The organism is Cloacibacterium sp. DMC96, from assembly GCF_056313765.1.
The window spans coordinates 1-115343 of sequence record NZ_JBQUZQ010000002.1; the positions used below are offsets into that span (position 1 = coordinate 1).

Here is a 115343-nt window from a genome sequence, read left to right on the forward strand (position 1 = left end):
TAAATATTTTTATGTTCTCGTTTCGTATCTTTTTCCTTAATTACCTCCTGCGCTTCCCGTTGTTTCGGATTGCAAAAATATGACGATAAATAAATACAATGCAAATATTTTACACAAAAACTTATACAGTTGTTTAAATTGGGGAAAACATTCTTCTGATAACAAATAACTTACACTAGTTTTCAAAGTTATCCACAATAAGAAAATACCCTTTCTTTAGTATTATTTACACTATAAATCCTAAACATCATTAAGGATTATATGAATTTAGAAGTAATAGTTTTTTATTTTTTGATAGGTAAAGTATCCCATCAACACTCCTAATAAATCTGCAACAAGGTCTAACAATTCCATACTTCTTCCTAAATGCATTTCTTTTTGTAGTATTTCTGTACCTAATCCATATATAAACATGACTAAGAAAAAGGTAAAAAATTGCATTCTAGGAAAACTTATTCTGAAAACAAATCCTAATAGGGCGAATATTGAAATATGTAATAATTTATCAATTCCTGAGAACATAAACCAATATTCTTTGTTTTCTACTCCTGGTTTGAGGAGCATATATGTGAGTATTGCCCAATAAATGGGCAATACGTAATATCTAAATATGTGAGTTATCTTATCCAATGAGTTCTTGGTACTGTTCTGCAGTTAGCAATTCTGATTGGTCTGCACCTTCTGAAAGTTCTACTTTTACAATCCATCCTTTTCCGTATGGGTCTGTGTTTACCAATTCTGGTTCACCTTCTAACTCTTCATTAAACTCTATTACTCTACCTGAAACTGGTAAATATAAATCTGAAACAGTTTTTACAGCTTCTACGCTACCGAATACTTCTCCCGCATTTAAATCATCGTCTACAGTATCTACATCTACAAAAACGATGTCTCCTAATTCGCTTTGAGCAAAATCAGTGATTCCAACTGTAGCTACGTTTCCTTCTAGTTTAACCCATTCGTGATCTTTGGTGTACTTTAATTCTGATGGTGTGTTCATTTCTAAATTTATTTTTCCCAAAATTAATGAAATTATATGGAGGTTGCAAAAAAGTTTTTTCTAAAAAAAATAGAACCAAATAAATTTGATTCTATTCTATATTATATACTATATATATTATATGTGCATTTAGAAACCTTGACCTCCTCCAAAATTAAAGGTAGCAGTAATACCAGCTCTCACCGTAGAAAGTGGAAATGCTGTAGAAATTTTATACTTGGTCATTAATTGATCATAGAAAAATCTTAGATTAAAGTTCTGAGAGATGTTATAATCTGCCGAAACTTTTACGCTCATTAATCTTTGACCTCCAGTAATCTGTGAATCATCTAATAATATATTGGTAATTCTGGTTTGGTTATCTCTTAGTGAAAAATCCGCTCTTACATTTAAATCACTTTTCAGATTTTTTTCTTTTCCTTGATATCTAACTTTGATTTTTAAATCTTTTAAAATATATCCAAAACCAAAAACATATTCAGAACCTAAATCTTCGGTTAAAGTATGATTTACCAAACCGAGTGTATACATTCTGTTCTTATTATATTGTAAACGGAACTGCATATTATTTCTCATGGTAACATCTGCTCCTAAAAGTGGAGAGAAATCTTCTACATAACCAATCGTGTTAAATGTATATGGATTGTACACATCATTATTAATATCATATTGAGGAGCTCCCGGATTTACATTCTTATTATAATAGTCTACGCTTTTCTGAATTCCAGTTGCGGTATAAGTAGAAGTATAGGCATGAAGAATATCAAACTTAGCAAACTGACTATTAATAAAAGGTATGTTTTTAATTCCCGAATAAGTAATTCTCCAGTTTGGCATTGGGAATTTAGATTTTTCTAAATTATTATTTTTCGTTGGAGACTTTCCTTCAATCGCTGCTTGGAAAGATGGAATTAAAACATAAGCATTGGCTTTGCTGTAATGTTCTGCGTAACCATCAGCTTGTGGTGTTCCATACATTTGAGAAATCGTCTTAGCGTTTTCTATAATTTTTTCGTAAATATTATCGCTTCCAAAACTTGTCTTCAAGAGAATATTAGAATTGGTAAACGTAATCATCTCAGTTGCGAAAGAAAAATCAAATTGAGGTGTACTGCTAATCGCATCTACATTAAAATTACCATGCATTAAATTCTTCATGTAATTTTTGGTAAAACTCACATCTATTCTAAAATCATTGATTGGCTGTATCTGAATATTCCCAGTAAGATTTCTGGTAGTCATCTGAGAATAAGCTTCCGTCATGTATTCCGAAGAAGAAATCCAACTGTTTTCTATAGCATATCTTCTGATGTCTGCTTGAGAACCCAACAAGAATCCAAAAGTTGGCCCGCCAATTCCTTTTCCGTATCCATAGAAATTAGGAGAAGATAATAATCCCGGTAAAACGGTCCCGTTATTTTCGGTATAATTAAAATCTAATTGTTTTATCGCTGTTAAAGCATATGCAAAAGCTTGAGTAGGCGTCAACTTATTTTTAAAGGTATAAGATTTGAATGCTTTTTTCCTTCCTTTTTTCAAGAAATTTTGAGTATAGACATTGTTCAGAGAATCTATTTCAGATTTTCTGGCATTCATTTTATCATTTACTTTTCTAAAATATTTAAACTTATTGAAGAAACTATTAAAATCTGCACCTCCAGTTACATTAATATTATTGGTATTCTGTGCCAAGTTCCCCAGTTTTACTCCGTTAGTATCTACCATTGCTGTAGAACGAGCGCTCCAATTGTACTGTACACCATAACCAATCTCCGTATTTACAAAATCTAAATAAGGTAAATTTTCAAATGGTAATCTATAACTCAACTGAATTCTATGGTTATAAAGAACTGGTCTTCCTTTTTGGAAAACATTTTGGAAAATAGAACTTCTGTCAAAGGTTTGAATATCCAATTGGTCATTAATCGTTCTGGTAGCTGATGAAATATCTAATTTTAGAGATTTGGTTAAATTAAATCCTACATTATATTGCCAACCGAAGAAGAAGTTTCGGTTTTTAATCACATCAAAATCCGCTGAAGAATTTCCATTGAGCAACGCATCAATATTTCTAAATTCTAATTCATTGTAATTTCTGTCTAATTCTGTTCTGAAAGAAACTCTGGTAGGAACTATGTTAAAATTAATTTCTTTTGCCCATTTCAGATAAGGATAAGACTTCGCTGTATCGCTTACAATTTTATTAAATGGTTTAAGATTCCAAGGTTTAAAATTAAAACTGTAATCTATATTTCCTCTTAAATATTGTCTGTAATTGTCTTTAGTGTATACATCTCTATACTTGTCATCATTATAAATTAAAGAGATAGACAAGTTTTCTACATCATAGAATTTTGGTTTTTTATTAGGATTCATTCTATCCTTTCTCATATTGAGTACACCAATACTTCTTTGTTGTGTATAGGTTCTTGCTACTTTTTTCAGTTCATCTTTCTTTGGATCTTTACTAAATTCCACATCATCATTTAGTGGATTGTACTTAGGATCTTCTATGGTTTGAGAATAAGAATAATTCACCGGAATCTTCAATCCTAACTTTTCTGGTAAGAATTTATCTACATTCACCATTGTATTGATACCAAAAGCCGAGTTGGTAGTCTGTGAACGTTCCGCAGGTTTTTGGTTGATAAACCCAAAACCAATCGTAGAATAAGCACCACTCGCGTTTACAGTAGCAAAATCTCCTAAATTAAAATTAAGATTTGCGTTTCCTGCATAACCACCTTTATTTTCTATTCCCGAAAGTCTAATTTCATTAACCCAAAGAATAAGATTTTTATCTACCTCGTCATTATTTCTCACCCCAATCATCATGGTGGTAATATTTCCTAAACTTGGTCTACCTTTTACGTAGAAGGCTTTATTTTCATCGCCAAAATCTGCCGAAGTATATCTTTCGTTAGTTACCGTAGAATTTTTATCTCTCAAGATTTTTAAATCTACAAAATCCTGAATCGCTAATCTCACGGTGTTTTCATTTGGCCAAATATCAAGCGGAGAAGTAGCATTCGGAGCGGTATATTTCAGCGAAGCTTCATATTCATAATAATTATCAGTAGCATCACTACCGAATCTGATGAAGAACTTCGCAGATTTATCAAGATTAGAACCTTTGCCAATTAAATCTTCTGCGTGAACAAATAGTTCTAAATTTTGGAATCTTCTCATATCTAAAGCGATATTTTTGAAAACACCTCTTGCTTCACCATTCGGAAGGTTGGTTTTCATATAAAGAGAAGCTTCGTTTTGTCTTTGAGCACCTGCATTTCCGCTGAGAACTTGTCTCTCAATTCCTGGAGGCAATACATAAGGTGGAGTTCCCAATGCATTTTCTTCTAAGTTTACACTTCCTACATCAAATTTAGAATTATCTATAGTTCCTGTTCCTTCAAATTGGTTCTGGTCATCTACTCTATTTGAAGCAATTCCTTTTCCATATTTTCTCCATTCGCTTCTTACCAAGTCTAATGTTCCGAATCTAATCGTAGCGGTTTCATCAAAACCAGTAAGCATCATTCTGGCAAATCTTACGTTGTTTAAGATTTGGTCTGCACCAGAAGTTTCGGTAGAAGAATTATAATTGGCAACTGGAATTCTGAATAAGAACCATTTATTTTTAGAAGTTTGTCCGTTTTGGAATTTCACTTCTACTTCTTTTACATCTACAATATTATTTCTTCCTAAAACCAATTCGCTCTGTGCTAAATTAATATCATACTGATTGTAATTTTCGCTTTGGTCTAGGTTATAATCTTTATTTACATCTTCTGCATCCGGAGTTTGAGAAGAAACTTCTAAAGAGTTCGACTGAGAGTTTCCATCTGGATTTCTGAAATATTTATAACGCTCAATCATAGATGAAGCTAATGCTCCCTGAAACTGATTAGAAAGATAAAATACAAAATCATCTGCAGCTGGGTCTGGCTCATTTTTTACTGGATTGATAAAATTGGTATTGAAAGCTGTAGCTTCTGCCACATTATCCAATCCATCAAAACCTACATCTTGAGCAGTTCTCTCTTCGTTTTCTGTACCGAAAGCATATAAAACTGGGAATTGGTCTGGCTGAGTTCCCCAATTGGTAGAAGAAGTTTTCGCTGGAGTATTTGGTGTAGGCAAACCATTTTCATATTGCAGTTTACCATCTTTTAGAATATCTTCTGAAACGTTTCCTAATTGCAACATTAATTTAGGAGCAGTTCCTAACATTTTACCGTCTGCGTAAGGATCCATCATCCAAAATTCCACATATTCTATATTCGAGCTTCTGAAGTTAGAAACCGTAATCGGTCTCATTAAACCAGCCCATCTTTGTGATGGAATTTCTGCATTTTGATTTAAATTATACGGACCTCTTTCTTTAGGATAATACGTAATATCAAAAGTATTGGTGAAGGTTTGTTCACCAGCTACAAAATCTCTATTGTTAAAGAGTTCTATCATTTGAACTCTTCTGGAAGCGTGATTAGAAAGCGCTTCAGCATTAATTCCATTCGGTGCTTTTCCTCCAACTCCATAGAACCTAGGGTCTATATTGTACCAAGACAGTAAACCTCTTCCATATCCGTTGGTCAAGTCATTATTATTAGAACTTCCGAAACCAATTTCTGGTTTAGATGCTAAACTCCACACCGCAGGTTCTTTTAAAGAAATTTTAGAAGTGGTTTGTTCAAAATCATCAATGTAAGATTCATCATTAATTCCTTTATTTTGACCTGGAATAAGATATGCTCCTTCTAATTTCAAATTAATATTAGACGGTGCTTCTGTATTGATAAACGGAATTTTATCTGTAAGTCTGGTTAAAAACTGTGATTGGTTATTATACATTAAATTAAAACCAGCCATCGTATTGTTTACAGCTTCGAAACCTGTCTGTACTTTTTGAGTCAATGGTGTTTCTGAATAATTTACCACAGTTGCACCAATGGTAAGATTTTCATTAAATTTTCTCTCGAGATTTAATCCTAAAAATCTTTTTCTCTGGGTGTTAAAGGTCATTTGGTTTTCCAAACTCACATTAATGGCTTGACCAGATTGTTTCACCATTTCATTGATAATGGTTACTTGACCTATCATATAATCTACCGTATAATCTACTCCTTCTGTAAGCACAACTCCATTTGCAGTTACTTTTACAGAACCACGCGGAACATTAATCGCGCCTAAAGAAATTCCTGTCCCTTGCGAACCTTTATATCTACCTTCGATGGTGTATCTAAGTGCTAAATTATTTTCAGAAGCAACTTGTTTTTGTTGGGTATACAGCTCATTGAAAACAAATTTCGGATCATTGCTTCCTAAAACAGATTCTAAGTAATTACCAAAAGGTTGAGCTTTGGTAAACATTACTCTTCCGTTTTGCGCATCTACCGTAATTCCTTGCACAAAGTCAAATAAACCATCTCCTTGTTGACCATTCGTATTGTTCTGAATATCGTTATTCACATTCAGTCTATCCCAATTGAATAATTTCAATAAATTTTGGTCTGCAACAGGTGTTCCCGGCAAATAATTTACTTTTCCACCGCTGTCATTATCACGATATAAAACGTTTAATAGGAAATTCTGCGAGTCAATTTGATTGGCATTTAATGAATACACGTTTTTCATCATTAAATTCCACATCGGTGAAGTGGTTTTTACGGAAACGTTCGGTTTCAATAATTTGGTAATCACCACTGGACTTTCTTCGGAAAATTCCCCTACTTTATAGACTTTGCTGTCACCAGAAACGGTGTAAGAAAAAGACGCCGCCAAAAGTTGATTATCATTTAATCTTTGATTCAAAGAAATATAACCCACTTGAGGATTAAAGGTATATTCAGCAGGATTTAATCTTTTTGCTTTTCGGTTAAAGATAAAATGTTCGCCGTCTTTATAACTGGGGTCACCTGTAGTATTCGGAAGTGATTGATTATTAATCGCGTTGTAGGTTTGGTTTACATCTCTTATTCCGCCAAGATTGGCTACGGCATTATAAACACCTAAATTAGAATTGTCTGGGAAACTTCCGCCTTCTCCTAAATCTCTAATCCCCAAAATACTTTTCTGCTCTTGCAAATTACCAGAACCTTGGTCTAAAACCCAAAGTTCTAATCGGGTAATCGAAATTCTAGAATTGATTAAAGGATAATTGGCTAAAGCGTTGTCATAATTATTTAAGAAATATTGGCCTAAAAAATAGTGCTGATTATCTTCGTAATCATAAGCGTTTATTTTGAAGGTTTGCATTACGCCACCTCCTTGAACTACAATATTTCTGGCTTCTCCTTGTTGCTGAGAAAACACCAAAGTTCCGTACGTTTTCCCTAATTGGAATTCTGTTTTTAGACCAAAAAGAGATTCAGAGCCTCTGATTAAATTGGTAGAAAGTGGCATGTTCACATTACCGAATTCTACTCTTTTTATAATTTTATCTTCGCCACCTTTTAGTGGATTTTTTGCTTCACTGATGGCTTGATTTTGTAAATCCCTCCAAGTTCCTTTCGCTTGCCAAACGAGATTCATTCTATTCTCAAATGCAAAACCAGATTGCGTGTCGTAATTGGCTTTGAGTTGAAGATTTTCTCCAACTTTCCCTAAAACTCCTAGCTGAATTCTCTGCTGAATATTAATCGCAAAATTGCTTCTGTTCTGCGGAAGAATTAATGGATTTTCAATTTTTTGGTGTAAACCTCCTAAATCAAAACTCGCAAAACCATTTGGAATCAATTCTATTTTATTGCTACCAAAAATGGTTTCAAAAATTTTATTTTTGATAGTCACACTTTGAATTAAGCCTTTCTTTTCGGCTTCTTTTTTGTCTTCTTTGTAGAGATTTCCACCAAAAGCTTTTTGCTGATAATAATCTTTGAGACTATTATTCAGGTTGTAAGTAGAATATTCTTTAGGAGTGAGAACTATGGGCGCTCCAGTTATGGTGTTTCCAATTTTTGGGTAGAGATAATACATACCCGTTTTTACATCATAGAACGCTTCGTATCTCGTAGGATTGGGCAAGGCATAATCTTTCCTTATAGAAATATTCGCTGTATCCGAAGGCTTTTGCTGCGCAAAAAATAACGCAGAAAAACATAAAAATACAATCGAAAAATAGATTTTATGCAGAGGAAAAGTTTTCTTCACTTGTGTTTATATCATTTTTAGAATTTGCTTCACCAATTCTTCAGTTTGCAAATCTGGATTTTGTTTTAAAATTCTATCGGCAATCTTCTCGCTCATCTTTTTAGGAATCCCTAAAACTTCTAAAGCAGATAACGATTCTTCTTTCACTTTATTGTCTGCAAAAGCAGAAATGTTCTCCGCAGAAACCCCGAATTTTTCTACCTTATCTCGTAAATCTACGATAATTCTTTCAGCGGTTTTAGCACCTACTCCTTTTACTTTTTGGAGCAAGGCAGAATTTTTATTGAGAATCGCTTGAGCAATGTCTTTAAGATCTAATGAAGAAAGCAAAATCAGCGCAGAAACTGCACCCACTCCATTTACAGAAATTAAGAGATTAAACATTTCTTTTTCTTCTTTGGTATAAAACCCAAAAAGCAAATGCGCATCTTCTCTGATAATTTGCTGCGTAAAAAGAAAAACTTCCTTTCCTAAAGAAAGTCGCTGAGACGTTTGCAAAGAAATGCCTACATAATAACCCACTCCATTTACCTCTATCACCACATAGGTAGGAGTAAGTTCTTGAACAATACCTTTTAATGAAAAAATCATAGTTTTTTAATAATCTTCAAAGATAACAAATCTCTAAAAATTAAAAAATCAATTTATAGGTATAAAACATGCAATAATTCGTAATTTTGGGAAGTTATAATATAAATAGTAAACAGATAATGAAAAACCTACTTCAGCTTTTAGAAGAAAACACCAAAAAATTCCCACAGAAAACCGCTCTTAGTTTTAGAAACGGTGACGAAATAGAGATTCTTACTTGGAAAAAATTCTGGGCAATGGTTTGCCAAACTGCAAACGGATTGCATACTCTAGACGTAAAAAAGGGAGATTGTGTAGGTGTTTTTTCTCAAAATTCTAAAGATTGGATTATTTTTGACGTTGCCGTGCAAATGTTGGGGGCGATTACCATCCCCATTTATGCCACCAATAATTATGACCAGACCGAATATATCATCAAGCAAACCGAAATGCAACATATTTTGGTGGGAGACACTCCTCAACTTGAAATTCTGAAAAGTGCCGAAAAACATTTGGGCAAAAAATTACATATTTTCACGTCTCATGTCATAAAAGACGAAGCCGAAAACATTACGTATTTCCCAGATTTCATCAAGCATTTTGCTACGGAAAGAAACCTCATCGAAATTACCGATGAAGATTTGGCAACCATTCTTTACACTTCTGGAACTACAGGAATCCCGAAAGGTGTAATGCTTACACATGGTGGTTTCAAAGCGGTAGTTGCGGCGCACAAAGAATTTTTCAGTTTCGACAATTTGTACGACATGAAATCTTTGGCATTTTTACCATTAAGTCATATTTTCGAAAGAAGCTGGACGCTTTTTGTGCTTTCTCAAGGTGGTGAAGTTGCCATTTTAGAAGACCCAAAAAATATCTTGAACACGCTGAAACACGTTCACCCAACTGCAATGTGTGCCGTACCAAGATTCTACGAAAAAGTATATCAAACTTTAATTAAAAAAATAGAAGCTTCTTCACCTACGAAACAAAAACTTTTCAAAAAAGCTTTGGAAGTAGGCGCTAAAGTGGCGGATAAAAAAAGAACTGGCGCTAAAGTTCCGTTTGGTTTACAATTACAGTTTAATTTTTTTGACAAATTGGTTTTCAGAAAAATTAAAAATGAATTGGGCGGAAATCTTTCGTTTTTACCTTGTGGTGGAGCGATGCTGAAAAAAGAAATTTCAGAATTTTTTGCAGCCATTGGTTTACCCGTGATTGTAGGGTATGGACTTACCGAAACCACCGCTACCGTTACTGCACTTCCTCCGAAAAATTATGTGTACGGAAGCGTAGGAAAAGCTCTACCAGGTGTAGAAATTAAAATAGGAGCAGATGATGAAATTTTGGTAAAATATCAAGGTGTAATGAAAGGTTACTACAAAAACGAAGAAGAAACGGCTAAAGTTTTCACGGAAGATGGTTATTTCAGAACGGGTGATGCTGGTAGAATAGACGAAGAAGGAAATCTCTACATTACCGATAGAATTAAGGATTTAATGAAAACTTCTAACGGAAAATATATTGCGCCACAAAGCATAGAAATCCCATTACAGAGCAATCCTTACATTGCTCAAGCGATGGTAATTGCCGAAGGAAAACCTTATGTTTCTGCGGTGATAGTTCCGAATTTTGAAACTTTGATGGAGAAATACGAAGAATTTAAAAATTACCTTTCTCTGAACATAGAAGAGAAGAAAAAATTACTAGAAACGCCTTTTATTAAAGAAACTTTTGAAAAAGTAGTGAATGATATTCAAAAGGAATTTGCAAGTTTTGAAAAAATTAAAAAGTTCAAACTTTTACCTGAAGAATTTACCATAGAACGTGGCGAAATTACTCCAACACTAAAAATAAAACGTAAAATTATTCTGGAAAAATTCAAAGCTTTGATTGAAGGAATGTATGCGTAGTCTTTATATATTTAAATTATAAAAACGGTTTTATTTTTGAAATAAACTTTAATGAAGAATATAATTATTTTGATTATTACATTCTCTTTATCTTCTTGTTTGCATCAACAAAAAAATACGCAAGGAATTTTTAAGGAAATTGTGGATGACCAAGAATATGAAAAAATGAATATTTATGCATGGAGTTTTACTCCAGAATTGACCGATTTATTAAAAAATGATGAAAACTTCAAATTCACAATGAAAGAAGTTAAAGAAGAAGATTTTAGTTTATATTATAAAGCTAAAAAATACGCTCCTCAGATAAATTGGAAAAATTACAAATCTAAAAGCAAAATAACTGAAATTAAAGACAATAACACATTACAAATTTCAACGCCGCTTTTTATAAGAGACAACCGGGAAGCTTTGATTCAACTTAAGACTTTTTATAAAAATGAGTTTAATGTCTATAAATATAAAAACGGTAAATGGATATTATCTTACAGTTTTGGAAATAGAATAAAAAATTAAAAATTCACCTATAAGCAAACCCCTCCAAAAATTTGGAGGGGTTTTGATTTGTAAAACTGTTATTTCTTTTTCTGTGAGAGAAGCCACTTGTAAAATTCTGGGTTAGAATAGGTAGAATCCCAAGAATTGTGATTATCATTTGGAAAGATAATGAGTTCTGCTTTTGGATTAATCGGGTGAACTTTCATCCAAAAATTAGTCGCGTTTTCTGGCAACACCACATCATCCATTCCACCATGATAAATTTTAAGGTTCATGTCCTTATAATTATGAATATTGGCAAGCATTACTCTGTCTGTAGGTGCACAAACAGAAGCTACTGCTGCAAACATTTCAGGGTGTTCTCCTGCCAGTTTCAGCGTTCCCCAACCTCCCATAGATAAACCTGTGAGGTAAATTCTAGACGCATCTATTTTATATTTCTGCACGATTTCTTGAATCAAAAAATACACGGCTTGTGTATCCCACCACATATTTTCGGGACATTGCGGCGCAAGAATTGCCACAGGTTCCTGCATTAAATTTTTATAGGTAAACGGACTGTGCGCTTTTACCATTTCTAAATTGGTTCCTCTTTCGCCAGAACCGTGTAAAAAAACAATCAACGGAACATTTCCTTTAGCGTTTTGAGGATAATCAAAAACATAGGAAATATTTTTTTCTACTTTCACTTCTTTCTTGAATTCTGCTTTTATTTCTTGAGCATTTGCTTGACTGATAAACCCAAAAACAAGTAATGCCGTGATTTTTAAAATGAATTTCATCTTCATATTTATTTAATGTTATACTTCTCTGATTTGAATTCTAATTTTTTAAGCCCTTGTTTGATTTCTGGTGCGTTCATAAACAACTTCCAAAGGAAACCTGTTCTGTAATTTTCAATCATGGGAGCGATCGTTCCTTGGTCAATAGCCAAATAACGTGGTGTAAACCAATTATCATAATGAATAGAAGTTGCATCAAAAGGACCTGCACTACCAATAAATTCTGGTTTCTGCGTGTACATAAATCTTAAAAAATTCATCGATTCTTTTGGAGAATACGGAAAACTACTCAAAGCAGCTGTTGGTGTAATCACGCCTCTATCTTCTGTAGGTTGATGCGCGGTATAGCCTACTCCACCGTCATTATTTCTAGTGTAACTTGCGGTAAGTCCCCAATAATTTTCGCCATAACCTTTCCAATTTTTAGGATTTTCTACACAATATTTATAATCAATGAGTACTTGATTTTTATTCAAATCAAAATAATTCTTGATGAGTTTATCACTTAAACCAGTTGGGTCTAAACCAATGTACGAATAATGTGCCCAAAATAAAGGACCTCCATATTCCTCAGAATAATTGTGTTTCACATAAAGCGGAAGTCCGTACTTAGATTTATCAGTAAGGTAAGTTCCGTTTCTAGTCCAACCTTGATAATAAGTTTCTGCGTCTATAGCATGTGTAGGCGATGAAGCTGCTAAAATATAAGTAATCAAACATTCATTATAACCTTGCAATGGGAAATTCATCTCCCACTGATATTCTGGTGACCAATGCCAATACAAGACTTTTTCGCCACCTTTGGTATACCAATTCCATTCAATTCCTTTCCAAAGTTCGTCACATTTTTGAGCCAATGCTTTTTCTTCTGCATTACCATCTTTAAAATATTCGCGAACCATTAAAATCCCTGAAGTGAGAAAAGCGGTTTCTACTAAATCTCCACCATTGTCTTTTCTGCCAAAAGGAACTACTTTCCCGGTTTCTCCATTAATCCAATGACTCCAAGCTCCGTGAAAACGATCTGCTTTCGCTAAGAAATCCATCATGGTATTGAGTCTTTTTACGGCTTCTTCTCTTGGAATAAAACCTCTTTCAACTCCTACCAAAACGGTTGCTAAACCAAAACCTGAACCACCTGTAGTCACTACATGTTTATCATTTTGAGGATAGATATTGTCTTCGTGATAGCGTTCTCTTCCGAGCAATGAATTAGGTTCTGCATAATCCCAAAAATATTTGAGTGCATCTTTTTGAACCTTATCCATTAATTGTTGGTCTGTTAATTTTGAAGTTTCTGTATTCTTGGTCTCAGTCACGGTTTTTTGAGACTGACAAGAACTCAGCATGAAACTTGCAAAAAGAAATATGATTATTTTTTTCATTTTTATTAATAATTAAACCTATTCGAATGAATTTTTAGAATCCATATTGAGTAGAATGGAAACCTAATTTCAGTAAACCTTGTTTTACATCTGGAGCATTCATAAACAATTGCCACAAAAATGCCGAACGATGATTTTCTACCATCGGCGCGATTGTACCCTGGTCTATTGCTAAATATCTTGGAGTAACCCAATTGTAATGTACAGAATATGCATCATAAGGTCCTGCTACACCGATGTATTTTTTATAATTTTCATTGTATAAAAATCTTAAAAAATTCATACTTTCTGCAGGCGTATAAGGCATATCCGAAATAGCTGCTGTAGGCGAAATTATTCCTAAATCGTTATTCGGTTGATGTGCTGCATAATCATCTCCTCCAGTTTGGGGATTTCTGGAATAACTTGCCGTTAAACCCCAACTTTTAGAATTATATCCTTGCCAGCTTTTAGGATTGGTAACACAGTACTGATACATGATTTTAGAATGATTTACTACTGCATCACCATAATTCACATAGTCATCTCTTAAACCTCTAGGATCTAATCCTAAGAAAGAATAATGAGACCAAAACATAGGACCAACTGTTCCGTTAGCTCCGTTATGATTAACTATTAAAGGAATGCCGTATTGTGAGGAAAATGTTTTTATAGCACCACTTCTTGCCCAACCTTCGGTGTAAACCGTTTTTTCAATAGCATAATTAGGTGAAGCTGCTGCTAAAACATAAGTGATTAAAGTTTCATCAAAACCTCGCAATTGGTGGTTCATCTCAAAATTATAATTGGGTGACCAATGCCAATACAAAACGTTTTGACCTTGAGTATACCAATTCCACTCGATTCCTTTCCATAAATCGTCTGCTTTTTTTGAAATGGCCAATTCTGTAGTATCTGAAGAATTTTTGAAATACTCTCTTACGCAGATTAAACCTTGAGCTAGAAAAGCTGTTTCTACTAAATCTCCTCCATTATCTTTTGTGCTGAAAGGAATAACATTCCCTGTATTCCCGTCCATCCAATGTGGCCAAGCTCCATGAAAACGATTGGCATTTTGTAAGAAATTAAGAGCGGTCGATAATCTAGAAACGGCATCGGTTCTCGTTACATAACCATTTTTAATCCCTACTAAAATCGTCATCAACCCGAAACCAGAACCTCCTGTGGAAACAACATGAGCATCTTGACCAGGATTATCTGTATGATATCTTTCTCTAGCTAATTTAGAATTAGATTGTGCATAATCCCAAAAATATTTAAGCGCATCTTTCTGAACCATTTCTACAATTTCTGGGTCTGTGTAAGCTTTGGGAGGATCTGTAGGATTTGTAGGTAAAGGTGTTCCTCCACCTTTTGGTGAATCATCTTCGTTGCAAGAGAATAAGAATAAAGATGAAATCAAAAAAATGGACAATATTTTTTTCATATTAATGGATCTAAAAAGAGCCATCATAAAGATGGCTCAAAATTATTATTATCTATTGTTCTTTTCGAGCTGATACAATGATGAAACTTCATTAGGTTTTAATGCCGCTTTATATATTCTAAACTCATCTAATTGACCAGCGAAGCTTGTTGCCCAATCTTCTTGACCACCTCCATTTTGAGAAGGCACGGTTTCAAATTGGTGATTTCCTATGACTATTTTTCCATTTGTACCTACCATTTGGAAAACTCCATAGCCAGGTGCATTGTTTACATTATCAATACTTCCAGGATTATCTGCAAACCAAGGAGCAGAGCCAATAAGTCCATTTGCAGGTGCATAAGCAAAGCCATTAAGATTACTAGCAGGTTCACCATTTAAATAACAACTTACTTTACTAGTAGTAGAGTCATATGTCATTGTAACATGGATCCATTTATTTTTTTGCCCATCTATATTCATAATAACACTTTGACCTCTCCAAACTACTGCACTTCTACCATTTTCAACTCCCAGTTTTAATCTTATTCTATCTGGGAAAGCTGTATCTGGGTTTTCAATAAATAAATTAATACCTCCCCAGAATTCAGTTGGTCTTACTATTGTAAAAATACCTTGCGCTCCTTTTCCTTGACCAGGCGTACTGGGAGAAACTGTATTTGCTGATTTCATCCAAAATGAAATAGTAAAATTATTGAGTGCTGTAATTGCTGAATTAGCATTAGCAACTGCATATCTTAATTGAGTTGCTGACCCATCATAAGCTTTACCTTTAGCGCCTACTGCATAAGCCACATTATTTGGTACTGCTCCTGTTATATTATTTCTTGAATCAGAAAGATTATCTTCAAAACTAAACTTAGCAACTAAATCACCTGAAGCTATTTCATCTGAATTTTCATAACCTCCAATTGCTGGATATGGAATAGGCAAGTTTTCTTTATCTATACTATCTTCGCAACTAAACAAAAAAGCACTAAGAATAAAAAGTGAACTTATTTTAAGTTTTTTCATAATAATTAAATTAAAGATTAATAACCTGGATTTTGTTGAGACAACCCTTTTGATTCATTGATAAAAGATTGAGGAATAGGATAAACCTCATGCTTGCCAACTACAAAAGTTTTTCCATTAGCAGCCATAGCAGCTTGAGCTTGACCTGTTCTAATAATATCATACCATCTGTCATGCTCAAAAGCCAATTCTAGTCTTCTTTCTTTGTAAATAGCTGTTCTTAAATCTGCTTGAGTTGTAGCGGTGGTATTCGCTAAGCCCGCTCTGTTTCTCACTTGGTTAAGGAATGGAGCAGCGGCACTTGTTTGGTTAAGTTCATTTAAAGCTTCTGCTTTCATAAGCAGAACTTCTGCATATCTTAAATATCTAATATTAGCGTCTGAATCATCATTACCAGAGAAATTAGAAGAATACGCTTTGTAGTTATAATAAGGATTCTCTACTGTAGCAGGAACTACTCTTCCATCATAAAGGGTAGAATTTCTAAAAATGATGGTTGCATCTCTTCTTTCAGTATCACCTTGTTCATTAAAAGCGTCTACTAATCCTTGAGAAGGAGTACTAAATCCCCAACCCCAGCCTCCAGCTCCACGAGCTCCTTGGGTCTGAGAATATTGTTGTATTCCTGGTTTACCTATACCGCCTTGTCCTTGAATTTCAAAAATAGATTCAGCATTGTTTTCTCCTGTAATTTTATAAATTTCTTGGAAATCTGGAGTTAATGAATACCCAGTAACCATATTACAGTTGTCTATAACTTGTTGCCATTTCTTTTGGTATAAAGAAACTTTTGCTAATAGAGCATAAGCTGCTCCTTTAGAAGCTCTACCTACGTTTGCTCCAGTATAAGCAGATTTTTCTGGTAATGCATTAATAGCGTCTCTTAAGTCTTTTTCTATAAATGCATAGACTTCTTCTTTTGATTTTCTTGTTAGTTGCATTACTCTATCATCTTCATTTCCTGGTACTGGGACATGATCTACAATAGGAACTCCTCCATAAGTTCTTACCAACGTAAAATAAGTAAATGCTCTAAGAAACTTAGCTTCTCCAATTAATCTATCTCTTAGTGCTGCATCTGCGTTATTTAACTGAGGTATAAAAAATAGTGCCTGATTACATCTATTTACGATTTGGTAATTAGCTTTGAAAACTTCTTCTATAGAACCTCCAGTTGGAGTAAAATTAAGTGCGTCTAATAAATTTTTATCGCCACCTGTATCTCCTGGAGAAGAGCCTTTATCTGCTTCATCACTTGCAATACTTGTGATACCAATCCATGAGAATGAACTTACATTCCAATCTAAAAATTTAGCATAAATTGTAGTTACGAATCCTTCAGCTCCAGCGTTATTATTATATAAGGATAAATCTTCTGCTGAAATTGACTGAGTAGGTTTTACATCAAGATAATCATTACTGCAACTTTGTGAAGACAAAGTAAAAAGCAGAATAGATGATAATAATATTATTTTTTTGTTCATGATTTCAAATTTTTAAAATTTAATATTAACTCCAAATACAAATGATCTCAAAGTAGGATAAGCATCTAGTTCTACTCCTGTTAAATCATATGGATTTCCGTTTGCATTAAGCTCTGGACTAAATCCAGAAAATTTTTGGATAATTATAGGGTTAATAGCACTTACATAAAGTCTAACATTTGAAAGATAATCTACAGTTTTACTTAATGTATAACCTAATGTAATGTTATTTACTCTAAAGAAATCTCCTGATTCTAAATAATAATCAGACGCAATTGGAACCGCATTAAAAGGTGCTGGGTTTACAGAATCTGTATTGGTAGCAGTCCAAAAATCATTAGCCACACTATATTCTATGTTTTCTCCAGAGAACCTTTGAGCTTTTTTACCATTATAAACTTTAGCGCCAAATGTTCCATATCCATTGGCTGAAAAATCTACATTTTTATATTTCAAGCCTATATTAACACCAAATGTAGACTTAGGAATATATGAGCCCATAAATTTTCTATCATCCAAGTCATTTGCTCCAGTTTTGCCGTCACCATCTACATCTACATAGGTAAAATTACCATTGGCATCTTTTCCTGAAACTTCCCATAACCAGAAACTTCCTAAAGGTTGATTAACTGCCAATTCTGAAAGCAATTTAGTATATTGTCCATTACCAAGACTACCTCCTCTGATTGGGTTAATTCCTGGCATTACCTTATTTAACTTGTTATCATTAAATGAATAATTACCACTAATACTATAAGTAAGATCCTGAGTTATTTTGTCATCCCAGCTTAATCCTAACTCAAAACCTTTATTTGTAACTTCACCTAAATGAGCATATCCATTATTTGAAATCCCTGAAGTCATGAGCGGAACAGAAGCTAGAATTATATTTTTAGTTACTCTATTATACAAATCTACAGAACCTTTTAATCTTCTATTTAATAATTCATAATCTAAACCAACTGTAGATTCTTCCGTAATTTCCCAAGAAAGATTTGGGTCATAAACTTGATCTATTGTATTACCACTTGAAGATGTTAAACCACCAAATGCATAATTATAAACATCTCCTGTGGCAAAAGGTAAAATATTTAATGGTACATTTTGGTTACCTAATCTACCCCATCCTCCTCTTAATTTTAAAAGGTTAATTACTGAATTATCTTTTAAGAAATTTTCTTCAGAGATGACCCAACCTAAACCAAATGCAGGGAAATTACCCCATTTATTACCTTCTGTAAATTGAGAAGATCCATCTCTTCTAATTGTTGCAGAAAATAAATATTTATTCATTAATTTATATTGAGCTCTAGCAAAGTAAGAATTTGTCCTATTATCATTGAAATTTTTACTATTTATAGTAACAATTTGACTTTGATAATTTTGTCCATCTAAATCCCAATAATTACTATTAGCAATCATGTTTTTTCTCTGCATATAGAAGTAATTATCTCCACTTCTTTCAGAAACTTCCATACCTACTGTTGCTTCAATATCATGTATTCCTATTCTTTTATTATAGGTTACAAAATTAGTTAACAACCAATTAAAATAATCAGTTTTAGAATTGCTTAAAAGATTAATAGGATCTGTTGCAAGATAATTAGAAGGTAATCTTGTAGGATCAGCTGCTAGCCAAATTGCTTTAGAATCTGCATAGTTGTAACTTTTAAAATTATAATATTCTCCATTAAATTGAGAAGTAAATTTTAAATTTTTAACGATATTCATATCTAATTTAATACCTCCTTGCATCAAAACTGATTTCTGTTTTTCATTAAAGAAATTTAACTGTGCAAGTGGATTGCCAACGTTATTAAATGATGAACCTGTAGGAGATGCAAATCCATTAGCACCTACAAAAGACACTCCATATTTTCCGTCTGGATAATATAAAGGAACTATAGGAGATTGTTTGTAAGCAGTAGTAAATGTCCCTAGAGGTTTAGGAGTAACATTATTAAATGCGATGCTGAAGTTTTGTGAAACAGTTATTCCTTTAGAGATTTTAAACTCATTATTAGTTCTTACCGTAGCTCTATTAAAGTCTGTTCCTTTCAATATTGCCTTTTCATCATAATTACTTAAACTTAAGAAATATTTTGCGTTTTCTGATGCACCTGATAAAGAAACATTGTGCTGATTGTAAGTACCTACTCTAGTTATTGCATCAAACCAATCTGTATTAATTGGCTGATCTTGTGAAAATTTTGTACTTGATAAAGCTGTGTTAGTATAATATGAAAATAAATTACTACCAGCCATTTTAACTTTTTTCAAAGGCATTCTAGCTCCTGTAAATCCGTCATACTCTACAGTAATTTTTTTCCCTTTTCCGCTTTTAGTTGTTACAATGATTACACCATTAGCAGCTCTGTTCCCATAAATAGCCAATGCTGATGCATCTTTTAGAATATCATAAGATAAAATATCATTTGAATTGATATTGTTAATATTATCTACAAACATTCCATCTACTACATATAGAGGATTTCTACCACTTAATGCTGTTCCTAAACCTCTAATAATTACCGTAGGTGTAGACCCTGGTAAATCTGAAGCAACAACTGTAACTCCAGAGGCTTTACCTTGAATAGCTTGAGTAGCATTAAGAACCTTTACCTTGGTTACATCTTCAGTGCTAAGTGAGCTTATGGAAGTAGTATTATCTACTTTTTTTCTACTACCATAACCAATCATCACTACCTCTTCTATTTGCTTTTCTTTAAGCGAATCTTTTGTTTGAGCGCTTAATTCTTGATATCCTGCAAATAAGTAAATTGCAGCTATCATACTAGTTAATTTCACAGTGTTTTTAACCATAACAATAATGAATTAAAATTTATTTTTTATTATCTTATTTTGAGACAAAACATAAAATCAAATGTACAATTTTATTTAATCCATAACATTTATTTTGTTAATTTTTTAAAAAAAATGTTAAAAATCATTAAAAAAGTAAATCTGAAGCCTTTATACAAGCTCTTTTTTATGAATTACTCAACTTTTGCAATTTCTGTTTTTTTTGAAATACCATTATTATTGAAGGCCTCTATCTGAAAATAATAGGTATCTGCAGCGTCCATCCCTGTAAAATAATAGTCATTCTTACCATAAACCATAATACTTCCGTACATCTTGTCTGGAGACTTTCCAAAGTAAATTACATAGCCATCTGCTAAGTTATTTTGCTTCCATTTTAGCCATGAACTTCTTCTCTCCCCTCCTTTTTCTTTTGGATTTCTCAGAACCACAAAATTTTCTACTTTTTGAGGTTTTTCACCACTTCCATTTCCGAAAACTCTTAATCCACTGATGGCAAATTTGCCAGTAGGCATTTTAATATTTTGAATTTTAAGATATCTTGCGGTAAATGGTTTTTCTATTTCTATATAATCGTGAGGTACATCTTTGGTGTTATTTGACTTATCTACCACTAATTTCCAGTTTTTTTCGTCATCCGAAGCGTAGATTTTATATTGATGAGATTTACCTAAAGTTTTACCTAAAAACTCAGCATCTTGGTCTGCAAAATTGATTTGAATAGCCTTCACTAAGGATTTTTCGCCTAAATCTGTTTGTATATATTCATTAGCGCCACCAGTTTTAGCACTCCAATACGTTTTAATATCTTCATCTACTGCAAAATTGGGTTGAAAACTTCCTAAAGTAGAAGAAACTTTAACAGGTTTATTGTAATTTAACAACATCCAACCTGTAAACAAACCTTTAATATGGTCTGCATTTTTATTTGGAAGATAAGTAGGATAATCTCCGTAAGCTGTATTACTGTACATCACATCATCTTGATCAAAACCAGCTGGCCAAATTCCAATCCTTCTTTCAAAATTATTTTTTTGGCTAATGACCATGGTAGAAACATGCCAATATTGTCCGAAATTATCTTGATAAGTAGCACCATGTCCAGCTCCTCTTGCAAAACCACCCGGTTTATATGAGAAAGGATTGTGTTTTTGATAAGAAAATCCTTCCAGCGGATTATTGCTCACATAAACTCCATCTGCGTAACCGCTAAACTCAGTTCCAGGAGCGCCATATTGCAGATAATACTTATTATTATGCTTAGTTACCCAAGCTCCTTCCATAAATGGTTTGAGGAAAGTATTATCATTATATTCTCCAAATCTTTCCCAACCGTGATCATCTGGATGCAAAGACATCAATGGTTTTACGTAACCTTCAGATTGCAATGTTTGTGTATTAATCTCAGTTCCTAGAAGTGGAAATTCATTGCTAGAGCCCCAATACAAGAAGAGTTTTTTCAAATCTTTATCATACAAAAAGGCGGGATCCCAAGCTCCTACTTTAAAATTATCTACCGCAATTTCCCATTCATCTTTTGTAGGATTTTTAGATTTCCAAATGGCAAAATTCGGTCCGTGTGTAGAACCTATTACATACAATTCATCGTTCATTTCGAAAACTGCAGGTGCACATAATTCATCATAAACTTGATGATTAACATCTAATTTATGGTCTACTTTACCAGCTTCTCTGTTTGGAAATTCGTTTTCGGGTTTTAAGAATTTTCTAGAAATAAAATTCCAGTTTAACATGTCTTCACTCCACCAATATCCCCATTGATTGGTACTAAAAAGGAAATATTTCCCTTTGAAATTAACAATTACTGGGTCTGCAGTTGCTCTATGTTTTCCTTGAGTTGCAAAATTAGGAATGGGAGTATATCCGTAATCTATATTAATAGGATTACAATAAGTTTTCTGCTGTGCCGAAAAGAACACAACAGAAAACAATGCGATGATAAAAGCTCTCATATTTTGAGATTTATTTATTCCAAGTGATTTTTTGAGAAACGGTCTTTTGAGAATCACCTCCTACAAAAATTTCAAATTCACCAGATTCCCAATCGTATTTTAGGTTATTATCATAGAATTTTAAATCTTCTGGAGTTACATTGAAGGTAACCGTTTTGGTTTCACCAACTTTTAAATACACTTTTTGGAAACCTTTTAATTCTTTTACTGGTCTTGTATTGCTACCTACCATGTCTCTGATGTATAATTGTACGATTTCTGCACCGTCGAATTTTCCAGAATTTTTCAATTCTACAGAAACTTTTAAAGTTTGATTTCCTTTTAAATTTTTAGAACTTACATTTAGATTATTGTAAGCAAACTGAGTGTAACTTAAACCATAACCGAAAGGATAAAGCGGAGTGTTACATTCGTCTAAATAATTAGAACGGAATTTATCAAATTGGCATTTTTCAGTAGATGATTGAGAAAGTGGTCTTCCTGTGTTTTTGTGATTGTAGAAAATAGGAACTTGACCTACACTTCTTGGGAACGTCATCGGTAATTTAGCTGAAGGATTTACTTTACCAAAAAGTACATCCGAAATTGCTAAACCAGCTTCTGATCCTGGGAACCAAACATTAAGAATAGCATCTGCTAATTCACTTTCTTCATTGATTTCCATAGCCCTACCAGCAAATAATACCAAAACAATTGGCTTACCTGTTTTTTTCAATTCTTTTAATAAATCTTTTTGAGCTTGTGGAACAGAAATATTGGTTCTAGAACTAGATTCACCGCTCATTTCAGCAGTTTCACCAATGGCAAGAAGAATTACATCTGCTTTATTAGCAACCTCAATTGCTTCTTTCAACATTTCTTCTTTGCTTCTGCTGTCTCTGTAAGTGTTTTTGCCAAACATAGCAGCATTTTGTTCGAAAGTTGCATCATAATCTATATTAGAACCTTTAGCATAAGTAAAATTCACAGAATTCCCAAAAGTCTTTTTAAGACCTGCTAAAAGTGAAATCGCTTCTTTATGTTTTGCGGCAACGCTCCAAGTTCCCGGCATGTTTTCAGCATTGTCTGCTAATGGCCCAATTACAGCGATATTTTTTTGAGATTTTAAAGGAAGAATTTCATTTGAGTTTTTCATTAAAACCATAGATTGTGCTGCAATATTTCTGGCAATATCTCTGTTTGCCTGACTGTAAACTTCATTTTTTGTTCTGTTTGCATCACAATATTTATATGGATCCTCAAAAAGTCCTAAATCATATTTTGCTTCAAGAATTCTTTTTACTGCTAAATCAATTTGTTTGATATTTACTTTTCCTTCTTGTACAGATTTTTTAAGGGTAGTAAGAAAACCTTCGCCTACCATATCCATATCTACACCAGCGTTCATTGCCAAAGCCGAAACTTGTTGTAAATCTCCCATTCCGTGGTCTATCATTTCATTAATACCAGTATAATCAGTCACCACGAAACCTTTGAATTTCCATTGATTTCTAAGAACTTCTGTCATCAACCATTTGTTTCCTGTTGCAGGAATTCCGTCTACTTCATTAAAAGAAGCCATCACAGAACCTACACCTGCATCTACAGCAGCTTTATATGGAGGAAAGTATTCATTATACATTCTTACGTGGCTCATGTCTACTGTATTATAATCTCTACCAGCTTCTGGAGCTCCATACAATGCAAAATGTTTTACACAAGCCATTATAGTATTATTCAGAGATAAATCTTTTCCTTGATATCCAAACACCATTGCTTTTGCCATTTCGGAACCTAAATAAGGATCTTCGCCAGCTCCTTCTGCTACTCTTCCCCATCTTGGATCTCTAGAAATATCTACCATTGGCGAGAAAGTCCAGTTAATACCACTTGCACTTGCTTCATTTGCTGCTACTCTTGCAGATTGCTGCACTAATTGAGTATCAAAAGAAGAAGCCAAACCTAGAGGAATAGGAAAATTGGTTTCATAACCATGAATTACATCCATCCCGAAAAGCAAAGGAATCTTTAAACGGCTTTTCTCTACGGCAATTTTTTGAACTTCTCTAATTTTTTCTACTCCTTTAATATTAAAGAGACCTCCTACTTTTCCTTCTTGAATTTTCTTTGCAATATCAGAACTTTGAGCTTGTCCCGTGGTTATATCACCAGCTCCGGGAAGATTAAGTTGACCTAGTTTTTCGTCTAATGTCATCTTTTTCAACAAAGAATTTACGAAAACAGACTTTTTAGATTGATACTCTTTTGTTTGGTAATTGTAGTACGGTTTATTTACAACTTCTTGAGAATGAGCGTAACCAGAAATTAATACTACTGCTAATAAGAATTTTGACTTTATGCTAAACATAATTTTAATTTTAAGGTTAAAGTTAGATAATTATTTTTGAGGAAAAAAAATTTTAACAATAAAAAAACCGAGAAAATTCTCGGTTTAAATATTATTGATTTTCGCGCATTTGAGCATCTAAAACGGCTATAGTTGCCAAGTTTACAATTTCATCTACACTTGCTCGCATTTGTAAAACGTGTACCGGTTGTTTCAGTCCTAATAAAATAGGTCCTACTACTTGTGCTACTTTCATTCCTCTTATAATTTTATAAGAAAGATTTGCACTTTCTAGATTTGGGAAGATAAAAGTATTGGCAGGAGTTTTTCCTAATTTTGAGAAAGGATAATCTTGAAGATGATCTGCACTCATCGCAAAATCTGGCTGAAACTCTCCATCTACAATCATATCTGGATATTTTTGATGTAGAATATTTACTGCTTTTGCTACTTTTTTAGACGTCTCAGAATTGGCCGAGAAATTTTCGTAAGAAAGCATAGCAATTCTTGGTTGAATAGCGAAAGATTTAATTGCATATTCAGCCATTTTTGCAATGTTAGCCATTTCTTCTGGTGTAGGATTTACATGGATAGAAGTATCAGCAAAGAAATAAGGTTTTTTATCTGATAAAATCATCATCATAGAAGCAATTTTATCTACTCCTTTTGCTTTTTCTATAATTTCTAAAACAGGTCTCAGAACAGTTCTGTAATTTTTAGAATATCCTACAATGAGCGCATCCGTGTCACCATGTTGCAACATGAGTGGCCCGAAATAATCTCTGTTTCTTACCAATCTTTTGGCAATATATTCATTAACCCCTTTTCTATTGCGAAGTCTCCAAAGCGTTTCTCTATATTTTTTACGATTTTCGTCTTGGTCATCATCCATAGGATCTACAATCGGAACGTCTAGATGAATTCCGAATTTTTCCATTTGTTCTTTGATGAATTTTTTCTCTCCTAATAAAATAGGATGAGCAATTCCTTCTTCATAAAGAATTTGTGCAGCTTTCAATACATTATATTCTTCAGCATTTCCTAGCGTAACACGTTTTGGGTTAGAACGCGCTCTGTTTTGCATCATTCTGATGAGTTTTTCATCTCTACCCATTCTATCTAGCAACTGATTTTCGTATTCTTCAAAATCGGCAATCGGTTTTCTAGAAATTCCACTTTCCATAGCCGCTTTTGCTACTGCAATGGAAACTTTGGTTAATAATCTATTATCAAATGGTTTCGGAATGAAGTATTCTCTACCAAATCCTATATTTTTAACATTATAAGCCAATTTCACCATTTCAGGAACCGGCTCTTTTGCTAATTCTGCGATTGCTTTTACAGCAGCCAATTTCATTTCTTCATTAATTCCAGTAGCTTGTACATCTAATGCACCTCTGAAAATATATGGGAAACCAAGAACGTTATTCACCTGATTAGGAAAATCACTTCTTCCCGTTGCCATAATAACATCTGGTCTGGTTGCGATAGCAAGATTATAGTCAATCTCTGGAGTAGGATTTGCCAAAGCAAAAACCACAGGATTTTCAGCCATTGAACTAAGCATTTTCGCAGTCATAACATCTCCTTTAGATAGACCAACAAAAACATCAGCCCCTTCTAAAGCTTGTTCCAATGTAGAAATATCTGTTTGTGCTATAAAATCTAATTTTTCTGGAGTAAGATTTTCTCTCTTATGATTAATTACTCCTTTAGAATCGCACATCAATACGTTTTCTTTTTTAAGACCTAGTGCAATGTATAATTTGGTACAAGCAATTGCAGCTGCCCCTGCTCCATTTACCACCATTTTCACCTCATCTATTTTTTTATCTGCCAATTCTAACGCATTAATTAATGCTGCTGCAGAAATAATGGCTGTTCCGTGTTGATCATCATGCATCAAAGGAATATTAAGCTCTTCTTTCAGTCTTTGTTCTATGTAGAAAGCTTCTGGCGCTTTGATATCTTCCAAATTGATTCCTCCAAAAGTGGGCGAAATTCCTTTAACAATTTCTATAAATTTGTCTGGATCTTTTTCGTTAATCTCAATATCAAAAACATTGATATCTGCAAAGATTTTAAACAATAATCCTTTCCCTTCCATTACTGGTTTAGAAGCTTCTGCACCGATATCTCCCAATCCTAAAACAGCAGTTCCATTTGAAATTACAGCTACTAAGTTTCCTTTGGTGGTATATTCATATATAGTAGAAGGATTTTTTTCGATTTCTAAACAAGGTTCTGCTACACCTGGTGAATAAGCTAAGGATAAATCTCTCTGTGAAGAGTGAGGTTTAGAAGGAATGACTTCTATTTTTCCTTTAGGTTCATTTCTGTGATAATCAAGCGCAGCGTTTCTAAATTGCTCTTGATCTCTATGCGTTTTATTTGACATAAATTTTTAAAAATTTAATTAAAAGTAAATTCTATATTAAAAAAAGAAGAGGAAATATTTTTTATTCCTCTTGATTGAAAATGTATTTTTTATGATACTCTACTAGGCTTTCTATAGGTCTTTGTACAATTTTCCCTACGGTAAGATTGAGTTCTGCGGCGGCAGATCTCAAAATATCTTCGTACACAAAAGCGATAGAACCAATAAAGTTAATCTCTGCTTCTCTGGCTTCTTCATAAGGAAGCACTTGATATTCAAAGAAATTTTTCATCTCATCAAATATCATATTTTGAAAATATGGATGTGATTTTTTGAGGACTACAAATTTATTAAATTCTGCGAGATAAGCATTAGCCCTAGGATTGTGATACATATTTCTAATGGCATCTTCTATCGTAAGATGATAAGTAGCCATAAAATCTTCGTGTAAATCTTTGGGCAATTTTTTCATGAAAAACCTGCGCAACAATTGTTTACCAAGCGCAGAACCACTTCCTTCGTCACCAATTAAGAATCCTAATGATGGCAAATCTCTCCTTACGGTTTCTCCATCAAAAAAACATGAATTAGAACCTGTTCCTAGAATACAAACAATTGCAGGTTTACCATTGTAAGCTGCATAAGCAGCAGCCGTCATATCTTCTTTTACAATCACTTTAGCATGTGGAAATGCTTTTTGTAAATTAACTTCTACCAAAGCCGCATTTTCTGGAGTTCCGCAACCAGAACCGTAAAAATAAATTTCTTTTAAATGTTCTTTCAGAAAATACAGATGCTGATTCTTCTCAATTTCTTGAGGAATCAAATCTGCATTAATAATATTTGGATTAAAACCGAGTGTTTCGGTCTTTTGAGAAATCTTACCAGAATGATCTAGAATTACCCAGTCACATTTTGTAGAACCACCGTCAACAATTGCAATCATACACAAACCGTTTAAATTGCTAAATTAGGAAAATCTTTTTTATTCTATGCTTTCCTCATCTTTTAGGTCTAGCCAATGATCTATTTCATCTTCTAAATAATGAGTCTGTAATTTAAGGGCAAACATAAAATCATCTGGCACAGAAGCTCTATCTCCAGTTTCTATGTCCCATATTTCGTCTGAGAGATTTTCGAATTCTGAGTAGATTCTTTTGAAGCGTGGATTATGCTCTTCTAAGTCCTTAATTTTTTCTTGCTTATACTGAAATTTTCTGTATGGTCTTGGGGTTTTCATACTTTTACTTTTTGATTTGGTGTGGTAAATATCAATGAACAATCTGGTGTCAAGACAAAAAAATCACTTTCATATATAATTGAAAATGAATTTTTTATCAGGTTTTGATGGCGTATTTTGTTATACTAAATTATATATTTTTTTGTTATAAAAAAATAATTAATGATAATTTATTAAACTTTAACATTTAAGTTTAAATTTGTAGTAAGAAAATTTTATGAAACAACTTTTATTAAAACAAAAGCAAGTTCTATTTTTTATTATTGCGGGAGGTTTAAGTGCGATCGTAGAAATTGGGAGTTTTAAATTATTCAGTGTTAATATCCCACGTTTTTATTCTAGTGAGACTAATTTTCACGGAATTCATTTTCCGTTGAGCAACATATTATCTACTACTTGTGGCATCGTTTTCAATTATTTTTTAAGCATTTGGTTTGTTTTCGAACGCGGGAAGCACTCTAAAAAAAGGGAATTTGCTTATTTTATGGTGATTTCTTTTTTCTCTACCATATTGAGTTTATTATTTTTCCAATTATTTTACAATACCATCTTTAGAGATAATCTAGACCTGATTATTTACACCTTCAGTCCACAGATTTTAAGTAAAATTGCCGCCATTGGATTGGTTTCTATCCTTAATTATTCGATCAAGAAAAACGTAATTTTTAATGGTTAAAAACATGAAAAGAGCACTTAATTATCTTTGGCGAGGCTGGATGGTTTTACTTGCCGGAATTCTACTTATTCTATTCTTTATTCCTGTCTATTTGCTCTCCATAAAAAAAGAACACTATAAATATGCTTACTTTTTCGTGAGACTTTGGTGTAAAGGTGTTTTTTACGGCATGGGATTCAGATATGAACTCATTAATAAGACCAACAAAAAAATTGACAGAAACCAACAATACGTTATTATTGCCAATCATACTTCGATTGTAGATATTTTTATTCCGGTTTTATTATTCCCTCATCATCCTATTTGTTTTGTTGGTAAAAAGGAATTGGTTAAAATTCCTATTTTCGGTACTATCTATAAAAGAATCTGTGTAATGGTAGACAGAAGTTCGCCCAAAAGCAGAGCAGAAGTCTATGAAAGATGCGCAGAACGTATGGAAGAAGGAGACAGCATTGTGATTTTTCCAGAAGGAGGCGTTCCAGATGACACGTCTGTCATTTTAGACAAATTTAAAGATGGAGCTTTTATTTTATCTAACAAACACCAGTCTCCACTTGCTGTTTTTACGATTGTAGGATTGAAAAAAATGTTTCCTTTTGACCATGGAAAAGGCTTTCCAGGAAAAATTAAAATTTATTTTAATGATATTTTAGAGCCAACAAAAAACATACAAGAATTGAAAGAAGTTTCACATAATCTTATTAAATTTACCCTTCAAAATAATTAAAATCACTATTGTATCATTTCGAGAAAATAGTAATATATTTGTTAGCATAATTTCTAAACAGGATTTATAAAAATAAATTAAAAACAAAAATATGGACACTAACCAAAACAAACAAAGCTATGCTTTACCGATTGCAATGATGTTTGCACTCTTTTTTATGATTGCCTTCGTTACAGGTTTACAAAATCCGATGGGAGTAATTGTAAAAAACCAATTTCAGGCAAGTAATTTACTTTCACAATTAGGTAATTTTGCCAATTTTCTCGCCTATGCTTTCATGGGGATTCCTGCAGGTCTAATGCTGCAAAAAATTGGTTATAAAAAAACTGCTCTTACTGCAATTTTGGTAGGTATTGCTGGTGTAGCAATTACTTTCTTCTCTGGTAAAATCGAAAGTTTTGCCGTTTATTTAATCGGAGCATTTGTAGGTGGTTTCTCTATGTGTATGCTAAATACTGTAGTAAACCCTATGCTGAATACTTTAGGTGGAGAAGGAAAAAGAGGTAACCAATTATTACAATTCGGTGGTACATTAAACTCTATGGGAGCTACTATCGTTCCAGTATTAGTAGGTTATTTAATGGGAGATGTAGCAAAAGCTACTATTTCAGATGCTAATCCAGCATTATTCTTAGCAATAGGAATTTTTGTTTTGGCATTTATCGTATTATATTCTATGAGCATTCCAGAGCCACACATTGTAGCAGAAAAAAGCACAGAAAAAAATACACACAGTCCATTATCATTCAGACACTTTGTATTAGGAGCGATTGCAATTTTCGTATATGTAGGTGTAGAAGTAGGAATCCCTAACATTGCTAATCTTTATATGACTGGCGATTTACAAATTAATGCTACCACTGCAGGAACTGTAGTAGGAACATATTGGTTCTTAATGTTAGTAGGAAGATTAACTGGAGGAGTTTTGGGTTCTAAATTTTCTAGTAAATCAATGTTAAGTTTCGCAGCAGTTCTAGGATTAGTATTTGTACTTTTAGCAATCTTCTTACCAAAAGACCAAATGGTAAGTATGCCTGTTTTCCAATCTGATATTTCTTTCGGATTAGCACAAGTTCCGGTAAGTATTATGCTATTGGTATTATGCGGATTATGTACTTCTGTAATGTGGGGAGGAATCTTTAACTTAGCTACAGAAGGATTAGGAAAATATACTGCAGCTGCATCTGGTATTTTCATGGTGATGGTTTGTGGTGGAGGAATTATCCCAGCAATCCAAGGTTATGCTGCTGATATCTTCGGATATGTACAGAGTTATTGGGTAGTAGTAATTGGTATTTCTTATATGCTATTCTATGCATTAGTAGGAAGCAAAAACGTAAACAAAGACATTAAAGTTGACTAAAATGAAAGAAAAATATGCAATTGGTATCGATGTAGGTGGTACCAATACCAAATTCGGTATCGTAAATAAAAAAGGTGAAATTCTAGTTCAAGACAGAATTAAAACCAATGAACATGATAACGTAGAAGCTTTTATAGATGATTTAGCAGAAAAACTTAATCCTATGATTGAGCAATATGGCGGTCCAGAAGCATTCGTAGGAATAGGAATGGGCGCTCCTAATGCTAATTATTATCAAGGAACAATAGAATATGCTGCCAACCTAAAATGGAAAGGTATTATTCCTATGGCTGAACTTCTAGAACAGAAATTTAAAATTCCAGCTAAATTAACTAATGATGCTAATGCTGCTGCTGTAGGAGAAATGCAATATGGTGCTGCTAAAGGAATGAAAAACTTCATCACCATTACTTTAGGAACTGGAGTAGGAAGCGGAATTATCATTGATGGAAAAATCGTTTTAGGACACAACGGTTTTGCGGGAGAATTAGGTCACGTAATTGTAAGAAATGGTGGTAGAGAGCATAAAGGAACTGGACTTAAAGGTTCTTTAGAAGCTTACGCATCTGCAACAGGTGTAAGAGATACCGCTATTGAATTATTACAAGAAACCCAGCACTCTCCTAGTTTATTAGAAAATTATCCTATCAATGAATTAACCAGTGAAACCGTATTTAAATGCGCAGAACAAGGAGATTCTTTAGCCAACGAAGTTTTCGAATTTACAGGTCAAATTTTAGGAGAAGCTTTAGCTACTTTCGTACATTTTTCTGCACCTGAAGCCATTGTACTTTTCGGTGGATTAACCAAAGCTGGAGACCTTATCATGAAGCCAACCAGACAAGCTATGGAAGACAACTTATTACAAGTTTTCAAAAATAAAGTTAAAATTTTGTACAGTGACTTACAAGAAGCAGATGCTGCAATTCTTGGGGCAAGCGCTTTAGTATGGTAAAAATTTTAAAAAATAAACAATCATTATTTTGGGCAGGCTTATTGTTTGCCCAATTTCTTTTATTCTATATCTTTTCAAAAAACGAAATAATCGTTCAGCAATTCACTGCTTTTTTTCATTTCAAAAAAGAATTTCAAAATGAGCTTTTCTCTCATTTCAAATATTCTTTTGGGGATGTTTTTTATATCATTTTTATCTTTTTCCTTTTATTTTTTCTTTTCAAAAGTATTAAGAGTAGAAACTTTAGAGTTCTATTGATTATACTAAATATTTCTTATTTTATTTATCAAATTTCGTGGGGAATGCTGTATTTCCAAAAACCTCTTTATGACAAAAATAAAGTAGAAATCTCCACCAAAGAATTAGAAAAACTTACTTTAAAATACATTGCATTAACCAATCAAGAAAGAAAAAAATTTGAAACAAAGCATGTATTCAAAATTAAAAACATTGAAGTATTAAAGTCAAGCATTCTTCATTCTCAAAAACGCTTACCAGAAGAATATTATCCATTTAAAACGTCAAATATTGACAACTTTAAATCGAGCTTATTTAATCCAATGATAAGCTATACAGGAATCCTAGGCTATTACAATCCATTTACCACAGAAGCACAGTATAACGCTGAATTACCTAACACTTACATTCCTTTTACTTTGTCTCATGAAAGTGCGCATCAATTAGGTTTTGCAAGGGAACAAGAAGCTAATTTTATAGGATTTCTCATTTGTGAAAATTCAGATAGTTCTGAACTTAAATATAGCGCCTATTTATATGTGACTAAAAGTTTAATTAATGCTCTACAAAACTCTAATCCAGAGTTTGCTTCTCAATCGAGTTTATTTATTTCTAAGGAAGTGAAAAGAGATTTAAAAAACGAACGATTATTCAAAGAAAAAAACGATTCTTTTATCGCCGAAATATTCTATTTCACCAATGATATTTTCTTAAAATCAAACCAACAAGAAGGTAGCGTTACTTACTCTTATTTCATTGATTTACTTGTGCTATACGAACGAAGAAAGGCATAAAAAAAGAATCACATCCTAGGATGTGATTCTAAAAACACAAATGATGAAAAAAAATTTATTGCTTTCGAGCGATAGCTCATTGAAAGCGGTGTAAAAATACATATTTCTTTCATACTAACAAAATTTTTTACATTTTTTTTCAACTAATTTTTGTCATTTCTTCATTATGAAGCATTAAGATATTATTATTCACTAAAAATTGTAATAAAAGAAACTATTTGAAAATTTATTTTTTGAAAATTAGAGAAATAATCATAATTTATATCCAAAAAAAAGCAATAAATATTTAAAATATTTATTGCTTAACTTGTAGCGAAGACGGGATTTGAACCCGTGACCTTTGGGTTATGAATCCAACGCTCTAACCACCTGAGCTACCTCGCCGTTTTTCGTGGTGCAAATATATAAATAATTTTAAAGTCTACAAATTATTTTAGCTGTAATAATTCTAAAATTTCAGAAAAATTTTCTGGGTTAGCTATAATCTTATTTTTAGCATCTACTATATAGAAAGTTGGTGTAGCATGCACATTATAGGTATCTACATAACTGCTGTACCAACCTTTGAGTTCTGTGTCATTAATCCAAGGTAACATTTTTACTTTATCGGAATAAGATTTAGCATCAGAATCTAAAGAAAGGCCTACTACTTCTATATTTTTTTCTTTCAATTTATTATACTGAAGCACCATTTCTCCAATTTCTTTTTCGCAGTGAGAACAAGTAGAAGACCACAATATGATAATCTTTTTATCTGCTTTCACATCGTGTAGAGATTTTACTTTAGTATTTACAGGATTTACGAAAGTATTATTTGGAATAATCTTTCCAATTTCTGTATTTGCATTAGATTTTATAGTATTGGCTAATCTATCATTGATGGTACATTTTAGATTTTTGGCTTCTGTAAGATATTTTTCTTTTAAATCTTTAATGCTGTAAACATTAAAAATTTCAATTAATTCCGACAGTATTGTTTGTCCACGAGGCGTTTCTACATTTACTGCAGTAAGTAATTTATCTACTTCATCGCCTAAATTTGATCTGCTTGTATTGCTTAAGAAAACCATGAGAATAGGCTTGAGCAATGAAGATGTTTCTAAATAGTTCTGTGTATTATTTAAAAAAGAAATGATCTCATCGTTTGTAGGATTCTTTTTACCAACAGATTCTTGTAAAAAATTTTGGTAGGTTTTGAAATAATAACTTAAGAAAGGATGCTTATCAGAATCAAAAACTATGTCTGCACTTAAGTTAGAAACTTCATTTTTTAGTGCAACACCAAAATCTGAGTTTTCTTTATAAAAATTCTGTATTTGATAGAGTGCAGGTAGAATTTGTTCTCTTTTTTTCTGTTGGTCTTGAATACTATAAAATATATTATTGACTTCGTCATAATAATCTATCTGCTGTACTTTATTATTTTTAACCGAAAACTTAAGGTCTACATTCTTATTTTCTGAAACCAGGTTTAAAGAAGTATTAGCCTGTGGAAAATAAACTTTTAATAATCCTAAATAGCTATTTTTAACCTGAAATAGCCAAGTATTATTTTTTTTCTCGGCTTTGTCAATTAAAATGTCTTTAGAGCCATTGACAGTATAAAGATAAGCTTCATTGAATGAAAAATCTTTTGGAGATTCTACCTTAATGGTAAACTGAGCTGAAGCAAAATAACTTAGTAATAAAAGTGTGGTTTGTAACAGTTTTCTTTTCATGCAATAAAGATAAAAAAAAACTCACTACTCGTGAGTTTTTTTTACATTTTATATATTATTCATTTTTAATTTTCTATGTGCATAAGCAATTACAAATATTGCCACTAAAAGTAATACAACAATGTAATTATCAATCGGAGTTGCAGGACCTCCAATATCTCCAGACTCCGGTTCTGGCGGAGGTGGTGGAACAACTTGGGCCAAAGTTAGCATGGTACCAAGAAAAAAGCTAAAGCTTATAAATAATTTTTTCATTGTGCTTCTCATGACTTGTGTTTTTATTTTATTACTTTCTTGGTTACTATTTCTCCATCATTAGACTTAATTTTTACGATATAAACTCCATTAGTAACATTATCTAAAGGTAGTTTATAATCATCATATGTAGAAACTTTTTTTGCAGAATGTAATAATTGACCTACAGAAGAATAAACTTCTATATCTGCCTGTTTCCAATTTTTATTAAATCTTACTACATATCCTTGATCTTTTTTAGCTACTATAGTTTGTCCTTTTAAAAGTTCAGAAGTACCAAGAACTCCAGCCGGTTGTTCATAGAATAAACCATAAGTAAAATTGGTATTTGTTAAGGAAAATGTATCACCGCTTTTAATTTTTGTTAATGTACCATTGTTACGGTAATAAAAAGATTTTCCGTTTGATAAATTTCCTTTATCTTCCACCAATTTACCTCCTTCAATTAGGAAGAATTTTAATTTAGCCGCATTCGCATTATTAACAACCAAAGGAATTTCTTTTCCTGAAAAATCTACTTCATTTGCTTCATTGATAAATAAATTATAATTAGCATTTACATCTGCACCTCCCGAAACTTGTTCTTCCTTAGTATAAATAGAAGTAGAACCTGTAGTAGCTTGCATTCTAGCATTTTCAGGAGAGAATCCAGAAACTGCTTCGTTATTTACAATATAAAACGTTCTTCCTATTTCAGTATCATTAGCATCATACAATACTACACCTAACTGCTTGGTAACTACTGGTGCATTACTTACTCTAGCGGTTACAGAATAAGGAGTAGCTTCAGGTCTTGCTGTTTGAGCAAATCTTCTTGTTTTTGAAAATTTTAAAGTTTGAGAAGTATTATCTGTTAGCTTAATCATGAATTCCTGCATTGGTTTAATTACCAAATCATTTGCAAGGCCTCCATTTACATTTCCTGCAGAGTCAAAAGTTCTAACAACAGCAGTGGTAGAAGTATAAATAGTACCAACTGGGAAAGAATTTTCAATACCTGAAGTGTAATAAGAAATACCATTTAAATTAGAAATTGCATTTTCATCATCCGTAGCTACAGTTCCTTTTTTAACTAGAGACAAATCGATATTAGTTAAATAAGGATTCCCATGTTGATAAAGGTTTTTACCATAATCTGCACTCCATTTTGTAGTTACAAAAGGATCATCTACATAGGTGTTATAACTTTCGTTATATGCATTTTTAGTAGCACCATTTGTTCCGAAACTTCCACTAAAAGCTCCCGCAAGTGTAACTTCTGTATCTGCGGTATTTAAATCAGACACTGGAACTCCTTTGAAGATTTTTTTCATAGAGTTCGCAGAGTATAAATCAGACGCGCTAGAAGGTACATATCCCTGCAAATTTGCATTTGGATTTTCTGCAACTAACGTTGGATTCCAAACTTCAGTTCCGTCATACAACCTTCTAGACAAGATGTAATAATCTGTGGGTTTTCCTACTACAGTTGGAGTAAGAGTAGTAGTTAATTGATCAAAAGCAGCGGTGGTATTATTCCATTTAAAAACTGATCTTTTGTTAAATCTACCTGTTACAGTTAAGGCAGAATTGGCCACATTAATATGTGGTAATGAAGCTTGTAAATCAGTAATTGAATAATTATAGAAAGGAAGTGCAACTTGCTGTCTTCCTGTATTTCCGTGTTTTACATCTACATATTCTTTATTTACCTTACCTGTAATATTGGCTTGAGGCATACCTTTAATATACAATTGACCATAAACAGAAGAAGAAGAATATTGTAAACGAAAATCAGCAGTTGGAGCAACTTCAAAACTTTGAGAAGGGGTAACGACCATAAAGTCTCCTATGGTATTTACTTTAGCATTTCCATCAAGTTTTACACCACCTCCACTGTAAACTAATGCTTTATCCTGAACATGGACTAGAGCACCGTTTCCTACGTAAGTGAGTTGTGCATTCACGAAAGCGCACACTCCTACTAAAGATAATGTGAGTAAATTTTTTTTCATTTGTTTGTGTTTTTTTCAAGAATTTATACAACTCTTTGAATGTACAAATATAGCAAATTTATATTAAAAGACAAACTTTTTATATAAAAATATCCTCATTATCAATGAGTAAGTCTTTTTCTATTTCATCTATTTTGTACATATAATCCTCGAGAACCTTCTCAGTAGTACCTCTAAGACCTCTTGCACCTAAACCCTTGTCAATGGTATAGTCTACAATTTTTTCAAGAGCTTGATCCGTAAATGCAAGTTTTATGCCGTCTAACCTAAAAAGTTCAACAAATTGATTAATGATAGAATTTTTAGGCTCTGTAAGGATTCTAAGCATTGTTTCTTTTGTCAGTTTATCCAAATGAGTAACAATAGGAAATCTCCCTAATAATTCTGGAATAAGCCCAAAACTTCTTAAATCTGTAGCATTTAATTTTTCTAGAATATAGCTTTCTTCTTCAACTTTAGAATGTTTATCTGTACTGAATCCTATCGCTTGCTTATTGAGTCTTCTCTCGATGATTTCTTTAATTCCATCAAATGCTCCACCAGCAATAAATAAAATATTTTGAGTGTTTACTTGAATGTATTTTTGGTCAGGATGTTTTCTTCCTCCTTGTGGTGGAACATTTACAATACTTCCTTCTAGAAGCTTCAATAAACCTTGCTGAACGCCTTCACCAGAAACATCTCTGGTAATACTCGGATTGTCTGATTTTCTGGCAATTTTATCAATTTCGTCAATAAAAACAATTCCTTTTTCTGCTTTTTCCACATCATAATCCGCCACCATTAAAAGTCTAGACAAAATACTTTCTACATCCTCTCCTACATAACCAGCTTCTGTTAAAATAGTAGCATCTACAATACAAAACGGAACGTTTAATTGCTTAGCAATCGTTTTTGCTAAAAGTGTTTTCCCCGTTCCTGTTTCGCCTACCATAATAATGTTAGACTTTTCTATTTCTACAGATTTATTTTCGTCTTTATTATGAAGAAGTCTTTTATAATGGTTGTAAACTGCAATAGATAATTGTTTTTTGGCTTGATCTTGACCAATTACGTATTCGTCTAGAAATTCTTTAATTTCTCTAGGTTTTTTAAGTTCTTCAATCGAGGTAGCTGGCGAAAACTCATCTTCATGTACACTTTCTTTTACGATAGCATGCGCTTGTTCTACACAGTTCTCACAGATAAATCCATTTTGTCCTGAGATTAAAATTTCAACTTCAGATTTTTTTCTTCCGCAAAATGAGCATTGATTAGGATTCATTCTTTTTATTTTTGAAAAAACTCAAACTTCGCTATGAAATTTGAGTTAATATATTTTAAGAGTTAATTATTTTATTTTGAATTTCTTGATATTCTTCTGGTGAAAGTTTCAATCTTTCGTTTCCAAAATTAAGATCTTGCATGGTATTCATGGGAACCAAATGAATGTGCGCATGAGGAACTTCTAATCCTATCACAGCCACTCCCACTCTTACACATGGCATCGCTGCTCCAACTTTTTTGGCTACTTGTTGAGCAAATCCCCAAAGATTTTTAAAATCTTCTGATTCTAAATCAAAGATTAAGTCTACTTCTTTCTTTGGAATCACAAGAGTATGACCTTTTGCTAATGGCATTACATCTAAGAAAGCCAAATAATTTTCGTCTTCAGCGATTTTGTAGCTAGGGATTTCTCCGTTTACAATTTTGGTGAATATAGAACTCATAATCTGTAATTTTTAAAGATTAAAATTACAATGAAATTTCTAAAACTTCAAAAGAAAGTTTATTTCCATTTGGCAATACAATTTCTGCAGTTTCGCCTACAGCTTTACCTAATAATCCTTTTGCAATAGGAGTATTTACCGAAATTTTTCCTGCTTTAATGTCAGACTCATTATCGGGAACCAATGTAAATTTTTGTTCTTGTTTGGTCGCATTATTTTTAAGACGAACGGTACAAAGAATAGAAACTTTAGAAGTGTCTAATTGACTTTCGTCAATCACTTTAGAGTTTGCGATAGTATCTTTAATTTTAGAGATTTTCATTTCTAGCAAACCTTGCGCTTCTTTCGCTGCGTCATATTCTGCATTTTCAGATAAATCTCCTTTATCTCTTGCTTCTGCGATTTGTTGAGTAATTTTAGGCCTTTCTATGCTTTCGAGTAGTTCTAACTCTGCCTTCATTTTTTCCAAACCTTCTTTGGTTACATAATTCATTACTTTACTCATATCTGGTTATTTTGCGTTAATGTTAATATAAAAAAATAATCCGACCTTTGCCGGACAATATTCATTAAAAATTCGAGTTACAAAGATATGATTAATTTTAATATGAAACCAAGCCTTTTAAAAATAATTATCCCAATTTTACTGGCTTTCAGCGCATTAAAAACGCTCAACTCTTGTTCTAACAGAGAAGAAACTACCAGTTGTTTTCCCAATCAATTTATTTCTGTTCAGCTCAATTTAAGCCTACCTTCTTATTATCCTCTTAACAATATTGGAGGCTGGATTTATGTCTCAGAACAGCAATCTGGAACCAGAGGCTTAATCGTTTATAGAACCAATGATGGTTTCAAAATTTATGATAGAAACGCACCACATATTTGTCCATCTACAGACACTACATTAGAAGTAGAAAATGGCAGTTTGGTTATTTGCAAAAAAGACAATGCAAAATGGTTTCTCAATTCTGGAGCGCCTGCTTCTGTAAGTCCTTATCCTCTGAAACAATATTTTTATAATTATAATTCTTCTACCAACATTTTAAATATTTATAATTAATTTAGAGGCATGAAAATAGTAGTTCAACGTGTAAAAGAAGCATCTGTTGTAGTAGAAGGAAAAATTGTAGGAGAAATTTCTCAAGGCTTGCTCCTTCTCATCGGCGTAGATGAAAACGATACTCAAGAAGATGCTAATTGGTTAATTAAAAAAGTGGTAGACTTAAGGATTTTTTCAGATTCTGAAGGAAAAATGAACCTTTCTGTAAAAGATGTAGCGGGAGAAATCTTATGTATCAGCCAATTTACTTTAATCTCGGATTACAAAAAAGGCAACAGACCTTCTTATATAAAAGCAGCTAAACCTGAAAAAGCAATTCCTCTATTTGAATATTTTAAATCTGAGATTGCTAAATCTGGATTAAAAATAGAAAGTGGGATTTTCGGGGCTGATATGAAAGTATCTTTACTGAATGACGGTCCTGTAACTCTGGTTCTGGACAGCATCACCAAAGCTTAAAATCTCATGAAATATATAAAATAAAAAAGCATCCAAAATTTGGATGCTTTTTTTGGGTGAATGATGGGTCTCGAACCCACGACCTTCGGAACCACAATCCGACGCTCTAACCAACTGAGCTACAATCACCGTTTTTGCGTGTGCAAATATATAAAATTTTTAAAACAATTAACAAATAATTCCTTCAAAATTTTTAAATGCTAATAACTTTTCAGTTGTGAAACCTTCTGCATATTCTACTCCACTCAATCTTCCTAAATCTTGCGCTCTATAAGTTAGACTTTCTAAAAAATCTTTGGTCGCGATGGGAGTTATTGGTTCTGTGGAAGTTGGGTCATAAAACTGAGTTTTATATGCTAAACAAGCTTCTATTTTTTTGTCTAAAAATCCAGAAATATCCATTACAAAATCCGGTTCAATATTTTTCCACTGAATGTAATGAAAAACTTGTTTTGGCCTCCAAAATTTTTGAGATTCACCTTCATAATCGGTTTTTATCTTAACCAATCCAGATAAAAAACACGCATCTGAAACTAATTTTGCGGCTTTCGCATGATCAGGATGTCTATCGTCTATCGCATTACAAAGCACGATTTCTGGTTGATATTTCCTAATCATTTCAATGATTCTAAACTGATATTCTTGAGAATTGATAATAAAACCATCTTTCATTTTAAGATTTTCTCTAGCAGAAATTCCTAAAATTTCAGATGCAGTTGCCGCTTCTTGCGCTCTGGTTTCATTAGTTCCTCTTGTTCCTAATTCACCTTCGGTAAGGTCTATGATGGCTACTTTTTTTCCTTCGGAAATTAATTTTGCTATAGTCCCGCCACAGCCTAACTCTACGTCATCTGGATGTGCCCCTATTGCTAAAATATCTACTTTCATGGGTCAAAAATACAGAAATTAAAATTAAATTTTCAAATTTAGAATTAAAAAAAGCTTCTCAATAGAGAAGCTCATTTTTTATTTCATTAATTCTTTCTGTAAAAGAAGTGAATTATGATCGTTTGGTTTCATTGCTAAAGCTTTTTGTAAAGCTTCATTTGCCTTTACTTTATCCGTAGTGTGTAACAAGTAAGCTACAGAATAGTAAGCTCCAAACAATGTTTCTTGTAAAGCTTGTTGTTCTGCTGGAGTTTTAGTTAATGCTACATCTATATATTTCTGGAAAGCTACAGCAGCTAATTCTTTATAACCAGCTTGTTGTAATGCATAACCTTTGCTATAATAAGCCGGTTCCCAAGTTGGAAGAAGATCATTCATCTTTTGCCAAGCTAGAGCAGCACCATCCCAGTTACTTACTTCTTGATAAGCCATTGCTAAATTGAACAACGCAGTAGTATCTTCTTTATTTGCAGCTACTTGTTTTTTAAGAGCCATGATGTTGTCATTAGAAGGACCTGCGTCTGCTTTTGCTTGAAGTTCTGCAGCACCACTTGATGCTTTTGCGAATTCTGAATCCCAATCAAGAGTGTCATCTTTAGCAGCTTTTACAACCGCTAATTTTTCATTAGCTTTTTGCATTAAAGCGGCTTTTGCAGCAGCGTCTGCTTCTTTAGATGCTAATCCTGCATAAATCACAGCTTCTAAACCTGCATCACTCGGGATGATTCTAGATTGCTCTACTTTTGCATAATAAGTTTCTAGATTAGTTTTAGCGTTTACAAAATCATTTTCATTATATTGTAAATAAGCTCTTAACTTGAACTTAATTGGATCATTTACTTTGTCAAAAACCTTATCTAAAGTTGCTTTAGATTCAGCAAAGTCACTATTAATAAAGTATAACTTCGCAATCTCTAATGCTGTACTTGGATCTTCGTCTGCATATTTCGTATAATTAATCAAACTCTGAGTAGTTTCCTCATGTTTTTGGAAAATTTTATTATACTGAGCTTGTGCTTTGTACGCTGGAGCATAAGTTGCATCTGTATTGATTGCTTTTGCAATGTTTTCTTCTGCTTTTTTATATTGCTTAGCAGCCATCCATAAAGTAGCCATTCTGTAGAAAACAGAAGCTTTATTTTTAGCAACTTCAGAAGCTCTGTCATAAGCAGTCATAGCATTTCCTGGATCTCTAGTTAATCTGTATGCATCTCCTAAAGTATAATAATAGTAAGCAGGAACACCGTATTTCTGTGCTTTTTCAATTGCTTTATTGATATAAGTAATGGCTAAAGCTGGATCATTGTTATTTTCGAACATGGTAAGCGCTTCTCCAATTCTATAAAGAACTTCTGCGTCTTTTTCTTTAGACTCTTTTGCAACCTGAGTAAGTTCTGTGATTGCAGAAGCTTTTTGACCTTTCCCTAATTTAATGGTAGCAAGACCAATTTTATTAAGATAGCTTTTAGAATCAATTGCTAAACCTTTATCGAAATTTTCTTTAGCTAGTTCAAAATTTGGTTCAAACTGACTTAAATATGAGTATCCTAAATAATAATAGTTTTCTGCAGTGGGCGACTTAGCAATCATCTGATTAAAAACTTCTTTAGCCTTTGCATATTTGTGGCTATCTAAATTAATAATCCCTTCTGACACTGTTTGTGCGCTTGCAAAACTTAATAGAAAAGTTGCTGCTGCACCAAAAACTATTTTTTTAGGAAGTCCGAATCTATATTTCATTTTTCTATTTTTTTATTGTTAATGTATTATGTTAATAACTAATACACAATTTCCGTTCCAAAATTAAATTAAATCTCTTAAAATTAAAAATTTTTTATCTCATCATTACTTCTCTCTTAAAAATATTATAAGGTTGAAGTCCTTCTTTACTTACCACTATTTGACCTTTTTGAGTGCAAGAGAATCTGATAAAACCATTACCTAACCCAAAATGTCCTTCATTAGTTAAAAAATAAAGAATCCTTGTGAATGGATATTTCATATTTCTTATATTTTCTCTGTTCGGCTCATAAGCAATATTATTTTCTGTAACAGAGAGAATTTTTATTTGTTTCCTTAAATTTTCAGCTTCGCGAGAGTAAGGATTCGAGATGGTATTAAGACTAATAACCCCTATACTATTAGGGAATTTACTAATTTGCTCTACAATTCCTTTATTACCTTTAATTAGTGAATATTTTATTTTTTGTGGGGCTAAATTTAATTTCTGAGCTACAAAATTAAAATTACTGGCATTTACACCGTCAAAAATTATATTTTTTTCATCAGATTGTAGTTCTTTTTTTATTTCTTGAACACTAATTGAGTTTTTAGGCGAATCTTTAGCAACTACAAATACTACTGCATCTCCAGCGAATTTTGCAGGCTCTAAAGGAAGATCTACCATTTCTTCATAGAGTTTTTTTTCTTTTGCTGTAAGCTCTCTAGACATCACGATAACTCTTACGTTTCGCTTCAATAAATCCATTAAGGCATAGTCTTCTTTCTGAAATTTAAGATGAAGTTTAGTTTCAGGATAATGCGCAACATATCTTTCTGCCAAAGCTTCTGTTACGTTTCTAAAAGATTCATCTGCAGCAATGACTATTTCACCTTTGTTTGGTCTGCTTGATTCATTTTGAGAACAAGAAATAACTGAAAAAACTAAAATAAAAACAATAAAAATCTTAAACGTCTTCTTCATCCTTTCTTCTTATGTAATAAATTGCTCTTCCTATTCTAAAAATTCCATATAAAATGAGTAATCCACCTAATAAATAAGACGGCATCTCATCTAATTGCACTAGAAAAAACCGATATACAATTACAAAAACACCTAATGCAATATAAAATAATCCGATTAAAATAGATAAATAATTAAACATATACTAGCAATTAAGTTATTATTAAATGACATAAAAAAGAGAAGCTTACGCTTCTCTTTTTATATGAAAATTGGTAAGTTTATTCAAAATTCATAGTTAATGGTAACCTAAATCTTTGTCTTACTGGTTGACCATTAATTTTTGCAGGAACCCATTTAGTTCTAATACTTTTCACTGTTCTTACAGCTTCACTATTAAAATCTGGGTTAGAACCAGATGCTTTAACATCAGAAATTGTACCATCTCTTTCTACAATAAAAGTAACTGTAGTTTTAAGTGTTCCCTCTCCTCCTTCCATTGCAGAGTTATCAAAGTTTTCACCAATTTTATTTCTAAAAGAGTTTAAACTTCCAGGGAATTCTGCTTCTTGGTCTACAGATTCATAAACCTCTGTAGTACTTGGAGCTTTAGACTCTACTGCAGCAGCTTTTGGTGGAGCCGCAACAGGAGGTGGTGCATAATTCGTTTGTTTTACCCCTTCTTGATTTACAAGACCTGTTGTAGTTTTTAACTGTTCAGAAATTGGCGGAGGTGGAGTTTCCACTTTAGGCGCCTTTACTGGTTCAGGTACTACGTTTTGTAGAATTTCAATCTTTTCTTCTACTTTAGGTGGTGGAGGTGGTGGAGTTTCTTCTTTTTCCACAATCTCTTCTTTCACTTGTTCTTCAGGAAGAATTTCGATAAGGTTCGCATCTACTTCTGTCTTTTCTTTAGCAGCTAATTGCTTAATTTTCATTACTACAAAAGGAGTAATTGCTGCTATACAGAAAATAAGAGTTCCAATGATCATAGATCTTGTTAAGATTCTTCTGTAACTTGATCTTAAATCATATGCACCGTATTCTTTATTTCTATGCTCAAATACAATTTCATCTAATGATGGATTGTAATTTAAATTTTCATTTTCCATAATATTCAAATAAGTTTTGAATTAATTATTGAGCTGGTGCCGGTGTAGAACCTCCAACTTTTTTATCGTAGATAGCTTTTTCCCATGGCTTAATGTCTGTAACACCATATTGTTGAGAGTTAGTAATCGCCATTTCATCTAAAATATCTACGAAATTTTTATATACTGCATCATCTGTAGGCTTGATAATTACTGTAAATTTAGTAACATCTTTAGCATTACGTTTTGCTTGCTCGATTACTTTTGTAATCCCTTCTCTATCATAGGTAGTTTCTTGTAATGTCTGTTCATTAAGACCTGCTTGATCTAACTGGTGATAGAAAATTCTATTATTTTTACCAATAATCAACGAAATTGAGTTAGATAAATCAATCTCAGTTGGTGGTGGTTTTACTGCGTCTGGTTTTGGTTTTGCTGGTAACCCTAGGTCCATTACATTAGGTTTACTAAATGTAGTAGTAAACATAAAAAACATTAGCATCAAAAAGTTAAGGTCCACCATTGGTGTCATGTCAACTTTAGTACTCTGCTTTTTGGAACGGACTTTGCCTCCCTTTTCGCTCTTTTCTTGTACTTGTACTTCTGCCATTTCTTTACTATTTATTAGTTTCCTGGCTAGTAATTAACCAAAACTTATAATACTCTATATCTCTAAGCCCTTCAAATAAATTTTTAACTTTAGGGTAATTAGTGTTTGCATCTCCTTTAATAGCCAATTTATATTGTGGATTAATTTCAAGACTGCTACTAATCCAATCTATTAATTGCTTATTTGTACTGTCTAATGGAACTCCCGCAGTTTTTACAAACTTTCTTTGATCTTCAGGCATTTTAAGAAAACTCTTAAGCTGATTCATCGGAACTCCAATTGCTGGAGTTTTGAAGAAAGCTACTTTTTCTTCTTCTGAAAATTTTACACCATATTTAGCTCCCATTTTGTCTAGCAACTCTGATCTTTCTTTAAAGTTTTCAACAGCTGCGAAATAAAACTTACCGTCTGGAGTAACATTAACTGTCATTAAGTTCCCATCTGGAAGTAATTTTTCAGAAATAGAAGTTGGCGGTTTAATTTGCTCTACATCAGGCTTTTTAAACTGAGTAGTCATAATAAAGAATGTAAGAAGCAAGAAAGTAACATCACACATTGCTGTCATGTCTGTTACAACACCGTGTCTTTTTGGTTTGACTCTCGCCATTTTATTATTTTTTATTAAATTAAACTTCTAGTTATGCATTCTTTCATTTAAAAAGAGTGCAATTTTTTTGCCAAAAATTAACTGATTAGTTAAATTCTGCAAAAGATTGTTGGATAGACATACCAATCTCGTCGATTTTGTATGTAAGTCCGTCAATTTTAGAAGTAAAGAAGTTATAAAGAATAATAGCGATAGCTGAAGTACCAATACCTAATGCAGTGTTGATAAGTGCTTCAGAAATACCGATTGATAATGCAGCAGCATCAGGAGTACCTCCAGCAGCACCTAAAGCTTGGAAAGACTTAATCATACCGATTACCGTTCCTAATAGTGCAACTAACGTAGCTACTGTACCTAGAGTAGAAAGAATCATCATGTTCTTTTCTAACATTGGCATTTCTAAAGTTGTAGCTTCTTCAATTGATTTAGTAAGCGCTACCATTTTTTGCTCTTTGTTAAGAGTTGTATCATTTGCTAAAGCTTTGTAAGTTGTAAGACCTTCTTTCACTACGTTACCTACAGAACCTTTTTGAGCATCACACTCTTCAACTGCTTCATCAATTTTATTTTTGTCAAGTAAATTTCTAACTTTAATTACAAAGTTTTCTAAGTTACCTGTACCTGCTGCTTTTCTAAGAACGAAGAAACGCTCAATAGCGAAAACAATAACAGTAATCATGAATAAAATCAAGATGTGAACGATTGGTCCACCCATGTAAATAATTCCCATGAAAGAATCTGGATGTAAGTCCTTATTCTCTACATCAGAAAAAGCAACTGAAAGACCAGTAACCCCTTCGTTCTTAAAGTTACCAGGATTACCTAAAATAAAAATATAAATACCTAACGCTATAACATATAGAATAGGTAAAACAACTGCAGGATTAAGACCTCCTACTTTTTTAGCAACTACTTGCTCCTCTTGTGTTGAAACATTCATTTCCATATTAAACTAAATTATAATTGTTAATTTTTTGAGGCTGTAAAATAAAGCTATTTTATTGGAAAATGCAAGTTAAAAAATCAAACTATGATAAATTTCTTGTTTCTCGAAAACCATTGTAGATTACAGATTTAACAATATATTTTATATTTTTTGTGAGATATTTTCACATGATGTTAAAATCATAAAAACTACAAAATTTTTAGCCTTATTTTTTTTCAAATATTCAAAGAAATTTTTATAAATTTTTAAAAAATATTTAACAATTCCTTAAAAAACGATATTGATAATCTTCTTTGGCACAATAATTATTTTTTTAGGAGTTGCTCCCGCTAAAATTTCCTGAACCTTTTCATTACTCATCGCTATTTCTTCAATTTGTTTAGCATCTAAATCCGCTGCTAAAGCCAAGGTAAACTTCATTTTACCATTGAAACTTACCGGATAGTTAATTTCATCTTCTACCAAATACGCTTCATTTAATTCTGGCAATTTCTCAAATTCTATAGAAGTATTTTTACCTAATTTTTCCCACAATTCTTCGCAAATATGTGGCGCATAAGGCGAAATAATAACCGCTAAAGGTTCTAAAATTGCTCTTTTATTACACTTCATTTTTTGCAATTCGTTTACAGCAATCATAAACTGTGAAACCGATGTATTGAATGAAAAATTCTGAATATCAAACGTAAATTTCTTAATCAAAGTATGCAGCACTTTTAATTCCGTTTTGGTTGGCTCTTCATCTGAAACTGAGAAAGCATCTCCATCAAAATAAAGGTTATAGAATTTTTTCAAAAATCCATAAACGCCGCTTAAACCTTGTGTATTCCAAGGTTTTGATTGCTCTAAAGGTCCAAGGAACATTTCGTACAAACGCAAGCAATCTGCGCCGTATTCCTCTGCAATATCATCTGGATTTACAACGTTATATTTTGATTTTGACATTTTTTCTACTTCGCGACCGCAGATATATTTCCCTTCATTGTTTAATACAAATTCCATATCATTAAAATCTGGACGCCAATTTTTAAAAGCTTCAACATCTAATTCGTCAGTTGTACCTTTTAATAAAGAAACATCAACATGAATTGGAATCAGAGCAGTTAGTTCCTTATCCCAATTACAATCAAAATGACCTAACTTTCTATTAAAATCCAATTCTTTTTCAACAATTCCTAAAACTATTTCGTCATAATTGCCTTCAACAGCTTTCAAATAAGACTCTTTAGGAATAATATATCTTTTAGGCTTTGTAATTTGATTTTCAACATTCAAATTCCCAATTCCAACTCCAAAACCATAAACAAACGCACTCATTCCCAAAATCATCCCTTGATTTATCAATTTTTGGAAAGGCTCATCCTGGTTAATGTAACCTCTGTCTTTCAAGAACATATTCCAAAATCTAGAATACAACAAGTGACCTGTTGCATGTTCGCTTCCTCCAATATATAAATCTACTTGTCCCCAATAATCTGATAAATCTTTTGCACAGAATTCTCCATCATTTTTCGGATCCATGTATCTCAAGAAATACCAAGAACTTCCTGCCCAACCTGGCATTGTAGAAAGTTCGATCGGGAAAACCGTTTTTTCATCAATTAAATCTACAGCCACTACTTTTTGGTTAGCTTCGTCCCAAGCGAAATTTTTAGCGTTTCCTAATGGTGGATCGCCGTCTTCTGTTGGTAAATATTTCTCTACTTCTGGCAATTCTAAAGGCAACGCAGAAACTGGTAAAGTATAAGGCATTTCTTCTTTATAGTACACAGGAACTGGTTCCCCCCAATATCTTTGACGAGAGAAAATCGCATCACGCTGTCTATAATTAGTAGTTCCGTGACCGATTCCCATTTTTTCGATTTCTGAAATAATTTTTGCTTTCGCTTCGTTATAATTCAGTCCGTTTAAAAATTCAGAATTTACACAAACTGAATCTTTAGAATCATAAGATTCTTCTTGAATATCAAAATCGTTTTCAATCACATTAATGATTTCTAAACCGAATTTTTTAGCGAAACGGTGATCACGTTCATCATGCGCAGGAACCGCCATTACAGCACCCGTTCCGTAACCCATCAAAACGTAATCTGAAATATAAATCGGGATATTTTTTCCAGTGAAAGGATTGATTGCAAAACTTCCTGTGAACGCTCCGGAAACGTTTTTCACGTCTGCCATTCTATCACGTTCTGTTTTTTTAGAAGTCTCTTCTATATAGTTTTCAACTTCAGATTTTTGTTCTGCCGTTGTTAATGTTGAAACCAAAGGATTTTCTGGTGCTAAAACCATAAAAGTTGCCCCAAAAATAGTATCAGGACGAGTGGTGAAAACTTCAATCTGCTCATCTATTCCAGAAACATTGAATTTTACAGCTGCACCTTGAGATTTGCCAATCCAATATTCTTGAGAATCCTTCAATGGTTGTGGCCAATCTAGTTTTTGTAAACCTTGCAACAATCTTTCAGAATACGCAGTGATTCTCATGCTCCACTGCATCATTTTTTTCTGAAAAACAGGATAACCGCCACGTTCAGATTTCCCATCTTTTACCTCATCATTGGCTAAAACCGTTCCCAAAGCTGGACACCAGTTTACAGTAGTTTCTGCTCTATAAGCCAATCTGTAATTGAGTAAAATATCTTGTTTTTTGTTTTCATCAGCAGCATTCCATTCTTCTGCAGAGAAATTTAATTCATCATTCTGAACTGCATTTAAATTTTCTGTCCCGAATTTTGAAAAATGTTCTACCAAAGTTTGGATAGATTCTGCTTTATCAGAAGTTTTATTGTACCAAGAGTGAAACAATTCTATAAAAATCCATTGCGTCCATTTGTAATAAGAAGCATCAGAAGTTCTGACTTCTCTACTCCAATCGAAAGAGAAACCAATTTTGCGCAACTGCTCTTCGTATCTGCTAATATTTTGCTCTGTAGTAATCGCAGGATGTTGCCCAGTTTGAATCGCATATTGTTCTGCTGGCAAACCGAAAGAATCATAACCGATAGGGTGCAAAACGTTAAAACCTTGATGTCTCTTGAACCTTGCATAAATATCCGAGGCGATATAACCCAGAGGGTGACCTACGTGTAAACCCGCTCCTGAAGGATAAGGAAACATATCTAAAACGTAGAATTTAGGTTTTGTAGAATTATTTTCAGTTTTATAAGTTTGGTTTTCTTCCCAAAACTTCTGCCATTTTTGCTCTATCTGCTTGTGATCGTAAAACACGCTGTAATATTTTAAAGTATTGTTAAACTTGATTTCTAAGAATTTACAAATTTATGATTTTTAAAAGAAAAATCCCCACCTTAAAAGATGAGGACTTTAAATTTATTTTTAAAAGCTCTATTTTTTTACAAAAACAGTTGAAATTGTTCCCGTGTAATAAAATCCATCATACTGTGGATAATAGTCTCCAAAATTTACATTATTCAAGGTTTCTCCATAGGAAAACTTATTGCTTCCACTGAAAGAAAGGGTAACACTTTCTGTGGTTCCAGCTTGTGTAATGGTTAAAACTTTTGTGTTTCCATCAAATTTGTAGGTAAAAGTTTCGCTTAATAATTGCTCGCAAGTTCCATTATTATTGGCAAAAGAAGTTACACTACCTGTTCCGTCTGCATTAAAAACCATCGAAGATTTCTGCGAACACGCATCTGCAGGAGCTTCTTCATTGATTGCCGCAGACTGACCATTATAGCTTAGCGTTCCTTTCATTTTTACAGAACTTACATTCCAAGTTCCCACAATAGAAACCGTATCATTATCATCTCTGCTACAAGCTACATTTAACAATAAGAAAATTCCTAAAAAGGCGATTACTAGTTTTTTCATTTTTTATTAATTTACTGGTTAATTTTAATATTAGTTACTTCTACATCATACATTTCTCCGTTGATTTCCTTTTTTCCTTTTACAATTAGTTTTTGAGCGGTAATAGAAACTACTTCTGCATTTTTCACGCTTCCATCTTGAAAAGTGTGAACAAGAGATCTTTGACTTGAATTAAAAGTATAGGTAAAATTTCGTTCTAAGGTTTTTTCGCAGTTTCCAGTAGCATCATCAAATCTCATTTCGATTGCTGTTCCGTCTGAATGATAAGTCATTTTTGATTGTTGCTGACAAGCATTCATGTCTTCTGACTGACTAACCGTGAATCCTGCCACGGTTTTATAAGCGGTAGCTTTTATAGGTTTCCAACTTCCGATAATGCTTGCGTTTTCGTCATATTCATAGTCTCTTTTGCACGAAAAAAGCGTAAGAAACAAAACAGACCACAAAAATAAACGCCAAAAATAGGTCATGACTTTAGTTTATGTAAAGATAGATTTTTTTTAATTACAATAAGTATATTTGCAAAAACATGACACAAGTCTCTATCATAACGCCGTGTTATAATTCTTCTGAATTTTTAGAAGAAACCATTCAATCTGTTCTTCATCAAAATTTTACAGATTGGGAATGGATTATTACTGATGACAAGTCCACAGACAATTCTGTAGAAATCATTAAAAAGCAACAAGATTCTAGAATTATTTTAATAGAAGCCGAAAAAAACGGAGGAGCGGGACATGCTCGAAATCTTTCACTCGAAAAAGCAACGGGAAGATACATTACTTTTCTGGACGCGGATGATTATTGGGAACCCAATTTCTTATCAGAAATGATTTCTTTTATGCAAACCGAAAACGCAGAATTGGCGTATTGCACTTATGCAAGATGTGATGAAAATTTACAACCTAAAATTGCAGATTTCGAAGCGGACATTGAGGTAACTTTTGATAATTTGCTCAAAACATGCAGACTTTCTCTACTTGCTTCCATGTATGATTCTGAAAGAGTGGGCAAAGAATATTTCCCAGAAGGAAGCAAACGCGAAGACCATGTTATGTGGCTCAATTTACTCAAAAAAATTCCTTACGGAAAACCGCTAAAAAAGACTTTGGCTAAATACAGAATGCGAGAAGGAAGTGTTTCCCGAAATAAAACCAATATCATGAAAGACCAATATTTGGTTTACAAAGAACACATGAATTTTTCCACGCTCAAGTCTTTGTATTATACCGCCAATTGGGCCTTCAATGGATTTAAGAAATATTCTAAATTTTTTAATTAAGAAAATCTACTTTGCCGTCATTAAGATGGTAATAACCACCAATTACTTTCAGTTCTCCTTTATCTATTAAATCTTTCAGTTCTTGGTTTTGAAGAATTTTCTGGATTTGTTGGTCTACATTATAATGAATTGCGTCATCTAATTTTTCAGATTTTCCTACGAAAGGCTCCACTCCTTTTCTGAGTGTTTCTATAAGATTAGAGATTTCTTTGGGTTCTTTTCCTTCATTATGTTGAGAAATTGCAGCCGTAATTCCGCCACATTTTTCGTGACCAACTACAATAATTAATTTAGTGTGTAAATGATTCACCGCATACTCTAAGCTCCCCATCGTCATATCATCATCTAATGAATTCCCTGCAGTTCTTATCACAAACAAATCGCCAATTCCACGGTCAAAAACCAATTCTACAGGCACTCTAGAATCAGAACAGCTCACAACCGTTGCGATAGGATGTTGCCCAGAAACTTCTTCCTTCATTCTGGCTTCATCTAAATGCGGAAAAGCATTTTTGTGATGTACAAAATGTTCATTTCCAGTTTTTAAAACTTCTAAAATTTGATTTGGATTAAGATTTTCTTGAATTTGGGTTTCTTTTTGAGAAATTTGGTTAGAAGTACAACCTGTAAAACTCCACATTGCGCCTACCAACATTAAAACGCCTACAATTACTTTCTTCATGATAATTTTTTGCAAAATTATGAAGATTATAAATCGCTTCGAGATGATTGTTATCAGGTATTATGCTCAGAATAAATTATGCTAAAATTTTCTCTAGAATAATTTCCGAAGAATTCGGTTGAGAATGAACGAAATTTCCTGCGTTTTCACTCATTTCTTGTAACAGATTTGAATTTTTTGACAATTCAAGGACAAAATCAGCAGCCAATTCTTCGTTATCAAAAGATTTCCCTCCATTTTGGGCAATTAAAGCATCTGCTTCTGGATTTTTCTTGTATTGATTTCCAAAAATTACAGGAACGCCGAAAGTTGCCGCTTCTAAAATATTGTGAAGTCCTTTATCGTGAAAACCACCACCTACAACTGCAATATCTGCGTAAGAATAAAGTTTGGAAAGTAAGCCAATACTGTCTATGATGAGTATTTGTGAAGTTGTAAAATCGTGAAGTTGTGAAGTCGTTTCAATTTCAGTTTTACGATTTTGCGATTTTGCTATTTCGCTGTAGAGAATTGCTCGTGGAGAGATTTGTTTGAGATTTTGCACTCTTTTCAAATCGTGTGGAGCAATGAGAATTTTAAAATTTTCTAATTTTTGAGAAAGAATTTGAGCCATTTTTTCTTCGGCTTCCCAAGAACTGCCTAAAACCAACAGTTTCTTATCGGCTTTAAATTCAGAAATCAACTCCACGGAATTATCTCGGTTTTTGATTTGTTTCACTCTGTCAAAACGAGTATCTCCAGAAACCGAACCTTTCGTTAAACCAACTTTTTGAGCTAAAGAAAGAGATTTTTCGGTTTGATGGAAAATCCAGTCCACATTTTTTTTCAGTTCATTCACAAACCATTTTCCATAAGACTTAAAATAGACTTGATTTTCGTAAAACAAAGCTGAAATCACAAAAACTTTAGCATTTGTCTTTTTTAATTCTTCTAAAAGATGATACCAAAAATCGTATTTTACGGTAAAGAAAATTTCAGGATGAACCGCTTTTACAAACTCTGAAATCGTAGATTTTTTATCAAAAGGAAGATAACACAAAATATCTTCTTTATTCTTTTTCACCACGTTTTCATAACCAGAAGGTGAGAAAAAAGTAATTAAAACTTTATGATTGGGATATTTTTCTTTCAGTTTTTCTAAAACTGGCAAACCTTGTTCGTATTCTCCCAAACTTGCAGCATGCATCCACAAGACTTTGTCATCTTTAGAAATGTTAGATTTTACAATTTCCAAAGATTTCTTCCTGCCTTCTAAACCACGTTTAATCTTGTCATTGAACCACGACAAAACCTTGAACGCCAATTCAAGATGAAAGATGGATATGTTGTAGAGTGTTTTCAAATGCTGTTTGTTTAAACTAAAATCCTATCTTCATTAGTTGAAGGATTAGAAATTACCAAAAATTCTAAATTTTCTATAGTTTCATTAGCAATATAATGTTTCTTTTTTGGTTCTATGGCAATTCCTTCTCCAGATTTTACTATAAATTTTTCTCCTTCCACATAAAACGTAGCTTCTCCTTTTAAAATGCAGAAAAACTGTTGAGCAAACTCATGAAAATGAAATTTCTCCGAAGTTTTCGGTGGCATTAATTCATTTTTCACCACTAAATTTTCAGAATTGTGAAAAATCCAAGAATCACATTGTTCTCCCCAAAAATAATGTTCAGAATTTTGTTTAGAAATAATCATTAATATTCAATTAAAGAAAAGTTTTCACAAACCTCAATTTGTGCGTATGCTTATTTTGTTCTGCATTATAAATTCCAGAAAAATCTAGAGAATCTATTCTCACTTTTCCGCTTACATGAATGATTTCAAAAGGCGATAACACCAAACCCACATGAATAATTTTTCCTTCGGAATCTTCAAAAAACGCCAAATCTCCCGCTTCGCTTTCTTCTACAAAATCACGAGCTGTTCCTTGCAGAGCTTGTTGTTCTGGATCTCTCGGTAAAGCAATTCCGTGAACTTTGTATAATAACTGCACAAATCCGCTATCATCTATCCCAAAAAAGCTTCTTCCTCCCCATAAAAAAGGAACATTCAAGAATTTTTTGGCAGTTGCAACTAAACTTTCTCGCAGGTTATTTGTATCAACAACATTATCTGTTGCAAAACCGACTTCACTTCCTATGGAAAGCAAGCTTTTACCTTCTGGCAAATTAAATTCACCAAAAGACTGCGTCACCAAATTTTTAGAAATTTCAGCGTTTTGTTTCTTCAAAACCGAAGTATTTATCCAACCTTCATAGCCATCAAAATCCATTTTGATTTTACTGAAATTCCCTTCCGTTTCTAAAATTTCGCAGGTTTCACCATATAAAATTTGAGAACTCATTTCAGACTGCTCTGAAACTTCTGTTCTTATTGGTGAAACAGATACGCTGCAGTAGTATTTTTCCATAACTCTTATATCTTACGAACTAAATGAATTCCGTCTCGCAAAGGTAAAATTACATTTTCAAAATCTGCATCTTCGGCAACTAATTTATTCACGAGTTTTATCTGTTCGGTTTGCTTATTTCCCTTTTCATCGAGCACTTTTCCATACCAAAGTACATTGTCTATCATCAAAACACTTCCCGACTTCATTCTGGGTTTCACCAATTGTAAATATTCGGGATAGTTTTCTTTGTCCGCATCAATGAAAATCAAGTCAAAAGTTTCACTAGAATTTTTCAAAAATTCTTTAGCATCTTGTAATTTAAAGTCTATTTGAGAAGCAAATTCACTTTGGGCAAAATATTTTTGAGGCAAATAAGCCAAATCTTCATTTACGTCTAGCGTGGTCAATTTCCCGTCTCTCTGCAAGCCTTCAGCCAAACAAAGCGCTGCATAACCGGTAAAAGTACCAATTTCCAGAATATTTTTCGGTGAAATCATTTTTGAAATCAAAGAAAGAAATCTACCTTGAAGATATCCCGAAATCATGTGTGGTTGTGTAGTTTTCTGAAAAGTTTCTTTGCGCAATCTTTTCAAAATTTCTGGTTCTGCAGAAGCGGTATCTTCTAAATATCTATCCATTTCTGGATGCAATTCTTCGAAATAACTCATGGATTGATGTGATGATTTTTTACAAATTTAAAGATTTTAAATCCAAATTCACCAAAATAAAAAAACCTCGAAAAAAATTCGAGGTTTTTAAATAATGAATCTAAGATTCTATTTTTTTACTGGAGCGATGTCCATTAGTTTCATGAATTCATCTAGCTTAGGCATGATAATGATTTCTGTTCTACGGTTTTCTGCACGTCCAGAAACTGAAGCATTGGTCGTTTTAGGATTGTACTCACTTCTACCACCTGCTGTAATTCTATTAGGATTTACGCCAAATTGTGTTTGTAAAATTTTCGCAACAGAAGTAGCTCTAAGCGCTGATAAATCCCAGTTGTCTTTTGGTAAATTAGCACTTGCTAAAGGAACGTTATCTGTATTTCCTTCGATAAGAACGCTGTAAGTATCATAATCATTAATCACTTTAGCCACTTTTCCTAGAACTTCTTGAGCAGCTGGTAAAATGTTGTAATCTCCTGTTTTGTAAAGCATTTTGTCAGAAAGTGAAATCATCACTACTCCTTTTAAAACTTTTACGTCTACATCTGCATCTGCTACATTATCTAAACTTCTTTTTAATTTATTAGATAAAGCTAAATTTAAACTGTCATTTTTAGAATTGGTAGAAATCAAACGCTTAATGTAAGAGTTAGAAGCATTAATCTCTCCGATTAATTTATCAATATTAGCAGAACCTTTTCCTGCGTTTGACAAACAAGCGTCTAGTGAAGATTTAAGTGCACCGTTTTGGTCTCTTAATAAGTTGTTTTCACTGGTCAAACCTGCATTTGCTGCTTGTAAATCTTGAATTTGTCTTTGTCTCTCTCCTGCATTCTCAATACATTGTTTGTAATTAAGATTTAATGCATCATATTGCTTTTTGCTCACACATGAAGTAAGCGTAAGTGCGATTGCTCCAACAGCAAAAATTTTTAAAATTTTCATAAAGCTTTTATCTTTTTAAAATTATTGTTACCAAAATTACAAAAATCATTCCACAAGAAGAATTATATTTGCCTAAAAATAGGCAGTTTTGTTAGATTTTAACAATTTTAAGGAAAATTTAGAAGTTTTAGGAGAAGATATTTTTTCTAAAAAATTTCTTTTGGCTGTTTCGGGTGGTGCAGATTCTATGGTGCTTTCGCACTTGTTTAGATTTTTAGAATCCGCTCAAAATGACAAAGGTCTAGAGTTTCAAGTAGCTCATGTAAACTATCATTTCCGAGGAGAAGATTCTAATCTTGATCAAAAAATTGTAGAAGATTTTTGCAAAAAAAATGACATCAAATTTCATCTAAAAGATGTTTCCGAAGAAGAAAAAACTCAAATGAAATCCCTTCAAAATTGGGCGAGAGAATTGAGATATGATTTCTTTTTTAAAATTTTAGAGCAAGAAAATCTGGATTATGTTGTTACAGCACACCATCTCAATGATGAGTTAGAAACGTTTTTCATCAATCTTTCTCGTGGTTCTGGAATTAAAGGATTAAGCGGAATTCCTAAAAATGAAAACAGCATTCTTCGTCCGCTTCTGAAATTTACCAAAGCAGAAATTTATGCTTTTGCAGAAGAAAACCACATCGATTTCAGAGAAGATAAATCCAATGAAAAAAACGATTATCTTAGAAATAAAATCCGAAATCAACTCACCCCAAAAATTCTGGAAATTTTTCCACAGTTTCTAGAACAATTCGGGGAAAGTCTGTCTTACTTAAGTTCGGTTAACGATTTTTATCAAAACGAAATCGAAATGACCTTTCAAGAAATTTTAATGGAAGAAAATGAAGAAGGATTTACTTTGAACAAAGAAATTTTATTCCAAAAACCGAAAGTTCTCATCATTGAAATCATTAGAAAAATTGGTTTCACAGGCATTGAGATTGAAAAAATCATGAATGCTGAAAACGGTAAATTTTTCCGAAGCAGCACCTATGAGATTTCCATAAAAAAGAAGGAAATTATCTGTAAAAAAAGATAAAATACTATTTTGAAATAAATTTTGTTTTTAAATAAGTCTTAAAATAAGTTAAATCAGACTATTTATATCTTTTTAAGACCTACAATTTTATATTTTTGTACCTCTAAAAATTAAATAATGAAGAAGTTTTTGCTTTTACTTTTTATCGCTGTTACCTCATTGTTCTCTGCGCAAATTCAGAAACACGTCACGATAAAATACGATGTAAAATCACTACCAAATAACGAATACGAAGCCGTAATTACCGCTAATATTGACAAAGGTTGGCATATTTACTCTAAAGATATCGACCCAGAATCTGGAGCGATTCCCACAGAACTAAAACTGAATTCTAAAGACATTCAACTGATTGGAAAACCTGTAGAAACAGGCAGTAGAAAAACCGAATTTTCTGAAGCTTTTGGTACAGATTTGATTTTCTTATCTGGAAATGTGACGATCAAGCAAAAATTCAAACTCAAAAATCCAGAAAAACCAGCCAATGTAATCGCAGAATTTACCTATCAAACTTGTGATGACAGAGTTTGTCTAGCTCCTGAATCTTTAGAATTTGAAAAAACAATAGCAAGTTCAGCAGTTGTAAAAACTGAGGACAACATAGAAGATGTACAGAATACAGACTCTACCAAATCTGTAGCGTCTACTATTCCTGTAACAACTGAAAACACAGAAATTGCTCCTCGACAAGAAGGATTAAAGGTTTCTTCATTAGATTTCGAAAATCCTTTAACAGACTGCGGCGTAGCAAAAGAAAAAAAATCTGAAAACTACCTCACTTATTTATTTTTAGGATTTTTGGGCGGATTAATCGCTTTGTTAACGCCTTGCGTTTTCCCAATGATTCCATTAACGGTTTCATTCTTTACCAAAGGGCAAAAAGACAAAGCAAAAGGAAAAAGAGACGCATTTATTTACGGATTTTTCATTCTTTTAATCTTCGTTTTATTGAGCGTTCCGTTTCATATTATTGATGGAATTGCGGGAAATATTTTTAATCAAATTTCTACATCAGTTAGCTTAAATATTGCATTTTTCTTGATATTCTTATTCTTCGCAGGAAGTTTCTTCGGATATTATGATATTACTTTGCCAAGTTCTATCGCCAATAAATCTTCAAAAGCAGAAGAAGCAGGAGGAATCATCGGGATTTTCTTTATGGCTTTAACCTTGGTAATTGTTTCATTCTCATGTACTGGACCAATTTTAGGAAGTTTATTAGGAAGCGCTGTTACAGGTTCTGCAAACGTTCCGATGCTATTAACCTTCGCTTTAGCAGGATTTGGTTTAAGCTGGGCAATAGTTTTCGGATTGTTGGCATTATTTCCACAAGCATTACAAAGTTTGCCAAAATCTGGCGGCTGGATGAATACTGTAAAAGTAGTTCTCGGTTTTGTAGAATTAGCTTTGGCCTTAAAATTCTTATCCAAAGCAGATTTGGTATCCAAAACATTCTACCTAAAACGTGAGCTTTTCATCGCGATTTGGATTATCATTACCATCGGTTTAGTGCTTTATTTATTTGGAAAAATTAGATTTCCGCACGATGATAAAAACCAAAAAATTTCTGTTACCCGAAAAATCTTTGGAGTTTTAGGAATTGGATTTTTAGTATATTTAGTTCAAGGATTAGTTCCTGCAGAAAGACCAAAACTACAGATGCTTTCAGGAATTTTGCCTCCAATTAATGTGAGCTATCTTCATGATGAAAAAGACGGAATTCTAGGAATGCATCCAGAACATGATTATTTCAAAGCGATAGCATTGGCAAAGAAAGAAAACAAACCCGTTTTAATAGATTTCACAGGTTATGGTTGCGAAAACTGTAGAAAAATGGAAGAATTTGTGTGGAGCGAACCTGATATTCTGCCAACTTTACAAAACGAAGTCATTCTCGCTTCTCTTTATGTAGACGACAAAGAAGAATTGCCAGAAACTGAACAAACCAAAGTAGATTTAGGAAACGGACAAATGAAACGTATTAAAACCATTGGTGATAAATGGAGTATGTTCCAACAAGTGAATTTTAATAATAATTCTCAACCGCATTACGTTTTGGTAACTCCAGAAGGAAAAGTGATTAACACTCCTGTTTCTGGTTATATGCCGAAAGAAGATTTCAAAAAATTCTTAGAATGTGGAATCGAGTTTTATAAGAAAAATAAATAGAATCATCATTTCATGGATAAAAAAGAAAGCTTTCAAAATTTTGAAAGCTTTTTTTTATAATTAAATTCTTTAGAACATTTTATTTAGCTAATTCTTCGTTTACCGTTTTGGTATTGATTCCGTTGGTTACATTTTTTATTCCGTTATATTCTAGAATCGCTTTTGCTTGGCTGCTTCTGTTTCCTGTTCTACAAAAAACAATTACAGATGGTTTTCCTTTGAATTCATTCAATCTACTTTCTACTTCATCAAGCGGAATATTCACGGCTCCTTTTACACTTCCTTCTGCAAATTCTTGTGGCGTTCTTACATCTACTAAAAATGCTCCGTTTGCAACTTGTTCTTTAATCGAAACTTCTTTTTGGGCTTCAGTTTGAGCATTACTTTCTGCTGGTTTAGGAGAAGAACACTGTGTTCCTATAATAACTAAAGCTCCAAAGCTCAATATTGATATTAACTTTTTCATTTTTTTCTATTTTTTACAAAACTATTTCATTAGCGAGAGTTCTTATGTAACAAAAGTTACAATAGCAAATTTTGGTTTTGAATAATTTCGCGTTCGATAATTCAGAAAGAACATGCTCCAAAAAAAATTACTTCTTCAACTCCTCTTTTTAGCACTCGCTGTTTTATCTTTTTCACCCCTAATTTCTCCGCCAATTGCTTTATTATTCGGGATTCTTTTTGTGAATATTTTCGGAAAAGTTCTAGAGACAGATAGTTTTGTCAAGAAATTATTGCAATATTCTATTGTAGGATTAGGTTTCGGGATTAATCTGAACACCGCAATAGAAGCAGGAAGTCAAGGTTTTCTTTTTACCGTTTCTACGATTGCTTTGGTCATGATTTTTGGTTTATTTTTAGCCAAAATTTTAAAAATTAACAAAACCATTGCTCAACTCATTTCCGCAGGAACCGCAATCTGTGGAGGAAGCGCCATCGCAGCAGTTGCACCCATTTTAAAAGCCAATAGCAAACAAACTTCTGTAGCTTTAGGAATTGTCTTTGTTTTAAATGCTGTTGCGCTGTTTATTTTCCCAGAAATTGGTCATTTTTTTAATTTAACTCAAAATCAGTTTGGAATTTGGAGCGCTATCGCTATTCATGATACAAGTTCTGTAGTTGGCGCTGCAAGTAAATACGGTAACGAAGCATTACAAATTGCCACCACCGTAAAATTAGCAAGAGCTTTATGGATTATTCCGTTGGCTTTTCTTATTTCTATTTTCACCAAAAGTGAAGGGAAAATTAAGATTCCTTATTTCATTGGTTTCTTTGTTTTAGCGATTTTAGCAGGAACTTATCTTCCTTTTTTACAAAATTTCAATACTATCATTTCTGAAATTTCTAGAGATACACTCAAGGTTGCTCTTTTCTTAATTGGAGCAGGATTATCTTTACAAAATCTCAAAAATATAGGTGTTAAGCCTCTTCTTTTAGGAATTATCCTTTGGATTTTTATTTCTAGTATTTCACTTTACGCTGTTTTAGAATTTTTAAAGTAAGTATTGAAAGAATAAAAAGTTTGGTTTAAATTTGTATTCAAACAATACAAATTAATTAGATAACCATGAAAAAACTATTTTTTATTCCTTTGATTCTAATCGCTTTCTCGTGCAACAAAACCGGAGAAAATAATGCTAAAGATATAGACAGCACGAAGATTATTGATTCCATCAATGCGGTGAGAATGAAATACAATGACAGCATCAGAGCATTGAACAACAAAAATAATTTTGGCGATTTAAGCGGAAAACATAAACTTACTTTCGTATCTGATGATGGCGTTTCATTAACTGGAACCGTGAATTTTACAAAAATCATGAGTGATGGTTACGAAGTAAAAGGAAATGCAAAATCTGGGAAAAACATACTCATCATTGATGGAAAAGCGGACAGAGTATCGCCAAAACACATCAATTTTTACGGAAAAATCACACAAACCATCAATGGTAAAACGGAATCTAAGAGCAACAGCAATACATTCAGAGATGAAGGAAAAGGAGATTTCTTTAGACTTCAACAGAAAATAAACGCTCAAGGTTTTGTAGATTACATCGATATTTGGAAATAAATTGAGGTTAAGGTTAAGGTTAAGACAAAGGTAAAGGTAAAGGCAAAGATAAAAGTTAAAAAATTTGAAATCTTTAATCTCGTATCTCGCATCTCTCATCTAAAAAATTAAAAATTATGCTACATCACGAAATTTCAGGAAACGGCAAAAAACCATTGGTTTTACTTCATGGTTTTATGGAAAACACGACCATCTGGGACGAAATGGAAGCTCATCTTTCTAAAGATTTCACTTTGATTAAAATAGATTTACCTGGACATGGAAAATCTAAAGTTTATCAAGAAATTCACACCGTAGAATTGATGGCAGAAAAAGTAAAAGAAGTAATTGATGCTCTAAAATTAGAGAAAATCAATTTGCTGGGACATTCTTTGGGAGGTTATGTTTCTCTGGCTTTTGCTGAAAAATTTCCTGAAATTTTAGAAAGCATGACTTTATTTTTCTCCACTACAGTTGCAGATGATGAAGAGAAAAAGCAAATCCGAAGAAGAAGCATTGCAGTAATTGATGAAAATTTTGAAACTTTCGTCAAAACTTCTATCCCCAATCTTTTTAGCAATAATGAAAAAGATATTTTAGAAGGCAAAATAGAATTGGCGAAAAACATCGCAAAATCTACTGATAAAGAAGGCGTAAAAGCTGCTCAATTAGGAATGGCAGAAAGACCAGACCGAACTGAAATTTTAGAAAATTTAGATGCCAAAATTCTCATTATTGCAGGGAAATATGACAATGCTGTAAAAACCGAAAATCTTCTCAAAATCATCCCTGAAAAGACCAACATCAAAACTTATGTTCTCGATTGCGGACACAACGGACATTGGGAAAAACCAACGATCTGTGCGGAAATTATCAATACGGAGTTGTTGCATAATTTGCCGAAACATTTTTTACTCTAAATATTAAAGCAACCCTAAATTTTCAACTACCACTTTTCCGCCGTAAACAATACAAAGTATAGAGGAAATAATCACCAAACTAGCCTGTAATTTTTTAGATTTCAAGAGACTTTTAGTGTAAGGAATACTGAACAAGTAGGCTGCTAAAAACATCCCGAAAATAGAGCCTAACCCGAAAATAAGAATGTACATCAATCCTTCTAAAGGTGTTTTCATTTGAGAAATCACCAAAACAACCAATGCGCCACTTCCAGCCAAACCGTGAATTAATCCCACACCGAAAGCTGCTCTAGAAGTGTTATGAGTATGGGTATGTTCTTTCGGAAAATAGAGTTTAAAAACTCTGTAAAGTCCCAAAATAATAAGCATAACACCTACTCCTGCTTCAAAATTTTTAAAAACTTCTTCCCCAATTTGAAACTTAAACCCAATCATTAAAATCCCAACGAAAAAAATAGTTGCGGTATGCCCAATTCCCCAATAAATTCCATCTTTCATGGATTGTTTCAGATTTTCGCGGTGAGAAACAAGTGTGTTCACCGCCAATAAATGGTCGGCTTCAAAAGCGTGTTCTAAACCTGAATAGATGGTAAGAAATATTTTAAACATTTTTTAAGATTTGAGATATGAGACTTTAGATATGAGATAATCATTAAATGAGATGTAATTTTTTAAAGAAAAATCTGAAATCTCACTTCTTGAATCTCGCTTCTATTAACTGTAATGATAATACGCTGCACAAGCTCCCTCTGAAGAAACCATTGGCGCTCCTAAAGGATTCCCAGGATTGCAAAGTTTCCCAAAATGCGGACATTCCACTGGTTTTTTAATGCCTTTCAGGATTTCACCAGCAATACAAAGATTTTCTTCTTTTTTTTCTAAATTTTCAATGTCAAATTTTTTAGAAGCATCAAAATCTTTGTACTTTTCTTTCATGACTAAACCAGAATTTGGGATTTCGCCAATTCCTCGCCATTCTTGAGTTCCAATTTCAAAAATTTCGTTGACCACTTTTTGAGCAGGAATATTTCCTTCGTCTTTTACCAAACGTTCGTAGCAATTTTCTACTTTATGTTCGCCTTTTTCGAGTTGCAAAACAGCGTGATAAATGGCTTGAAGCAAATCTGCAGGTTCAAATCCAGAAATCACAATCGGGATTTTATACTTTTCAGCCAAAGGAAAATATTCTGAAGTTCCCATAATGGTACAAACATGACCAGCTCCTAAAAACGCATCAATATTGCAAAATTCATCATCTAAAATGGCTTCCATTGCAGGCGGAACCAAAACATGAGAAACCAAAAGCGAGAAATTCTTTAAGCCTAATTTTTGCGCATGAACCACGCTCAAAGCATTACTTGGAGCTGTAGTTTCAAAACCTACTGCAAAGAATACCACTTCTTTATCAGGGTTCTGCTCTGCAATTTGAACGGCTTCTAACGGAGAATATAGAATCCTTAAATCTCCACCGTCAGCTTTGGCCTGGAGTAATGATTTTTTACTACCCGGAACTCTTACCATATCTCCAAAAGAACATAAAACAGCTCCTTTTTCCATTAAAGCTACTGCTTTATCAATCAACGAAATCGGGGTAACACAAACTGGACAACCAGGACCATGAATCATTCTCACTTTGTCTGGAAGCAGTTCTAGCAAACCATTTTTTACTAAAGAATGGGTTTGTCCGCCACAAATTTCCATGATATTCCAAGGTTTTGTGATGATTTTTTCGATTTCGTTTAAATAAAACTTAACGAGTTCTGGATTGCGGTATTCTGTGAGAAATTTCATTTTAAGTCAAGATTTAAGATTCAAGATTTTTTGGTGGTTTATTCTTATTTAAAAGAGCTTTTGCATTTTGAGAAGTTACTACTTTTTTGCCTGTAGATTCTTCTAATTTTTCTCTTGCTACTTTTGCAACATCACCGCCTTTTTTGGCAACCTCTACATTTTCTTCAAAATTTTGTGGATTAAATGACTGAGAAATATCTTTCGTGGACGCTTCCGCTAACATATTCAAAATCAATTCTGTATTCGTCATATGATCACGAAGATTTTCCTTTTTTAAATCTTTCAACTTTTTATATTCTTTGGTTGATTTTCCTGACCAAGTTTTGGTAATAATATCCGTTAAAACAGCAAATTGAAGTCCTTCTTTCATTCCTCGCTTCTTCCATTCATCTGTTAATTCTTTACGAATTTCAATACTTTTTAATCTTTGATTAATCCAATTTTCAGAATATCCTAATTGCAAATATTCTTGCATAGCACGTTCTACGGTGAGCTCAGGATTTTGCATTTCATCTAATCTTTCATTAGCGATTTTCGCCAACCAAAGTTTAAAGGGTTCTGCTTTTGGCGATGGAATAGACTGAATTAAACGGAAAAGTTGTTCGGTATCAGTAACATCGGTTTTATAAAATTTACCATCCGAAGATTGCATTTTCAGTTGACTACAATTTGTAGCCAACTCACTTCCTTCTTTTTTAAGTCGAGTTTTTAGAACACTCCAATACTTTCTAGCATTTGGAGATTCCGTCAAAACTTCTATTACATCTACAATAGAAAAATACCATTTTTCTTGTTCATCATCCCAAATAGTGCGAATTTTTTTGGATTCAAAAATTTGTAAAGCGTTTTGCTGTGTCATTAGTTTTCAAAATTTATAAAACCAAATATACTCATTTCTAAAAGAAATAAGTAAAACTCAATTTACCAAAAAACGGAGTTCCTGGCGTAAAATGAATCTCTGAAATAGGTTGACTTTCATTATATAATCTACTTTCTGTATCAAATTGGGTTTCTTTCCATTTCACATTAAAAATGTTCTGAACAGAAACTCCCAATTCCCATTTTTTTGTGGTATAATTTACCGTTCCATCCCAAACAAAGTATCCTTTTGCCACCACAGAATTATCTTCATTTGCAGGTCTATCTCCCATTAATCGGTAACGCAAACTTCCGTTGAAACCCGTTTCTTTTCTGTAGGTAATTCCACCTGTACTTACTAATTTCGGAGCTAGAGGAATTAAATTTTCATCAGCAGGAACATTTAAACTTCTCGGTTTCGCTATACTTAAATTAAAATCTGCAAACCAATTTTGGTAAATTTCGTAGCGAGCAGTGATGTCAATTCCCATTCTTTCGGTTTTTCCGCCTTCTTCTACTACCGCTTCATCTCCTACATAAACAAACTCTTGGTCTAACCAAAGATACCAAACCGCCGATTGAAGAATGAGTTTTTTGCCAATTTTAAAAACTCCACCAAAATCAGCTCCCAAAGCAGGTGGCAAAACTTTCTTGCCATTTTCTAAAACTGCAACCCTGGTGTCATTGCTATGAAATCCTTTCCCAAAGTAAGAATACAATTGCACATTTTCATTGAAACGATAATTCATTCTTAATTTTGGACTGAAAATATTGGAATTTGATTTTAGTTTTTGCTGAAGAAGTTTGTCATTATACTGATTATCAAAATAATCAAATCTGATAGAAGGCGTAATATCAAAATTTTGATTTAAAGCAATTTTTTGACTCCAAAAAGCACCGAAATTCATTTCATCTACATCACCAAGCTTTAATGCTTCTGTAGTGATGGTTCTGTCTTTGGTTCTGGAAAGCTCTAAATCATTTACATCATCATAACGCAATTGTATTCCCGCAAAAGTTTCAGATTTCAGACCAAAAATTTTTGTGGATTTTTCGTAAGTAGAATTAAAACCATACAAATTTCTATCTTCTTTTTGGCGAATTTGGTCGCCGTTAATTGGGTCATTTAAGAAAAATGTAAAATTAGAATACAACTCAAATTGATATTTAGAATAAAAAATCTGATTGGTGAATTTTCCTCCATTATTAAGATAAGATTTCAAGTTGGCAGTGAAATTATAACGTGAAGTTTTGCCACCTTCATTGTCATCAATTGCACCAAACCAGTCAACTGTCCCATCATCTACCGCTCTATCAGGTATTTGTCCCGAAGCGTTCCATTTACTGGAAAGTCCAGAAAAATAAGCGGTTAAGAAATTATTATCGTTCAATTTTCCGTGATACTTCAGCATTCCATTAAAACGATTAAAATCTTGAGGACTCTCAAAATATCCATCTGTAAAATAAGCTTCTGTAGCTAAAAATAAGCTATGGTCTTTTATCTCTTTATTGTTTTTCAAAAGGTTTAAACCCAAAACTCCACGATAGGTTTTGAACTGCCCCAATTCTAACTTAGCAAAATTATTTTCTAGAAAATCTTTGGTTTTAAAATCTACAAAACCTGCGGTGGTAAAATTTCCTTTTTCCGCAAAATAAGGGCCTTTATCAAAATTTACTTTATCAATAAATTCAGGAATCACGAAATGCAAATCTGCATAACCTTGTCCGTGAGCGTGAGAAACCATATTCACGGGAATTCCGTCCACAGAAAGGCTTACATCCGTTCCGTGATCTACATCAAAACCGCGAATAAAAAGCTGCTCCGCTTTTCCGCCTCCAGCGTGTTGACCGATGAAAAGCCCTGGAACAGAACGCAAAATTTCTTGCGAATTATTAATCGGACGAAGATGAATATCTAAGTCTGAAATGGTTTGAAAAATATTATTTTTTACAGAATTTTTCAATTGAACTTCTGCAATACTTACCACTTTTGGGTTGAGAAAAATGTAGCTAAAATCTTTTTCTTTTTTAATGGAATCTAAGTTAAACTCTTCTTTCTCATAACCAATTCCAGACACGTAAATTTTTTGATTTTCTGAATTGAAATTTTGAAGACTCACAAAACCATTTTCGTCAGAAAATTCTTGAAAACCATCATTAAAATCACTTATTAATACTGATGAAATTGGCTTTTTTGTAATTTCATTTAAAACATAAATTCCTTTTAAATTTTGTGCAAAAAATTCATTAATTGAAATTAAAATTAATAAAAAAAGAAAGATTTTTAACCTCATACCGTATTACTTTTTTATATTTTCGTGTTACTTTTTGCAAATTAAAAACCCTTTCAGAGTTTGAAACTCTGAAAGGGTTAGTTTATATCATTTTATTGGTTACCAATTTCCCATGAATAATCCCTTTTAAACCAATTAATTTATTGGCTAAATCTGTTAAACGATTTGCGTTTCCTTTAACTGCAATAATTTCTAAGCAATTATCATGGTCTAGATGAAAATGTTGTGCTGAAAGAATTTCTTTGTAAAATTCATGCTGAATATCATTCATCTTTACACCTAAATCACCTTTGTGATGATCAAAAAGCAACACAATAGCACCAGAAACCACATCATTTTCTTTCCATTTCTTTTCTACAATTCGGTTTTCTACCAAGTGTCGAATCGCTTGTGAACGGTTTGGCAAATGATTGTCTAGAACGAATTGGTCTAATTCTTTCAAAACTTCTTCGTCTAAACTGACTCCAAATCTTACCTGCGCCATCGTGTTACTTTCTTAAAAATTATTGTTACTAAAATAATTAAATTCCAGATAGTGAATAAATTATTTTACATGATTTTAGTCAATTAAAATTTCATATTCAAAAATCTCTTTTCTATGCTTCAAAATACTATCAAAAGGTAAATTATTTGGATAAGATTTTGAAAAATATTCTTCTTTTGCCTTGAAAATTTCTAAAATTTTCACTTTGGTATCTTTATCAGGATTTTGAAGATATTTTTCGCAAAGACAACTGGCTAATTCTCTTTTTGCTGATTCAAAATACCATTCGTTTGAAATTGAATGTCCTTCATAAAGTACTTTTTCTCCTTTTGAAAATTGAGGATAAGAAACCTTACAGTTTTTAAAAGACAAAACTTGAATCATTTCATTGTTTTCAGAAGAACAAGAAATAAAAGTCAAAAATATTAGAAATAAAAATCTCATTTACTTCACAATTTTATTCAACTCGATAACAAAAACCAAAGTAGCATTCGGTTGAATCATTGGTGGCGCTCCGTTTTCTCCGTAAGCTAAATGTGGCGGAATATACACTTTCCAACGAGAACCTTCTTGCATTTTAGTCAACACTTCTTTCCATCCTTCTATCATTTCTGAAATTCTAAAAACTTGCGCACCTACATCTTTAGTAGAATCAAAAACCTGCTTATCTAGCAAATATCCTTCATATTCTACCTCTACCTCATCGGTAATATTTGGAACTGCACCATTTCCTTCTACTAAAATCTCGTACTGCAAACCATTTTCTAGTTCTGTAATTTTAGGATTTTCTCTGTTTTTTTCAAGAAATTTTTGTCCTTCTTCAGCATTTTTTTGCAACATTTCCCCACGTAACAAAAGCACATAATTGTTGAAAATATCTATTGCTTTTTTGGGAGAGATTTTGGGAGTAGTCTTATCAAAAATAGTTTTCATCCCATCAATGAAATCTTCATATTTTACTTCTTCAAAACCCATATCTCTAAGGCTCATCGCCAAAATTACACCTGCAGAATAAGATACTTTGTCTTCGTCTTCGGTGTGGTCTATTTTTCCTAATAAATCGTAAATGTCCATTTATGAAATTTTAAATTTTAGATTATAAATTTTAGATTTTTATTTTAAGTTTAAGTAATAATTCAATTGTCCGAAACTGATGTTCTCATCATTCGGAGAAAGTTTTTCGTGGAAATGAAGCTCAAATTCTGTTCCCAAAAATCCTATAGCCAAATCTACCAACAAAGCATTTTGCCAAACTCCACCAGAAAAAGCGAGTTCTTTCACCGCAAAACGCTGTGCTATTTTCTCAATAGCTTTAATTAAAGTATAATGAAAATTCAGTCCTATTTCTCCAGCGCTTTTTCCTGATTTTTTTTCTTCCAGAATTTTAGAAAACAGTTTTTTTGTAGGGATATTTTCAAATTCATCATTTTCCAAATAATCTTTCAATCTGTGAAAATCTGTGAAATCTGTGGGAAACTTTTCCTGCGAAATTTTCTCCAACCACATAGCAGGTTCTCCTTCAAAAAACAAAGGTTTTTCATAACCTAAAACAAAAGCAACCGCATCAAAAAACCTTCCCATAGATGAAGTTTTAATCTCTGATTTTTCAATTAAGTTGGTGTAAATTTTCCATTCGTTTTCATCAAAAGCAAATTTCAAATCTTCATTATTTCCTGAAACCGAAAGTGCTGAAATTTTAGGCGTTTTAGACATTTTATCTCCTAAAATCCAAGCGAAATTTTCGAGTTGAGCCACTCTTTCCATTTTTTGATTTTCCAAAAGGAAAAACTCTCCACCCCAAATTTCGGTAGATGTTCCGAAACCAATTCCATCCCAAATAACACCCAAAACTTTATCTTTTTTCCACAATTTTTTCTCTCCTAAAATAGAAGCAAAATGCGCTTTATGATGCTGGATTTTATTATTTCCCACAGATTCCGCAGATTTCCACAGATTTTTTATAATTTTTTGGTTTTCGTATTTAGGATGTAAATCGGAAAGAATTAAATTGGGTTCAAAATTGAAGATTTTTTGATACGATTTTACAGTATTTTCAAATCTTTCGTAGGTTTCAAAATTGGCTAAATCACCGATAAATTCTGAAATGTAAACGTGATTGTTTGGAACAACGGCGAAAGTATTTTTAAGATCTCCGCCTAAACACAGAATCTTGTTTTTTTCTTTATTGAGTTCCGAAAGTTCTTCGGCAAAGAAATAATTGGGAGCAAAACCTCTGGAACGACGAAAAACAATTTTCTGCTGATGTTTTGGAGAAAATTTAATCACAGAATCGTCTTGAGGATGCTGAATTTCTAATGTATTATGCAAAAAATAATCTGCAATTTTACCTAAAATTTGCTCAGCTTCTTCTGTAGTAGAACAAATTGGCGAACCATGGAAATTTCCACTGGTTGCGATGAGCGGTTTTCCGAAAGTTTTCGAAATCAATTTCAACGTTCCAGAATAAGGAAACATGGCACCAATCGTATTCATATTCGGTGAAATCCCTTCAATTGCCAAATCTTTTGCATCTTTAATTTTAGTAACAATAATCGGACTTTCAGAAGATTTGAAATGCTGAATTTGCAATTCTGAAATTTCTAAATATTCCTGCATTTTTGAAATTCCAGAAAATAAAACGGCAAAAGGTTTTGTAGGTCTTCTTTTGCGTTTGCGAAGTTCAGAAACGGCTTCTGAATTGGTGGCATCACACATCAAAATATAACCTGCTGTGTTTTTGAGTGCTACGATTTTTCCTTGAGATAATTCTTCGGCTAATTTTTCAAAAATTTCTTTGTTGGAGCCTTTGAATTCGTTTCCTTGATTGTCTTTTAACCAAATTTGAATGCCACAATTCGGACAAGAATTGGTTTGAGAATGAAATCTTACATCGTCTGAATTTTGGTATTCTGCTAAACAATTCGGGCACATTTTGAAAACTTCAATCGCTGTATTTTCTCTTTCAAAAGGGAATTTCTTAGTCACAGAATATCTCGGTCCGCACTGTGTACAAGTGGTAAAAGGATAAAAATAACGAGGATTTTTCTCATCAAAAAGTTCGTTTTCACAAGATTCGCAAGTTGCAAAATCGGGTGTTAAAGGAATATCGACAACGATATTTTTTTCGGTAGGTTTGATGAAAAATCTATCAAAAATTTCTGTTGTTTCAGTTTCTTTGATTTCAGAAAAAATGATTTCGGAAGATTTCGGTTTTCTATGGTGAATTTCATTAAAAAATTGCTCAGAATTTTCACCTTGGCAAACAATAATTACGCCCAACTCATCATTAGAAACGTAGCCTTTCAACTGAAATTCTTCAGCCAAATTGAAAATAAAAGGACGAAAACCCACTCCTTGAACTCGCCCTGAAATATGTATTTCGGTAGTTTTCATTTTGTTCGCAAAGATTTCACGGATTTTCACAGATGAAATTATTTTAATAAAAATTTAAAATTGACTTGTTTATTTCTGTGAAATCTATGAGCGTTTAATTTTTTCTAATTTTTTGAACTAGTTCTAGAGCCATTTCGGTTACTTTTGGAATAGCAGCCGCTACTTTTGGTGAAAGCTCAAGATACATGGGCTCCATTTTAGAAATAGTAACTGTGAAAAGATAAATGTTGGGCATTTTATCCATAAATGTGAGGATATCTACCATGTCTTTTAATCCAAAATTATGACCGCTCAACGAAACGGGGAAATCATCTGAAAATTTAGGGGTAAGAAGTGTAATGGTTCCTTCTTCTTTTCCGTCCATCGTAGCATCTACAATAATCACATGCTCATGACTTTCGATGTAGGGAACAAGTGAAAAACCGCCAGTTCCTCCATCTAAAAAACTGATACCTTCTGGAAATCTAGAAGTGTCTAAATTTTTAACAAATTGAACCCCAATTCCTTCGTCTCCCATCAAATAATTCCCGATTCCCAAAATGAGAATGTCATTTCCGTCAGAATGAAATTCGTCTACGGTATATTGGAAAGTTTCTGTATTATTTTTCAAAATTTTAAATTTTTGAGGCAAAAAATTCCCCGAAAATGATAATTATTTCAGGGAATTCGGTTTAGTTTAATATTAATGTTTCTCCTCTTCTTTATAATCTTCGAATCTTTCGGTACGACAGAATTTATAACCACTTACCATCGCCGAAGATTCACCACGACCTTCTAACCAATCGTGGAATAAGACTAGGTAAAAATGTACTGCAATGAACAATATAAATGCCCACATTACAATATGGTGAATTCTTCTGATTAAAAATTCATCTGTAGTAATCAACGAGGTAGCCCAAGCAAAAAACTTAGGAAAAAACCATGTAGAAGTTGGCGCATACAATGCAAATCCGGTAAACACCATTACTACTGCTAGAATGAACATTACCAAATACGAAGCTGCAGCAACTGCATTATGACCAATAGGAATATTAGTGAATTTATATTCTTTTTCGTTGAATAAAAAGATATCGTACTTGATTACGTGCCACATTTTTTCTCTTCCTTTTTTATCAAAAGGTACAAATTGTCTCCAATTGGCAAATCTGTTTCCCACAAAAGCCCAATAAACTCTCATAAACATTACAGCAACCATTGCATAAGCACTTATGAAATGTACTTGTCTGATTAGTCCCATCCAAAATTGTCCTGACGCTTCTTTTGCAGTCATAATTGCAGGAGGATTTGCGATTAAAAACCCTGTAATAATGAGAAAAGTAATTGCAAAACCATTAATCCAATGGAAAAAACGAACGGGCAATTGCCAAATGTACGCTCGTCTGAAGGTGACCGTTTTAATAGGAACTCCTTCTTGAATTTGAGTTGTGTTTTCCATTTTAAAATATTTTTAGATTAAACGGTACAAACAGAAACGTCATTAATTTCTTTGATGATATTTCCTTTTTCGTCATACAAATGCACTGCACAAGCAATACAAGGGTCAAAAGAGTGAATCGTTCTAATGATTTCTAATGGAAGTTCTGGGTCTGCAACTGGAGTATTGATTAAAGTGCTTTCGTAAGGAGAACGCTGTCCTTTTGGATCACGTGGTGAAGCATTCCAAGTAGAAGGTACAATTTGTTGGTAATTTTCTGTTTTACCGTCTTTTATTACAATCCAGTGGCTTAATCCACCTCTTGGAGCCTCTACTCTACCTACACCTTTGGCTTCGGCTGGCCATGTAGAAACTTCCCATTTCTCCATATTTGCCATTCTTTCATCACCTCCTTTGATATTTTCAATTAATTTATCATAGAATTCTAAATTCCACTGAGCTACTAATTGAGTTTCTAAACCTCTAGCTGCTGTTCTACCTAAAGTAGAGAATAATGCTTCTGCAGGAACATCTAATTTCGTTAATGCAGAATCTACGACTTCTTTGAAATCTTCTCTTCCTGAAGCATAACCAACTAACATTCTCGCTAATGGGCCTACTTCCATCGCTTGACCTTTCCAACGAGGAGTTTTGATAAAGCTGTATTTATTTTCTACATCTAAGAATTCATATGGAGGTTTCGGACCTGTATAATTGATATTCGTTTCTCCACTCCATGGTTGTTTTCCAGCGTTTGGATCACCTGTATAATCGTACCAAGAATTATTCACGTGTTCTTCTACTGTTTTCAGATTTTCTAAATCTACATCATGTACTTTAGATAAATCTTTATTAAGAATTACACCTGCTGGGAATTTGTATGTACTCATGTCTTTGTTTCCGTAACCAGCCATTGGGAAATCTCCGAAAGCCATAAAATTATGGAAACCACCAATTGCGCCCCAATCTTTGTAGAAACTAGCAATCGTTAATAAATCTGGAAGATAAACTTGTTCTACAAATTCTTTTCCTTGAATTAATAATTTCTGAACCAGCGCCAATCTCTCTGCATTAATTCCACTTGCATCATCTACATTAATTGCACAAGCCATTCCTCCTACTAAGAAATTAGGGTGTGGATTTTTACCTCCAAAAATAGCGTGAATTTTTACGATTTCTTTTTGCCATTCTAAAGCTTCAAGGTAATGAGCTGTTGCCATTAAATTCGCTTCTGGTGGAAGTTTCATAGCTGGGTGTCCCCAATATCCGTTTGCGAAGATTCCTAATTGTCCGCTGTCTACAAATTTTTTCAAACGTTTTTGTAAATCAGCAAAATATCCTGGTGATGATTTTGGCCAATTAGAGATGGATTGTGCTAATTGTGATGTTTTTACAGGGTCTGCACTTAAACCATTGACTACATCTACCCAGTCAAATGCATGAAGATGATAGAAGTGTACAATGTGGTCATGTACATATAATGAACCTAGCATTATATTTCTTACCATTTCTGCATTAGGCGGCACATTAATTCCTAATGCGTTTTCTACTGCTCTAATAGAAGCAATAGCGTGGGTAGTAGTACATACTCCACAAGTTCTTTGTACAAAAGCCCAAACATCTTTTGGATTTCTGCCTTTTACAATATTTTCTAAACCACGTACCATCCCTGATGAAAGGAATGCGTCTCTGATGGTTCCGTCTGTGATTTCTACCTCTGCTCTTAAATGACCTTCAATCCTTGTAATAGGATCTACTACTATTCTATTTGCCATTTTTTAAATTTTTAAATCTTGTCTTTAGCTAATTTTTTTTCACTTTCTTCTGCTTCTTTTATTCTTCTTTCTAAATCTTTTCTTTTAGAAATATTAGAAGCTACGGCATGTATTGCAGCTCCGGCAAGGACGCCACCAAGAGCAACTTTACCCACAGTATCAGCATTGCTCTCTGCGAAACCACCTATTGCAGAAATGTCTCTAGAATAGAAACTATCTGCTGCATCCCAGAATTTATCTGCACTACATCCTAGACATCCATGACCAGACTGAATTGGGTAAGAAATGCCACCATTCCATTTCATATTACCACAGGTATTATAAGTAGATGGCCCTTTACAGCCTACTTTATATAGACAATATCCTTTTTTAGCATTTTCGTCATCGAAACTTTCTACGAAAAGACCAGCATCAAAATAAGGTCTTCTGTAGCAGCTATCGTGAACACGTTTAGAATAGAAAGCTTTTGGTCTTCCTGCAGCATCTAATTCTGGTAATTTACCAAATGCTACATAATGTACGATCACTCCAGCCATTACCTCACCAATTGGAGGACAACCTGGAACATTGATAATCGGTTTATCTGTAATAATTTTATTAATAGGAACCGCACCAGTAGGATTTGGCTTAGCGGCTTGTACACAACCAGTAGTTGCACAGCTTCCCCATGCTATGATAGCAGCAGCGTCTTTAGCAGACTCTTTTAGAATATCTATAGCTGTTCTTCCTGCTATTACACAATAGTTACCATCATCTCCAAGTGGAACAGAACCTTCTACACAAAGAATATATTTTCCTTTATATTTCTCCATGGTAGATTTTTTCGCAGCTTCTGCTTGATGACCACTTGCCGCCATTAATGTTAAAGTGTAATCTAATGAAATCTTGTCTAGAATTATATCCGCTACGATAGGATGGTCTGAGCGGATAAAAGACTCACTGCAACAGGTACATTCTTGGAAATGTTCCCATATTACAGGTAATCTTGGTGTAGTAGCTAATGCTTTGGCTACTTGACCAAGAGCTGAACTTTCGATACCCATGTATGCGCCAATGAAGGCAACAAATTTCATGAAATCTCTTCTAGAATATCCTTGTCTCTCAATACTCTGAAGGTAAGTTTCATTGGTTGAAGTTTTAGTCCCCATATTATTTTTTATTAATCCTTCTAAAATTAGAAAATTTTTGAAATATAAACGAAAAGCATTACGTTATTTATAATTATTTTAAATTTATTTTAAACAAAACATCCCATAAACAGTGACTTTATTAAACATATGTTACTTTTGTTACTGATTAAAATCATATAAAAGTCCTATTAAAAACACAAAAATCATTTAAAAAATTAATCAGAAAAGTGTAGATTTGTTACATATCATTTAACAAAAAAATGCACGAACTTTCTATTGCAACCTCTATTTTAAAAACTGCCACTCAAGAAGTTGAGAAAATTAACGGCAAAAAAGTAGAAGAAATTTACCTAGAAATTGGCAAAATTTCTGGTATTGAAATTCCTTCTTTAGAATTTGCGTGGGAACAATGCATGAAGGATAGTGTTTTAGAAAATGCTAAAGTTCACATTACAGAAACAGATGGTTTTGCCAGATGCGCAGAGTGCAATCATGAATTCGAGATTTCTAAAATTTATGATTCCTGTGAACGCTGCGGAAGTCCTTTTAAGGAAATTATTACAGGACAAGAAATGAAAATAAAAAAATTAATTATCAGCTAAAATTTAAACATATGTGCTCAACTTGCGGATGTAGTTCCAACGAAAACGGAATTACTTTAACAAAAATGGGAGAAAACCATCATACACACCATCATCACGACGGTCATACTCATTCCCACGAACACCATCATGGAGATCACTCTCACAGTCATGAACACCATCACGAACATGGACATGAACATAATCATGACCACGAACATCACAATCATCACGACCACAATCATGGTCACCACCATCATCATGATGTAAATATTGTAGAACTAGAAAAAGATATTCTTCACCAAAATCAATTAGGTGCAGAAAGAAACCGTGGATTTTTTGAAGCTTTAAATATTTTCGCAATGAATTTGGTTTCTTCGCCTGGTTCTGGAAAAACTTCGCTTTTAGAAAAAACCATCGCAGACTTAAAAGGTGAAATAGAATTTTCTGTAATTGAAGGTGACCAACAAACTACCAATGACGCAGCCAGAATACACGCGTTAAACGTTCCTGTTCTTCAAATCAACACTGGAAAAGGTTGCCATTTAGATTCAGAAATGATTGCAAAATCTCTAAAAGAACTGAAACCAAAACAAAATTCTATTCTCATGATAGAAAATGTAGGAAACTTAGTTTGTCCTGCCATGTTTGATTTAGGAGAAAACCAAAGAGTAGTCATTATTTCTACCACAGAAGGCGAAGACAAACCTCTGAAATATCCAGATATGTTTCACAGTTCTAATATTTGTATTATCAATAAAATTGATTTATTACCATACTTAAAATTTGATGTAGAAAAACTGAAAGAAAACACCAAAAAAGTAAATCCAAATATTCAATTTTTTGAAGTTTCAGCCACTTCAGGAGAAGGAATGGAAGCTTGGTATGAGTTTTTAAGAAGCAAAATTGTAAAATCGTAAAACGTTTAATAAAAGTTGTTAAAAGAATTTCATTTTCAATTTTCAACTATTAATTTTCAATTAAAATTATGTGTTTAGCCATTCCAGGAAAATTAGAAAACATTACTTCTCAGCTAGACGAAGTCTTTAGAATAGGAAGTGTAGATTTTGAAGGCATCAGAAAAGAGGTAAATCTTGCTTTGGTTCCAGAAGCCAAAGTGGGTGATTATGTTCTCGTTCATGTAGGTGCCGCTATCGGAATAATCGATGAAGATGAAGCAAAAAAAACGATGGATGCACTGAAATTAATGGGAGAAGATTTAGAATTAGAGCCAGAAAACTAGGTAATCATCACGATTTTTTTATTTTTGTTAAAACTTTATAAGAATTTTGTGATAAAACTTAAAAATGATTCACCTAAAAAAAGCAGTTCGTTCCTTTGTGCAATCTAAATATTTAGACCTATTTGGAGCAGCATTAGTCCTCGTTATCAGCATTTATAATCAATATCATCTCACTTATTATTTTCAAGGAAATGTAAAGTTCGACGTTCCTTTTTCAGAGCAAATCGCACTCATCAAACAAGGCGCTTTTCCTCTAGGAATTTTCTCTACCATCGGAGCCGTTTTTTCTTTACTTTCTACCAGATTTGTAGGCAAACAAAATAATGTGGGCAATATTATTGGCGTTTTTACTACTATAAATTCGGGAACTATTGATTACTTTTTAGGAAATCATTCCGCAGCAATTACCTATCCTTTAACATTTATCATCACTTATTTCGCAGTGATTAAATGGAAAAAAGGTGAAAAAATTAGAAAAATAGACTTCAACTATTACCTCATCAATAGCGTAGGTTTGGTTTTAGGATATTTATTGGTTTACATAGGAACGGAAATCTTCGGAGGAAGAGACGATTTATTGTTTTTCAACATCGTTTCTATCACTTTCGGACTTTCTTTAGGAGCCAATTTCAGTTCGGCGCTTAAATATGAAACCACGTTTTTAAGTTGGACCATTTATAACGTTGTACAGCTGATTAAAGCATTTTTACAACTGAATATTGCAAATATTGCCAAATATATTTTCTATATGATAAACGCTGCCATCACTTTGGGAGACTGGATTTGGAACAGAGATGTAAGAAAAAAAGCAGCATTATCTTAATTAAAATTTAAAAATTAAGCATCATGCCAGAAAGCATTAACCTTCAACACGGAAGCGGTGGCGAAAAAATGACCGAACTTCTCAATAACCTTATTTTTAAAAATTTAGGAAACGAAATCTTAAACAAAAAACATGATGGTGCTTTTCTAGAATTATCTGGAAGGTTAGCATTTTCTAGCGACAGTTTCGTGGTTTCTCCTATATTTTTCAAAGGAGGAAATATTGGCGAATTGGCAGTTTTCGGAACGGTAAATGATATTTCGATGTGTGGTGCAGAACCCAAATATTTATCGCTTTCGTTTATTATTGAAGAAGGTTTTGCAATGGAAGATTTTGAAAAAATCATTCATTCTATAAAATTAGCCACCGAAAAAGCAGGTGTACAAATTGTAACAGGCGACACTAAGGTGGTAGAACGCGGAAAAGGCGACAAAATCTACATCAACACCTCCGGAATTGGTGTAATTTATGACAATGCAAAAATCGGAATCGAATATATAAAACCGAATCAAACCATCATCATCAATAGAGACATCGCTTCTCACGGAATGGCAATTATGAGCGAAAGAGAAGGTTTAAAATTTGATTCTGAAATTTTGAGCGACACTAAAAATCTCAATTTTGAAATTAAAAAATTGATTGAAAATTTCGGCGAAAAAATACATTTCTTGCGAGATGCAACAAGAGGCGGTTTAGCTTCTGTTCTAAACGAAATTACTTCTGAAAGCAACCTGGGAATTCATCTTTTTGAAGAAAAAATTCTAGTGCAAAGACAAGTCAAAAGCGCTTGCGAATTGCTAGGCTTAGACCCAATGTATGTAGCAAACGAAGGGACTTTCTTATGCGTTTGTGACAATGAAATTGCCGATGAAGTTTTAGAAATTTTACAAAGAGTAAATCATAATGCTTCTAAAATTGGTCACATCACCGAAGAACACGCCGGAAAAGTAATTATGGAAAGTGCTTTTGGCGGAAAACGCGTGGTAAATCCTTTGATTGGGGAACAATTGCCGAGGATTTGTTAGAAATCCTCAACTTCTATTTTCTCTTTAAAATCTTCAATCGTTTCGTGGATATTTTTAAAACATTTACCTCCAGAAGCATTGATGTGTCCACCTCCGTGGAAATGTGCTCTCGCAAATGCATTGGTATCTACATCGTCTTTGCTTCGGAAAGAAATTTTGATGAAATCTTCATATAAATCTTCCATGAAAAAAGCAGACATTTTAGTTCCTGCAATACTTAATCCGTAGTTTACAAACCCTTCTGTATCGCCTTTTTCGAAACCAAATTCTTTTAATTCGTCACGTTTTAAATAAAGAATCGCCACTTTTCCATTTTTTACCAATTCTATTCTTCCTAAAATCAACGACAGAAGATGCAATCTAGAAACGGTATTAGTATCCCAAGTATTAGACGTAATCATAGACGGATCAGCGCCTTTTTCTATTAAATTCGCCACAATTCTGTGCGTATCTGCAGAAGTAGAACGAAAACGGAAACCTCCAGTATCAGTCATAATTCCCGTGTAAAGACATTCTGCCACATCTTGATTCACCAAATCCTCTTTTCCCAAAGCTTCAATAAAGTGATACACCATTTGACAAGTTGCGGGAATACTGGTATTAGAATAGACAAAATCGAAGTGCTCTGGTTGCTGATGATGGTCTATCAAGATTTTTTTCGCCCAAGATTTTGTGAGCCAATCTCCTAACATTCCAATTCTAGAAGGAGCATTAAAATCTAAACAAAAAATTACATCTGCATGATAAATCGCTTCGCCAGCAATTTTACGTTTATACTCTGCAATGACTATTTTTTTTGCTTCGGGCATCCATTTTAGAAATTTCGGAAAATCATTCGGAACAATTACCGTAGCATCAACTCCTAAATTTTTAAGAAAATGTTTTAAACCAAGACTACTCCCAATTGCATCACCATCTGGATTGTAATGCGTGATAATCACTACATTTTTATTCGGTTGCAAAAAGCTTTTGATTTCTGTAAGTTGGTTTTCTGTAAACATTGTAAAAATTTATGGTGCAAAGATAATTTTTTTACTACAAAATCCCGAAACCTCAAAGATGATGTTTGAACACTCAACATTTATAAAATGATTTTCAGAATCATATTAAACAGAATTTGAAGAAGTACAATCATTAAAATCACTTAAAAATAGTTATTGAGAAAAGTTTTATTCCATTTACTCAAAAAAAACTTAATTATTTCTAAAATTAATTTGCAGAAAATAAAAAAAAACATATCTTTGCAACCTCAAAAAGAAGAATAATTACGGACCCATTATAAATTGAAGTAATGAAAAGAACATTCCAGCCATCAGAAAGAAAGAAAAGAAACAAACACGGTTTCAGAGAAAGAATGTCTACTCCAAATGGTAGAAGAGTATTAGCTGCTAGAAGAGCAAAAGGCAGAAAGAGATTAACTATTAGCGACGCGAGAGCTAAGAGATAATAATTTCTTTTGATTTTATTATAAAAGACATGCTTGGAAATTTACTTTCCGAGCATTTTTTGTTGTTAAAATTTCCTTAAAATTTAGGATAAAAAAAAGGTTTTCCTTATTTTTGAAAGTTGATAAAAAAGTAGGCCTTCTTATCAACCAAGAAAAATCAACCATCATTTATAATCATTATGCCACATCATAACACCTACGGAGAAGACATTATTACGCTGCAAGACGCTAAAATTGTACAAAAAAACTTTACCGTTTTATCTCATGTGAATTTACACATTAAGAGAGGTACTTTCTGCTACCTTATTGGTAAAACAGGCTCTGGAAAGAGTTCATTGTTAAAAGTTTTGTACGGACACTTGCCTCTAAAAGAAGGAAACGGAGAAGTAGTAGGATTTGATTTACAGAAATTAAGAGCATCTGATATCCCTAACCTTAGAAGAAGATTAGGCATCGTTTTTCAAGATTTTCAATTGTTAACAGACAGAAGTGTAGAAAGAAATCTGCGTTTCGTACTAGAAGCTACTGGCTGGAAGGATAAAAACCTGATGGATGACAGAATAAACGAGGTTCTAGACAGCGTAGACATGAAAACGAAAAAACACAAAATGCCTCATGAACTTTCTGGCGGTGAACAACAGCGTATTGCAATCGCAAGAGCTTTACTAAATCATCCAGAATTGATTCTTGCAGACGAACCTACTGGAAACCTAGACCCAGAAACGTCTAACGATATTATGAATTTATTGAAAAAAGTATCTGTAGAAAGAAATTGTGCGGTTCTAATGGCAACTCACGATTATCACATGATTCAAAATTTCCCTGGAGAAGCGATTAAATGTGAAGATGGCGGAGTTAAGGTAATGAATACCGTAGAACTTTTTGAATAAATCTTATTTTCCAAAAACGTGAAACTCTTTGGTGAATTCTAAATATTGGTCCGAGTATTTTCTCGGACTTTTTTCTATCGTAAAATCAAGGGTTTCCAATGCTGATTTTTTCTTAGAAAATTCTAAAACATTTCGTTTTAAAGCACCGTTTTCGATACCGAAAATATTTACTTTTCTTACCAAATATAAATCAAAATATTCAGCTAAGTTTTCAAATTCTTGTGCAGACTCCGAAGGAATAATTACCGAAAAAATTCCTTCTGAAGATAAAATTTTCGAAGCTTTTTCTATTAAATTTCTAAAAGTAAGTTCTACTTGTTGTCTCGCTAAAACATCTTTCACAGAATTATTTTCTTCGAAAAAAGGTGGATTACAAACCACAAAATCATATTCTTTTTGCGATTCAAAAGTTTTAAAATCTTGATGAAAAACGTGCAACCTTTGTGAAAACGGGGAATTTTTAAAATTTTCTTGAGCCAATTTCACCGCATCTTCATTTAAATCTAAAGCAGTAATCTCAGCATTTGCATTTCGCTGAGCGAGCATTAGAGAAATCAAACCTGTTCCCGTTCCTACTTCCAAGATTTTCTGAGCGTTTTCAACTTGACATAAAGCTCCCAGCAAAACACCGTCTGTTCCTACTCGGAAAACATTTTCATGCTGTATAATATCAAATTTTTGAAATCGAAAAGGTTTCATTTTAAAGAAATTCTCAATGAGAAAAGTAAAAAAGTTAAACGTTTGTTGGAAGAATAATCGTGAATTTAGTTCCTTTTCCTTCTTCGGATTTTACGGAAATATCGCCTTTATACTCTTCTATCATTTTTTTGACCATGGTCAAACCGAGTCCCATTCCAGAATTCTTCGTGGTAAAATTAGGCTCGAAGATTTGCTCTAATTTATCTTTAGGAATACCAATTCCGTTGTCTTCTATAACGATGATGATTTTCTTATTGAAAAGCTCTGCATCTATATTGATGATGGATTTTCTTTGTTCAGAAACTGCTTGTTTTGCATTGGTAATCATATTGGTGAAAATCCTAGAAAGATAAATTCTATCCATTCTCACAGGCATCATATCTTTATTCGCATGGAAATAAATATTACCATCATCATTGAAAACTCTTACCAAATTTTCTAATTCTTCTTTTAAGTTAAAAGATTCATCATTTTTTGGCGGCAACTTGGCAAATTCTGAAAAAGCACTTGCTACAGTAGCTACTAAATCGATTTGATCAACCAAACTTCGACTTAGATTTCTAACTTTTTGGTCAATTTCTGGGTCATTTTTATCAAATTTCCTTTCAAAATTCTGAATGAGCAATTTCATTGGCGTAAGCGGATTTTTCACTTCGTGGGCAACTTGTTTTGCCATTTCTCTCCACGCTTCTTCTCTTTCTTTATTGGCCAAAAGCATTTTTTGGTCTTCAATTTGGTAAATCATTTTGTTATAAGATTTTACCAAACCACTTAATTCATCATTTTGAAAATACTTAATCGGTTTCATTTCTCTACCAAAAAGCGTAGTTCTGGTAATGAGTTCTGAAATTCTGGTAATGGTTTTGGTCAGGTTTTTAGAAATCACCCAACTCAGCCAAATACTCAATAAAATGAGGAAAAGATTGACCAAAATAATATACTGAACATATTTATTAAATGCACCTGCATAAATATCATCATTGTGATAAAAAGGAAAATACACAATCGCAATAGGCTCTAACATGTTATTCCTAAGAATCATATAAGAAGAGGTGACATTACTGCCCACTTTTTGATCGTATTCTTGTACATCTACTCTTTTGTCAGACTCCAAAACATTCATTAAAGTTTCATGAGGAATTTTTTTCTGCGCTACAAGATTCAGTTCTTTATTGGAAACCAAATAATTACCTTGTAAATCATAAAGAATCACATCATGTTTATTGATATCTGAAATCTCGTAAATTTCGTTTTGGAGAATATTGACTAAATCTTTGTCTTGAGTAATATTAGTATGGCTTACTGCGTAATCTAGCGTTTTCATTAATGCTTCAAACTTATTTTGCATTTCTGTAACGCTCTGTTCATCTGTAGATTTTTTGATGATAAGATAAGACATAGCTGTAGAACCTATGATACTGAAAAAACAGACTACCATAAATCCTATAAAAATTTTAGTTCTTAAGCTATAGCTATGTAATGCCATCTTTTATCTTTTCATAAGCTTGGCTACATATTTTCCAATAATATCGAATTCTAAATTTACACGGTCTCCCACTTTTAAAGTATTCATATTGGTATGTTCCCAAGTGTACGGAATTATCGCCACAGAAAACTGATTTTCTTTGCTATCAGCAACAGTCAAACTAATTCCATTTACAGTAATAGAACCTTGCGGAACTGTGGTAAAAGAACCATCTTCTTCGTAAGTAAATGTTAAATAATAACTTCCGTTAATATTTTCGATAGCAACAATTGAGCCAATTTTATCTACATGACCTTGTACAATATGACCATCTAACCTACCATCCATTTTCATACAACGCTCTAAGTTTACTATGCTCCCTACTTTCAATTCGCCCAAATTGGTTTTTTCTAGCGTTTCATTAATCGCCGTAACCGTGTACAATTCACCATCTATTGATTCTACAGTAAGACAACAACCATTATGCGCTAAACTCTGGTCTACTTTAAGTTCTTGTGTAAAAGGACCGCTAAAAGTAAAGACAACATTAGTCCCTTGTTTTTCCAATTTTTCTACCTTTCCTGTCGCTTCAATTATTCCTGTAAACATATTTTGTTTATATAAGTTAAAGTTTAAAAATATTAGATTAAAGATTTATAAATTAAAAATCACTAAATTTGTAACAATCTTTTTTTAAAATTCAAAGATAATTAAAAATGAATTCTAAACACCATAAAATTAAGGTAGGAATTTCAGTGGGAGATTTTAACGGAATAGGCGTAGAAATCATCCTAAAAGCACTGAAAGATAAAAACATTACTGACTTTTTCACTCCAGTAATTTTCGGTTCTGGAAAATTATTTTCTTACCAAAAAAATGTGTTTAAGATTAACACCACTTTTAATTATGTACAAACTGCCAAAGAAGCCGCTAACGGAAAACTCAACATTGTAAATCTCTGGAAAGACAATGTAAATGTAGACTTCGGTACACCTACTGAAGAATCTACTAAAATGGCTATAGATTCTTTAGAAGCCGCTACAGATGCTTTAATGAAAGGCGAAATAGATGTTTTGGTAACCGCTCCTATCAATAAAGACGAGATGATGAAGCAAGGCTTCAAACATGCTGGTCATACTGGTTATTTTGAAGAAAAATTCGGCAAAAAAGGACTTATGTTCCTCGTTACCGAAAAATTAAAAGTTGCAGTTTCTACGCATCATATTCCTGTTTCAGAAATTTCTAAAAATATTTCTAAACAAAAAATAAAGGAACAAGTGAGAGTTCTCAACCAATCATTGATTGAAGATTTCTGCATCCAAAAACCAAAAATTGCTATTCTAGGCCTTAATCCTCATGCTGGAGACGGCGGTGCAATTGGCAAAGAAGAAATAGAAATTATAGAACCTGCTATCAAAGAATTATTTAACGAAGGAATTTTAGCTTTTGGCTCTTTCCCTGCAGACAGCTTCTTCCAACCAGAGAAATACAGTTCATTTGATGCTGTTCTAGCAATGTATCATGACCAAGGATTAGCTCCTTTTAAAACATTAGCTTATGAAGAAGGCGTAAATTACACTGCAGGATTGCCTTTCATCAGAACTTCGCCAGATCATGGTGTAGCATATGACATTGCAGGTAAAAATTTAGCAGATGAGCAATCTTTTTCTGAGGCTATTTTTACAGCGATTAAAATTTTTAAAAATAGAAACGAGTATCAAGACCTCATAGAAAACCGCTTGAAACCAAGAGTTTTAGCTCACGACAATGGTATAGATGAAGATTTACCAGAAGAAAATGAATAAAACTTTTGTTATTTAAAAAAATTAACTTATTTTTGCACACCATTTTTTATGGACAAATTTAGAAATTATGACGTAGCATTTTCAGGGCTTAAGACTGGAAAGCACGAATTTAAATTTGAAGTAGAACAAGCGTTCTTTGATTTATTCGAGACTGAACAAGAGTTTTCAGGCGCTAAAATAGACGTAGATGTACTATTAGAAAAGCACTCTACCTTTTTAGATTTCCTGATTAAAATCCATGGAACAGTAAATTTAGTTTGTGACATCACCAGCGAAACATTTACTCATCCTATAGAAAACGAAATAAAATTCTTGGTAAAATTCGGAGAAGAATATGATGATAGTAATGAAGAAGTAATTACCATCCCACAAGGAGATAGTGCTTTTAACATTTCTCAGGCTATTTACGAAGCAGTAATATTATCTATTCCTATGAAAAAAATCTCTCCTAATGTAAAAGAAGAAGATTTTGAACTCATCGAAAAATTCAGTCCCAAAGAAATAGAAGAAGAAGAAGAAGAAACCCACGAAATAGATCCTCGTTGGGAAGCTTTGAAAAAATTAAAAGACAAAAAATAGAAATCTTACATAAAGTTTAAAGAATTACAAAATGGCACATCCTAAAAGAAGACAGTCATCTACTAGAAGAGATAAAAGAAGAACTCACTACAAAGCTGTGGTTCCTCAATTAGCAAAAGATGCAACTACAGGTGAATTACACTTGTATCACAGAGCACATTGGCATGAAGGAAAACTATACTACAGAGGAAAAGTAGTATTAGAGAAACAAGTAGAAACTACTGAAGACTAATTAAGAAAAAGCGTAGCTTTTTTCTTTTCGATAAAAAAACCATTCTATTTATATAAAAAATTGAATGGTTTTTTGTTGTTTTATTACTATATTTGAAGCCGTAAAAAATTATATATATGGACTCTAAAGAATTATTAAATCTTATAAGATTCGTAGCAAAAGCTGGTGTTTCTGAAGTGAAATACAAAACAAAAGATTTCGAAATCAACATAAAAACTCCACTTGCTGGTAGTGAAGCAGTAAGTTATGTACCTCAACCTGTAGCTTATCAAGCTCCTGCAGCTGCACCAGTTGCCGCTCCAGCTGCTACTGCTACCGAAACAAAAGCTGAATCAACTTCTGATGACAGCAAATACATCACCATTAAATCTCCTATGATTGGCACTTTCTACAGAAAACCATCTCCAGACAAAGATGTATTCGTAAATGTAGGTAGTGAAGTAAAAAATGACACAGTGGTTTGTGTAATCGAAGCAATGAAATTATTCAACCAGATTGAAGCAGAAGTTTCTGGTAAAATTGTTAAAATTTTAGTAGATGACGCTTCTCCTGTAGAATATGACCAACCGTTATTCTTAGTAGACCCATCATAAGTAATTTTAAATTATAAATTATAGATTTTAAGTGAATCTTTTTCATTTTAAAATAATTTAAAATTCAAAAATTTAAAATTTAAAATTTCTAAAAAGATGTTCAAAAAAATATTAATTGCCAATCGTGGAGAGATTGCTATGAGGATTCTTCGTACTTGTAAAGAGATGGGAATCAAAACGGTAGCAGTTTACTCTACTGCAGACAAAGACAGCTTGCATGTGAGATTCGCAGACGAAGCTGTTTGTATAGGACCACCTGTAAGTAAAGATTCTTATCTCAAAATTTCTAATATCATTGCTGCTGCAGAAATTACCAATGCAGATGCTATCCATCCTGGTTACGGATTCTTATCAGAGAATGCAAATTTCTCAAGAATTTGTCAAAAAAATGGAATAAAATTCATTGGTGCTACTCCAGAGCAAATAGAAAAAATGGGAGACAAAGCTACGGCTAAATCTACCATGAAGGAAGCTGGTGTTCCTTGCGTTCCTGGTTCTGATGGTTTAGTTCCTAACTATGAAACCGCCGCTAAATTAGCCGAAGAAATTGGCTATCCTGTAATGATTAAAGCTACAGCTGGTGGTGGTGGAAAAGGAATGCGTGCTGTTTGGAAAGCAGAAAACCTAAGAGATTTATGGGATTCTGCTGTACAAGAAGCTACAGCAGCTTTCGGAAATGGAGGTATGTATATGGAAAAACTTATTGAAGAACCAAGACATATCGAAATTCAAATTGCTGGAGACCAATATGGCAATGCTTGTCACCTTTCAGAAAGAGATTGCTCTGTTCAGAGAAGAAACCAAAAACTAACTGAAGAAACTCCATCTCCATTCATGACCGAAGAATTGAGAGAAAAAATGGGAGAAGCTGCTGTAAAAGCTGCAGAATATATTGGTTATGAAGGTGTAGGAACTATAGAATTCTTAGTAGACAAACATAGAAATTTCTATTTCATGGAAATGAATACCAGAATTCAAGTAGAACATCCTATTACTGAACAAGTAGTAGATTTTGACCTGATTAGAGAGCAAATTTTATTAGCTGCTGGTCAACCAATTTCTGGTAAAAATTACTATCCAAAATTACACTCTATAGAATGTAGAATTAATGCGGAAGATCCTTTTAATGATTTCCGTCCGAGTCCTGGAAAAATTACTGAATTGAATATTCCTGGAGGTCACGGAGTAAGAGTAGATACTCACGTTTACAAAGGATATACCATTCCTTCTAACTACGACTCTATGATCGCTAAAATCATTACTACAGCACAAACTAGAGAAGAAGCAATTGCAAAAATGAAACGTGCATTAGAAGAATTCTATATCGCAGGAATTAAAACGACTATTCCTTTCCATAGACAATTGATGGAACATCCTGATTATCTTGCAGGAAACTACACTACTAAATTTATGGAAGATTTTGTAATGGATAAATCTTACGAAAACATTATTTAAAATGTTTTAAATAAATGAAAAAGTTGTCTTGAAAAAGGCAACTTTTTTTATTGAAAAATTCTAAAATTAAAATGTAAATTTGTAAAAATTCAATAATACATTTATGTCTACAAAAAACGCTCAATATTATATAGATTTAGAAGATAAACATGGTGCTCACAACTATCATCCGCTTCCTGTTGTATTAGAAAAAGGTGAAGGTGTATATGTTTGGGATGTAGAAGGGAAACAATATTTTGATTTTCTATCAGCATATTCTGCAGTAAATCAAGGACATTCTCACCCAAAAATTGTAAAAGCACTTACGGAACAAGCTCATAAACTTTCTCTTACCTCTAGAGCGTTCTACAATTCAAACTTAGGAGAATACGAGAAAAAAATCACTTCTCTTTTTGGATTTGACAAAGTTCTCCCGATGAATTCTGGTGCAGAAGCAGTAGAAACTGCCATTAAACTCGCTAGAAAATGGAGTTACGAAGTGAAAGGGATTAAAGATGGTTATGCTAAAATAATCGTTTGTGAAAACAATTTCCACGGAAGAACTACCACGATTGTTTCTTTTTCTAATGACAAAGATGCACACAATAATTACGGACCATTTACACCCGGATTTTTAAGAATTCCTTATAACGATATTGAAGCACTAGCCAAGGTTTTAGAAGATGAAGCAGAACACATCGCCGCATTTTTAGTAGAACCTATTCAAGGAGAAGCTGGTGTATATGTTCCAGATGAAGGATATTTAAAAAACGCTTCAGAATTATGTAAAAAACACAATGTTCTTTTCGTGGCAGACGAAGTTCAAACAGGGATTGCTAGAACAGGAAAATTAATCGCTTGTCACCATGAAAATGTTCAGCCAGATATTCTTATTTTAGGAAAAGCACTTTCTGGAGGAATGTATCCAGTTTCTGCTGTTTTGGCAAATGATAACATTATGCAAGTTATTCATCCTGGTCAGCATGGTTCTACTTTTGGAGGGAATCCATTAGCTTGCGCAGTTGCAGTAGCTGCCCTTGATGTAGTAGAAGAAGAAAAACTATCAGAAAGAGCAGAAGAATTAGGGAAATTTTTTCGTGCTGAAATTCAGAAAATTATTGCAAAGACAGATTTGATTTATCACGTAAGAGGAAAAGGTTTATTGAATGCTATTTTGGTGAATGACACTCCAGAGTCACCTACTGCATGGAATCTTTGCATGCAATTTGCAGAAAATGGTTTATTAGCAAAGCCTACTCATGGTAATATTATAAGACTTGCTCCACCATTGGTGATTACCAAAGACCAACTGTTAGAATGTGTTGCCATTATAGAAAAAGTAATCTTGAATTATAAAAAATAAAAAAATCCCGAGTATTTCGGGATTTTCAATTTTAATTTCTTTCGTAATCGTCTTCTATTCTTACGATATCATCTTCGCCAAAATAAGTTCCAGTTTGTACTTCTACAAAAACCAAAACTTTATCACTGCGATTCTCTATTCTATGTTTAGCTCCTTGAGGAATAAAAATACTCTGCCCATATTGTAAGAAATTTTCTTCGCCATCTAATACTACTACCGCCTCTCCTTCTACGATTGTCCAAAATTCTTGACGATGATGATGGTATTGATAAGAAAGTCTTTGATTAGGCAAAACTTCTATTCGCTTTAATTTAAAATTAGGCTCATCTTGCAATACAAAATATTTTCCCCAAGGTCTTTCTCCAATTTCTAGCATACTTTTAAATTTAAATTAGAATGCAAAATTAAGAAATAAAAATTTTAGGTACTGTATAATAATCAGAAAACTATAAAAATCGTAAATTTGCAACTTAAAATTTCTAAAAAATGAGCAAAGTAAGAGTGCGTTTTGCACCAAGTCCAACCGGACCTTTACATTTAGGTGGAGTAAGAACAGCGTTATATGATTATCTTTTTGCCAAAAATCAAGGCGGAGATTTCGTGCTGAGAATAGAAGATACAGATACAGCAAGATATGTAGAAGGTGCAGAAGAATACATTATGAAAGCTCTAGAATGGTGCGGTATTATTCCAGATGAATCCCCAATTCATGGAGGAAACTACGGACCTTATAGACAGTCAGAAAGAAGAGACATTTACGACAAATACACCGCAGAAATCTTGAAAACAGATTATGCGTACATTGCTTTTGACACTCCTGAAGAATTAGAAAAAGTAAGAGCAGAATACGAAGCAAAAGGCGAAGTTTTTTCATACAATAATTTCACCAGAAATAGTATGAGAAATAGTCTTACACTTTCTGAACAAGAAACTCAGGAACTCATCAATCAGAACGTTCCTTATGTAGTAAGATTTAAAATGCCGATTGATAGAATTGTAAATTTAGAAGACATCATCAGAGGAAAATCTTCTGTAAACACCAATACTTTAGACGATAAAGTTTTAGTAAAAAATGATGGAATGCCAACTTATCATTTCGCCAATATTATAGACGACCACGAAATGGAAATCACACACGTAATCCGTGGTGAAGAATGGCTTCCTTCAATGCCTTTACACATTTTATTATATGAAGCAATGGGTTGGAGCGCTCCAGAATTTGCCCATCTTTCTTTAATTCTAAAACCAGAAGGAAAAGGAAAATTAAGCAAAAGAGACGGCGCAAAATTTGGATTCCCAGTATTCCCGATGAATTTTTATGACGAAGCAACTGGCGAAACGTATAAAGGTTACAAAGAAGAAGGCTATTTGCCTGAAGCTTTTATAAATTTCTTGGCACTTTTAGGCTGGTCGCCTTCAGATGATAAAGAAATCCTAAGTCTAGAAGAAATGGCTGCAGAATTTGATTTGCATAAAGTTCACAAAGCGGGCGCAAGATTTTCTAAAGAAAAAGCAGAATGGTTTAATCATCAATATCTTCAAAAACAGCCTAATGAAGAGCTTTTAGAAGGTTTTAAAAATTTAGAAGAAACCAAAAACATCAATCTTTCAGACGAAAAATTATTAAAAATCATTGGCTTAATGAAAGAAAGAGCCACTTTCGTGAAAGATATTTATGCTCAAGGAAAATTTTTCTTTGAAGCACCTGTTGCATACGATGAAAAAGCAGTGAAAAAAGCTTGGAATGAAGAAACAGCTTCCATCATGACAGAACTTTCAGAAAAATTAAACACTACAGAATTTAAATCCGAAATTTTGAAGGAAGAAATTCATCATTTAGTAGAAGAAAAAGGTTTAGGTTTTGGAAAAGTTATGATGCCACTTAGACTCGCTCTAGTAGGGGAATTAAAAGGACCAGACGTGCCAGATTTATTAGAAATTTTGGGCAAAGAAGAAAGTTTAACAAGGCTAAAATTAGCCATAGAAAAAATAAAATAATTCTTTCAAACAAGAAATTTTACTACATTTGGAGGATTAATTCTAAACAAAAATGGAATATTTAGATTTTGAATTACCAATTAAGGAGTTAATGGAACAATACCAAACTTGTTCTTTAGTTGGTGAAGAAAGCGGTGTAGATATGAAATTGGCTTGCAGCCAAATTGAAGACAAAATCATCGAAAAAAAGAAAGAAATCTACGGAAATCTTACGCCTTGGCAAAGAGTTCAACTATCACGTCATCCAGACAGACCCTACACATTAGATTTTATTAATGGAATTGTAGACAAAGATAGTTTTGTAGAATTACACGGTGATAGAAATTTTGCTGATGACCCTGCAATGGTAGGTGGTCTTGCAAAAATAGACGGTCAAAGTGTAATGATTATCGGAACTCAAAAAGGAAGAACTACTAAGGAAAGACAGCGCAGAAGATTCGGGATGAGTAATCCTGAAGGTTACAGAAAAGCGCTTAGATTAATGAAATTGGCAGAAAAATTCAGAATTTCTGTTGTTACTTTCATTGACACTCCTGGAGCTTATCCTGGTTTAGAAGCCGAAGAAAGAGGTCAAGGTGAAGCCATTGCTAGAAACATCTATGAAATGTGCCAAATGAAGACGCCTATTATCACCATTATCATTGGAGAAGGTGCTTCTGGTGGTGCTTTAGGAATTGGTGTAGGAAATAAGGTATACATGCTAGAAAATACTTGGTATTCTGTAATTGCTCCAGAAAGTTGCTCTTCTATTTTATGGAGAAGCTGGGAGCACAAAGAAACTGCTGCCAATGCATTAAAACTTACTCCACAAGATATGCTAAAAGAAAAAATCATTGATGGTATTATAGAAGAACCTCTTGGTGGAGCTCATTACGACCCTCAAATAGCTTATAATAATGTGAAGAAAAATATTTTAACCAATATCAAATCTCTCAAAAATTTCACTGGTGATGAATTAGTAAATCATAGACAAGAGAAATTTATTGCAATGGGTAGATTTGTAGGTTAATTTTTCTAAAAATATTGAAATAAAAAAGTCAGAAATTATTTTCTGACTTTTTTTGCTGCATTCAAGTTGATTTCTATATCTTGAGTAACATTTTTTACAGATGCGTATTGCGCATTACAAATCATCGTGGTAATTCTGTACGTTCCTTTCTGCACCATAATATAATTTTCACCCATTTTAGGAACATCTAGATTATAGAATTTTTTTCCTTCGAATTTTACAATGAGGTTACATTCAGATTTATTTCTAATCAAAACGTAAGCATCTTTTTTATTGGGGTCATTATTAAATAAATGCGTAAGAACTTCGGCAGTACGTTTTGCTTTAGCATCTGGTTCTCCTTTCGCCTCACTTTTTTCTACCTGTTTTTCTAATTTCTCGGTATTCAACGGTTGTATACTCGGTTTAGCGGCTGCATTTCCACTCCCAGTCATACTGTTTAGCTTTCTTTGAAGAAAAGGAGTGTTTTTATTATTAGGATACTTTTTAATAAATTCTGCAATCACATTAGGGTCTTTACTCAGCATCGCTTTGTCTAATTCCTGAGAAGTTTGCGAAAACAAAAAGGTGGAAAAGACTAGCAAAATAAGAAGTAAAAGTTTGTTTTTCATTTCAGTTTATTATCAATTATTTTTAGAAATATAACGCAAAAACCCTATTTTTAGTTTACACGAAATTTCATATCTTTGCAAATCAAAATTTATACCACAATAATAAACAAAAAATTTCAATTATGTATACACCAGTTGCTGCAGACGTAGCTAAACTTAGAAACACAACAGGTGCAGGTATGATGGACTGCAAAAAAGCGCTTACAGAAGCTGAAGGAGATTTCGAAAAAGCTATTGAAATCCTTAGAAAAAAAGGACAAAAAGTAGCTGCTAACAGAGCAGATAGAGAATCTACAGAAGGAGCTGTAATTGCTAAAGTAAATGCTGACCACACTGCAGGTGTTGTAATCGCATTAAACTGCGAAACTGACTTCGTTGCTAAAAACGAAAGCTTCGTAAAATTAGCTCATGATTTCGCTGAAAGAGCGCTTAATTTTGACTCTAAAGAAGATTTCTTAGCTTCTGACTATAATGGTATTTCAGTTGCTGAAAAATTAATTGAACAAACAGGAGTAATCGGTGAGAAAATTGAAATCGGTGCTTTTGAAAAATTAGCAGGTGATTTCGTAGGTTCTTACATCCACGCTGGTAATAAAATTGCTACGCTTACTTCTCTTTCTGCTAATGTAGAAGGTGCAGAAGATGCTGCTAAATCTGTAGCAATGCAAGTTGCTGCTATGAACCCAATCGCTTTAGACGAAACTCAAGTTTCTCAAGAAGTTATTGACAGAGAATTAGAAATCGAAAGAGATATCTTAACTAAAGAAGGAAAACCTGCAAACATTATTGACAATATCCTTAAAGGAAAAATGCAGAAATTCTACAAAGAAAACACTTTAGTACACCAAGCTTTCATTAAAGATGGAGGTATGTCTGTAGCTGATTTCGTAAAATCTGTAAACGGAGATTTAAAAGTAACAGGATTCAAGAGAGTTGCTCTTTCTTAATTCTTTTTAAATACTTAACTCATAAAAAACTCTGTAAGAATTTCTTACAGAGTTTTTTTATGCATTATTGATAATAATAAAGTAAATTTGCTGTCCATTTTATAAAAATGAATTCGTCTAAGAATCTTAGTTTCATATTATTACTATTCATCACGTTCATTAATGCTCAATACATTAATGTAAACACTTCTTTCACGGCAAATGACTTAGTGGATAAACTTATTGGCACCAATAACACTTGTTTATCTGTGTCTAATGTTTCAGTAACCGGTTATAATTCTGGCGGAATAAAAAGTTATGGATATGTAAATGCCAATAGTTCTGGATTCGAAATTAGCGAAGGAATACTTCTTACTTCTGGAGATGCTGCCAATTCTCCTGGTTCATTTACAGGAATTCAAAGTTTTGGAAATAATTCTGGATGGAATGGAGACAATGATTTAGAAACTGCTGCAGGAATTTCTAATACTACCAATGCTACTATTTTGGAATTTGATTTCATTCCGAATACTAATAAAATTAGTTTTGATTACATGTTTCTTTCGGAACAGTATTTAAGACAAGGTGATCCTGGAACTTGCGGTTATACAGATGGATTTGCATTTTTAATTAAAAAAACTACAGACTCCAATTATAAAAATTTAGCTCTAGTTCCTAACACCAATACCCCTATCACTTCTGAAACGGTAAGAGGACCAGGTGGAAGATGCCAAGAAAGCAATTCACAATATTTTGGACATTACAATCCCAATGGAAGTCCCACAAGTTTTAACGGACAAACGGCCATTCTCACCGCAGAAACAGACGTAATTCCCGGCACTAAATACCACATAAAACTCGTGATTGCAGACCAAGGAAACGGTTTATACGATTCTGGAGTGATTCTAAAAGCTGGAAGTTTTGTTGGCAGTAAAGATTTAGGACCAGACAGATTGATTTCAACCAACAATCCGCTTTGTGAAGGAAGTACTTTAACTTTAGATGCTACTGTTTCTGGCGCAACGTATCAATGGTATCAAAACGGAAATATATTAATTGGAGAAACTTCTGCAACTTATACTGTAACTTCGGAAGGCAGATATGAAGTGAATATTTCATCTTCTAGCTGTAATTTAAAAGGCTCTATCACCGTAGAATACATTGAAAAAGCTAAAATAGCCCCAAAAACTTTCACGAATTGCGATATTAATTTTGACGGAAATATCCCAATTAAATTAGATGACTTAAATGCTACTATTATTACCAATTACAAACCAGAATTTGTAGTCAAATATTATCAAAATTTAACAGACGCTACTCTTGGCAACGCCAATACTTTGCCCAATAATTGGTCATACAATACAGGCATCACCATTTATGTAAGGGTAGAAAATGGTGTTTGCGCTCCGGAAATTCAACCTATTCAATTTATTTTCGGGAATAAAATTTCAGTGACTAATTATTCTACCACGATTTGTGATGCTGATTTTAACAATACAGAAGCGGTAAATTTAGCGACTTATTTGCCTCAACTTACATCAGAAACTGGATATACACACCAATTCTACCTCACCAAAAATGATGCAGATTTAGAACAGAATCCTATTGCTTCTTCACAGAATTTAACCTCAATTACTACTTTCTATGTAAGAATTAAAAAATCTGGAATTTGTGATAATATTGCTGCTCTTACACTTAATTTCGGGCAACCTAATAAATCTACTACACTTCCAGCACAAGTTACCGTCTGCGAAGGAAGTACTACAATTTTAGATGCAGGAACTGGTTTCTCTTCTTATCTATGGAGCAATGGAGCCACAACTCAAACCATTACTGTAGGAAAAGGTGATTATTCTGTAGTGCTGACTTCTCCAAATTCGTGTACTTTTACTCAAAATGTAAAAGTTATAGAATCTCCAAAAGCGATTGTAGATATTTCTAAATTCAATACTACCATTTGTGACCAAAATTTAGACGGAACCATCGAAGTAAATCTCAACAATGTTACTTCTGCAATTCTTCTAAATCCTGGAATCTATCGAGTTAAATATTACGCAAATATTACCGATGCAAATGCTGGAAACGCGAATTTTTTAAATAATTCTTGGTCATTTTCTACAGACACTACTATTTTTATAAGGGTAGAATCTGATTATTGTCCTGCTCAGATTTATCCTCTAGATTTTAAATTTGGGAATAGAGTAACTGTCTTAACTTCTACTCTTTCTCAAGAGGTTTGTGATGATGATTTAGATGCTATAAAACCTGTGAATCTTAAAACATTTGAGTCTTTCTTTAACACAGATAGCACCGTTTCCATCACTTATTTTAACTCTGAAAATGATGCGAAAAATAATGCCAATCCTATTTCGAGCACTCAAAATATTACTTCAACAGGAACTTATTTCTTAAGATTCGAAAAGTCAAATTCTTGTCCGAATTGGGCAAAAGTTACCGTAAATATTAAAACACCAAAAGCTTCAACGACTCTTCAAAATGTAGAAATTTGTAAAGATGCAACGTATACTTTAGATGCAGGAACTGGCTTTGACAGTTATAAATGGAGCACTGGTGAAACTTCCCAAATGGTTACCAAAGGAATTGGGGAATATTTTGTTGATTTAGAATCTAATGGTTGTATTTATAGACAAAATGTGAAAATCATCGCTGCGTCTGAACCTACTATTGACAGCGTGATAGAACAAGGAAACAGCATTACTGTAAATGTTTCTGGTGGAACTGCGCCTTATGAATATTCTTTAGACCAAATCAATTGGCAGACTTCTAATATTTTTTACAATCTCAAGAGAGGCGTTCAGAAAGTATACGTAAGAGACAGTAAAAAATGTACCATTAAAGAATATGAATTCTCCATCATTAAGCTACTTAACGCCATTACTCCAAATGGAGACGGATTAAATGACGTCCTAGATTACTCAGATTTACGAGTGAAAAAAGAGGTGAAAATTCTCATTTTTGACCGTTTTGGAAAGAAAATTTTCAGCAATGAAAATTCTACTAGCTACATTTGGGATGGAACAGAAAACGGAAGGCCTCTTCCTAGTGGTTCATATTGGTACATTCTAGAATGGACAGAACCTGATACCGGCATTAAAATAAATAATAAAGGTTGGATTCTTCTAAAAAATAGAAATTAAAATTCTCCCGAAAAAAAACATTACATTTGTTAAGTTTTTTTTAACAAATGAAGAAATTATTTACTTTTTTACTATTCTTATTTTTTATCACGAAAAGTTTCGCTCAATTTGATACAGAACATTGGTTTGCACCAATGGCAGATGCATCTAATGGTTCTGAAGCTCAACAATATATTTATGTTTCCACTAATGAAACTACTCCTTTTAAAGTAGACATTTACAACAATAATATCGTCATAGGAACCATAAACAATCTGAGCAAAGGAAGTCCTCAGAAATTTTCTATTCCCAGAGAGTATATTATCACCAGTGATAATACAGAAATCAATGCAAAAGCTACTCTAGGTTTACATCTAGTAGGAGAAAAAAAATTCTTTGCCAATCTAAGATTTTCTGTCTTTAACCATGCCGAAATTCTCACTTCTAAAGGTAAATCTGCATTAGGAAAAAACTTTTATATAGGAATGGGAGAACAATACCTTCCTAATAATGTAGCTAATAGAAATGGTTTAAACGCTATAGCGAGTGTAATCGCTACAGAAAACAATACTTCGATAAAACTTAGTGGTTACAATAAAGATGTTATCTTTTCAGACGGAACTACTGATGATGAAAAAACCATCATTCTTAATAAAGGTGAATCTTATATTTTTGAAACTCGTGTTTCTGATGCAACTGCCAATTTAGATGGTCTTATTGGTGCAAACTTGTCAGCTGACAAACCAGTTTCGGTGACCAATGGAAATTTCCTTAGCCTTGCAGAAAATAAAGCGAATTATGATATTTTAATGGACCAATCTGCACCTACAGACAGATTAGGGACAGAATATGTAGTGCTAAAAGGTAACGGAACTGCAAATGGATTAACCAATGGTTACACAGAAAAATCTCTTGTTATTGCCACAGAAGATAACACTGAAGTTTACGTAAATGGAGCCAATACTCCTATTACTACTCTTAGCAAAGGACAATTTTATTTCATAAGAGGAAATTTTTATAATCCTAGTGGCAACATTTATAACTTGTATATCAAATCTACCAAGCCTATTTATGTATATCAGTTTTTAGCAGGAACTGATGGAGCCGATGGAACTCCAGAATTTGCAACGGGCGGTTTTAATTTTATTCCAGCACTTAGCTGTTATCTTCCGAGTAATATTGATGAAATTGGTTTTGTAAGTGAAATGCCATATCGCTCTTATTTTGAAAATTATTATAACACAAAACTCAATATTATTACCGAAAAAGGAGCAACTGTTTCTATCAACGGAACTCCAATTAACTCCAGCTTTGGACCATTTGCGTTAAGTGGAAACTCTGCTTGGGAAACTTATGTAGTTCCCAATGTTTCGGGAAATGTTACTATAAAATCTACTAGATCTGTTACTGCAGGAATTGCTGCTGGTAATGGTGCAGTAGGTTACGGTGGTTATTTCGCAGGATTCAATTCCGTTCCCATTATTTCCAAAGGAGGCGATTGCGAAAAAGGAAATGTAACATTAGAAGTAGACAATACTTATGATGGGTATCAATGGTATTATAACGGTAATCCTTATACAGGACCTGGAGCAAATACCTACATCATCACTCCTACAGAAAGTGGAGATTACTACGTAAAAATTACCAAAGCCAGTTGTGGAAGCCTTGACTCTCCTATTTTTAAATTTCAAAGATGTCCTTTTAAAACGACGTTAGCGATAGAAGTAAGCGACTGTGCTCCTACCTATAAAATCACTCCTAAATTTTCTACATCTACCCAAACTATAGATATTAGCTCTATAAAAATTACAAAAGCCCCATCTTACGGAACCGCTACTATAGATGCTACTACAGGCGAAATAACTTATACTTTAACGGATACTACTGTAATTTCAGATACTTTTACCTATTCTTTTTCTGGCACAGACCCTAATTATCCAGATACAGAATTTGTAACAGTAAATATTATTGTCAATAGATTAAAAACCATCACTGGTGAAGCGCTTGCTTGTATTAAACCCGATAAAACAGGGGATTTTGACCTTACACAAGCCAAAGTTTCTAATGACACCAACATTACCAAGGTAGAATATTTTGAAAATTATGATGCCGCAACGAAAACGTTCTCTAATCCTATTGCCAATTTCACCAGCTATAACTCTATCCCAAAAACGATTTATGCAAAAGTGACAAACAGCTATGGTTGTACAGAAATGGCAGAGATAAATTTGAATTTTTATCCTATTCCAAATATTGATACGCTAAAATTTGATTCTACTTTATGCGATACTGATTTTGACGGACTTTACGAACCTGATTTCGATGAAATTTCTAAAACCATTGTAAATAATTCAGCAGATTTTGACATTTATTATTTTGACAACCCTGGATTTAATTTCCCTGCGTTACCAAAAAATTGGACTTATACTACATCAACCCGAGTTTACATTTTAGTAGCTTCTAGAAATGGCTGTACCAATGCAACTGGCTTTTTGGATTTTAAAATTGGAAACAAACTTTCAGTTACAGACGCTACTTCTCAAATTTGTGATGGTGATTTTAACAATACAGAAGCGGTAAATCTAGCGACTTATTTACCTCAACTTACCTCAGAAATTGGATATACACACCAATTTTATCTTACCAAAAATGATGCAGATTTAGAACAAAATCCTATTGCTTCTTCACAGAATTTAACCGCAACTACTACTTTCTATATAAGAATAAAAAAATCTGGAATTTGTGATAACATTGCTGCTCTTACGCTTAATTTCTGGCAACCCAATACATCTACTACACTTCCAGCACAAGTTACCGTCTGCGAAGGAAGCACCACAACTTTAGATGCAGGAACCGGTTTTACTTCTTATCTTTGGAGCAATGGAGCTACAACTCAAACCATTACTGTAGGAAAAGGTGATTATTCTGTTGTGCTGACTTCTCCAAATTCGTGTACGTTTACTCAAAATGTAAAAGTTGTAGAATCTCCAAAAGCCATTGTTGATACTTCTAAATTCAATGCTACCATTTGTGACCAAAATTTAGATGGAACCATCGAAGTCAATCTCAACAATGTTACTGCTGCAATTCTTCTAAATCCTGGAATCTATCGAGTTAAATATTATGCAAATATTACCGATGCAAATGCTGGAAACGCGAATGTTTTAAATAATTCTTGGTCATTTTCTACAGACACTACTATTTTTGTAAGAATAGAATCTGATTATTGTCCTGCCCAGATTTATCCAATGGATTTCAAATTTGGGAATAGAGTAACTGTCTTAACTTCTACTCTTTCTCAAGAGGTTTGTGACGATGATTTAGATGCTATAAAATCTGTAAATCTTAAAACATTTGAGTCTTTCTTTACCACGGACAATAGCGTTTCCATCACTTATTTCAACTCTGAAAATGATGCGAAAAATAATGCCAATCCTATTTCGAGTACACAAAATATTACTTCAACAGAAACTTATTTCTTAAGATTCGAAAAGTCAAATTCTTGTCCGAATTGGGCAAAAGTTACCGTAAATATTAAAACTCCAAAAGCTTCTACTACTCTTCAAAATAAAACAATTTGTAAGAATACAACTACTGTTGTAGACGCTGGTACTGGTTTCACCTATTACAAGTGGAGCAACGGAACTGAAGGTGCTACATTACAAACCGCTACTTATGGAGTAGGAACGCATTATGTAGAACTTACTTCTACAAATGGTTGTGTTTACAAGCAATCTTTTACGATTTCAGAAGCAGTAGACCCTGTAATTGACAGCGTGATAGAACAAGGAAACAGCATTACCGTAAATGTTTCAGGAGGAACTGCACCTTATGAATATTCTTTAGACCAAATCAATTGGCAGACCTCGAACATGTTTTATAATCTGAGATATGGTATACAAAAAGTCTACGTAAGAGATGCATATGTCTGTACACCTGTTGAATATGAATTTACCATTATTAATATTATTAATGCCATTACTCCAAATGGTGATGGAATAAATGACGTCTTAGATTACTCAGATTTACGAGTGAAAAAAGACGTGAAAATTTCTATTTTTGATAGATTTGGGAAAAAAGTGTACTCTAGTGAAAAACAATCCAATTACATTTGGAATGGAACAGAAAACGGAAGAAGTATTATCACGGGAACATATTGGTATGTTTTAGAATGGATAGAGCCTGACACCAACACTAAGGTTACTTATAAAAACTGGATTATTGTAAAAAACCGAAATTAATTTTCTTATCTTTATCGAATGATTAGAAAATTTATCATATTCTTCATCTTTTTTACTTTTTCAGCAATTCCTGTCAAAGCACAATTAGATTTAGAACACTGGTTCCCTCCTTTTTTTCAAAGTGTGAGTGGAACTGCTATTTCTGAGATTAAAATATATCTTTCTACAGATAAAACTCAACCTTTTAAAGTTAATATTTACAATCATAATCAACTTATAGATTCTGTAACATTAAGCAATGCTCAGCCTATAGAATACACCTTAAAAGATGATTCTATGATAAGAACCAATGTAGCAAAAAGAACCATGTCTGCTACTACCATGGGAATTTATATTGCAGGAGAACAAAGTTTCTATGCAAGTCTTAGAGTACAAGATACCTATTCAGAAATTATGGCTTCCAAAGGGAAATCAGCACTGGGAAAAGAATTCTATGTGGTAAATGACCAAGTTCTTCTGTATGAAAGTCCAAACGAACCGCCGAACACTTTAAATGCTCCCAAAATGAACTATCAAGCTTCTATTTTGGCAACAGAAGATAATACTAAAATTAAAGTATTTAATTATAATAAAAATTTAACTTTTACAGATGGGAGCACAGATGACATTACAAATATCATTCTAAACAAAGGAGAAGCTTACATTATCGCTGCACTTAAAAAGGATAATAAAGATCCAAATCCTCCACATCCTGTATTAGATGACAATGACCCTAATTTAATAGGTGCAAAAATTATTTCTGACAAACCTATCGTTGTAAATAATGGTAATTTTTTAAGTCAAGATATTGGAGATTCAGGTGGTAACATTAATTTAGACCAATCAGTTCCCACAACCAAGATAGGAAAAGAATATTTCGTAGTAAATGGAATGACTGTAGTAGAAGCTTCTATGGAAAAAGTAATCATAGTAGCTACTAAAGATAATACGGAAGTTTTTTTTAATAATGAAACCAAATCTACCGTTACTTTAAATGAAGGAAAATATTTTTTAGGCCCATTTCCTAATAAATTTTTACCTGGTAGCGAACAAACTTTTGTAAATGCAGAACCTAAACAAGTGCCTACAAAAGGAATGTATATAAGAACTTCTAAGCCTGCCTATGTATTTCAATTAATTGGAGGATATAACGATATGCCGAAAGGTCCAGTTACTCCACAAACAGGCAAAACCAGTGGAATGACATTTTCTTATCCTTTAGATATAGACTATTATCCACACGAAAAACCAAACCTTATCCAAGTACCATCCGTAGAAAGAATAGGCAAATTTCGTAATGATGTAAAAATCACGGTAAAAAGTCCTGAAGCTGCAAAAATCTATGTGAATGGCTTTCCACTTCCTAGTGGTTCTGAGATGCATGGAAAAAATGGATGGAAATATAATACTCTTTTATATCAAGTAGGAGATGTTAATATCAGTTCTGACAAATCTCTAAATATAGATGTAGTAGGCGGAAAACCTTTCACAGGTTTTGCAAGTAGCTATACTGGATTTTCTAATGACCCTTATATCACCAAAAATGGAAGATGTATTGAAGAAACCGTTATCCTCTCTGTAAGCAATATAAATTTTGAGAAAATTCAATGGCAACTAAATGGCATAGACATACCTGGAGCCAATTCTCCTACATTTTTACCATCTTTAGCGGGAACTTATAGATGTAAACTTATTTATGCTTATGGTGACTTTTCTTATTTTACAAATGAAATCTTTGTAGACAAATGTCCTTATCTAGTAACCGAAAAAATAATTGATAATATCTGTTCAGGTAAAGATTTTACAATACTACCACAATTTAGTCCTCCGAATACCAAGTTTGAAGTAATAAAAACAGAAATCATCACTCCGCCAATTCAAGGAGAAGCAAAAGTGGTAGATACCGATATTTCAGTAAAAATTTCTGAAAGTTTTTCTGGCGAAAACAGAATTGTATATAAAATAACTGCAGATAATGGATTTTATGAAATTATTACTGCAAAATTTAAAGTATATGAAGCGCCAAACTTTCCAATTCTTTCACCTATAGACCCAATCGGAATTGATAAAAATAAATTTATTTATAATTTATTACAGTCCACTGTTCTGAATGATGATAATTCTTTGAGTTTAAAGTTTTACAAAACCAATACAATCAATGCCTCTAATGAAATTTCTTCGCCAAAAAATTTCATTACTACTCAAAAAAGTGTTTTTTTAAAAATCACCAATACTAATAACTGTTCCAAAATAGTTGAAGTTAAACTAAACCAGCCTGAATTACCTCCAACCAATGTTCCAGATACAGCTGAATTCCCTAATACTTTTACACCTAACAATGATGGATATAATGATTTTTGGAACTTCCAATCTTTAGAAAACTATCAAGATTTACAAGTAATGATTTTTGATAAACATGGCAGCAAAGTATATCAATATACAGTAGGAAAACCATTTTATTGGGATGGAAAAGATTTATCAAATAGAAAATTACCTACAGGAACGTATTGGGCAATTCTAAAAGGAATAAACCCAGAAAAAAACGAAATCCTTAATAAATCAATGTGGATTTATCTTAAAAATAGATAAAAGCTTCCTAAAATTTAGGAAGCTTTTTTATTAAGAAAATTTAATTTTCATGATTAAAAAAAAACGTTTAATTTTGCAAAGAAAGTAAAGATGTCTATTCACAACAAAATCGTAGAAACCGCCATCACCTTTGATGATGTGCTTCTTATCCCTTCTTACTCAGAAGTTTTACCCAATCAAGTTTCTCTTAAATCTAGAATTTCAGACAAAATCACGCTCAATGTTCCTATCGTTTCCGCGGCGATGGACACCGTTACAGAAGCAGATTTGGCGATTGCTATTGCCAGAGTTGGAGGTTTAGGTTTTATTCATAAAAACATGCCTATTCCAGAACAAGCGGCACAAGTAAACCGTGTAAAACGTTCAGAAAACGGAATGATTGCTGATCCTGTTACGCTTTCTAAAGATCATACTTTGGCTGAAGCCAAGGAACTTATGGCGAAATATAAAATCTCTGGACTTCCAGTAGTAGATACAGACAATAAATTAATTGGAATCATCACCAATCGTGATGTAAAATATCAAGAAAATCTTTCTGCAAAAGTAGAAGAATTGATGACCAAAGAAAATCTTATCACTTCTGATAAATCTACCAACTTAGAGCAAGCCAAAGAAATTTTGCTTAAAAACAGAATAGAAAAACTTCCGATTGTAGATTCAGAAAATCATTTAGTAGGATTAATTACCATAAAAGATATAGACAATCAATTAGAATATCCTCAAGCCAATAAAGACCAAAACGGAAGATTAATCGTAGGAGCTGGAGTTGGTGTAGGAGATGACACAATGACTAGAGTTGCAGCATTAGTAGAAGCTGGTGTAGATATTATCGCAGTAGATTCAGCGCATGGTCATTCTAAAGGTGTTCTCGATAAAATTACAGAAATTAGAAATGCTTTTCCAGATTTAGATATTGTAGGCGGAAACATTGTTACTGCAGATGCAGCCGAAGCTTTAATCAAAGCTGGAGCAAATGTTCTAAAAGTAGGAGTAGGTCCTGGTTCTATCTGTACTACCAGAGTTGTAGCGGGAGTTGGCGTTCCTCAACTTTCGGCAATTTATAACGTTTATGAAAAAGCTAAAGAATATAATGTAGCCGTAATTGCAGATGGTGGAATTAAACTTTCTGGTGATATTGTAAAAGCCATCGCTTCTGGAGCTGGTGCAGTAATGCTCGGTTCACTTTTAGCAGGAACGGAAGAAGCGCCAGGTGAAGAAATTATTTTCCAAGGTAGAAAATTCAAATCTTATCAAGGAATGGGAAGTCTTTCTGCCATGAAACGTGGTGGAAAAGAAAGATATTTCCAAAGTGAAGCCAAAAAATTCGTTCCAGAAGGAATTGAAGGAAGAGTTCCATACAAAGGAAAATTAGAAGACGTTATCTTCCAATTAACTGGTGGAATTAGAGCTGGAATGGGCTATTGCGGAACAAAAGATATAGAAACTTTACAAAAAGACGGAAAAATGGTGATGATTACAGGTTCTGGATTGAAGGAATCTCATCCTCACGATGTAATTATCACACAAGAAGCTCCGAATTATTCACTATAATTCTTAGAAACTTTAAAATAGAAATCTCTCAAAAATTTTGAGAGATTTTTTTATATCTTTACTTCACATCAAATTAAATTATATGAAAACAGTTTACAACATTTTATGCATTCTCTTCGGAGTGGGAATGATTATTTTCGGGGCAAATAAATTTTTCAACTTTATGCCAACGCCAAAACTAACTCCAGAACAACTAGAAATGTTCAATGCTTTTGGCAAAATTGGTTGGTTAATGCCTCTCATTGCGATTACAGAAATTGTAGGAGGACTTTTAGTATTACTTCCAAAAACAAGAGCAGTTGGTGCATTAGTTATGTTACCAATTATTATTGGAATTTTAGCGCATCATTTTCACCATGATCCTGCCGGAATTGTTCCAGGATTGGTTTTCGCTGTAATTTTACTTTGGATTTTGTGGGAAAATAGAAAAAAATACAGTCAATTGATGAACTGATATTCTAAAGCTCAATTTTTTATTGAGCTTTTTTATTTTTCACAAAAAACGATAATCCAATTCCCAAAGCTATTAAAACCAAAGCTACTTTATAGGCATATAGTCCTGCATCTTCAGAGAAATGGTCTTTCATGTAAGCGGTGATTTGTGGGCCTAAAATTCCACCAACTCCCCAAGCTGTAAGTGCTGCTCCGTAAACTATCGGCATCAGTTTTGTTCCAAAAAAATCTTTAATTAAAGATGGTAAAACGCCGAAACCTCCTCCATAATTAAGTAAAATCAAACAAACTCCTACAGAAAATAAAATGGGTGATTTAATAAAAATTAAAGAAGCAAAAACGCCCATTTCTATCAAAAGTAATAATCTGAAAGTGGTTACTCTTCCTAATTTGTCTGAAATACTTCCCCAGAAAAATCTTCCTAAACCATTGAATAATGCACTAATTGCAATTAAAGTAGCTCCACTTTTTTCTAGCGTTGCGGTGTCTATATTTACGTTTTCGGCTTTCAATAAGTCTTGCAATAAAGGTGATTGAAACGATATAAAAATCATTCCTGCAACTACATTAAACATGAAAATCAACCAAATGAAAATAAAATTGGGAGAGAGAATTTCTTTAGTAGCACTTAATTTTTCGGCTGAAATTTCTGTCGATTTTTCTTCTGTTGGCAAGTTCAGAAAATTGGCAAAAAACGGAAGAAGAACCAAAAGAGTAATCCCAATTGCAAGGAAAGTTTTGGCTAAATCTTTTTCAAAATATTCTAAAAATATTGGCGCGAGAAGTTTTGACATGAGTAAAGCGCCCAATCCAAATCCCATTACCACCATTCCAGTAACCAAGCCTTGTTTGTCTGGAAACCATTTAGAAACCGTAGCAACTGGTGTTACATAAGCCAAACCTAAACCAATTCCGCCCACAATTCCATACCCGAAATACAGCAACCACAAACTTTCGTTTTGCAAAGCGAAATAAGATATGATATAACCAAAAGCGTAGAGAAAAGCTCCTATTAACGCTAATTTTCTCGGCCCAAATTTCTGTAAATTTTGTCCGCCCCAACTTGCAGTGACACCCAACATAAAAATGGCTAAACTAAATGCCCAAGCTGTTTCTGAATTGCTCCAACCAAAAGTTTCGGAGACGGTTTTCTGGAAAAAACTCCACGCGTAAACTGTTCCTAAACATAGATGCACTAAAGTCGCCATTACGGCAATAAACCATCTTTTTCCCGAATTCTGCATAGCACTTTTCATATATAATTTGACGATGCAAAATTATCACTTGAAAAAACTTCCAGAAATTTTATGCGGCTGAATTATCGCAGGTTTTCGAAATTTTATTTCCCCAGATTATTTTTAAAATCGTCTATTCTAAAATCGGTAGCAGCATTTCCTTTTTCTATTTTTTCTTTAGAATATAGTCGGTAATCGTTTTCGGTTTTGTCGAGAAGATAATCATAAGGTCCAACTGAAGAAATTAACTTCACCAAAACAGGCGAAATTTCTAGCGTAATAAACATCATCATAATGAAAAATGATGCAAGAGCCATGATAGAATTAGTATCTCCCAATTCAGAAAGCGCTTGTAATCTCGCAGCAAAACCATCAAATTTATTTTCTGCTTGTTCAGAATTTTTCTGTTCGGTTTGTAGATTTTGATACACTCCAGAAATTTGAGAATCCAGATATTTCAATCTCGGCTCCATTTGTTTTTGGTAATTTTCTAAATCTTTTCTGCGCTGTTCTTTCAATTCAGATTTTCTTTTAGCATTCGTTCCGAAGCCTACTTTTCCTGAAGTTAAACCCGTTTTTGTTCCTAGAATTTCTTTTTCTAATTCCAACGTAGCAGAATCATAAGAAGCTTGATAAGTGGCAATTTGTTTCTGAATCTTCTGTTTTTCTTCTGCAAAAGGACCAGATTGTTGCAAAATTCTACCGTTCATGGTTTTCTGCAATTCGGTTTTATTTCTTTGAATAATGGTATTGAGTTGTTTATTGACTTCTTTTTCAAAAATTTTCAATTCTAAAGGCTTTGAAATCACAATTCCAAGAAAAGTTGCCAAAATCAAACGCGGAACTGCCATGAAAAACTGATTCCAAAAACTACCCGTTTTTTTGATGGAAGAGACAATATATCTATCGAGATTAAAAATCATCAATCCCCACAAAATCCCAAATCCAGTCGAAATCCAAACATCTTCAAAAACCGTAAACATGGCATAACTTGCAGAAAGTGTAGCAAAAACTGCGGTAAAGAGAACAATTCCGCCAATTCCTGCGTATTTATTCCATTCGCTAGGAGATTTTTGTAAAATATGTAGATTAGAACCAGAACACATCATCAGAAATTTCTGAAATCCGTTCATTTGGTGATACATTCCGTTTTTGGTTGGGATGTTTTTATCTGGAGTTTGCGTTTTATTTTCCATAGGAATATTTTTTGATTGGTCGAATAATAACGCAACAATGTTACGAATAGTATTAGGTTTTACACAGTAAAATACTTGTAAAATCAATTTACAATTTTAAATTATTGAATTACAGTAAACTAAAATTTAATTTTACAAAATTTAGAAATCTGAAAATTACTTAATTCTATCAGGATTTTGTTTCAAAAAACTTGCCCAACCCGTGTAATTTTTATCATTTTCAGGTTTTCCCAAATTGAAACTATGACAAACCGCCACTGCTAAACCATCAGAAGCATCAAGATATTTGGTAGGAAATTCTTTCATCGCAAGAAGATTTTGTAGCATTCCTGCTACTTGTTCTTTGCTCGCATTTCCGTTTCCAGTAATCGCCATTTTCACTTTTTTGGGAGAATATTCGGTGATGGGAATATCACGGTGAAGACTTGCAGCCATTGCCACACCTTGTGCTCGTCCTAGTTTGAGCATAGATTGTACATTTTTCCCGAAAAATGGTGCTTCTAGCGCAACTTCATCTGGATGAAATTCGTCTATTAAAGCTAAAGTTTTGTCAAAAATCCTTTTGAGTTTCGTTTCATGATTGGGTTCTTTTTTCATTACCAATTCATCTATGGCAATGAGTTTCATTTTTCCTTTATATACAGAGATAATCCCGAAACCCATTACAGAAGTTCCTGGGTCAATTCCCAAAATGATTTTTTCTATGTTCATTGATGCAAATTTATTAATTAATTTGTAACAAATGTTGTAACTTAATAGTCTTATTGTGAAGGACTTTTTTAACCTAATAATCAAATTTTATGAAAAAACTTCTTTTAATGACTGCAATGAGCTTTATGCTAGGAACTTCCGTTTCTGTATTTGCTCAAAAAGCTAGTTCTCCTAAATTCTTATCTAATATTGAAGGAATAAAGGAATACGCTCTTGACAATGGCATGAAAGTGCTATTAATTCCTGATCAATCTCAGAGTAACATGGTGGTAAACATTGTTTATAATGTAGGTTCTAAAGATGAAGGGTATGGAGAGAAAGGAATGGCTCATTTATTAGAACACATGCTTTTTAAATCTACCAAAAACCTTGGCGATATAAAAAAACAATTGACTGATAAAGGTGGAATTGCTAATGGCACCACTTACTATGACAGAACAAATTACTACGAAGTTTTCCCATCGAATGATGAAAACCTAAAATGGGCAATACAAATGGAAGCAGACAGAATGCTTAACGCAACTATGCTTCAAAGTGATTTAGATAAAGAGTTTTCTGTAGTAAGAAACGAATTCGAGATGGGAGAAAATAGTCCGACCAGAGTTATGATGGAGGGTGTTTTTTCTAATGCATATATGTGGCACAATTACGGAAATTCTACTATTGGAAGCAAAGAAGACATAGAACGTGTAAAAGCTGTAACTCTTAAAAAATTCTACGAAAAATATTATCAACCTGATAATTCTACATTAATTATTGCAGGAAAATTTGATGAAAATAATGCTCTAAAATACATTAGTGATTATTTTTCAGTATTACCAAAACCAGCAAGAGAATTAGGAGGAACTTATACTGTAGAACCTGCCCAAAATGGCGAAAAATATTTTGAAATCAGAAGGAATAATGAAAGTCAAATTGTAGCTGTAGGCTATCATACTCCAGCTTATGCAGACAAAGATTATGCTGCAATAGAAGCATTAGGCGAAATTCTTACGGCAGACCCTTCTGGTTATTTGTATAAAAATCTAGTAGAAACCAAAAAAGTATCTTCCATTTGGAATTATCTCCCTACACTTAGGGATCCTGGTTTAATGTATTTCAACTTTGATGTTTCTAAAGACAAAAATCTAGACGAAACTACACAATTAGTGAAAACTGAACTTGACAAAATTTCCACCATCAAATTTACAGAAGACGACTTAAAAAGAGCAAAAGCTAAACTTCTAAAGAATATAGAAAATTCTAAAAATAATACCATCAATTTTGCAATTAACTTAACTGAAATTATTGGTGCTGGAAACTATAAACTTGCTTTTCTTTACAGAGATAATGTAGAAGCGCTTACTCTAGCAGACGTTAATAGAGTGGCTCAAAAATATTTTAAATCTAACAATAGAACTATAGGTATTTTCCGTCCTTCTGCTAATGAAGAAAGAGTGTTACCCGCAGAATTTAGAGACAACCAAATTGCGGCTCTTACCAATAATTACAAAGGAAAAGCGATAGAAAAAGAACCTGCACCTTTTGAAGCCAGCATTGCAAATCTTAAGAAAAATCTTACCGAAGGTAAACTTTCAAACGGGATGAAATATGGCTTAATCAACAAAGAATTAAAAGGTGATAAAGTACAAGGAACTTTCCGTTTTATGCTAGGAAACGAAAAAGATTTAGTAGGAAAAGCAGAAGTTGGAAGTCTTTTTGCAAATTTACTGAAAGCAGGGACTAAAACCAGAACCAAAGAGCAAATTCAGGATTTATTAGACCAAACAAAGTCTAACCTATATTTCAACAGCTACGGACAAAATCTGTACCTTAGCTTCTCTACTTACAATGAGCATTTTCCTAAAATTATGGAATTGATTAAGGATATTTTAAACAATTCTACTTTCCCTCAAAATGAATTAGAAAAATCTGTAACCGAAACCAATACTTGGCTAGAAGGACAAATAAAAGATCCACAAGCTATTGCACAAAATGAATTACAAAGATTAGCCAATCCATATTCTAAAACAAGTATTTTCTATACTCCAAGTTTACAAGAACAAATAGATGATTATAAGAAAGTAACAAGAGAACAAGTAGTAGATTTTTACAAAAACATTTTTGGAACGAGTAATGGTTACGGAACTATCATTGGTAGTTTAGACAAAAATGTAGTTGCTAAATCTTTAGAAAATGTTTTCGGAAAATTAGTGGCTAAATCTAAATTTGTAGAAGCAATGCCAACTTATTTTGAAACTCAAAAAGCAGACAAAAAAATAATAACTCCAGACAAAGAAAATGCAGTAGCACTTGGAACTTTAAGTCTTAAAATGAAACAAGACCATCCTGATTATGCAGCTTTAACAATGGCCAATGAAATTCTAGGAAGTGGAGGTTTCCTTACTGCAAGAATCCCAACTCGTCTTCGTGAAAAAGAAGGAATTTCTTATGGAGCTGGTTCTTTTATTGATGTTCCTCTTAACAATGACGTAGCTTCTTGGGGCTATTATGCGATTCTAAATCCTACAAAAAGAGATGCTGTAGAAAATGCTTTGAAAGAAGAAGTCGCAAAAGCTTTGAAAGACGGATTTACACAAGAAGAATTAGATGCTAATAAGAAAAGTTTTTCTAACCAAAGAACTACAATGTTAGGCATGGAAAATACTCTTGTGAATTTGGTAAATACTAAATTACAGTATGGAATTTCTCTAGATAATTTTGATGATGTAAATACAAAAATTCAGGCATTAAAATTAGATGAAGTAAATGCAGCTCTTCGAAAATATATTTCTCTAGATAAACTTACTTCAGTGTATGCCGGAGATTTTAACAAAAAATAAATTCTAAATAAAAAACCGAACGTCTTAGTTCGGTTTTTTTATTTTTTTATGTTAGAATTTTTATAATTTCTAATCACAAAATTGAGTCCAGATTCTAGAATTTCGCCCATAGATTCACATTTTTTGAACTGAATGCTATAAGTAAGTTTGTGCAATCCTGCTTTCAATTCTTCTACATGTTCTGGTTTAGAAATCTCATCTCTTTTCATAATTTCTAGCAAATGAGGCAACCTTCCGTCTGTACTGGCGCGTTTTGCAATGGCAGAACGAACTTCTTTTCGGTATTGTTCGATGGAATTAGGTTTAAGTCTATCATAAACCATTTCTACCATTTTTTTATTTTCTTTGAAATATTGAGGCAGATAAATTTTGAGATTTCCTTCATAGCATTGTTGGTCAAAATCAATCGGACGAATTCTATACACTACTTGGTCAAAATCATGCGTAGGAATCACAACGTAATTGTAAGAACGCATATCTCCGAGTAAACCGATGAGACATCTTTCGTTAAATTTCACAAATTCTTTGGCAATTTGAGCTTTTTCTTGAGGTGAACATTGGTCTAAATGTTTTTCTATAAAAACATCTCCAGGAATTCCTAAAATATGTTCTTCTATTAAAGTGTCTTTATACAAAAGAAAATTGATACGATTTGGTGAAAGAATTTCTTCTAGTTCCAAACCATAAATTCTTGAAGCATCAGCTTTTTTAATATAAAAATTGGTGTAATTATCATTCAGAATGTTTCTCACTCTAATTCTGAACGGTTTAGAATTTCCAAACGTACAAAAATGAATAGAATCTACCTTCAAAAAAGGGAGTACATCGACATCTCCATCAGAATGTAAAAGCGTGTAAATTTTGTTGAGATTGGCTTCGATTTCGGCGTGTTCAAATTCAGGGTAATAAACATTAAGCCAAAGTGTATCCTTGCCATCTTTATCATGAACGGGCATATAATCTGAAAAACGCAATAAATCATCATAATAAAATCTGATATTGGTAAGTCGATGATTTTTTTCCAAATAATCCATCAATTCTGGATTTACGGGATACATTGGTTTTCTGAATTCTATTTTTACGTCTTTCATCCTCCTGAATTTGTCTTTTCAAAGATACAAAATCTTTTGTAGGGCTTTTCTTTAACCTCAACAAAAAACCTCCAAGAAAATCTTGAAGGTTTGAAATATCATGTGAAATAATTTTAAGCTTTTACAGGAATGGTTTTCAGTTGTCTGAAGGTAATCATTCTGTAATTTTCTTCGTCCCAAAGTGTATAAAAAGCATATTTTACACTGCTTAATAACGTTATAGTCGTCACATATTTTTGGAAAATAGGATTCTCCTTGCTGCACTTTTCTAATTTATAGAAAGGAACTTTCGGAGCCAAATGATGAATGTGATGATACCCTATATTTCCTGTGAAAAAGTTGAAAATTTTTGGCAATTTATAATAAGAACTTCCTTTAATTGCTGCTAAAAGATATTGCCAATCTTCTTTCCATGCTTTGTAATTTGGGTCGTGCTGATGTTGCATGTAAAAAAACCAAATCGCTGTAAACGCAAACGTGATAAGGATAGGAATATATAAAAGTGCTAATTTTTTGAATCCTTCGATAAGGTCAAAAGTCGGCAAACTTAAAATCACTCCTAAAATGACAAAAAATCCTAATAAGTATAAATTGGTTCTCAACAGCGTTAAACGCTCTTTTTCCCAACCTTTAAATTTGATAAAAGGAATTCTATTGTGAATAAAAATATAGTAAATCGGCCCAAATACAAACATCACGGGAACCGAACGATAAATTCTGTATTTAATCTTTCCCCAATTAGAAAGTTCGTTGTATTCTCTCACCGTCAACAAGGTAACATCTCCGATGGTTCTGGTATCTAATTGACCTTGGTGTGCGTGATGATGATTATGAGAACGTGCCCAATATTTGTATGGAATACACGTCATCAAACTCATTAGAAATCCTGTTCTATCATTTTTAGTTCTGTCTGGAAAAAAAGATTGATGCCCGCAATCATGCTGAATAATAAAAATTCTGGTTAAAAATAATCCTGCCAAAAAGCAAATTCCTAAAGCGCCCCAAAATTGAAATTCATAAACTATAGCTGCTGCTATAAAAAGCAAACCGAAAGGTAAAACCGTTTTCCAAACCTCTTTTCTTGCTAATTTTACTTCTGGTGTAGCATAAGGTTTGATGAGTTCCTTCCAGTTTTTTAAGTCGTTAATAATGTTTTGTTCTCCTCTCATTTAATTATTATGTTAAAAAGACAAAGATATTATTCTACGAATAAAAATTATAAATTTTAAGACTATTTAACGTATAAATAATTAAATTCGTCAAAAATAATATCATGAATCGCAAAGAATTTCTTACCACTTCTCTTGGCGCAACTTTAGGCGTTGCTATTTTGCCTCAATTATGGTCTTGTTCTTCTCAGAGAGCTATTTTTGAAGTTTTAAAATCTTCAAAAGGGGACATTTCTAAAATCAGAGGAAATGTAAGCAGTTTCACCAATCGTGGCGGAACCGTAGGTTTGTTAGAAACCAAAGATTCATTTGTAGTTATTGATTCTCAATTTCCAGATTTTATCCAACCTTTAATTGACTCTATTTCTCAAGTCAAAGGAAAACCGATTGAGTTTCTTTGCAACACGCATCATCACGGAGATCACACTGCAGGAAATTTTGCCTTTAAAAATTTGACTCAAAAAATTGTGGCACAAAAGAATGTTCCAGAATTGCAGAAAAATGCAGCAGAACTTGCTAAAAATGTAGACAAACAAGTTTACGCCAATATTTTATTTGAAGACCAATATCTTATCAAATCTGGTGGAGAAAGAGTAACCGCTT

Annotated in this window: 99 protein-coding genes and 2 tRNA genes (1 of these 101 running past the window's edge); 38 read left to right on the forward strand and 63 right to left on the reverse strand. The window is 33.1% G+C overall.

The features are described 5' to 3' along the window. Positions 1-267: 267 nt before the first annotated feature. The 4 genes from ACT53I_RS08815 to ruvA form a co-directional block, all read right to left on the reverse strand. A complete protein-coding gene (locus ACT53I_RS08815) occupies positions 268-564 on the reverse strand; it encodes a VanZ family protein (RefSeq protein ID WP_476079389.1) in 297 nt (98 codons plus the stop codon). A gap of 58 nt (positions 565-622) precedes the next feature. Further along, entirely contained in the window at positions 623-1000 is a 378-nt protein-coding gene (gcvH, locus tag ACT53I_RS08820; protein WP_476079390.1) for a glycine cleavage system protein GcvH, read from the reverse strand. Between the two features lie 129 nt (positions 1001-1129). Next, positions 1130-8149, reverse strand: coding sequence for a T9SS outer membrane translocon Sov/SprA (gene sov / locus ACT53I_RS08825; RefSeq protein WP_476079391.1), 7020 nt, complete (start codon positions 8147-8149; stop codon positions 1130-1132). Between the two features lie 6 nt (positions 8150-8155). Next, the gene (gene ruvA, locus ACT53I_RS08830; protein WP_069797957.1) at positions 8156-8740 is read right to left on the reverse strand and encodes a Holliday junction branch migration protein RuvA; all 585 of its coding nucleotides are present in this window, start codon (positions 8738-8740) and stop codon (positions 8156-8158) included. 119 nt (positions 8741-8859) lie between these two features. Between ruvA and ACT53I_RS08835 the strand changes: the two genes are divergently transcribed. Continuing rightward, positions 8860-10632, forward strand: a complete 1773-nt coding sequence (locus ACT53I_RS08835; protein ID WP_476079392.1) for an AMP-dependent synthetase/ligase — start codon at positions 8860-8862, stop codon at positions 10630-10632. A gap of 51 nt (positions 10633-10683) precedes the next feature. Further along, positions 10684-11145 (forward strand): hypothetical protein, encoded by a 462-nt coding sequence (locus ACT53I_RS08840; RefSeq protein ID WP_476079393.1) that lies wholly within the window; start codon positions 10684-10686, stop codon positions 11143-11145. A 59-nt stretch (positions 11146-11204) separates the two neighbouring features. Here ACT53I_RS08840 and ACT53I_RS08845 read toward each other — a convergent pair whose 3' ends face one another. The 11 genes from ACT53I_RS08845 to ACT53I_RS08895 all read right to left on the reverse strand — a co-directional run bounded on the left by ACT53I_RS08845 (position 11205) and on the right by ACT53I_RS08895 (position 27957). Continuing rightward, a complete protein-coding gene (locus ACT53I_RS08845; RefSeq protein ID WP_374543002.1) occupies positions 11205-11909 on the reverse strand; it encodes a carboxylesterase family protein in 705 nt (234 codons plus the stop codon). Positions 11910-11917: 8 nt separating this feature from the next. Next, a complete protein-coding gene (locus ACT53I_RS08850) occupies positions 11918-13294 on the reverse strand; it encodes a glucoamylase family protein (RefSeq protein WP_476079394.1) in 1377 nt (458 codons plus the stop codon). A 34-nt stretch (positions 13295-13328) separates the two neighbouring features. Further along, complete coding sequence (locus ACT53I_RS08855; protein WP_476079395.1) at positions 13329-14720, reverse strand: glucoamylase family protein; 1392 nt, start codon at positions 14718-14720, stop codon at positions 13329-13331. A 48-nt stretch (positions 14721-14768) separates the two neighbouring features. Further along, positions 14769-15653, reverse strand: coding sequence for a LamG-like jellyroll fold domain-containing protein (locus ACT53I_RS08860; protein WP_476079396.1), 885 nt, complete (start codon positions 15651-15653; stop codon positions 14769-14771). 98 nt (positions 15654-15751) lie between these two features. After that, positions 15752-17218 (reverse strand): RagB/SusD family nutrient uptake outer membrane protein, encoded by a 1467-nt coding sequence (locus tag ACT53I_RS08865; protein ID WP_476079397.1) that lies wholly within the window; start codon positions 17216-17218, stop codon positions 15752-15754. Positions 17219-17230: 12 nt separating this feature from the next. Beyond that, a complete protein-coding gene (locus tag ACT53I_RS08870; RefSeq protein WP_476079398.1) occupies positions 17231-20011 on the reverse strand; it encodes a SusC/RagA family TonB-linked outer membrane protein in 2781 nt (926 codons plus the stop codon). A gap of 203 nt (positions 20012-20214) precedes the next feature. Continuing rightward, complete coding sequence (locus tag ACT53I_RS08875; protein ID WP_476079399.1) at positions 20215-22014, reverse strand: discoidin domain-containing protein; 1800 nt, start codon at positions 22012-22014, stop codon at positions 20215-20217. A 10-nt stretch (positions 22015-22024) separates the two neighbouring features. Continuing rightward, positions 22025-24361, reverse strand: coding sequence for a beta-glucosidase BglX (bglX, locus tag ACT53I_RS08880; RefSeq protein ID WP_476079400.1), 2337 nt, complete (start codon positions 24359-24361; stop codon positions 22025-22027). A 91-nt stretch (positions 24362-24452) separates the two neighbouring features. Further along, entirely contained in the window at positions 24453-26738 is a 2286-nt protein-coding gene (locus tag ACT53I_RS08885) for an NADP-dependent malic enzyme (protein WP_476079401.1), read from the reverse strand. Positions 26739-26799: 61 nt separating this feature from the next. Continuing rightward, the gene (locus ACT53I_RS08890) at positions 26800-27663 is read right to left on the reverse strand and encodes a BadF/BadG/BcrA/BcrD ATPase family protein (RefSeq protein WP_461376980.1); all 864 of its coding nucleotides are present in this window, start codon (positions 27661-27663) and stop codon (positions 26800-26802) included. 39 nt (positions 27664-27702) lie between these two features. Then, complete coding sequence (locus ACT53I_RS08895; protein WP_104793981.1) at positions 27703-27957, reverse strand: hypothetical protein; 255 nt, start codon at positions 27955-27957, stop codon at positions 27703-27705. Between the two features lie 217 nt (positions 27958-28174). Here ACT53I_RS08895 and ACT53I_RS08900 point away from each other — a divergent pair, with 217 nt between their 5' ends. From ACT53I_RS08900 to ACT53I_RS08920, 5 genes are all read left to right on the forward strand, one after another. Next, positions 28175-28633, forward strand: coding sequence for a GtrA family protein (locus ACT53I_RS08900; protein ID WP_371462638.1), 459 nt, complete (start codon positions 28175-28177; stop codon positions 28631-28633). A gap of 4 nt (positions 28634-28637) precedes the next feature. After that, positions 28638-29360 (forward strand): lysophospholipid acyltransferase family protein, encoded by a 723-nt coding sequence (locus ACT53I_RS08905; protein ID WP_476079402.1) that lies wholly within the window; start codon positions 28638-28640, stop codon positions 29358-29360. Positions 29361-29451: 91 nt separating this feature from the next. Continuing rightward, on the forward strand, positions 29452-30723 hold the full coding sequence (locus ACT53I_RS08910) for an MFS transporter (protein WP_213189870.1): 1272 nt from the start codon (positions 29452-29454) through the stop codon (positions 30721-30723). Between the two features lies 1 nt (position 30724). Then, complete coding sequence (locus tag ACT53I_RS08915) at positions 30725-31678, forward strand: ROK family protein (protein ID WP_476079403.1); 954 nt, start codon at positions 30725-30727, stop codon at positions 31676-31678. Then, positions 31672-32709: a DUF3810 domain-containing protein gene (locus tag ACT53I_RS08920; protein ID WP_476079404.1), complete on the forward strand. Its 1038-nt coding sequence runs from the start codon at positions 31672-31674 to the stop codon at positions 32707-32709. Before ACT53I_RS08915 ends, ACT53I_RS08920 begins: the two co-directional genes overlap by 7 nt. A gap of 310 nt (positions 32710-33019) precedes the next feature. On the opposite strand, the gene ACT53I_RS08925 is transcribed toward ACT53I_RS08920, so the two are convergent. From ACT53I_RS08925 to greA, 7 genes are all read right to left on the reverse strand, one after another. Continuing rightward, positions 33020-33093: transfer RNA gene (locus ACT53I_RS08925), tRNA-Met, on the reverse strand. Positions 33094-33137: 44 nt separating this feature from the next. Then, positions 33138-34427 (reverse strand): TlpA family protein disulfide reductase, encoded by a 1290-nt coding sequence (locus ACT53I_RS08930; protein WP_476079405.1) that lies wholly within the window; start codon positions 34425-34427, stop codon positions 33138-33140. Between the two features lie 48 nt (positions 34428-34475). After that, complete coding sequence (locus ACT53I_RS08935; protein WP_371489358.1) at positions 34476-34682, reverse strand: hypothetical protein; 207 nt, start codon at positions 34680-34682, stop codon at positions 34476-34478. A 23-nt stretch (positions 34683-34705) separates the two neighbouring features. After that, positions 34706-36676: a T9SS type A sorting domain-containing protein gene (locus ACT53I_RS08940; RefSeq protein ID WP_476079406.1), complete on the reverse strand. Its 1971-nt coding sequence runs from the start codon at positions 36674-36676 to the stop codon at positions 34706-34708. A gap of 79 nt (positions 36677-36755) precedes the next feature. Next, positions 36756-37940, reverse strand: coding sequence for an ATP-dependent Clp protease ATP-binding subunit ClpX (clpX, locus tag ACT53I_RS08945; protein WP_409623118.1), 1185 nt, complete (start codon positions 37938-37940; stop codon positions 36756-36758). 55 nt (positions 37941-37995) lie between these two features. Then, the gene (locus tag ACT53I_RS08950) at positions 37996-38385 is read right to left on the reverse strand and encodes an HIT family protein (protein WP_476079407.1); all 390 of its coding nucleotides are present in this window, start codon (positions 38383-38385) and stop codon (positions 37996-37998) included. A 25-nt stretch (positions 38386-38410) separates the two neighbouring features. After that, on the reverse strand, positions 38411-38878 hold the full coding sequence (gene greA, locus ACT53I_RS08955) for a transcription elongation factor GreA (protein WP_069797966.1): 468 nt from the start codon (positions 38876-38878) through the stop codon (positions 38411-38413). 99 nt (positions 38879-38977) lie between these two features. Between greA and ACT53I_RS08960 the strand changes: the two genes are divergently transcribed. Continuing rightward, positions 38978-39445: a hypothetical protein gene (locus ACT53I_RS08960; RefSeq protein WP_476079408.1), complete on the forward strand. Its 468-nt coding sequence runs from the start codon at positions 38978-38980 to the stop codon at positions 39443-39445. A gap of 9 nt (positions 39446-39454) precedes the next feature. Beyond that, positions 39455-39904, forward strand: a complete 450-nt coding sequence (gene dtd / locus ACT53I_RS08965) for a D-aminoacyl-tRNA deacylase (protein ID WP_424304897.1) — start codon at positions 39455-39457, stop codon at positions 39902-39904. A 54-nt stretch (positions 39905-39958) separates the two neighbouring features. Here the strand turns inward: dtd and ACT53I_RS08970 are convergent. The 11 genes from ACT53I_RS08970 to ACT53I_RS09020 all read right to left on the reverse strand — a co-directional run bounded on the left by ACT53I_RS08970 (position 39959) and on the right by ACT53I_RS09020 (position 51036). Further along, positions 39959-40034: transfer RNA gene (locus ACT53I_RS08970), tRNA-His, on the reverse strand. A 38-nt stretch (positions 40035-40072) separates the two neighbouring features. Next, positions 40073-40792 (reverse strand): bacillithiol biosynthesis deacetylase BshB1, encoded by a 720-nt coding sequence (bshB1, locus tag ACT53I_RS08975; RefSeq protein WP_476079409.1) that lies wholly within the window; start codon positions 40790-40792, stop codon positions 40073-40075. A 78-nt stretch (positions 40793-40870) separates the two neighbouring features. After that, positions 40871-42532, reverse strand: coding sequence for a tetratricopeptide repeat protein (locus ACT53I_RS08980; protein WP_476079410.1), 1662 nt, complete (start codon positions 42530-42532; stop codon positions 40871-40873). Between the two features lie 94 nt (positions 42533-42626). After that, positions 42627-43496: a PstS family phosphate ABC transporter substrate-binding protein gene (locus tag ACT53I_RS08985; RefSeq protein ID WP_476079411.1), complete on the reverse strand. Its 870-nt coding sequence runs from the start codon at positions 43494-43496 to the stop codon at positions 42627-42629. A gap of 260 nt (positions 43497-43756) precedes the next feature. After that, positions 43757-44587 (reverse strand): energy transducer TonB, encoded by an 831-nt coding sequence (locus ACT53I_RS08990; RefSeq protein ID WP_104793947.1) that lies wholly within the window; start codon positions 44585-44587, stop codon positions 43757-43759. A gap of 25 nt (positions 44588-44612) precedes the next feature. Continuing rightward, positions 44613-45176 carry an ExbD/TolR family protein gene (locus ACT53I_RS08995; RefSeq protein WP_476079412.1) on the reverse strand — a complete coding sequence of 188 codons (564 nt, stop codon included), beginning with the start codon at positions 45174-45176 and terminating at the stop codon, positions 44613-44615. Between the two features lie 7 nt (positions 45177-45183). Continuing rightward, entirely contained in the window at positions 45184-45783 is a 600-nt protein-coding gene (locus ACT53I_RS09000) for an ExbD/TolR family protein (protein WP_104793945.1), read from the reverse strand. Positions 45784-45868: 85 nt separating this feature from the next. Beyond that, positions 45869-46729: a MotA/TolQ/ExbB proton channel family protein gene (locus tag ACT53I_RS09005; protein WP_104793944.1), complete on the reverse strand. Its 861-nt coding sequence runs from the start codon at positions 46727-46729 to the stop codon at positions 45869-45871. A 267-nt stretch (positions 46730-46996) separates the two neighbouring features. Continuing rightward, entirely contained in the window at positions 46997-49960 is a 2964-nt protein-coding gene (locus ACT53I_RS09010) for a leucine--tRNA ligase (protein WP_476079413.1), read from the reverse strand. 117 nt (positions 49961-50077) lie between these two features. Continuing rightward, the gene (locus ACT53I_RS09015) at positions 50078-50566 is read right to left on the reverse strand and encodes a lipocalin-like domain-containing protein (protein ID WP_374449985.1); all 489 of its coding nucleotides are present in this window, start codon (positions 50564-50566) and stop codon (positions 50078-50080) included. Between the two features lie 11 nt (positions 50567-50577). Next, positions 50578-51036 carry a lipocalin-like domain-containing protein gene (locus ACT53I_RS09020; protein WP_476079414.1) on the reverse strand — a complete coding sequence of 153 codons (459 nt, stop codon included), beginning with the start codon at positions 51034-51036 and terminating at the stop codon, positions 50578-50580. 59 nt (positions 51037-51095) lie between these two features. Between ACT53I_RS09020 and ACT53I_RS09025 the strand changes: the two genes are divergently transcribed. Continuing rightward, the gene (locus ACT53I_RS09025) at positions 51096-51848 is read left to right on the forward strand and encodes a glycosyltransferase family 2 protein (RefSeq protein ID WP_476079415.1); all 753 of its coding nucleotides are present in this window, start codon (positions 51096-51098) and stop codon (positions 51846-51848) included. Here the strand turns inward: ACT53I_RS09025 and ACT53I_RS09030 are convergent. The 6 genes from ACT53I_RS09030 to ACT53I_RS09055 form a co-directional block, all read right to left on the reverse strand. Next, entirely contained in the window at positions 51841-52530 is a 690-nt protein-coding gene (locus tag ACT53I_RS09030) for a carbonic anhydrase (RefSeq protein ID WP_476079416.1), read from the reverse strand. The two genes, ACT53I_RS09025 and ACT53I_RS09030, sit on opposite strands and share 8 nt — an antisense overlap. A gap of 76 nt (positions 52531-52606) precedes the next feature. Further along, a complete protein-coding gene (locus ACT53I_RS09035) occupies positions 52607-53872 on the reverse strand; it encodes a 3-deoxy-D-manno-octulosonic acid transferase (protein WP_476079417.1) in 1266 nt (421 codons plus the stop codon). An 11-nt stretch (positions 53873-53883) separates the two neighbouring features. Continuing rightward, entirely contained in the window at positions 53884-54222 is a 339-nt protein-coding gene (locus tag ACT53I_RS09040) for a cupin domain-containing protein (RefSeq protein ID WP_476079418.1), read from the reverse strand. A 10-nt stretch (positions 54223-54232) separates the two neighbouring features. Then, positions 54233-54937 carry a C40 family peptidase gene (locus tag ACT53I_RS09045; protein ID WP_476079419.1) on the reverse strand — a complete coding sequence of 235 codons (705 nt, stop codon included), beginning with the start codon at positions 54935-54937 and terminating at the stop codon, positions 54233-54235. A gap of 5 nt (positions 54938-54942) precedes the next feature. Continuing rightward, positions 54943-55587, reverse strand: coding sequence for an O-methyltransferase (locus ACT53I_RS09050; protein ID WP_476079420.1), 645 nt, complete (start codon positions 55585-55587; stop codon positions 54943-54945). 108 nt (positions 55588-55695) lie between these two features. Continuing rightward, a complete protein-coding gene (locus tag ACT53I_RS09055) occupies positions 55696-56532 on the reverse strand; it encodes an OmpA/MotB family protein (protein WP_371489380.1) in 837 nt (278 codons plus the stop codon). An 88-nt stretch (positions 56533-56620) separates the two neighbouring features. On the opposite strand from ACT53I_RS09055, the gene tilS reads away from it, so the two are divergent. Both tilS and ACT53I_RS09065 read left to right on the forward strand, forming a co-directional pair. After that, positions 56621-57565: a tRNA lysidine(34) synthetase TilS gene (gene tilS, locus ACT53I_RS09060; protein WP_476079421.1), complete on the forward strand. Its 945-nt coding sequence runs from the start codon at positions 56621-56623 to the stop codon at positions 57563-57565. Positions 57566-57682: 117 nt separating this feature from the next. Further along, positions 57683-59731: a protein-disulfide reductase DsbD family protein gene (locus ACT53I_RS09065; protein ID WP_476079422.1), complete on the forward strand. Its 2049-nt coding sequence runs from the start codon at positions 57683-57685 to the stop codon at positions 59729-59731. Positions 59732-59810: 79 nt separating this feature from the next. Here ACT53I_RS09065 and ACT53I_RS09070 read toward each other — a convergent pair whose 3' ends face one another. Beyond that, positions 59811-60197 carry a rhodanese-like domain-containing protein gene (locus ACT53I_RS09070; RefSeq protein ID WP_104793933.1) on the reverse strand — a complete coding sequence of 129 codons (387 nt, stop codon included), beginning with the start codon at positions 60195-60197 and terminating at the stop codon, positions 59811-59813. Between the two features lie 112 nt (positions 60198-60309). Between ACT53I_RS09070 and ACT53I_RS09075 the strand changes: the two genes are divergently transcribed. From ACT53I_RS09075 to ACT53I_RS09085, 3 genes are all read left to right on the forward strand, one after another. Continuing rightward, the gene (locus ACT53I_RS09075; RefSeq protein WP_476079423.1) at positions 60310-61236 is read left to right on the forward strand and encodes a YeiH family protein; all 927 of its coding nucleotides are present in this window, start codon (positions 60310-60312) and stop codon (positions 61234-61236) included. A 65-nt stretch (positions 61237-61301) separates the two neighbouring features. Next, complete coding sequence (locus ACT53I_RS09080) at positions 61302-61805, forward strand: hypothetical protein (protein WP_476079424.1); 504 nt, start codon at positions 61302-61304, stop codon at positions 61803-61805. A 116-nt stretch (positions 61806-61921) separates the two neighbouring features. Beyond that, the gene (locus tag ACT53I_RS09085) at positions 61922-62704 is read left to right on the forward strand and encodes an alpha/beta fold hydrolase (protein WP_476079425.1); all 783 of its coding nucleotides are present in this window, start codon (positions 61922-61924) and stop codon (positions 62702-62704) included. A gap of 3 nt (positions 62705-62707) precedes the next feature. Here ACT53I_RS09085 and ACT53I_RS09090 read toward each other — a convergent pair whose 3' ends face one another. The 12 genes from ACT53I_RS09090 to ACT53I_RS09145 form a co-directional block, all read right to left on the reverse strand. After that, a complete protein-coding gene (locus ACT53I_RS09090; RefSeq protein ID WP_476079426.1) occupies positions 62708-63313 on the reverse strand; it encodes a HoxN/HupN/NixA family nickel/cobalt transporter in 606 nt (201 codons plus the stop codon). Between the two features lie 105 nt (positions 63314-63418). Next, complete coding sequence (gene hypD / locus ACT53I_RS09095; RefSeq protein WP_476079427.1) at positions 63419-64495, reverse strand: hydrogenase formation protein HypD; 1077 nt, start codon at positions 64493-64495, stop codon at positions 63419-63421. Between the two features lie 13 nt (positions 64496-64508). Next, positions 64509-65354 (reverse strand): BRO-N domain-containing protein, encoded by an 846-nt coding sequence (locus tag ACT53I_RS09100; protein WP_213189909.1) that lies wholly within the window; start codon positions 65352-65354, stop codon positions 64509-64511. A 37-nt stretch (positions 65355-65391) separates the two neighbouring features. After that, entirely contained in the window at positions 65392-67647 is a 2256-nt protein-coding gene (locus ACT53I_RS09105) for a TonB-dependent receptor (RefSeq protein WP_476079428.1), read from the reverse strand. Between the two features lie 82 nt (positions 67648-67729). Beyond that, the gene (nikR, locus tag ACT53I_RS09110; protein ID WP_476079429.1) at positions 67730-68131 is read right to left on the reverse strand and encodes a nickel-responsive transcriptional regulator NikR; all 402 of its coding nucleotides are present in this window, start codon (positions 68129-68131) and stop codon (positions 67730-67732) included. A 75-nt stretch (positions 68132-68206) separates the two neighbouring features. Then, positions 68207-68575 carry a hypothetical protein gene (locus tag ACT53I_RS09115; protein ID WP_476079430.1) on the reverse strand — a complete coding sequence of 123 codons (369 nt, stop codon included), beginning with the start codon at positions 68573-68575 and terminating at the stop codon, positions 68207-68209. Further along, positions 68576-69205 (reverse strand): FKBP-type peptidyl-prolyl cis-trans isomerase, encoded by a 630-nt coding sequence (locus tag ACT53I_RS09120; RefSeq protein ID WP_476079431.1) that lies wholly within the window; start codon positions 69203-69205, stop codon positions 68576-68578. A 39-nt stretch (positions 69206-69244) separates the two neighbouring features. Next, the gene (gene hypF / locus ACT53I_RS09125) at positions 69245-71524 is read right to left on the reverse strand and encodes a carbamoyltransferase HypF (protein WP_476079432.1); all 2280 of its coding nucleotides are present in this window, start codon (positions 71522-71524) and stop codon (positions 69245-69247) included. 94 nt (positions 71525-71618) lie between these two features. After that, positions 71619-72134, reverse strand: a complete 516-nt coding sequence (locus ACT53I_RS09130) for a hydrogenase maturation protease (RefSeq protein WP_371462583.1) — start codon at positions 72132-72134, stop codon at positions 71619-71621. A gap of 72 nt (positions 72135-72206) precedes the next feature. Further along, on the reverse strand, positions 72207-72959 hold the full coding sequence (cybH, locus tag ACT53I_RS09135; RefSeq protein ID WP_213189916.1) for a Ni/Fe-hydrogenase, b-type cytochrome subunit: 753 nt from the start codon (positions 72957-72959) through the stop codon (positions 72207-72209). A 17-nt stretch (positions 72960-72976) separates the two neighbouring features. Continuing rightward, entirely contained in the window at positions 72977-74713 is a 1737-nt protein-coding gene (locus ACT53I_RS09140) for a nickel-dependent hydrogenase large subunit (protein ID WP_371489401.1), read from the reverse strand. An 11-nt stretch (positions 74714-74724) separates the two neighbouring features. Next, on the reverse strand, positions 74725-75861 hold the full coding sequence (locus ACT53I_RS09145; RefSeq protein ID WP_461375682.1) for a hydrogenase small subunit: 1137 nt from the start codon (positions 75859-75861) through the stop codon (positions 74725-74727). A gap of 242 nt (positions 75862-76103) precedes the next feature. Between ACT53I_RS09145 and hypA the strand changes: the two genes are divergently transcribed. The 5 genes from hypA (at position 76104) to hypE (ending at position 79515) form a co-directional block, all read left to right on the forward strand. After that, positions 76104-76445 carry a hydrogenase maturation nickel metallochaperone HypA gene (gene hypA / locus ACT53I_RS09150; protein WP_476079433.1) on the forward strand — a complete coding sequence of 114 codons (342 nt, stop codon included), beginning with the start codon at positions 76104-76106 and terminating at the stop codon, positions 76443-76445. Positions 76446-76456: 11 nt separating this feature from the next. Then, positions 76457-77344, forward strand: a complete 888-nt coding sequence (gene hypB / locus ACT53I_RS09155) for a hydrogenase nickel incorporation protein HypB (protein ID WP_476079434.1) — start codon at positions 76457-76459, stop codon at positions 77342-77344. A 68-nt stretch (positions 77345-77412) separates the two neighbouring features. Then, positions 77413-77667, forward strand: coding sequence for a HypC/HybG/HupF family hydrogenase formation chaperone (locus ACT53I_RS09160; RefSeq protein ID WP_104793918.1), 255 nt, complete (start codon positions 77413-77415; stop codon positions 77665-77667). Between the two features lie 64 nt (positions 77668-77731). Then, positions 77732-78490, forward strand: coding sequence for a nicotinamide mononucleotide transporter (locus ACT53I_RS09165; RefSeq protein ID WP_409621139.1), 759 nt, complete (start codon positions 77732-77734; stop codon positions 78488-78490). Positions 78491-78513: 23 nt separating this feature from the next. Continuing rightward, complete coding sequence (hypE, locus tag ACT53I_RS09170; RefSeq protein WP_476079435.1) at positions 78514-79515, forward strand: hydrogenase expression/formation protein HypE; 1002 nt, start codon at positions 78514-78516, stop codon at positions 79513-79515. On the opposite strand, the gene ACT53I_RS09175 is transcribed toward hypE, so the two are convergent. Next, complete coding sequence (locus tag ACT53I_RS09175; RefSeq protein WP_476079436.1) at positions 79512-80516, reverse strand: DHH family phosphoesterase; 1005 nt, start codon at positions 80514-80516, stop codon at positions 79512-79514. The genes hypE and ACT53I_RS09175 overlap by 4 nt on opposite strands. Positions 80517-80806: 290 nt before the next feature. Here ACT53I_RS09175 and rpmH point away from each other — a divergent pair, with 290 nt between their 5' ends. Both rpmH and ACT53I_RS09185 read left to right on the forward strand, forming a co-directional pair. Further along, positions 80807-80962 carry a 50S ribosomal protein L34 gene (gene rpmH / locus ACT53I_RS09180; RefSeq protein WP_069797858.1) on the forward strand — a complete coding sequence of 52 codons (156 nt, stop codon included), beginning with the start codon at positions 80807-80809 and terminating at the stop codon, positions 80960-80962. A 179-nt stretch (positions 80963-81141) separates the two neighbouring features. Continuing rightward, positions 81142-81852, forward strand: coding sequence for a cell division ATP-binding protein FtsE (locus ACT53I_RS09185; RefSeq protein ID WP_213196821.1), 711 nt, complete (start codon positions 81142-81144; stop codon positions 81850-81852). Between the two features lie 3 nt (positions 81853-81855). Here ACT53I_RS09185 and ACT53I_RS09190 read toward each other — a convergent pair whose 3' ends face one another. The 3 genes from ACT53I_RS09190 to ACT53I_RS09200 are packed head-to-tail and all read right to left on the reverse strand — an operon-like array spanning position 81856 to position 84625. After that, the gene (locus ACT53I_RS09190; protein ID WP_476079437.1) at positions 81856-82551 is read right to left on the reverse strand and encodes a tRNA1(Val) (adenine(37)-N6)-methyltransferase; all 696 of its coding nucleotides are present in this window, start codon (positions 82549-82551) and stop codon (positions 81856-81858) included. A 34-nt stretch (positions 82552-82585) separates the two neighbouring features. Then, entirely contained in the window at positions 82586-83989 is a 1404-nt protein-coding gene (locus ACT53I_RS09195; RefSeq protein ID WP_374450037.1) for a sensor histidine kinase, read from the reverse strand. A 51-nt stretch (positions 83990-84040) separates the two neighbouring features. After that, positions 84041-84625, reverse strand: a complete 585-nt coding sequence (locus tag ACT53I_RS09200; RefSeq protein ID WP_476079438.1) for a riboflavin synthase — start codon at positions 84623-84625, stop codon at positions 84041-84043. Positions 84626-84732: 107 nt separating this feature from the next. Between ACT53I_RS09200 and pdxA the strand changes: the two genes are divergently transcribed. The 6 genes from pdxA (at position 84733) to rocD (ending at position 90022) form a co-directional block, all read left to right on the forward strand. Further along, positions 84733-85821 carry a 4-hydroxythreonine-4-phosphate dehydrogenase PdxA gene (gene pdxA, locus ACT53I_RS09205; protein ID WP_424304973.1) on the forward strand — a complete coding sequence of 363 codons (1089 nt, stop codon included), beginning with the start codon at positions 84733-84735 and terminating at the stop codon, positions 85819-85821. Between the two features lie 48 nt (positions 85822-85869). Then, complete coding sequence (locus ACT53I_RS09210; RefSeq protein ID WP_476079439.1) at positions 85870-86400, forward strand: YceD family protein; 531 nt, start codon at positions 85870-85872, stop codon at positions 86398-86400. Between the two features lie 31 nt (positions 86401-86431). Continuing rightward, entirely contained in the window at positions 86432-86632 is a 201-nt protein-coding gene (gene rpmF / locus ACT53I_RS09215) for a 50S ribosomal protein L32 (protein WP_069797844.1), read from the forward strand. 116 nt (positions 86633-86748) lie between these two features. Then, complete coding sequence (accB, locus tag ACT53I_RS09220; protein WP_104793908.1) at positions 86749-87225, forward strand: acetyl-CoA carboxylase biotin carboxyl carrier protein; 477 nt, start codon at positions 86749-86751, stop codon at positions 87223-87225. 96 nt (positions 87226-87321) lie between these two features. Next, positions 87322-88680: an acetyl-CoA carboxylase biotin carboxylase subunit gene (gene accC, locus ACT53I_RS09225; RefSeq protein ID WP_374450045.1), complete on the forward strand. Its 1359-nt coding sequence runs from the start codon at positions 87322-87324 to the stop codon at positions 88678-88680. A 103-nt stretch (positions 88681-88783) separates the two neighbouring features. Continuing rightward, positions 88784-90022 carry an ornithine--oxo-acid transaminase gene (rocD, locus tag ACT53I_RS09230; RefSeq protein WP_476079440.1) on the forward strand — a complete coding sequence of 413 codons (1239 nt, stop codon included), beginning with the start codon at positions 88784-88786 and terminating at the stop codon, positions 90020-90022. Between the two features lie 31 nt (positions 90023-90053). Here the strand turns inward: rocD and ACT53I_RS09235 are convergent, their stop codons facing one another. Beyond that, on the reverse strand, positions 90054-90398 hold the full coding sequence (locus ACT53I_RS09235; protein WP_213196828.1) for a phosphomannose isomerase type II C-terminal cupin domain: 345 nt from the start codon (positions 90396-90398) through the stop codon (positions 90054-90056). Between the two features lie 110 nt (positions 90399-90508). Here ACT53I_RS09235 and gltX point away from each other — a divergent pair, with 110 nt between their 5' ends. Both gltX and ACT53I_RS09245 read left to right on the forward strand, forming a co-directional pair. Next, on the forward strand, positions 90509-92020 hold the full coding sequence (gltX, locus tag ACT53I_RS09240; protein ID WP_476079441.1) for a glutamate--tRNA ligase: 1512 nt from the start codon (positions 90509-90511) through the stop codon (positions 92018-92020). A gap of 52 nt (positions 92021-92072) precedes the next feature. Then, entirely contained in the window at positions 92073-93029 is a 957-nt protein-coding gene (locus ACT53I_RS09245; RefSeq protein WP_476079442.1) for an acetyl-CoA carboxylase carboxyltransferase subunit alpha, read from the forward strand. A 35-nt stretch (positions 93030-93064) separates the two neighbouring features. Here the strand turns inward: ACT53I_RS09245 and ACT53I_RS09250 are convergent, their stop codons facing one another. Continuing rightward, positions 93065-93640: a DUF6759 domain-containing protein gene (locus tag ACT53I_RS09250; RefSeq protein ID WP_476079443.1), complete on the reverse strand. Its 576-nt coding sequence runs from the start codon at positions 93638-93640 to the stop codon at positions 93065-93067. A gap of 122 nt (positions 93641-93762) precedes the next feature. Between ACT53I_RS09250 and tsf the strand changes: the two genes are divergently transcribed. From tsf to ACT53I_RS09280, 6 genes are all read left to right on the forward strand, one after another. Beyond that, the gene (gene tsf / locus ACT53I_RS09255; protein ID WP_069798828.1) at positions 93763-94587 is read left to right on the forward strand and encodes a translation elongation factor Ts; all 825 of its coding nucleotides are present in this window, start codon (positions 93763-93765) and stop codon (positions 94585-94587) included. Between the two features lie 107 nt (positions 94588-94694). Further along, positions 94695-97724: a choice-of-anchor L domain-containing protein gene (locus tag ACT53I_RS09260; protein WP_476079444.1), complete on the forward strand. Its 3030-nt coding sequence runs from the start codon at positions 94695-94697 to the stop codon at positions 97722-97724. Between the two features lie 47 nt (positions 97725-97771). Continuing rightward, the gene (locus tag ACT53I_RS09265; protein WP_476079445.1) at positions 97772-101944 is read left to right on the forward strand and encodes a T9SS type B sorting domain-containing protein; all 4173 of its coding nucleotides are present in this window, start codon (positions 97772-97774) and stop codon (positions 101942-101944) included. An 18-nt stretch (positions 101945-101962) separates the two neighbouring features. Beyond that, positions 101963-104512: a T9SS type B sorting domain-containing protein gene (locus ACT53I_RS09270; RefSeq protein ID WP_476079446.1), complete on the forward strand. Its 2550-nt coding sequence runs from the start codon at positions 101963-101965 to the stop codon at positions 104510-104512. 90 nt (positions 104513-104602) lie between these two features. Further along, complete coding sequence (guaB, locus tag ACT53I_RS09275; protein WP_069798834.1) at positions 104603-106063, forward strand: IMP dehydrogenase; 1461 nt, start codon at positions 104603-104605, stop codon at positions 106061-106063. An 82-nt stretch (positions 106064-106145) separates the two neighbouring features. Further along, positions 106146-106517 carry a DoxX family membrane protein gene (locus tag ACT53I_RS09280; protein WP_424308179.1) on the forward strand — a complete coding sequence of 124 codons (372 nt, stop codon included), beginning with the start codon at positions 106146-106148 and terminating at the stop codon, positions 106515-106517. A 19-nt stretch (positions 106518-106536) separates the two neighbouring features. Here ACT53I_RS09280 and ACT53I_RS09285 read toward each other — a convergent pair whose 3' ends face one another. The 3 genes from ACT53I_RS09285 to ruvC all read right to left on the reverse strand — a co-directional run bounded on the left by ACT53I_RS09285 (position 106537) and on the right by ruvC (position 109658). Next, positions 106537-107772, reverse strand: a complete 1236-nt coding sequence (locus ACT53I_RS09285; RefSeq protein ID WP_461377019.1) for an L-lactate MFS transporter — start codon at positions 107770-107772, stop codon at positions 106537-106539. Positions 107773-107855: 83 nt separating this feature from the next. Further along, complete coding sequence (locus ACT53I_RS09290) at positions 107856-108947, reverse strand: DUF4407 domain-containing protein (RefSeq protein WP_476079447.1); 1092 nt, start codon at positions 108945-108947, stop codon at positions 107856-107858. A 156-nt stretch (positions 108948-109103) separates the two neighbouring features. After that, positions 109104-109658: a crossover junction endodeoxyribonuclease RuvC gene (ruvC, locus tag ACT53I_RS09295; protein ID WP_476079448.1), complete on the reverse strand. Its 555-nt coding sequence runs from the start codon at positions 109656-109658 to the stop codon at positions 109104-109106. Between the two features lie 89 nt (positions 109659-109747). Here ruvC and ACT53I_RS09300 point away from each other — a divergent pair, with 89 nt between their 5' ends. Next, positions 109748-112480, forward strand: coding sequence for a M16 family metallopeptidase (locus tag ACT53I_RS09300; protein ID WP_476079449.1), 2733 nt, complete (start codon positions 109748-109750; stop codon positions 112478-112480). Between the two features lie 38 nt (positions 112481-112518). Here ACT53I_RS09300 and ACT53I_RS09305 read toward each other — a convergent pair whose 3' ends face one another. Beyond that, positions 112519-113571 carry a hypothetical protein gene (locus ACT53I_RS09305; RefSeq protein ID WP_476079450.1) on the reverse strand — a complete coding sequence of 351 codons (1053 nt, stop codon included), beginning with the start codon at positions 113569-113571 and terminating at the stop codon, positions 112519-112521. Between the two features lie 113 nt (positions 113572-113684). Continuing rightward, on the reverse strand, positions 113685-114740 hold the full coding sequence (locus ACT53I_RS09310; protein WP_476079451.1) for a fatty acid desaturase: 1056 nt from the start codon (positions 114738-114740) through the stop codon (positions 113685-113687). 104 nt (positions 114741-114844) lie between these two features. On the opposite strand from ACT53I_RS09310, the gene ACT53I_RS09315 reads away from it, so the two are divergent. Then, a protein-coding gene (locus ACT53I_RS09315) for an MBL fold metallo-hydrolase (RefSeq protein ID WP_476079452.1) crosses the window boundary here: on the forward strand, positions 114845-115343 show its 5' portion. It continues 422 nt past the right edge of the window; the window shows 499 of its 921 coding nt (coding positions 1-499); its start codon is at positions 114845-114847; its stop codon lies beyond the right edge, outside the window.

Excerpts from the sequence above, each read along its gene's own strand:
- ACT53I_RS09185 (WP_213196821.1), top strand. The coding sequence starts at position 81,142 with ATGCCACATCATAACACCTACGGAGAAGACATTATTACGCTGCAAGAC.
- ACT53I_RS08835 (WP_476079392.1), top strand. The coding sequence starts at position 8,860 with ATGAAAAACCTACTTCAGCTTTTAGAAGAAAACACCAAAAAATTCCCA.
- ACT53I_RS08910 (WP_213189870.1), top strand. The coding sequence starts at position 29,452 with ATGGACACTAACCAAAACAAACAAAGCTATGCTTTACCGATTGCAATG.
- ACT53I_RS09020 (WP_476079414.1), bottom strand. The coding sequence starts at position 51,036 with ATGACCTATTTTTGGCGTTTATTTTTGTGGTCTGTTTTGTTTCTTACG.
- ACT53I_RS09075 (WP_476079423.1), top strand. The coding sequence starts at position 60,310 with ATGCTCCAAAAAAAATTACTTCTTCAACTCCTCTTTTTAGCACTCGCT.
- ACT53I_RS08840 (WP_476079393.1), top strand. The coding sequence starts at position 10,684 with ATGAAGAATATAATTATTTTGATTATTACATTCTCTTTATCTTCTTGT.
- rpmH (WP_069797858.1), top strand. The coding sequence starts at position 80,807 with ATGAAAAGAACATTCCAGCCATCAGAAAGAAAGAAAAGAAACAAACAC.
- gcvH (WP_476079390.1), bottom strand. The coding sequence starts at position 1,000 with ATGAACACACCATCAGAATTAAAGTACACCAAAGATCACGAATGGGTT.
- pdxA (WP_424304973.1), top strand. The coding sequence starts at position 84,733 with ATGAATTCTAAACACCATAAAATTAAGGTAGGAATTTCAGTGGGAGAT.
- ACT53I_RS08890 (WP_461376980.1), bottom strand. The coding sequence starts at position 27,663 with ATGATTGCAATTGTTGACGGTGGTTCTACAAAATGTGACTGGGTAATT.
- ACT53I_RS09260 (WP_476079444.1), top strand. The coding sequence starts at position 94,695 with ATGAATTCGTCTAAGAATCTTAGTTTCATATTATTACTATTCATCACG.
- accC (WP_374450045.1), top strand. The coding sequence starts at position 87,322 with ATGTTCAAAAAAATATTAATTGCCAATCGTGGAGAGATTGCTATGAGG.
- ACT53I_RS08920 (WP_476079404.1), top strand. The coding sequence starts at position 31,672 with ATGGTAAAAATTTTAAAAAATAAACAATCATTATTTTGGGCAGGCTTA.
- ruvA (WP_069797957.1), bottom strand. The coding sequence starts at position 8,740 with ATGATTTTTTCATTAAAAGGTATTGTTCAAGAACTTACTCCTACCTAT.
- ACT53I_RS09085 (WP_476079425.1), top strand. The coding sequence starts at position 61,922 with ATGCTACATCACGAAATTTCAGGAAACGGCAAAAAACCATTGGTTTTA.
- ACT53I_RS09090 (WP_476079426.1), bottom strand. The coding sequence starts at position 63,313 with ATGTTTAAAATATTTCTTACCATCTATTCAGGTTTAGAACACGCTTTT.
- ACT53I_RS09165 (WP_409621139.1), top strand. The coding sequence starts at position 77,732 with ATGATTCACCTAAAAAAAGCAGTTCGTTCCTTTGTGCAATCTAAATAT.
- ACT53I_RS08915 (WP_476079403.1), top strand. The coding sequence starts at position 30,725 with ATGAAAGAAAAATATGCAATTGGTATCGATGTAGGTGGTACCAATACC.
- ACT53I_RS09300 (WP_476079449.1), top strand. The coding sequence starts at position 109,748 with ATGAAAAAACTTCTTTTAATGACTGCAATGAGCTTTATGCTAGGAACT.
- ACT53I_RS09210 (WP_476079439.1), top strand. The coding sequence starts at position 85,870 with ATGGACAAATTTAGAAATTATGACGTAGCATTTTCAGGGCTTAAGACT.
- ruvC (WP_476079448.1), bottom strand. The coding sequence starts at position 109,658 with ATGAACATAGAAAAAATCATTTTGGGAATTGACCCAGGAACTTCTGTA.
- accB (WP_104793908.1), top strand. The coding sequence starts at position 86,749 with ATGGACTCTAAAGAATTATTAAATCTTATAAGATTCGTAGCAAAAGCT.
- ACT53I_RS08875 (WP_476079399.1), bottom strand. The coding sequence starts at position 22,014 with ATGAGAGCTTTTATCATCGCATTGTTTTCTGTTGTGTTCTTTTCGGCA.
- ACT53I_RS08900 (WP_371462638.1), top strand. The coding sequence starts at position 28,175 with ATGAAACAACTTTTATTAAAACAAAAGCAAGTTCTATTTTTTATTATT.
- ACT53I_RS08960 (WP_476079408.1), top strand. The coding sequence starts at position 38,978 with ATGATTAATTTTAATATGAAACCAAGCCTTTTAAAAATAATTATCCCA.
- ACT53I_RS08870 (WP_476079398.1), bottom strand. The coding sequence starts at position 20,011 with ATGATAGCTGCAATTTACTTATTTGCAGGATATCAAGAATTAAGCGCT.
- ACT53I_RS09100 (WP_213189909.1), bottom strand. The coding sequence starts at position 65,354 with ATGACACAGCAAAACGCTTTACAAATTTTTGAATCCAAAAAAATTCGC.
- ACT53I_RS09005 (WP_104793944.1), bottom strand. The coding sequence starts at position 46,729 with ATGGAAATGAATGTTTCAACACAAGAGGAGCAAGTAGTTGCTAAAAAA.
- ACT53I_RS08815 (WP_476079389.1), bottom strand. The coding sequence starts at position 564 with ATGCTCCTCAAACCAGGAGTAGAAAACAAAGAATATTGGTTTATGTTC.
- ACT53I_RS08935 (WP_371489358.1), bottom strand. The coding sequence starts at position 34,682 with ATGAAAAAATTATTTATAAGCTTTAGCTTTTTTCTTGGTACCATGCTA.
- dtd (WP_424304897.1), top strand. The coding sequence starts at position 39,455 with ATGAAAATAGTAGTTCAACGTGTAAAAGAAGCATCTGTTGTAGTAGAA.
- ACT53I_RS09290 (WP_476079447.1), bottom strand. The coding sequence starts at position 108,947 with ATGGAAAATAAAACGCAAACTCCAGATAAAAACATCCCAACCAAAAAC.
- ACT53I_RS09120 (WP_476079431.1), bottom strand. The coding sequence starts at position 69,205 with ATGGACATTTACGATTTATTAGGAAAAATAGACCACACCGAAGACGAA.
- ACT53I_RS08980 (WP_476079410.1), bottom strand. The coding sequence starts at position 42,532 with ATGAAATATAGATTCGGACTTCCTAAAAAAATAGTTTTTGGTGCAGCA.
- bshB1 (WP_476079409.1), bottom strand. The coding sequence starts at position 40,792 with ATGAAAGTAGATATTTTAGCAATAGGGGCACATCCAGATGACGTAGAG.
- ACT53I_RS08905 (WP_476079402.1), top strand. The coding sequence starts at position 28,638 with ATGAAAAGAGCACTTAATTATCTTTGGCGAGGCTGGATGGTTTTACTT.
- ACT53I_RS08885 (WP_476079401.1), bottom strand. The coding sequence starts at position 26,738 with ATGTCAAATAAAACGCATAGAGATCAAGAGCAATTTAGAAACGCTGCG.
- ACT53I_RS08930 (WP_476079405.1), bottom strand. The coding sequence starts at position 34,427 with ATGAAAAGAAAACTGTTACAAACCACACTTTTATTACTAAGTTATTTT.
- hypE (WP_476079435.1), top strand. The coding sequence starts at position 78,514 with ATGCCAGAAAGCATTAACCTTCAACACGGAAGCGGTGGCGAAAAAATG.
- ACT53I_RS09140 (WP_371489401.1), bottom strand. The coding sequence starts at position 74,713 with ATGGCAAATAGAATAGTAGTAGATCCTATTACAAGGATTGAAGGTCAT.
- ACT53I_RS09080 (WP_476079424.1), top strand. The coding sequence starts at position 61,302 with ATGAAAAAACTATTTTTTATTCCTTTGATTCTAATCGCTTTCTCGTGC.
- ACT53I_RS09115 (WP_476079430.1), bottom strand. The coding sequence starts at position 68,575 with ATGAGATTTTTATTTCTAATATTTTTGACTTTTATTTCTTGTTCTTCT.
- ACT53I_RS09040 (WP_476079418.1), bottom strand. The coding sequence starts at position 54,222 with ATGATTATTTCTAAACAAAATTCTGAACATTATTTTTGGGGAGAACAA.
- ACT53I_RS08990 (WP_104793947.1), bottom strand. The coding sequence starts at position 44,587 with ATGGAAAATGAAAATTTAAATTACAATCCATCATTAGATGAAATTGTA.
- ACT53I_RS09065 (WP_476079422.1), top strand. The coding sequence starts at position 57,683 with ATGAAGAAGTTTTTGCTTTTACTTTTTATCGCTGTTACCTCATTGTTC.
- hypD (WP_476079427.1), bottom strand. The coding sequence starts at position 64,495 with ATGAAATTTCTCACAGAATACCGCAATCCAGAACTCGTTAAGTTTTAT.
- ACT53I_RS09045 (WP_476079419.1), bottom strand. The coding sequence starts at position 54,937 with ATGGAAAAATACTACTGCAGCGTATCTGTTTCACCAATAAGAACAGAA.
- guaB (WP_069798834.1), top strand. The coding sequence starts at position 104,603 with ATGTCTATTCACAACAAAATCGTAGAAACCGCCATCACCTTTGATGAT.
- ACT53I_RS09105 (WP_476079428.1), bottom strand. The coding sequence starts at position 67,647 with ATGAGGTTAAAAATCTTTCTTTTTTTATTAATTTTAATTTCAATTAAT.
- tsf (WP_069798828.1), top strand. The coding sequence starts at position 93,763 with ATGTATACACCAGTTGCTGCAGACGTAGCTAAACTTAGAAACACAACA.
- ACT53I_RS09050 (WP_476079420.1), bottom strand. The coding sequence starts at position 55,587 with ATGAGTTATTTCGAAGAATTGCATCCAGAAATGGATAGATATTTAGAA.
- ACT53I_RS09310 (WP_476079451.1), bottom strand. The coding sequence starts at position 114,740 with ATGAGAGGAGAACAAAACATTATTAACGACTTAAAAAACTGGAAGGAA.
- ACT53I_RS09305 (WP_476079450.1), bottom strand. The coding sequence starts at position 113,571 with ATGAAAGACGTAAAAATAGAATTCAGAAAACCAATGTATCCCGTAAAT.
- ACT53I_RS08895 (WP_104793981.1), bottom strand. The coding sequence starts at position 27,957 with ATGAAAACCCCAAGACCATACAGAAAATTTCAGTATAAGCAAGAAAAA.
- clpX (WP_409623118.1), bottom strand. The coding sequence starts at position 37,940 with ATGAATCCTAATCAATGCTCATTTTGCGGAAGAAAAAAATCTGAAGTT.
- cybH (WP_213189916.1), bottom strand. The coding sequence starts at position 72,959 with ATGGAAAACACAACTCAAATTCAAGAAGGAGTTCCTATTAAAACGGTC.
- ACT53I_RS09190 (WP_476079437.1), bottom strand. The coding sequence starts at position 82,551 with ATGAAACCTTTTCGATTTCAAAAATTTGATATTATACAGCATGAAAAT.
- nikR (WP_476079429.1), bottom strand. The coding sequence starts at position 68,131 with ATGGCGCAGGTAAGATTTGGAGTCAGTTTAGACGAAGAAGTTTTGAAA.
- ACT53I_RS08950 (WP_476079407.1), bottom strand. The coding sequence starts at position 38,385 with ATGAGTTCTATATTCACCAAAATTGTAAACGGAGAAATCCCTAGCTAC.
- hypA (WP_476079433.1), top strand. The coding sequence starts at position 76,104 with ATGCACGAACTTTCTATTGCAACCTCTATTTTAAAAACTGCCACTCAA.
- ACT53I_RS08995 (WP_476079412.1), bottom strand. The coding sequence starts at position 45,176 with ATGGCAGAAGTACAAGTACAAGAAAAGAGCGAAAAGGGAGGCAAAGTC.
- ACT53I_RS09160 (WP_104793918.1), top strand. The coding sequence starts at position 77,413 with ATGTGTTTAGCCATTCCAGGAAAATTAGAAAACATTACTTCTCAGCTA.
- gltX (WP_476079441.1), top strand. The coding sequence starts at position 90,509 with ATGAGCAAAGTAAGAGTGCGTTTTGCACCAAGTCCAACCGGACCTTTA.
- ACT53I_RS08855 (WP_476079395.1), bottom strand. The coding sequence starts at position 14,720 with ATGAAAAAAATATTGTCCATTTTTTTGATTTCATCTTTATTCTTATTC.
- greA (WP_069797966.1), bottom strand. The coding sequence starts at position 38,878 with ATGAATTATGTAACCAAAGAAGGTTTGGAAAAAATGAAGGCAGAGTTA.
- hypB (WP_476079434.1), top strand. The coding sequence starts at position 76,457 with ATGTGCTCAACTTGCGGATGTAGTTCCAACGAAAACGGAATTACTTTA.
- ACT53I_RS08845 (WP_374543002.1), bottom strand. The coding sequence starts at position 11,909 with ATGAAATTCATTTTAAAAATCACGGCATTACTTGTTTTTGGGTTTATC.
- ACT53I_RS09250 (WP_476079443.1), bottom strand. The coding sequence starts at position 93,640 with ATGAAAAACAAACTTTTACTTCTTATTTTGCTAGTCTTTTCCACCTTT.
- ACT53I_RS09145 (WP_461375682.1), bottom strand. The coding sequence starts at position 75,861 with ATGGGGACTAAAACTTCAACCAATGAAACTTACCTTCAGAGTATTGAG.
- ACT53I_RS08985 (WP_476079411.1), bottom strand. The coding sequence starts at position 43,496 with ATGAAGAAGACGTTTAAGATTTTTATTGTTTTTATTTTAGTTTTTTCA.
- ACT53I_RS09285 (WP_461377019.1), bottom strand. The coding sequence starts at position 107,772 with ATGAAAAGTGCTATGCAGAATTCGGGAAAAAGATGGTTTATTGCCGTA.
- ACT53I_RS09200 (WP_476079438.1), bottom strand. The coding sequence starts at position 84,625 with ATGTTTACAGGAATAATTGAAGCGACAGGAAAGGTAGAAAAATTGGAA.
- ACT53I_RS09280 (WP_424308179.1), top strand. The coding sequence starts at position 106,146 with ATGAAAACAGTTTACAACATTTTATGCATTCTCTTCGGAGTGGGAATG.
- ACT53I_RS09055 (WP_371489380.1), bottom strand. The coding sequence starts at position 56,532 with ATGAAAATTTTAAAAATTTTTGCTGTTGGAGCAATCGCACTTACGCTT.
- ACT53I_RS09270 (WP_476079446.1), top strand. The coding sequence starts at position 101,963 with ATGATTAGAAAATTTATCATATTCTTCATCTTTTTTACTTTTTCAGCA.
- hypF (WP_476079432.1), bottom strand. The coding sequence starts at position 71,524 with ATGAAAACTACCGAAATACATATTTCAGGGCGAGTTCAAGGAGTGGGT.
- ACT53I_RS08850 (WP_476079394.1), bottom strand. The coding sequence starts at position 13,294 with ATGAAAAAAATAATCATATTTCTTTTTGCAAGTTTCATGCTGAGTTCT.
- ACT53I_RS09030 (WP_476079416.1), bottom strand. The coding sequence starts at position 52,530 with ATGAAGAAAGTAATTGTAGGCGTTTTAATGTTGGTAGGCGCAATGTGG.
- ACT53I_RS09235 (WP_213196828.1), bottom strand. The coding sequence starts at position 90,398 with ATGCTAGAAATTGGAGAAAGACCTTGGGGAAAATATTTTGTATTGCAA.
- ACT53I_RS09025 (WP_476079415.1), top strand. The coding sequence starts at position 51,096 with ATGACACAAGTCTCTATCATAACGCCGTGTTATAATTCTTCTGAATTT.
- rocD (WP_476079440.1), top strand. The coding sequence starts at position 88,784 with ATGTCTACAAAAAACGCTCAATATTATATAGATTTAGAAGATAAACAT.
- ACT53I_RS09245 (WP_476079442.1), top strand. The coding sequence starts at position 92,073 with ATGGAATATTTAGATTTTGAATTACCAATTAAGGAGTTAATGGAACAA.
- ACT53I_RS09070 (WP_104793933.1), bottom strand. The coding sequence starts at position 60,197 with ATGAAAAAGTTAATATCAATATTGAGCTTTGGAGCTTTAGTTATTATA.
- ACT53I_RS09195 (WP_374450037.1), bottom strand. The coding sequence starts at position 83,989 with ATGGTAGTCTGTTTTTTCAGTATCATAGGTTCTACAGCTATGTCTTAT.
- bglX (WP_476079400.1), bottom strand. The coding sequence starts at position 24,361 with ATGTTTAGCATAAAGTCAAAATTCTTATTAGCAGTAGTATTAATTTCT.
- ACT53I_RS09175 (WP_476079436.1), bottom strand. The coding sequence starts at position 80,516 with ATGTTTACAGAAAACCAACTTACAGAAATCAAAAGCTTTTTGCAACCG.
- rpmF (WP_069797844.1), top strand. The coding sequence starts at position 86,432 with ATGGCACATCCTAAAAGAAGACAGTCATCTACTAGAAGAGATAAAAGA.
- ACT53I_RS09000 (WP_104793945.1), bottom strand. The coding sequence starts at position 45,783 with ATGGCGAGAGTCAAACCAAAAAGACACGGTGTTGTAACAGACATGACA.
- ACT53I_RS09265 (WP_476079445.1), top strand. The coding sequence starts at position 97,772 with ATGAAGAAATTATTTACTTTTTTACTATTCTTATTTTTTATCACGAAA.
- ACT53I_RS08940 (WP_476079406.1), bottom strand. The coding sequence starts at position 36,676 with ATGAAAAAAAATTTACTCACATTATCTTTAGTAGGAGTGTGCGCTTTC.
- ACT53I_RS09015 (WP_374449985.1), bottom strand. The coding sequence starts at position 50,566 with ATGAAAAAACTAGTAATCGCCTTTTTAGGAATTTTCTTATTGTTAAAT.
- ACT53I_RS08865 (WP_476079397.1), bottom strand. The coding sequence starts at position 17,218 with ATGAACAAAAAAATAATATTATTATCATCTATTCTGCTTTTTACTTTG.